The organism is Vibrio sp. MEBiC08052 (assembly GCF_001506075.1).
Lineage (GTDB): Bacteria > Pseudomonadota > Gammaproteobacteria > Enterobacterales > Vibrionaceae > Vibrio.
Genome location: NZ_KQ947475.1, coordinates 1613781 through 1729123 on the forward strand (window position 1 = coordinate 1613781; position 115343 = coordinate 1729123).

The 115343-nt window shown below is 44.2% G+C and carries 94 protein-coding genes and 1 riboswitch (2 of these 95 cut by a window edge); of the genes, 56 read left to right on the plus strand and 38 right to left on the minus strand.

What is annotated here, in order from left to right:
- The 6 genes in view from citC to citG are tightly spaced (at most 43 nt apart) and all read left to right on the plus strand, a layout consistent with a single transcriptional unit that may run on beyond the window.
- Positions 1 to 874, plus strand: partial view of a [citrate (pro-3S)-lyase] ligase gene (citC, locus tag VRK_RS07115; RefSeq protein WP_059120723.1) — the 3' portion only. Its footprint begins 176 nt before the window's first position; the window shows 874 of its 1050 coding nt (coding positions 177-1050); the start codon falls outside the window, past its left edge; its stop codon occupies positions 872 to 874.
- Positions 875 to 917: 43 nt separating this feature from the next.
- Complete coding sequence (citD, locus tag VRK_RS07120) at positions 918 to 1214, plus strand: citrate lyase acyl carrier protein (RefSeq protein ID WP_059120724.1); 297 nt, start codon at positions 918 to 920, stop codon at positions 1212 to 1214.
- Positions 1211 to 2086, plus strand: a complete 876-nt coding sequence (gene citE, locus VRK_RS07125; protein ID WP_059120725.1) for a citrate (pro-3S)-lyase subunit beta — start codon at positions 1211 to 1213, stop codon at positions 2084 to 2086. Before citD ends, citE begins: the two co-directional genes overlap by 4 nt.
- A 13-nt stretch (positions 2087 to 2099) precedes the next feature.
- Positions 2100 to 3626 carry a citrate lyase subunit alpha gene (gene citF / locus VRK_RS07130; protein ID WP_059120726.1) on the plus strand — a complete coding sequence of 509 codons (1527 nt, stop codon included), beginning with the start codon at positions 2100 to 2102 and terminating at the stop codon, positions 3624 to 3626.
- Positions 3623 to 4162, plus strand: a complete 540-nt coding sequence (gene citX / locus VRK_RS07135; RefSeq protein WP_059120727.1) for a citrate lyase holo-[acyl-carrier protein] synthase — start codon at positions 3623 to 3625, stop codon at positions 4160 to 4162. The genes citF and citX overlap by 4 nt, the downstream gene beginning before the upstream one ends.
- Positions 4140 to 5102 (plus strand): triphosphoribosyl-dephospho-CoA synthase CitG, encoded by a 963-nt coding sequence (gene citG / locus VRK_RS07140; protein WP_082671338.1) that lies wholly within the window; start codon positions 4140 to 4142, stop codon positions 5100 to 5102. Before citX ends, citG begins: the two co-directional genes overlap by 23 nt.
- Before the next feature lie 249 nt (positions 5103 to 5351).
- Here the strand turns inward: citG and VRK_RS07145 are convergent, their stop codons facing one another.
- Positions 5352 to 7007, minus strand: coding sequence for a methyl-accepting chemotaxis protein (locus VRK_RS07145; protein ID WP_059120728.1), 1656 nt, complete (start codon positions 7005 to 7007; stop codon positions 5352 to 5354).
- 461 nt (positions 7008 to 7468) lie between these two features.
- Positions 7469 to 8662, minus strand: coding sequence for a class I SAM-dependent methyltransferase (locus VRK_RS07150; protein ID WP_059122698.1), 1194 nt, complete (start codon positions 8660 to 8662; stop codon positions 7469 to 7471).
- Positions 8663 to 8893: 231 nt separating this feature from the next.
- Between VRK_RS07150 and yccX the strand changes: the two genes are divergently transcribed.
- Positions 8894 to 9169 (plus strand): acylphosphatase, encoded by a 276-nt coding sequence (gene yccX, locus VRK_RS07155; RefSeq protein ID WP_059120729.1) that lies wholly within the window; start codon positions 8894 to 8896, stop codon positions 9167 to 9169.
- Between the two features lie 143 nt (positions 9170 to 9312).
- On the opposite strand, the gene VRK_RS07160 is transcribed toward yccX, so the two are convergent.
- The 6 genes from VRK_RS07160 to VRK_RS07185 all read right to left on the minus strand — a co-directional run bounded on the left by VRK_RS07160 (position 9313) and on the right by VRK_RS07185 (position 14924).
- The gene (locus VRK_RS07160) at positions 9313 to 9642 is read right to left on the minus strand and encodes a TusE/DsrC/DsvC family sulfur relay protein (RefSeq protein WP_059120730.1); all 330 of its coding nucleotides are present in this window, start codon (positions 9640 to 9642) and stop codon (positions 9313 to 9315) included.
- 190 nt (positions 9643 to 9832) lie between these two features.
- Positions 9833 to 10495: a Bax inhibitor-1/YccA family protein gene (locus VRK_RS07165; RefSeq protein WP_059120731.1), complete on the minus strand. Its 663-nt coding sequence runs from the start codon at positions 10493 to 10495 to the stop codon at positions 9833 to 9835.
- A 239-nt stretch (positions 10496 to 10734) separates the two neighbouring features.
- Positions 10735 to 11496, minus strand: coding sequence for an amino acid ABC transporter ATP-binding protein (locus VRK_RS07170; protein WP_059120732.1), 762 nt, complete (start codon positions 11494 to 11496; stop codon positions 10735 to 10737).
- Between the two features lie 19 nt (positions 11497 to 11515).
- A complete protein-coding gene (locus VRK_RS07175; protein WP_059120733.1) occupies positions 11516 to 12613 on the minus strand; it encodes an amino acid ABC transporter permease in 1098 nt (365 codons plus the stop codon).
- A 1-nt stretch (position 12614) separates the two neighbouring features.
- Entirely contained in the window at positions 12615 to 13826 is a 1212-nt protein-coding gene (locus tag VRK_RS07180) for an amino acid ABC transporter permease (RefSeq protein ID WP_059120734.1), read from the minus strand.
- 66 nt (positions 13827 to 13892) lie between these two features.
- Positions 13893 to 14924 (minus strand): amino acid ABC transporter substrate-binding protein, encoded by a 1032-nt coding sequence (locus VRK_RS07185; protein ID WP_059120735.1) that lies wholly within the window; start codon positions 14922 to 14924, stop codon positions 13893 to 13895.
- Positions 14925 to 15396: 472 nt separating this feature from the next.
- Between VRK_RS07185 and VRK_RS07190 the strand changes: the two genes are divergently transcribed.
- Complete coding sequence (locus tag VRK_RS07190; RefSeq protein WP_059120736.1) at positions 15397 to 16347, plus strand: precorrin-2 dehydrogenase/sirohydrochlorin ferrochelatase family protein; 951 nt, start codon at positions 15397 to 15399, stop codon at positions 16345 to 16347.
- Between the two features lie 94 nt (positions 16348 to 16441).
- Positions 16442 to 16798 (plus strand): YibL family ribosome-associated protein, encoded by a 357-nt coding sequence (locus tag VRK_RS07195; protein WP_059120737.1) that lies wholly within the window; start codon positions 16442 to 16444, stop codon positions 16796 to 16798.
- Positions 16799 to 16938: 140 nt separating this feature from the next.
- Here VRK_RS07195 and VRK_RS07200 read toward each other — a convergent pair whose 3' ends face one another.
- The 3 genes from VRK_RS07200 to VRK_RS07210 are packed head-to-tail and all read right to left on the minus strand — an operon-like array spanning position 16939 to position 19871.
- Entirely contained in the window at positions 16939 to 17421 is a 483-nt protein-coding gene (locus VRK_RS07200) for a YajQ family cyclic di-GMP-binding protein (protein WP_059120738.1), read from the minus strand.
- Positions 17422 to 17438: 17 nt separating this feature from the next.
- Positions 17439 to 18497 carry a 3-deoxy-7-phosphoheptulonate synthase gene (locus tag VRK_RS07205; RefSeq protein WP_059120739.1) on the minus strand — a complete coding sequence of 353 codons (1059 nt, stop codon included), beginning with the start codon at positions 18495 to 18497 and terminating at the stop codon, positions 17439 to 17441.
- Positions 18498 to 18506: 9 nt separating this feature from the next.
- Positions 18507 to 19871 (minus strand): hypothetical protein, encoded by a 1365-nt coding sequence (locus tag VRK_RS07210; protein WP_059120740.1) that lies wholly within the window; start codon positions 19869 to 19871, stop codon positions 18507 to 18509.
- Positions 19872 to 20019: 148 nt separating this feature from the next.
- Here VRK_RS07210 and VRK_RS07215 point away from each other — a divergent pair, with 148 nt between their 5' ends.
- Entirely contained in the window at positions 20020 to 20865 is an 846-nt protein-coding gene (locus VRK_RS07215; RefSeq protein ID WP_059120741.1) for a CvfB family protein, read from the plus strand.
- A 141-nt stretch (positions 20866 to 21006) separates the two neighbouring features.
- Here VRK_RS07215 and rsmF read toward each other — a convergent pair whose 3' ends face one another.
- Positions 21007 to 22434 (minus strand): 16S rRNA (cytosine(1407)-C(5))-methyltransferase RsmF, encoded by a 1428-nt coding sequence (rsmF, locus tag VRK_RS07220; protein WP_059120742.1) that lies wholly within the window; start codon positions 22432 to 22434, stop codon positions 21007 to 21009.
- Between the two features lie 289 nt (positions 22435 to 22723).
- Between rsmF and VRK_RS07225 the strand changes: the two genes are divergently transcribed.
- The 13 genes from VRK_RS07225 (at position 22724) to rmf (ending at position 43441) form a co-directional block, all read left to right on the plus strand.
- The gene (locus tag VRK_RS07225) at positions 22724 to 23209 is read left to right on the plus strand and encodes a GAF domain-containing protein (protein ID WP_059120743.1); all 486 of its coding nucleotides are present in this window, start codon (positions 22724 to 22726) and stop codon (positions 23207 to 23209) included.
- A 90-nt stretch (positions 23210 to 23299) separates the two neighbouring features.
- Positions 23300 to 23911 carry an RNA chaperone ProQ gene (gene proQ, locus VRK_RS07230; protein WP_059120744.1) on the plus strand — a complete coding sequence of 204 codons (612 nt, stop codon included), beginning with the start codon at positions 23300 to 23302 and terminating at the stop codon, positions 23909 to 23911.
- 17 nt (positions 23912 to 23928) lie between these two features.
- Entirely contained in the window at positions 23929 to 25935 is a 2007-nt protein-coding gene (gene prc, locus VRK_RS07235) for a carboxy terminal-processing peptidase (protein ID WP_059120745.1), read from the plus strand.
- Positions 25936 to 26120: 185 nt separating this feature from the next.
- Positions 26121 to 26780, plus strand: coding sequence for a hypothetical protein (locus VRK_RS07240; protein WP_059122699.1), 660 nt, complete (start codon positions 26121 to 26123; stop codon positions 26778 to 26780).
- A 219-nt stretch (positions 26781 to 26999) separates the two neighbouring features.
- Positions 27000 to 29603, plus strand: coding sequence for an aminopeptidase N (pepN, locus tag VRK_RS07245; protein ID WP_059120746.1), 2604 nt, complete (start codon positions 27000 to 27002; stop codon positions 29601 to 29603).
- 77 nt (positions 29604 to 29680) lie between these two features.
- Positions 29681 to 29899 (plus strand): DUF2835 domain-containing protein, encoded by a 219-nt coding sequence (locus tag VRK_RS07250; protein WP_059122700.1) that lies wholly within the window; start codon positions 29681 to 29683, stop codon positions 29897 to 29899.
- 152 nt (positions 29900 to 30051) lie between these two features.
- Complete coding sequence (locus VRK_RS07255) at positions 30052 to 34899, plus strand: NAD-glutamate dehydrogenase (RefSeq protein WP_059120747.1); 4848 nt, start codon at positions 30052 to 30054, stop codon at positions 34897 to 34899.
- A gap of 46 nt (positions 34900 to 34945) precedes the next feature.
- Positions 34946 to 35956, plus strand: coding sequence for a quinone-dependent dihydroorotate dehydrogenase (pyrD, locus tag VRK_RS07260; RefSeq protein ID WP_059120748.1), 1011 nt, complete (start codon positions 34946 to 34948; stop codon positions 35954 to 35956).
- 179 nt (positions 35957 to 36135) lie between these two features.
- Positions 36136 to 36672, plus strand: a complete 537-nt coding sequence (locus VRK_RS07265) for a cell division protein ZapC (protein WP_059120749.1) — start codon at positions 36136 to 36138, stop codon at positions 36670 to 36672.
- 427 nt (positions 36673 to 37099) lie between these two features.
- Entirely contained in the window at positions 37100 to 39229 is a 2130-nt protein-coding gene (rlmKL, locus tag VRK_RS07270) for a bifunctional 23S rRNA (guanine(2069)-N(7))-methyltransferase RlmK/23S rRNA (guanine(2445)-N(2))-methyltransferase RlmL (protein ID WP_059120750.1), read from the plus strand.
- 222 nt (positions 39230 to 39451) lie between these two features.
- A complete protein-coding gene (locus VRK_RS07275; protein WP_059120751.1) occupies positions 39452 to 41401 on the plus strand; it encodes an ABC transporter ATP-binding protein in 1950 nt (649 codons plus the stop codon).
- On the plus strand, positions 41401 to 43095 hold the full coding sequence (locus VRK_RS07280; protein ID WP_059120752.1) for a DUF3466 family protein: 1695 nt from the start codon (positions 41401 to 41403) through the stop codon (positions 43093 to 43095). Before VRK_RS07275 ends, VRK_RS07280 begins: the two co-directional genes overlap by 1 nt.
- 172 nt (positions 43096 to 43267) lie before the next feature.
- Complete coding sequence (gene rmf / locus VRK_RS07285) at positions 43268 to 43441, plus strand: ribosome modulation factor (RefSeq protein WP_059122701.1); 174 nt, start codon at positions 43268 to 43270, stop codon at positions 43439 to 43441.
- Positions 43442 to 43575: 134 nt separating this feature from the next.
- Here rmf and fabA read toward each other — a convergent pair whose 3' ends face one another.
- Both fabA and VRK_RS07295 read right to left on the minus strand, forming a co-directional pair.
- On the minus strand, positions 43576 to 44094 hold the full coding sequence (gene fabA / locus VRK_RS07290) for a bifunctional 3-hydroxydecanoyl-ACP dehydratase/trans-2-decenoyl-ACP isomerase (protein ID WP_021020321.1): 519 nt from the start codon (positions 44092 to 44094) through the stop codon (positions 43576 to 43578).
- A gap of 65 nt (positions 44095 to 44159) precedes the next feature.
- A complete protein-coding gene (locus VRK_RS07295; protein WP_059120753.1) occupies positions 44160 to 45851 on the minus strand; it encodes a S16 family serine protease in 1692 nt (563 codons plus the stop codon).
- Positions 45852 to 46016: 165 nt separating this feature from the next.
- Between VRK_RS07295 and matP the strand changes: the two genes are divergently transcribed.
- From matP to VRK_RS07315, 4 genes are all read left to right on the plus strand, one after another.
- Positions 46017 to 46466 carry a macrodomain Ter protein MatP gene (gene matP, locus VRK_RS07300; protein ID WP_059120754.1) on the plus strand — a complete coding sequence of 150 codons (450 nt, stop codon included), beginning with the start codon at positions 46017 to 46019 and terminating at the stop codon, positions 46464 to 46466.
- Positions 46467 to 46481: 15 nt separating this feature from the next.
- Positions 46482 to 46799, plus strand: a complete 318-nt coding sequence (locus VRK_RS07305; RefSeq protein WP_059120755.1) for a DUF3634 family protein — start codon at positions 46482 to 46484, stop codon at positions 46797 to 46799.
- A gap of 154 nt (positions 46800 to 46953) precedes the next feature.
- Positions 46954 to 48765, plus strand: a complete 1812-nt coding sequence (locus tag VRK_RS07310) for a sensor domain-containing diguanylate cyclase (protein WP_197413069.1) — start codon at positions 46954 to 46956, stop codon at positions 48763 to 48765.
- Positions 48766 to 49449: 684 nt separating this feature from the next.
- Positions 49450 to 49902 carry an AAA family ATPase gene (locus tag VRK_RS07315; RefSeq protein ID WP_082671339.1) on the plus strand — a complete coding sequence of 151 codons (453 nt, stop codon included), beginning with the start codon at positions 49450 to 49452 and terminating at the stop codon, positions 49900 to 49902.
- Here VRK_RS07315 and VRK_RS07320 read toward each other — a convergent pair.
- Genes VRK_RS07320 through VRK_RS07335 form a run of 4 tightly spaced genes read right to left on the minus strand, consistent with a single transcriptional unit; the run spans position 49899 to position 55540 of the window.
- A complete protein-coding gene (locus VRK_RS07320) occupies positions 49899 to 53474 on the minus strand; it encodes an ATP-binding cassette domain-containing protein (RefSeq protein WP_059120758.1) in 3576 nt (1191 codons plus the stop codon). The genes VRK_RS07315 and VRK_RS07320 overlap by 4 nt on opposite strands.
- Positions 53475 to 53481: 7 nt before the next feature.
- On the minus strand, positions 53482 to 54156 hold the full coding sequence (locus VRK_RS07325) for a class I SAM-dependent methyltransferase (protein WP_059120759.1): 675 nt from the start codon (positions 54154 to 54156) through the stop codon (positions 53482 to 53484).
- Positions 54153 to 54992, minus strand: coding sequence for a TauD/TfdA family dioxygenase (locus VRK_RS07330; RefSeq protein ID WP_059120760.1), 840 nt, complete (start codon positions 54990 to 54992; stop codon positions 54153 to 54155). The genes VRK_RS07325 and VRK_RS07330 overlap by 4 nt, the downstream gene beginning before the upstream one ends.
- Positions 54992 to 55540, minus strand: a complete 549-nt coding sequence (locus VRK_RS07335) for a glycine-rich domain-containing protein (protein ID WP_157371871.1) — start codon at positions 55538 to 55540, stop codon at positions 54992 to 54994. Before VRK_RS07335 ends, VRK_RS07330 begins: the two co-directional genes overlap by 1 nt.
- Before the next feature lie 1694 nt (positions 55541 to 57234).
- Between VRK_RS07335 and VRK_RS07340 the strand changes: the two genes are divergently transcribed.
- The 15 genes from VRK_RS07340 to VRK_RS20885 all read left to right on the plus strand — a co-directional run bounded on the left by VRK_RS07340 (position 57235) and on the right by VRK_RS20885 (position 79170).
- Complete coding sequence (locus VRK_RS07340) at positions 57235 to 59295, plus strand: prodigiosin MAP biosynthesis oxidoreductase PigB (protein ID WP_059120762.1); 2061 nt, start codon at positions 57235 to 57237, stop codon at positions 59293 to 59295.
- A complete protein-coding gene (locus VRK_RS07345) occupies positions 59292 to 61952 on the plus strand; it encodes a prodigiosin ligase PigC (protein WP_059120763.1) in 2661 nt (886 codons plus the stop codon). The genes VRK_RS07340 and VRK_RS07345 overlap by 4 nt, the downstream gene beginning before the upstream one ends.
- A 216-nt stretch (positions 61953 to 62168) precedes the next feature.
- On the plus strand, positions 62169 to 64757 hold the full coding sequence (locus VRK_RS07355) for a prodigiosin MAP biosynthesis protein PigD (RefSeq protein WP_059120765.1): 2589 nt from the start codon (positions 62169 to 62171) through the stop codon (positions 64755 to 64757).
- Positions 64754 to 67309: a prodigiosin MAP biosynthesis aminotransferase PigE gene (locus VRK_RS07360; RefSeq protein ID WP_059120766.1), complete on the plus strand. Its 2556-nt coding sequence runs from the start codon at positions 64754 to 64756 to the stop codon at positions 67307 to 67309. The genes VRK_RS07355 and VRK_RS07360 overlap by 4 nt, the downstream gene beginning before the upstream one ends.
- A 66-nt stretch (positions 67310 to 67375) precedes the next feature.
- Positions 67376 to 68410: a methyltransferase gene (locus VRK_RS07365; RefSeq protein ID WP_059120767.1), complete on the plus strand. Its 1035-nt coding sequence runs from the start codon at positions 67376 to 67378 to the stop codon at positions 68408 to 68410.
- 7 nt (positions 68411 to 68417) lie between these two features.
- Positions 68418 to 68684 carry an acyl carrier protein gene (locus VRK_RS07370; protein ID WP_197413070.1) on the plus strand — a complete coding sequence of 89 codons (267 nt, stop codon included), beginning with the start codon at positions 68418 to 68420 and terminating at the stop codon, positions 68682 to 68684.
- Complete coding sequence (locus VRK_RS07375; protein WP_059120769.1) at positions 68681 to 70618, plus strand: aminotransferase class I/II-fold pyridoxal phosphate-dependent enzyme; 1938 nt, start codon at positions 68681 to 68683, stop codon at positions 70616 to 70618. The genes VRK_RS07370 and VRK_RS07375 overlap by 4 nt, the downstream gene beginning before the upstream one ends.
- 1 nt (position 70619) lies before the next feature.
- The gene (locus VRK_RS07380) at positions 70620 to 72086 is read left to right on the plus strand and encodes a D-alanine--poly(phosphoribitol) ligase (protein ID WP_059120770.1); all 1467 of its coding nucleotides are present in this window, start codon (positions 70620 to 70622) and stop codon (positions 72084 to 72086) included.
- Positions 72083 to 74449, plus strand: coding sequence for a prodigiosin MBC biosynthesis protein PigJ (locus VRK_RS07385; protein WP_059120771.1), 2367 nt, complete (start codon positions 72083 to 72085; stop codon positions 74447 to 74449). Before VRK_RS07380 ends, VRK_RS07385 begins: the two co-directional genes overlap by 4 nt.
- 47 nt (positions 74450 to 74496) lie before the next feature.
- Entirely contained in the window at positions 74497 to 74811 is a 315-nt protein-coding gene (locus VRK_RS07390) for a RedY (RefSeq protein ID WP_059120772.1), read from the plus strand.
- Positions 74795 to 75529, plus strand: coding sequence for a 4'-phosphopantetheinyl transferase family protein (locus VRK_RS07395; protein ID WP_059120773.1), 735 nt, complete (start codon positions 74795 to 74797; stop codon positions 75527 to 75529). Before VRK_RS07390 ends, VRK_RS07395 begins: the two co-directional genes overlap by 17 nt.
- A 2-nt stretch (positions 75530 to 75531) precedes the next feature.
- Positions 75532 to 76581, plus strand: coding sequence for a hypothetical protein (locus tag VRK_RS07400; protein ID WP_059120774.1), 1050 nt, complete (start codon positions 75532 to 75534; stop codon positions 76579 to 76581).
- A gap of 53 nt (positions 76582 to 76634) precedes the next feature.
- Positions 76635 to 77363: a DUF1295 domain-containing protein gene (locus tag VRK_RS07405; RefSeq protein ID WP_059120775.1), complete on the plus strand. Its 729-nt coding sequence runs from the start codon at positions 76635 to 76637 to the stop codon at positions 77361 to 77363.
- 247 nt (positions 77364 to 77610) lie between these two features.
- Positions 77611 to 78816, plus strand: coding sequence for a hypothetical protein (locus tag VRK_RS07410; protein WP_059120776.1), 1206 nt, complete (start codon positions 77611 to 77613; stop codon positions 78814 to 78816).
- Positions 78817 to 78978: 162 nt separating this feature from the next.
- Complete coding sequence (locus VRK_RS20885; RefSeq protein WP_157371873.1) at positions 78979 to 79170, plus strand: hypothetical protein; 192 nt, start codon at positions 78979 to 78981, stop codon at positions 79168 to 79170.
- A gap of 104 nt (positions 79171 to 79274) precedes the next feature.
- Here VRK_RS20885 and VRK_RS07420 read toward each other — a convergent pair whose 3' ends face one another.
- Positions 79275 to 79655, minus strand: coding sequence for a hypothetical protein (locus tag VRK_RS07420; RefSeq protein ID WP_231735750.1), 381 nt, complete (start codon positions 79653 to 79655; stop codon positions 79275 to 79277).
- A 301-nt stretch (positions 79656 to 79956) separates the two neighbouring features.
- On the opposite strand from VRK_RS07420, the gene VRK_RS07425 reads away from it, so the two are divergent.
- Positions 79957 to 80706, plus strand: coding sequence for an FNR family transcription factor (locus VRK_RS07425; RefSeq protein WP_059120779.1), 750 nt, complete (start codon positions 79957 to 79959; stop codon positions 80704 to 80706).
- 130 nt (positions 80707 to 80836) lie between these two features.
- A complete protein-coding gene (gene uspE / locus VRK_RS07430) occupies positions 80837 to 81784 on the plus strand; it encodes a universal stress protein UspE (protein WP_059120780.1) in 948 nt (315 codons plus the stop codon).
- Between the two features lie 138 nt (positions 81785 to 81922).
- Here the strand turns inward: uspE and ttcA are convergent, their stop codons facing one another.
- The 3 genes from ttcA to VRK_RS07445 form a co-directional block, all read right to left on the minus strand.
- Positions 81923 to 82816 (minus strand): tRNA 2-thiocytidine(32) synthetase TtcA, encoded by an 894-nt coding sequence (ttcA, locus tag VRK_RS07435; RefSeq protein WP_059120781.1) that lies wholly within the window; start codon positions 82814 to 82816, stop codon positions 81923 to 81925.
- Positions 82817 to 82987: 171 nt separating this feature from the next.
- A complete protein-coding gene (locus tag VRK_RS07440; protein WP_059120782.1) occupies positions 82988 to 83809 on the minus strand; it encodes a glucosaminidase domain-containing protein in 822 nt (273 codons plus the stop codon).
- Positions 83802 to 84587, minus strand: a complete 786-nt coding sequence (locus VRK_RS07445) for a hypothetical protein (RefSeq protein WP_059120783.1) — start codon at positions 84585 to 84587, stop codon at positions 83802 to 83804. The genes VRK_RS07440 and VRK_RS07445 overlap by 8 nt, the downstream gene beginning before the upstream one ends.
- A 309-nt stretch (positions 84588 to 84896) precedes the next feature.
- On the opposite strand from VRK_RS07445, the gene potA reads away from it, so the two are divergent.
- From potA to VRK_RS07465, 4 genes are all read left to right on the plus strand, one after another.
- Complete coding sequence (potA, locus tag VRK_RS07450) at positions 84897 to 86021, plus strand: spermidine/putrescine ABC transporter ATP-binding protein PotA (RefSeq protein WP_059120784.1); 1125 nt, start codon at positions 84897 to 84899, stop codon at positions 86019 to 86021.
- Entirely contained in the window at positions 86002 to 86859 is an 858-nt protein-coding gene (potB, locus tag VRK_RS07455; RefSeq protein ID WP_059120785.1) for a spermidine/putrescine ABC transporter permease PotB, read from the plus strand. Before potA ends, potB begins: the two co-directional genes overlap by 20 nt.
- A gap of 3 nt (positions 86860 to 86862) precedes the next feature.
- Positions 86863 to 87645, plus strand: coding sequence for a spermidine/putrescine ABC transporter permease PotC (gene potC / locus VRK_RS07460; RefSeq protein ID WP_059120786.1), 783 nt, complete (start codon positions 86863 to 86865; stop codon positions 87643 to 87645).
- Between the two features lie 159 nt (positions 87646 to 87804).
- Entirely contained in the window at positions 87805 to 88842 is a 1038-nt protein-coding gene (locus tag VRK_RS07465; RefSeq protein WP_059120787.1) for an extracellular solute-binding protein, read from the plus strand.
- A gap of 117 nt (positions 88843 to 88959) precedes the next feature.
- Here VRK_RS07465 and cobB read toward each other — a convergent pair whose 3' ends face one another.
- The 5 genes from cobB to VRK_RS07490 all read right to left on the minus strand — a co-directional run bounded on the left by cobB (position 88960) and on the right by VRK_RS07490 (position 94953).
- Positions 88960 to 89676 carry a Sir2 family NAD+-dependent deacetylase gene (gene cobB, locus VRK_RS07470; protein WP_059120788.1) on the minus strand — a complete coding sequence of 239 codons (717 nt, stop codon included), beginning with the start codon at positions 89674 to 89676 and terminating at the stop codon, positions 88960 to 88962.
- A gap of 189 nt (positions 89677 to 89865) precedes the next feature.
- Complete coding sequence (locus VRK_RS07475; RefSeq protein ID WP_059120789.1) at positions 89866 to 91119, minus strand: aromatic amino acid transport family protein; 1254 nt, start codon at positions 91117 to 91119, stop codon at positions 89866 to 89868.
- A 288-nt stretch (positions 91120 to 91407) separates the two neighbouring features.
- The gene (locus tag VRK_RS07480) at positions 91408 to 92628 is read right to left on the minus strand and encodes an ammonium transporter (RefSeq protein WP_059120790.1); all 1221 of its coding nucleotides are present in this window, start codon (positions 92626 to 92628) and stop codon (positions 91408 to 91410) included.
- A gap of 326 nt (positions 92629 to 92954) precedes the next feature.
- A complete protein-coding gene (locus VRK_RS07485; protein ID WP_059120791.1) occupies positions 92955 to 93338 on the minus strand; it encodes a DUF3305 domain-containing protein in 384 nt (127 codons plus the stop codon).
- 241 nt (positions 93339 to 93579) lie between these two features.
- The gene (locus tag VRK_RS07490; RefSeq protein WP_059120792.1) at positions 93580 to 94953 is read right to left on the minus strand and encodes a sigma-54-dependent transcriptional regulator; all 1374 of its coding nucleotides are present in this window, start codon (positions 94951 to 94953) and stop codon (positions 93580 to 93582) included.
- A gap of 313 nt (positions 94954 to 95266) precedes the next feature.
- Here VRK_RS07490 and mobA point away from each other — a divergent pair, with 313 nt between their 5' ends.
- Both mobA and mobB read left to right on the plus strand, forming a co-directional pair.
- A complete protein-coding gene (gene mobA / locus VRK_RS07495) occupies positions 95267 to 95857 on the plus strand; it encodes a molybdenum cofactor guanylyltransferase MobA (protein WP_059120793.1) in 591 nt (196 codons plus the stop codon).
- Positions 95858 to 95890: 33 nt separating this feature from the next.
- On the plus strand, positions 95891 to 96451 hold the full coding sequence (gene mobB / locus VRK_RS07500; RefSeq protein WP_059120794.1) for a molybdopterin-guanine dinucleotide biosynthesis protein B: 561 nt from the start codon (positions 95891 to 95893) through the stop codon (positions 96449 to 96451).
- 66 nt (positions 96452 to 96517) lie between these two features.
- Here mobB and nagK read toward each other — a convergent pair whose 3' ends face one another.
- From nagK to VRK_RS07515, 3 genes are all read right to left on the minus strand, one after another.
- Positions 96518 to 97429 carry an N-acetylglucosamine kinase gene (nagK, locus tag VRK_RS07505; protein ID WP_059120795.1) on the minus strand — a complete coding sequence of 304 codons (912 nt, stop codon included), beginning with the start codon at positions 97427 to 97429 and terminating at the stop codon, positions 96518 to 96520.
- Between the two features lie 241 nt (positions 97430 to 97670).
- The gene (locus VRK_RS07510; protein WP_059120796.1) at positions 97671 to 99740 is read right to left on the minus strand and encodes a methyl-accepting chemotaxis protein; all 2070 of its coding nucleotides are present in this window, start codon (positions 99738 to 99740) and stop codon (positions 97671 to 97673) included.
- A gap of 139 nt (positions 99741 to 99879) precedes the next feature.
- Positions 99880 to 100221 (minus strand): DUF3802 family protein, encoded by a 342-nt coding sequence (locus tag VRK_RS07515; protein ID WP_059120797.1) that lies wholly within the window; start codon positions 100219 to 100221, stop codon positions 99880 to 99882.
- A 296-nt stretch (positions 100222 to 100517) separates the two neighbouring features.
- Here VRK_RS07515 and VRK_RS07520 point away from each other — a divergent pair, with 296 nt between their 5' ends.
- The 3 genes from VRK_RS07520 (at position 100518) to VRK_RS07530 (ending at position 104201) form a co-directional block, all read left to right on the plus strand.
- Complete coding sequence (locus VRK_RS07520; RefSeq protein WP_059120798.1) at positions 100518 to 101387, plus strand: fructosamine kinase family protein; 870 nt, start codon at positions 100518 to 100520, stop codon at positions 101385 to 101387.
- A 306-nt stretch (positions 101388 to 101693) separates the two neighbouring features.
- Complete coding sequence (locus VRK_RS07525; protein ID WP_059120799.1) at positions 101694 to 102416, plus strand: riboflavin synthase; 723 nt, start codon at positions 101694 to 101696, stop codon at positions 102414 to 102416.
- Positions 102417 to 102830: 414 nt separating this feature from the next.
- Positions 102831 to 104201 carry an MATE family efflux transporter gene (locus VRK_RS07530; RefSeq protein ID WP_059120800.1) on the plus strand — a complete coding sequence of 457 codons (1371 nt, stop codon included), beginning with the start codon at positions 102831 to 102833 and terminating at the stop codon, positions 104199 to 104201.
- Between the two features lie 115 nt (positions 104202 to 104316).
- Here VRK_RS07530 and VRK_RS07535 read toward each other — a convergent pair whose 3' ends face one another.
- The 7 genes from VRK_RS07535 to VRK_RS07565 form a co-directional block, all read right to left on the minus strand.
- Positions 104317 to 105159, minus strand: coding sequence for a DNA ligase (locus tag VRK_RS07535; protein WP_059120801.1), 843 nt, complete (start codon positions 105157 to 105159; stop codon positions 104317 to 104319).
- 171 nt (positions 105160 to 105330) lie between these two features.
- Positions 105331 to 106506, minus strand: coding sequence for a tetratricopeptide repeat protein (locus VRK_RS07540; RefSeq protein ID WP_231735751.1), 1176 nt, complete (start codon positions 106504 to 106506; stop codon positions 105331 to 105333).
- Between the two features lie 2 nt (positions 106507 to 106508).
- On the minus strand, positions 106509 to 107135 hold the full coding sequence (locus VRK_RS07545; protein ID WP_059120803.1) for an energy transducer TonB: 627 nt from the start codon (positions 107133 to 107135) through the stop codon (positions 106509 to 106511).
- Positions 107135 to 107539, minus strand: a complete 405-nt coding sequence (locus tag VRK_RS07550; RefSeq protein WP_059120804.1) for an ExbD/TolR family protein — start codon at positions 107537 to 107539, stop codon at positions 107135 to 107137. The genes VRK_RS07545 and VRK_RS07550 overlap by 1 nt, the downstream gene beginning before the upstream one ends.
- Complete coding sequence (locus VRK_RS07555) at positions 107536 to 108075, minus strand: MotA/TolQ/ExbB proton channel family protein (RefSeq protein ID WP_059120805.1); 540 nt, start codon at positions 108073 to 108075, stop codon at positions 107536 to 107538. Before VRK_RS07555 ends, VRK_RS07550 begins: the two co-directional genes overlap by 4 nt.
- Complete coding sequence (locus tag VRK_RS07560) at positions 108075 to 109436, minus strand: MotA/TolQ/ExbB proton channel family protein (protein ID WP_059120806.1); 1362 nt, start codon at positions 109434 to 109436, stop codon at positions 108075 to 108077. Before VRK_RS07560 ends, VRK_RS07555 begins: the two co-directional genes overlap by 1 nt.
- Before the next feature lies 1 nt (position 109437).
- The gene (locus tag VRK_RS07565; protein WP_059120807.1) at positions 109438 to 110205 is read right to left on the minus strand and encodes a DUF3450 domain-containing protein; all 768 of its coding nucleotides are present in this window, start codon (positions 110203 to 110205) and stop codon (positions 109438 to 109440) included.
- 168 nt (positions 110206 to 110373) lie between these two features.
- Between VRK_RS07565 and VRK_RS07570 the strand changes: the two genes are divergently transcribed.
- Both VRK_RS07570 and VRK_RS07575 read left to right on the plus strand, forming a co-directional pair.
- Complete coding sequence (locus VRK_RS07570) at positions 110374 to 111096, plus strand: glycerophosphodiester phosphodiesterase family protein (RefSeq protein WP_059120808.1); 723 nt, start codon at positions 110374 to 110376, stop codon at positions 111094 to 111096.
- Positions 111097 to 111671: 575 nt separating this feature from the next.
- A complete protein-coding gene (locus tag VRK_RS07575) occupies positions 111672 to 112796 on the plus strand; it encodes a hypothetical protein (protein ID WP_157371874.1) in 1125 nt (374 codons plus the stop codon).
- A gap of 149 nt (positions 112797 to 112945) precedes the next feature.
- On the opposite strand, the gene VRK_RS07580 is transcribed toward VRK_RS07575, so the two are convergent.
- Complete coding sequence (locus tag VRK_RS07580) at positions 112946 to 113692, minus strand: hypothetical protein (RefSeq protein WP_059120810.1); 747 nt, start codon at positions 113690 to 113692, stop codon at positions 112946 to 112948.
- A 478-nt stretch (positions 113693 to 114170) separates the two neighbouring features.
- A riboswitch (glycine riboswitch) is annotated at positions 114171 to 114264 on the plus strand.
- A gap of 109 nt (positions 114265 to 114373) precedes the next feature.
- On the opposite strand from VRK_RS07580, the gene VRK_RS07585 reads away from it, so the two are divergent.
- Positions 114374 to 115343, plus strand: the 5' portion of a protein-coding gene (locus tag VRK_RS07585) for an alanine/glycine:cation symporter family protein (RefSeq protein WP_059120811.1). It continues 398 nt past the right edge of the window; 970 of the gene's 1368 nt are visible here — the first part of the coding sequence; the start codon lies at positions 114374 to 114376; its stop codon lies beyond the right edge, outside the window.

The following is a 115343-nucleotide window of genomic DNA, read 5'->3' on the forward strand; positions in this document are numbered from 1 at the left end:
TTTAAAGTCGATTGCGATTGAAAAGGGATGTCGCGGCAGTGGATTATCACTGACTCTGATGACTGAATTAACCAATTTCGCTTATGAGTTAGGACGCTACAATTTATTTTTGTTTACCAAACCTCAAAATTTTAATTTATTTCGCCAATCTGGTTTTTTTCCGCTTGCGCAAGTCGATGATGCCATGATTCTCATGGAAAATAGTCCGAATCGGTTTCAATCTTACTGCCAACAACTCAAACTGATGAAAGTTGCCGGAGATCGCATCGGTGGCATGATCATGAATGCCAACCCATTCACATTGGGGCATCAATATCTGGTTGAAAAAGCCTGTGCCGAGTGTGATTGGGTCCATTTATTTGTTGTCCGGGAAGAAGGGAAGGATTTTTCTTATATTGAACGACTCAATATGATTCGAGCCGGTACACAACACCTGAAAAATATAACGGTCCATCCGGGTTCGGATTATATGATTTCCAGAGCAACATTCCCGACTTACTTCATCAAAGATCAGAAGAAAATCAATTATTGTCATGCTGCACTGGATCTACAGCTGTTTCGTGACGGAGTCGTTCCCGCTTTAGGGATCACCCACCGATATGTCGGCACAGAACCGCTTTGTCCGGTCACTAACCATTATAACGAGTCGATGCATTACTGGTTGGGGTCACCGATTGCTCGGCCAAATATCATTGAAATTGTAGAAGTCCCTAGAAAGGCTATCGATGGTGAACCTGTGTCCGCGTCCCGAGTACGGCGATTATTGTCTCAGCAACAATATGAGCAGGTTGCGAAACTGGTACCGAAAACCACCTACAAAATCCTATTTAGTGATGACGTTCAGTGTAATAGACCAAAATCTGTTGCGGCTTGAATGGTATCCCATATAAACATTTAAACTTAGAAAGGCCAATCCAATGGAAATTAAACAACCAGCGTTTGCAGGAACTCTGGAGTCCAGTGATCTTCAGGTTCGAATCGCCCCCAATCATGAAGGTGGCATCATTGTTCATCTTGATAGTACGGTTCAGCATCAGTTCGGTGAAATCATCAGACATGTTGTTCTCGATTCTCTACAGCAATTGAAAGTCACCGATGCCATTTTAACGATTGAAGATAAAGGGGCTTTGGATTGTGTGATTCAGGCCCGAGTTCAGGCGGCAGTGATGCGTGCTTGTGGTGTCGAACAGATTGATTGGAGTCTATTGTCATGAGTCGATTACGCAGAAGTATGTTATTTGTGCCGGGTGCGAACGCCGCAATGTTGAGTAATACCTTTATCTACAAGCCGGACGCGATTATGTTCGATCTTGAAGATTCGGTCTCATTACGAGAAAAAGATACTGCGCGTATGTTGGTGTATCGTGCATTACAACATCCGTTATATCAGGATATTGAAACCGTTGTCCGGGTCAATCCGATTGACTCCAGATTTGGCATCAATGATTTAAATGCCGTGGTGAGAGGAGGAGCTGATGTGGTACGTCTTCCTAAAACTGATACGGCTCACGATGTGACGCTGATGGCGAGCCAAATTGAACAAATTGAGAAAGCTTGTGGTCGTGCTGTTGGAAGTACCAAACTCTTGGCTGCAATTGAAAGTGCCCAAGGGATCAACAATGCAGTCGAGATCGCGCACAGCTCCTCCCGACTGATTGGGATTGCGTTGGGGGCTGAAGATTATGTTCGTGATCTGAGAACAAACCGCTCCCCGGAAGGGACGGAGTTACTGTTTGCCCGATGTAGCATTCTTCAGGCTGCTCGAGCTGCCGGTATTATGGCATTTGATACGGTTTACTCGGATGCTAACAATGAAGCAGGGTTTCTCCGCGAGGCTGAGCACATCAAACAGCTTGGATTTGATGGCAAATCACTGATTAACCCACGTCAAATCGATCTACTTCACAATGTCTACGCACCGACCCAAAAAGAGGTCGATTATGCTTATGCCGTCATTGAAGCGGCTGAAGAAGCAGAACAGCAAGGGCTAGGGGTTGTGTCTCTCAACGGTAAAATGGTCGATAGCCCAATCATTGAACGTGCACGCTGGACATTGCAACGTGCTGAATCCGGTATCAAACAATAGAAGGTAGTGTGTTATGAGTGTCAGTACGTTAAATAATCCAATTTCGCTTGATGAACTGGAAATCCATTCATTAACGCCCTATACAAGAGCCAACGCAATTACACCGCATCTGGTTGAAGAACGATTTAAGAAAAGAAGAAAACTGAAAGGCTCGCTTGAGCAGGCCATTAAAGAGCTCGGTTTGACTGATGGTATGACGATTTCTTTTCATCATGCATTTCGTGGCGGAGATAAAACCATCAATGCAGTGATGGATGTCATTGCCAGAATGGGGTTCAAAGACTTAACTTTAGCTTCCAGCTCTCTGACTTCGATTCATGCACCATTAATTGAACATATCCGTAATGGTGTGGTGCGTAAAATTTATACCTCTGGATTACGGGGTGAGCTTGCTGAAGCCATTTGCCGAGGATTACTGGAAGAGCCAGTTCATATTCACTCACATGGCGGACGTGTTCACTTAGTCCAAAATGGTGAAATCCATATTGATATCGCATTTATCGGCGTGCCATGTAGTGATGAATTTGGGAATGCCAACGGTATTCAAGGCAAGTCACGTTGCGGTTCTTTAGGTTATGCACAGGTTGATGCGCAATATGCGGATCGAGTTGTTATTCTGACGGAATCAATCGTTGACTATCCAAACGCGCCAGCCTCAATTCGTCAGGACTGTGTCGATGCCGTTGTTCAGGTCGCAGAAGTCGGTGATCCGGATAAAATCGGGGGTGATGCAACTCGAATGACCACCAACCCTCGTGAATTATTGATTGCAAAACATGCGGCTGAGGTTATTGAACACTCCGGTTATTTTCAGTCGGGTTTTTCTTTACAAACGGGTTCCGGCGGTGCTTCTCTCGCAGTGACACGTTTCCTGAAAGATAAGATGATCAAGCATAACATTGTGGCATCTTTCGGTCTGGGCGGTATTACTGCCACTATGGTTGATTTACATGAGCAGGGTTTGATTGAAACGTTGCTGGATGTTCAGTGTTTTGATTCGGTGGCTGCTGACTCTTTGTCTCGTAACCCGAACCATCATGAAATCTCAGCCAATGAATACGCCAATCCTTCCTCAAAAGGGGCCGTCGTTGATCGGTTGGATGTGGTGATTCTCAGCGCTTTAGAAATCGATATGCAATTTAATGTCAATGTGATTACGGGCTCTGATGGGGTGATTCGTGGCGCTTCCGGTGGTCATTGTGATACTGCTGCGGCTGCGAATTTAACGATTGTTGTCGCACCATTGGTTCGGGGGCGGATTCCGACGGTTGTAGAGCGGGTGACGAATGTCGTGACTCCGGGTGCATCGGTTGACGTGTTAGTCACTGATCATGGCATCGCTGTGAATCCGAGACGTGAAGACCTGATCGAGCGGCTGAATGCGATTTCAATTCCGGTTTATTCTATCGATACATTGCAGGCACGAGCTGAATTGATTACCGGTAAGCCTGAGCCGATTCAATTTACCGACAGAACAATTGCCTTTGTGCGTTATCGGGATGGTTCTGTCATTGATGTGATTAAAGAGGTTGCTCAATGACACACATAACAGAAGAAATACCAGTCCATTTGTGCGAGCTACTCGCGTGTAAAGAACAACGAGCAAAAACTCAATTATCATGGTTGAAAACTTACGGTGTTCCTTTGGTTTCGTTTAGCATCAATATGCCGGGTCCCGTCAAACTGAATTTGATCAGTGAACACATTTTTGCTCAGGGATTAGCGGCACTCGAAGCGACTTGTCATGAGCAGGGGTGGACGCTTATTGCACAGCAAATTCATCACGAAAAAACTGGTCCTGAGGGTATATTTGCAGTGCAGGGGGTAAGTGCATCGATACTCAAAAAACAGATGATACGCATTGAGAAAACGCATCCGGTAGGACGATTGATGGACTTGGATGTAATTGATAAGCAAGGTAAAAGTATTAGCCGTAAAGCTTATCAGATGGGGCGAAGGAAATGCTTGATCTGTCAGGAAGATGCGGTCATCTGTGCCCGTTCCCGTCGGCATCCGCTTCAGGAGCTTTTGACGAAGATAGAGGAAATGGCTCATGCAGACGAGTACAGTCATTGATTTGCTATTTGACAGACATCAGCATGGTCCAGAGGCTGAAAATGTCGATGTGTTACCTTGTCATATTCAAGACCAGTTTCCTTTCGATCAATTCGTAGGCCATCTGGCTTATCATGCCATGATGCTAGAAGTTCATTTGACACCGAAACCGGGTCTGGTTGATACCGTGAATCAAGGGGCTCATGATGATATGGATCTGGCGTTGTTTGTCCACAGTGCAGAAGTGCTTGCACCATACATGACTAGTTTTGTTCGAGCGGGTTGGTTGCATCACAATCAATCGCTCTCGTCTCTTTTAGCTGAATTAAGGCCGATAGGTATTGATGCTGAAGTCGCAATGTTTCAAGTGACCTCGGGTGTCAATACCCATAAAGGAATGATCTTTTCCATGGGGATCATTTGTGGTGTCGCTGGCTGGCTGCAAGCCAATCAGCGAGATATCAATGCGCGTGCAATCAGTGAAGCAGTGAGCCAGTGTTGTCAACATCTCGTTTGGGATGAACTTCAGGAAATCGGACGTCGGGAGCCGATGACGCAAGGAGAAAAACTCTACCAGCAATATGGAGTGACTGGGGCGAGAGGTGAGGCTGCGTCGGGCTTTGGGACGATTATTGTACATGCGTTGCCTGCCTATCAATCGGCTATAGCGCAAGGGTTCTCGACTGAGCAAGCCTTGTGGCAGACACTGTTGGTCTTGATTGCTCATAATCAAGATACCAATTTACTTTCCCGTGGAGGAATGGCCGGATTACTGTATGTTCAGCAATATGCATCTAGTCTGCTGGCGTTCGGGGGAATTGCTCATCCGGATATCGAAGTGGCATTAAATCAGTTTGATCGTCATCTGATAGAACGACATCTTAGTCCGGGGGGGAGTGCTGACCTACTGGCCGTAACTTGGCTGATTGCAGAATTGGAGAAAATGTTTTCTCTAGATTAAGGATATGTTGAGTTTTCGTCGTTAACTTCTATTCGGTCTAAAGCTAATTCAGATAAATTTGGTGGTACTTTTTCTTCGGTAGATGACAGTTGCTACCGAAGTTTTTTTATCGGTGCATTATCAATTATCGATGAAATATACAGTTTATTCGGGGAAGCGATGAAACGCATTTTGTATTGAGTTTATGACTGAACGTTGCTCAGATTGGTTACAACATGCGCTTCATGCTGATTGGATTAAATCAATTATTTATTGTTTTCCCAAATCAAAATATTTCACCAGATCATCTAATTGTTGGGACACGTTATGCAAGTGGGCACTGGCATCTGTAAGTTGCTCAGACAGCTTTGTTGTTTCGTCGGTGAGCATACTAATATCTTCGATGTTTTTGCCTAACTCTGCCACGACGGACGACTGTTCTTCGGTCGCTGCGGCATTTTGAGTGTTTTGATCATTCAATTGGTGAATATGGTGGTTGATAGCCTGTAATGAGTCACTGGTAGCTGTGGCATGTTCTACCACTAGCTGACTTTTATCTTTCCCTAGTTGCATCGCGGAGACGGCACGAGATGATTCATGGCGCAATTTTTCAATGACTTCTTGGATTTCATCGGTCGATGCGGCTGAGCGAGTGGCAAGATTACGGACTTCATCAGCAACAACAGCAAATCCGCGACCTTGTTCACCTGCTCTGGCAGCTTCAATCGCAGCGTTGAGCGCGAGCAGATTGGTCTGTTCCGAGATCCCGCGAATCGTGTCGAGTATGGTGCTGATATCATCAACTTGATGACTGAGGGACTGGACGACATCACTTGATTGATTCAAGGTTTCAGTCAGTGCCTGAATCTCTTGCTGTGTCCGCATCACTATCTGGTTACTCTCTGATGTCTGTTGAGTAGCCTGATGTGCTGTTTCAGCAGCGCTTGCAGCATTGGAAGCAATTTCATTGACGGTACTGCCCATTTCAGTAATTGCTGTGGCGACCTGAATAATCCGCTCACTCTGACGGGTACAGTTGTTATGAGTCAGATTGGATTGGTTCGCTACATTCTGTGCGGTTTCTGCCAGCTCTCTGGCATTACTGGAAACGTCCTGTATTGAATGATGGACTTTTTCGATAAAGCGATTAAAACTCTCGGCAATTTGGCTAATTTCATCCTGACCAGTGAGGGTGATTCTCGTATGTAGCGCGAGATTATCGGCTGCGTAAGTAATTGAATTTCTAAGAGAGTCTACCCGTTTTCTGAGTTGAATAACGATCCAGGTAGACACGACGATAGAGGCAAGTAAACCGAGAGTAATGACAATCATCATCACCAACTGAGCTTGGTTGTATGTATCAATACTGGCTTGATTGTGTTTGCGGGCTTGCTCCAGCAGGGTATCCAGTAATTTGTTTGATGCTTTACGTGTGACATTGTAATAGCCGGCATAGCGAGATTTATAGATTTCTCTGGCACCTTCCAGATCATTTTTACTCAAAGCATCCAATAAGGGATTGATGGCTTGAGTGATCATCTCTTCATAGTCTTTCTGTAGCTTGAGGGCATCTCGCTTCATGTCTGGATCAACCTGAGTATCTACAGCAAGCTGCATCGCTTGGCGCATTTCGGGAATATCTTCCTCATACGCTTCTTTTACGCGGGTCTGAATCCCTTTTTTATCTCTCAGAGAGGTATCTTGCATCAGCATCATGTCGATCCCGACTCGCATTCTCGGAATCCGAGACGCAGCCTCAGCCATTGCCCGTAAAGGTTCAGCCGTATTGACATAGAGCTGTTCGGATTGATATTGAATATTTGCCATTTTTTGGAGACTATTGATACCGACCAAAATAAGAGCAAGACAAGGAATTGCCACAGCAATGACCAGTCGCAATTTTAAGGTGAAACGATTCTGAAACATTTACATTTCCTACTAGGTGAAATCACGTGGTGGAAAGTCAATACCCTGGACGAGTTATACTCATGTGGTTCAATATTGTTTTCACAAGGCATGAATCACTGGATACGGCAATTCCGGTAGTTATCAATACAGCTGGTTTTTACATAGTTTATAACAGATACCAATCTTTATCTAATTTATTGTTTAATAAGAGAAAAATTGAAAATTACTGATTATGCATAAAATTTTTACTTTGTTTTTAATTAGGTTATAAGTATTAGTTAGTCAATACCAGAATATTTATCTTTGTTTGTGTTTATGTTGAAGAGCGTGGAGTGATATCTCATTTTTTTGAGCTTATGACGAGCCCGTTCTCTTAGAATAAGAGCCTGTTTTTCGCCATGGAAAATGGTGTGATTAATCGGGGGAGAATGGACAGGAAGAATAGGAGCAGTCACACTCCCATTCATCGTTGGCGGTTTTTACAGAACTTTACAGGCTAGTCCTTTGAGATAGAAGCCTTCGGGATAGGCTGAGTCGATGGGGTGATCTGCTGCCTGACTGAAACGTTCGACCAACTTGACACTTCGCCCGGCATCCAGTGCTGCATCGGCAATAATTTTCTGAAACAGCGTCTGATCCATGAGACCAGAGCAGGAGTAGGTAAGTAACGTACCTCCCGGCCTGAGAATCTGCATCGCTAACATGTTTATGTCCTTATATCCCCGACAGGCACCGTTCAGTTGGGCTTTCGACTCGGCAAATTTTGGCGGATCCATAATAACGACATCAAATCGGGTGCCCTGATCACGGTACTCGCGTAATAATTTGAAGACATCAGCGTTTAGAAAGACTGCGCGCTTTTTAGAGAGATCGAACTCATTCAATTGGGCATTGGCCTTGGCGGTATCTAGTGCCGGTTGGGATACATCGGCGTTGATTACCCGTTTCGCACCACCTTTTAGCGCATAGAGGCCGAATCCACCAGTATAGGAGAAGCAATTCAGCACTTCTTTATCCTGAACATATTTCATGGTGTGTAAGCGACTATCTCGTTGATCCAGATAGAAGCCAGTTTTATGACCATTGATGATATCAACGCTGATTTTTATACCATTTTCTTCAATGATAATCGGTGCTGTCGGTATATCACCGTATAAAACACCAACTTGTTCTTGTAACCCTTCTTTTTTACGCACGGCAACATCTGAGCGTTCATAAATATGACATTCAGGGAAGCAGGTTCTAAGGCCTTCGACAAGTAAAGGTTTTGATAACTCAGCTGCGGCACTTAACACTTGACAGACCAGATAATCGCCATATCTGTCAATCGTTATGCCCGGTAAACCATCAGATTCAGCGGCAATGAGACGATAGCCGGTTAACTGACCTTGCCGAATGACTGACTCTCTAAGCTGTTGTGCCTGACGAATACGTTGGATGAAAAAATCGGTGTCAATATCGGTCGGTTCGAAGCTCCAGACTCGAGCCCTAATCTGTGATTGTGGCGAAAAACCAGCTTTCGCCAGCCACTGCCCGTCGTGGCTATAGACATCAACCGTTTGGCCTGAAACCGGTTCACCTTGTACATGATTGATAGCTCGGGAAAAAATCCAAGGATGGCGGCGAAGGAGAGATTTTTCACGCCCTTTGGCGAGATAGATAGCGGCTGTCATAGATGTATTCTGTAGCTTGAAAAAACGGTATTGTCGGTGATGTAAGAGGGAAAAGCAATCGGTTGACGGTATTGTGGCTTTGGGCTGAAAGGCGTTTTTGAATGGGGCATCATTGTTCAGAGTGAGTGTGGCATCCATCCCTCACATTCGATAGAAATTTAGATATACTATCGCTATGAGCGAATTTTATCGCTTAATGAGCTTTCTGATGCGAAAGAGGAGGAGCTGAATATGTCACAAAAGAGAGAAATCTTTACAGTGAAAGGTGTTGTCCAAGGGGTTGGTTTTCGCTACTACACCTCGCATCAGGCGTTGAAATTGGGACTGACCGGTTATGCGAAAAATTTACATAACGGTGATGTGGAAGTTGTGGCCTGCGGTGAAGCGGATCAACTGGACTTATTTTATCACTGGCTCCATCAAGGCTCACCGGCAGCGCGTGTCGAATCGGTTGTTCGGACTGACTTTCACAGTGAAAAATCGTTTCGGGGATTTTCAATTCATTAAGGAACAATTTCGTGGTTGAGGGCCTGATTTTAAACGGAAGATACACTACGTTTAAAATCAATAGACTTACCCTCAACTTTTTGATGTACGAGCCTTAAATGTGGGTGGCATCCAATCTTCACTGGCCTGAGAGCGTGATTGTGTCACAGACATTTTGCTGGTTTTGGGAGCCCAGCCAGTTTGGTAGCCTGCTTGGCTGGCCCTTTACGGAACAGCTTAAATAGATACTTGCTATTGCCTTTTTCCGGACCATGGGCTTTTTCCATGGCCTTGACCAACATGCGGATGGCGGGAGAGGTGTTGTATTCTTGGTAGAATTCCCTGACAAAATGAATGACTTCCAGATGCGCTTCAGTTAATTCAATGCCTTCTGCTTCAGCCAATAGTGGGATCATACCTTCTTGCCATTGTGTGTGATCAAGTAAATAACCTTCGCTGTCGGTTTCAATTATTTGACCGTTATATTCGAACATAGCTCGGTGTTGCCTCATCAATTAGAACGCGGTAAGGGTATCGGAGTGCCGGGAATGGCACAATCACTGTTATCGAAAAGATGTGTGAAAATATAAAAAAAGCCCAGAATCTGGGCTTTTTTTGCGCTGCTGTGTCGTTCAAAACATGGCAGTTCGCTGACTTTATTTCAGAACGCCTGTTTCAGAACTATTAATCGTCGTTCATGAAGCCCAGAATACTCAGCAGGCTGATGAACAGGTTATAGATTGAAACATACAGCGTAATTGTTGCCGAAATATAGTTGGTCTCACCACCGCGGACAATTTGCTGTGTAGTCAGCAAAATCGCACCGGTCGAAAACAAGACGAACAGTCCACTCATTGCCAGATACAGGGCAGGGAGTTGCAGGAAGATATTTGCAACAAACCCGACAAGTAGCACAACAAAACCAGCTAACAGCATTCCGGACAGGAATGAGAGGTCACGTTTGGTGGTCAGTGCATAAGCGGAAGCCGCCATAAAGGTGAGGGCTGTCCCTCCGAGTGCTGTTAATACCACGTCACCGAGACCGGCACTGATATATGCGTTCAGGATCGGGCCTAACGTATAACCGAGGAAACCGGTAAACAGGAAGGTGAAAACTAACCCCATACTGTTATCACGGTTCTTCTCGGTGAGGAACAATAAGCCATAGAAGCCGACCAACATAATGATCAACCCCGGAGACGGAAGGTTCATCGCCATGGATACGCCAGCGACGACAGCAGACCACAACAGTGTCATTCCTAATAGTGCATAGGTGTTTCTTAACACTTTGTTTGTTTGAAGTGCACTATCTAAAGTCGATGTGCGTGAATACATAGGACGGTTCATACGCTTCCTCGTATAATGATTGTCTATTACTACTTATGACTACATATGGGGGTAAAAGTTCTTATCTTCAACCCTTCATGACTACTATGACCTTATCTTAGTCAAAAATGAACTGCAATACCGTGACGAAGTTGTAACACAATTTTTCGGATGAGAAACAAGTGTTAACTTCGACATGCTTTGGCGATGAAAACAAGGCACATGACGTGCCTTGTTCATAAAAAATGCGCTTTCGAGCATTAATGCTGCAGAATCTGTGAAAGGAAGTTCTGGGTACGATCCGACTGTGGATTGGCAAAGAAATCTTGTGGATTATTTTCTTCGATGATTTCACCTGCATCCATGAAAATGACTCGGTCTGCCACTTCTTTAGCAAATCCCATCTCGTGTGTAACACACAACATGGTCATCCCTTCTTCAGCCAGCTCAACCATGACATCCAATACTTCTCTGACCATTTCCGGATCCAAAGCAGATGTCGGTTCATCAAATAGCATAATATGAGGATTCATACACAGTGAGCGGGCAATGGCCACACGCTGTTGCTGTCCTCCGGACAACTGGCCCGGATATTTCTTGGCTTGATTGGGGATCTTAACGCGTTCCAGATATTTCATCGCAATGGCTTCGGCTTCTTCTTTTGGCATTTTCTTCACCCAGATTGGCGCCAGCGTACAGTTTTCTAACACCGTTAAGTGAGGGAAGAGATTAAAATGCTGAAAGCACATACCGACCTGACGACGAACGGCTTCGATATCTTTTAAATCTTCAGTCAGTTCGTGACCTGCGACGATGATCTGACCTTTCTGATGTTCTTCGAGCCGGTTAATACAACGAATCATGGTCGATTTACCGGAGCCGGAAGGTCCACAGATGACGATTCGTTCACCTTTGGTCACATTCAGATTAATGTTCTTTAATACATGGAATTCACCGTACCATTTGTTCATGTCCTTAATTTGGATCACGGCTTCTTTATTTTGAGTATTTTGTAGCGTCATAATACGTTCCTTGAAATTTTTATCGTTTGTGACCCGTATGCAGTTTGTTTTCCAGCCAAATCGAATATCTCGACATGCCAAAACAAAATACCCAGAACACTAACGCGACAAATGCATAACTTTCAGTGGAAAAACCAAGCCAGTTGGGGTCGGTATTTGCTGCCTGGCCGATACCAAGCACATCAAACATCCCGATGATGAGAACCAGACTGGTATCTTTAAATAGATCGATGAAGGTATTCACAATCGAAGGAATGGTAATTTTCAGAGCCTGAGGCAGAATGATCAGCCCCATCTTTTTGGAGTAGCTGAGTCCCAGTGAGTCTGCAGCCTCATACTGTCCTTTGGGGATGGCTTGTAAACCGCCCCGAATCACTTCAGCAATATAAGCGGCACTGAACAACATCACACCAATGAGAGCACGAACTAACTTATCACTTTCTGCACCGGCAGACATGAATAGCGGGAGCATGACTGAGGCCATGAACAACACGGTGATCAGGGGAACACCACGCCATACTTCGATGTAAACGGTACAGAAACTGCGGATGACCGGCATATGGGAACGTCGTCCGAGGGCAAGTAACACCCCAATTGGTAAAGATGCGACTATCCCGACCAAAGCCAGCACCAGTGTGATCAGAAGACCACCCCATTTATAGGTTTCAACCACGGGCAAGCCAAACCATTCACCATGCAGTAGTCCGGTCATCAATAGTGGGTAAACGGTTAGCGTGAAAAGTGCTAACCAGCCACGTTTCGGTGTTTTCGGATAAGCCAGCAGGACAACTAAAATCGCCAACGTGGCATAGAAAAGTTGTGGCCGCCATAGTTCACTCTCCGGGTAAAACCCAAACATAAACTGATCGAAACGGACGTAAATCAACACCCAACATGCGCCTTGCTTTGAACAAGCTTCACGGCTTTCTCCGATCCAATCGGCTTTAATCAGAGCCCAGTCGATGAGATGGTACAATCCGGTGAATGCAAAGTAAGCAATAATGAGTGTCAATACTGAGTTGAATATATTGCTGAATAAATGCTTGCGCATCCAGACGATCGGGCCGCTGGTATTTGATGGTGGCGGCAGATCCGGTTGAAATTGATGTACTGTCATCTTACCTCTCCACCAAAGCAACTTTACGATTATATGTGTTCATTAAAAATGAAGTGACCAGACTGATAGTCAGATAGACCGCCATCGTCATCGAGATCACTTCGATCGCTTGTCCCGTCTGGTTCAAAGTCGTCCCGGCAAACACATTGATGAGATCTGGGTAACCAATCGCAACTGCAAGCGAAGAGTTTTTCGTTAAGTTGAGATACTGGCTGGTTAACGGTGGAATAATGATGCGCATCGCCTGAGGAATAATGACCAATTTGAGTGTTCTCCGGCGAGGCAGTCCTAATGACATGGCGGCTTCAGTTTGACCATGACTGACGGCATTGATGCCTGAGCGCACGATTTCTGCTATAAATGCAGCCGTATAGATACTGAGTGCAACGAGCAGAGCAACGAATTCAGGAATAATCTCAATGCCTCCCTGAAAATTAAACCGTTGCAGAACCGGATATTCTGCTGAAATTGGCATCCCTGTCCAGAAGTAGACAATGGCAGGCAGACCGATAATTAGCCCGAGCGCAATACTCAGAGTCGGTGTTTGTTGCCCTGTCACTTTTTGGCGATTACTGGCCCAGATCTTTACGCAAATAGTTGTGATGACTCCGAGAATGAACACCGTCAATACCAGACCACTTCCTGATGCAAAAATGGGTTTGGGAATAAATAAACCGCTGACGTTAATAAAGACCGAGTCTCCGATGGAAAGGCTTTGTCTTTTTCCGGGCAAGGCCTGCAAGACCGAGAAATACCAGAAAAGAATCTGTAACAGCAGCGGAATATTACGGAAGGTTTCGACGTAGATTGCAGCAAAGCGGCTTACGAGCCAGTTCGATGACAGACGTGCTATTCCGAGAATAAACCCGAGCACCGTCGCAAAAAAGATACCGATGATCGACACATATAATGTATTCAGTAGTCCGACAACAAAGGTTCTGCCATACGTATCTGTTTCGTTGTAATCGATCAGAGACTGGCTTATCCCGAACCCTGCTGGTTGATCCAGAAAATTAAACCCGGTGGTAATGCCGCGAGACTCCAGATTTGTCAGTGCATTATTCACAATCGTGTAGATAAAAAAGATCAGTGCGAAGATAGCAATTATCTGAAAGACAACTGACCGAAACGTGGGATTATAGAATAAGTGTGTCACTTTTTTTGGGGCAGATGTGTTGCCTGTTGAGGACACAGCGTTATTTTCAGGCTTCATACAACAATAACCTCAAGTCCATTTCCGACAAAGGGCGGATTGAACCGCCCGTTTTTAATATAGTGATTAGCGGAGTGGTGGGGCATACATGAAACCGCCCGCATTCCATAGTGCATTCACACCACGGGCAATTTGAAGTGGAGAATCTGAACCAACGGAGCGTTCAAATATTTCGTCATAGTTTCCGACTTGCTTGACGATTTGATAACCCCAGTCGTCTCGGATACCCAGTCCGGAACCTTTTGGTCCATCCAAGCCAAGAATACGCGTAATGTTGGCATCTGTTGATTTTTTCATTTCATCAACATTTTTCGATGTTATGCCGTATTCTTCCGCATTGACTAACGCAAATAGTGTCCATTTTGCAACGTTAAACCACTTGTCATCATCTTGACGGACAACGGGACCTAATGGTTCTTTAGAAATAATTTCCGGAAGCACGACAGCAGAACTTGGATCTTTGAGGTTAACACGTAGTGCATAAAGTTGAGACTGATCGGATGTCAGTACATCGCATCGGCCAGCATCGAAACCTTTAGCTGTTTGAGCTGATGTATCAAAAACAACGGGCTTATAAGACATGCCATTTTTACGGAAGTAGTCGGCAAGGTTCAGCTCAGTGGTGGTACCTGACTGAATACAAACGGAAGCACCATCAAGCTCTTTGGCACTTTTGACACCAAGATTCTTTTTGACCATGAATCCCTGACCATCATAATAAGTGACACCAACAAAATTGAGACCTAAAGCTGTATCGCGTTGTAGTGTCCACGTTGTATTACGGGAAAGGACGTCGATTTCACCGGACTGGAGCGCGGTGAAACGCTCTTTCGCGGTTAATGGTACAAATTTGACTTTTGTTTTGTCACCGAGAACTGCTGCGGCTAATGCTCGACAATATTCAACATCAATGCCCTCCCATTCTCCTTTAGCATTTGGGTTGGAGAAACCGGGAAGCCCTGTACTAACACCACAGGTTACAACGCCATTTGAGAGCACCTTATCTAGTGTGCTCTCTGCTGCTGAAGCCGACTGTGCTGCGACCATAGCAGCGGATGCGACAGTGATTGAAGCAAGAATTTTGAGTGTGTTTGCCATGAGTTTGTATCCTTCCTGTATGAATCACACGAATGTGAGCAGGGATTCCTGACACAAGTAATTCATTTTGTCTTTATTTGTTCTGACGGTTGAAACCGCTATTTGTCCAGATCGCTATTTTATTTCCAGTAACAATCGTCTGTAAGCGTAGGTAGGGATTAGGTTTTTCTCAAATTTCTAATAAAAAGAATTATAATATAATCACAAACCAAGCCTGCATTTAGCATGGCGAATTGTTATTTAAATGTAAATAGTGCAATCAAGTTCAATCATAGTGCAATTGTGTATCCATATATTTATTGAATGATTTTTTAAATTTTTATTCTTATTTTTCTTATTTATTTGGACTTTTAATCTGAATGTGGATGTTAATTTAATCAATAATTTCCAACTGATGATTTGATTCGATAATTGTTGCACTTTTTTGGATCGTGTGGTTTGTTATAGTTGTTAATGTGAGGTTGTAATTGTTATGCGATATTTTCCGCTGTTTATGGATTTAACCGAAAGGGCCGTTTTAGTTGTTGGAGGAGGAGAAGTTGCAAGCAGAAAAACTGAAGCTTTGGTCAAATCAGGTGCGCGAGTTACAATTTTGTCTCCGGAGATTTCCGCATCACTTCAAATGTTGTGGCACGATGATGTAATTCAATGGATTCAGCAACGCTATGATAGCGCATTTCTGACCCGCAATTATGTTCAGGTTTGGGCGACGACTGATCATGCTCCGCTGAATCACCAGATCTATATGGATGCCAAATTGCTCGGATTACTGGTCAATGTTGTTGATGATCAACCTTATTGTGATTTTATTACGCCAGCTATGATTGACCGCGGAGCAATCCAAGTGGCAATTTCAAGTGGTGGTGCTTCACCTGTATTGGTGCGCAACATTCGTGAGTCAGTTGAAGCGATTTTGGCGCAGAATTTACGTATTCTTGCGCAGTTTTGTGGTGAAAAGCGGGAGCATCTGAAAGCCACACGACCGGATGTCAGTGCCCGTCGTCGTTTCTGGGAGGCTTTTCTGGCAGACCCGATCGTCAAAGAAACGCATGACCCGGTTGTATTGGAGCAAATCTATCAACGTTATATTGCCGCACCGGAGCTGACGACTCGAGAAGTCGTGTGGGTTGTTTGTGATACGGATGTGGAATTACTTCCGATGAAAGCGATGCGTTTTATGCAGCAATCGGAGCAAGTGCTTTACCATCGAAATGTCCCTGCGGAAGGGCTCGATTTATGTCGCCGTGATGCAGAAAGAGCGGTATTTGATAGTCGTGCTCAACTACAAGATTTACTCGCTCAAGCCCGAGAAGAAACACGCTTCCTTTGCATTATGGTTACTGCAGCCGATTTTCAGGCTGTTGCTGATCTGAAAATAAAAGGAGAACGTCAGTTTGGTAGTGGATTTTATCAGAGTGAATGATCGTTGATAAAATCTATCGTGATCGGTTGACCAATCAAAATTTAATGGGCTTGTGGTATACTGCGCCGCTACTAACAGATGAGAGTTATTTCCTATGAGTTTAAAAGAGCAAAGCCAGCAATTGAGTAATCGATTGGACAAATGTAAACATAAGCTGGAAGCAGCCAAATCTCGGAGGGATAATGAGATGATCACCCAGTTTACGGATGAAATTGATGCGTTGACTAAACAGATCAACGCATTGAAAAGTAAGCAAGAATACGATTTAAATAAAGAACGTAAACGATTATCTGATTTACCTTTTTCCCGGGAAATTACTCGCGAGGAACAAGCTAATATCGGTAAATTGAAGAAATCAGTCAAGGGGCTCGTCGTTGTTCACCCGACAACCAAACTAGGTAAGGCGATGCGTCTTGAGGTAATGACTGGTTTTGCGCCTCGTCAGTTTTAATAGAGAGACGGTTTTGTTGAGCGGGAAGATTGCATGATAATATGTCTTGATGACAACAATTGACTGACAACACAGGGCTCGTGAGTTACGAGCCCTGAATGATCAAATCACTTCATCATCCATCAACCCATCGGGGTTTATTAGTCTCTGAAGTTGTCGAACTGAAATGGTTGACCAAAATCCTCTGAGCGGATAAACGCAATCACGCTCTGTAGGTCATCACGTTTCTTACCCGTGACACGAATTTTATCCCCTTGAATCGAGACCTGTACTTTTAGTTTCTGATCTTTAATGCTTTTGACAATTTTCTTGGCCAACAGTGTCTCGATTCCCTGCTTGAATAAGACATCCTGATACCAGAACTTGCCGGACTGACTGGCTTTTTGTGTATCCATTGTGTTTCCGTCAACTTCACGTTTCGCCAGATTCGCCCGCAAAATATCGCGCATCTGTTTTAACTGAAAGTCACCTTCTGCCGACAGTGTGACGACTTCATTTTTTAGTTCAAAACTCGCTTCGACATTTCTAAAGTCGAAGCGTGTCGATAGCTCACGGTTGGCATTATCAACAGCATTTTTTAATTCAACGGTGTCAATTTCTGACACAATGTCAAAAGAAGGCATAGGCCTGCTCCTTGTTTTTATCGTTTGTCGTTATTTCTGTCGTGTACAGCAGCATTCAGTTCGGTGATCATCAGCTCTGTATCTGACCAGCTCAAGCATGGATCGGTAATTGACATGCCGTATGTCAGTTGGTCAAGTGCAGCAATCGGCTGATGACCTTCTTTGATGAAACTTTCTGCCATAATTCCCGCAATTTGATCACTGCCCCGACGAATCTGCCGGCAAATATCTTCAGCAACGCTTAACTGACGTTTATGCTGTTTCTGGCAGTTCGCATGGCTGAAATCGATGACAACCCGGGGAGATAGATGGTGCGATTCTAATTGAGCACAAGCTTGTTGAACAGACTTACTGTCAAAGTTCGGCCCGTTTTCACCCCCCCTAAGAATGACATGCCCATCCGGATTGCCGCTGGTGCGATAAACGGTCATTCGACCTTGTCGATCCGGTGAATAAAAATAGTGTGATGCTTTGGCGGCTCTGATCGCATCGACAGCAACTTTTACATTGCCGTTGGTGGCATTTTTGAAACCGACAGGGCAGGACAGGGCCGAAGCCATTTCCCGGTGAATCTGAGACTCTGTCGTTCTGGCTCCGATTGCTCCCCAAGAGATCAAATCGGCAATGTATTGACCGGTAATCATATCCAGAAATTCAGTGGCGGTTGGTAATCCAAGTTGATTAATTGCCAGTAAAACCTCTCGGGCTTTGCTTAACCCTTCTTCGAGTGCATAACGGCCATCCAAATACGGGTCAGTGATTAATCCTTTCCAACCCACGACTGTTCTCGGTTTTTCAAAATAAGTCCGCATCACAATCAATAAATTATCTGCATAACGCTCGCGAAGGATATTCAAGCGTTTTGCGTAATCCAGCGCGGCCACCGGATCATGAATCGAACATGGACCGGTAATGACTAAGAGTCGGTGATCTCTGCCGTGTAAAATGGCTTCGATCTCTTGGCGACTTTGTGAAATATGCTGGCCAACGGAAGCACTGACAGGAGACTGAATTCGTAATTGTTCGGGCGTCGGCATATGCCCTAAAGGCTCTGTTCTTAATTCGTCGGTTTTCATGGTTTGATTTTATTCCAGTTCGTTAGATGTAAGCTCAATCGGTTCAATCGCGACTATCTTGCTACGGTTGAGTACCACCTTCCAGCGATAGTAAATTGGCTCATCAATATGATTATCCTGTTTGATAATGAGATTAAACAGGTGGCGTTTTTCAATTTTTTCACGGCTGACTTGGCCGTTGTTCAAGCAATAAACACGATAGGTATCTTTATCGAAAAGTCGCGTAATTTCACGAAAGTCAAAATAGATGGTTTCACGTGTCTCTTCGTAACCGCTCATAAAGCGTGATGTTGACATTTCCGTTTCAGAACGGTAGCTAATGACTTGCTCTTCCCGTTGAACAATCCGTTTCTTGCGGATGCGTTGAATACGATCGGGAAGATTGCTAATCGACTGGTAATTCAACCACTCATATTTTTGTCCAATCTGGTTTCCGGTACTGGGATCGTAGTAACGTCTTTTCCATTTCGGTTTGCCTTTACGAAGCCAGCGCCAAAGCATGTCTTTCAAATCATCTTTAAATATTTCTCTCAGCGCATAAATGAAAGACATGGCAATAATAAATGAAGCGGTAATTTCTCCCCAGTAATCACGGGCAAAAACAACCATCATCGTGACAAAAAGCATCACGAAACCTGTGGCAATACCTTTCACGGCACGGCGGATGTTACTGCCCAAGGCGATCGGTGTTTCTTTCAGAATGACAGGATGCTCAATCAAACGACGTAATAGACGCATTTTATTACTAATACGTGTAATGTCCTGTGTCGCTTGCGTTGAGTTATAGTGATGCAGTGCCCGGTGTGCTTGTTCCTTCTCGGCCAGAATGATCAGACGATCTTTAATGGTTTTGTACTCACTGTCTCGGGTTAAATGAGCGACCAGAGAAAGAAATTTTTGTTCGGTATACCAAGAGAGATAATTATCGATATTGGTGTAATACCGTTTGAGTGTTTCTTCGTAAGGTATGGTGCGTCTGAGTCTGCGGAGGATGTCCAACGTCAGTTCGACGACATTATCAATCTCGATTTCAGTGACGTTGTCACTATCGTGAAGTAGATTGCCAACCGCATTATCGAGAGCCATCACATACTGGTAAGCAAATAGACTCAAACTAATTCGATATTGAGTGGATGACAGTCTGCCTCGCTGAGCGAGACGGCTGTGAATCAACGGTAGGAGATGTTTATCACTGTAATAGGCGCGTTTTTGAGTCAGACAATTATAATACAGCTCAGTCTCAGGCATCAGGTCTTGATTGAGTCCGATTTCTCCCGGTACGAACAGATACATTTCCAGACTGGAAAGTTTACTCTTTGACATTGTATGGGATATTTTCAACGTAATCGCATCATGTTTGCTAACCTTGATCAAATCTGTCCTCCGGTAAACGCACCTTGATATCTGAATCACCGCAGAGACGTAACATCCTAACGTTGACTGAGTATATATTTATAAATGGTAGAGAAAGGATATCAGAGATCGCGTATAATCTCTGCAAATTTGAGATGAGACCTATTTGATGATTAATATTGGACAAATCAATCAGCTAGAGATTTTGCGGGAAACGGATTTTGGTGTGTTTCTCGATGCAAAAGATTATGGCACGGTGATGTTGCCGAAGAAGCTGATGCGCCAGCCTGCTGAAATCGGTGCATTCGTGGACGTTTTTTTATATTTCGATGCTGACAGTCAGCTCGCGGCCACAACAGAAAACCCGATTGCTTGTGTCGGAGAATGGGGGATGATGAAAGTCATCGGCGTCAACAGTATTGGTGCCTTTGTCAATTGGGGAATCGAGAGTAAAGATTTATTGATTCCTTTTAGTGAACAACGCGGACGACTGACGGCCGAACAGTCTGTTTTGGTTTATGTCTATACAGATAAAGCGTCCGGACGGATTGTCGGGACAACAAAATTCAATAAGTGGCTGGATAAAACGCCGGCACATTACACGCCCAATGAGAAAGTTGATCTCCTGGTTGCGGAGCGCTCCGCTTTAGGATACAAAGTGATTATCAATGATCAGCATTGGGGAATGCTGTTCCAGTCGGACGTCTTTGGCAAAGTGTTTGTCGGTAAGAGACTGAAAGGGTTTGTGAAGCAGATTCGTGATGATGGCAAAATTGATGTGTCCCTGCAAAAACTTGGCGTCGCCAAACTTGATGAGTTGAGTGGTAAAATTGTTGCGCAGCTCCGTCAAAAAGGCGGTTTTCTGCCGCTGGGGGATAAATCGTCACCTGAAGCCATTTTTGAAGCGTTCCGAACCAGTAAAGGGACTTATAAGAAGACGATTGGTCAGCTTTATAAACAGGGAGTAATCGATATTGAAGCAAGCGGCATCCGATTGATTCAGGATCCTCAATAAATCATTGAGCGCTGCGATCTTGTTGTAAAAATAAGCCCGAAACCAGTTTTTGGTATCGGGCTTTTTATCTGTGGCAGATGTGAGAAAAAGTGAATGTCAGCGACTGTATCTATCAGATAAAACAGCTCAGATGATGGGGAATTAAAACAAATTACCGTCTCTCACCAGCTCTCTTGGCAGGCCATTTTTAATCCGGTTACCGACCCATTTCCCCAGGCCAAGGGACACGCCCTGATACTGAATCAGAACTTCGCCTTGACCAACTTCAGTCTGTTCCGGACGAATATCTTTACCCATAAACCACTGGCGAGCTTCCTCAAGTGAAAGTGCGATAGCCTTATTTTCATGTCCCGATGTCAGGGCGGTCACAACCTGATGTTGCCAGCGATAACCCTTTTTGTGTGCTTCAGCCAGTTTAATGCCCATCCGTGAGAATTTAAATCGGCCGATCATCGGCTCTAAAGCTTGTGGGAAAAGCCATACTTCATTATCACGAAGCCAGATCTGGCTCTGTGTCGGCAGATCGATATCCAGTGACTGTTTTAATGCCTGGCTGATCGTCTGATGCTGATTTTGGGTCGCTTTATTAAAAGGGAATTTTCCGAGTCGCTTCGTGACTTGAGGTGCCGGCACAGATGTCACTTTACGGATGCGAGCAACAAAGAAGCCTTCACAATCATATATTTGTGGGAAAATATGTAGGAAGCCTTCTTCGGTTAATGCCGATTCTGCCTGTGGGAAAAGCGATGCTAAAGACTCAAATATGACCGCGTCACCGAAAATTTGCTTCAAATGATGACAGACATGTTGATTTTCTTCGCGGCTCAGGGTGCAGGTTGAATAAACCAATATGCCGCCCGGTTTTAAGGCGTAGAAAGCACTTTCTATCAACGCTTTCTGTGTTTCCGCAATGGCTGCAATCGATGCCGGACTCCAGTTTTTCATCGCATCCGGATCTTTGCGTACGGTTCCTTCTCCGGAACAAGGTGCATCAATTAACACTGCGTCAAACTGTTCGGGAAGCCATTCACCGAAAACCCGGCCGTCAAACGTTGTAAGAGCACTGTTTCTGACACCGCATCGTTCAATGTTTGAATAAAGAGCTTTAGTCCGGCTGGCGGAGAACTCGTTGGCAACGATAATGCCTTCATTATTCATGAGAGCAGCAATCTGAGTAGTTTTTGAGCCCGGTGCAGCAGCCATATCCAATACGGATTCAAAAGCCACTTCCTGCTGATGAAATAATGCACTGACAGGCATCATTGAACTGGCTTCCTGAATATAAAATAAGCCGGTCATATGTTCGAAAGTATTGCCTATCGGTGTGGTGAAATCTTCTGGTTCAACCCAAAATCCCTCTGGACACCAAGGTATCGGAGTAAGGTTCCAGCCATTTTCTTTGGCACGCAGACAAAAATCACTGACAGATATTTTCAATGTATTGACGCGAATACTCTTGCGCAGCGGGCGCTGACAGGCGGCAATAAAATCATCCATCGTTAGTTGAGATGGCAGTATTTGTTCGATCGTCCGCAGAAATTCATCCGGCAAATAAATATTCGTGTGCAAAATAATTCTCTTAATTTAACGTTCAATTGCAGGGAAGCGTCGCATTATATACACAACTCATAGCAAGATACATATTCAGACGTCTTCTCATCCGATTTCCAACCTGTTAACCGGAGATATAACGTTCGATTGATGTGGTAATCATGTTCTCGGATATGGATGTATTTGCATCAATACAACATGAATGTTAGTTTTTGCTTGTATTATCAATCATTCAGCGATAAAACGACTCGCTTAAAGCAATTCTTACCGTAATGATTGAACAGATTGCATGATAATGGAAAGATTTATGGAACTTGAACAGTATCGACTTTTAACTAAACAGGCCGTGACATTCATTGGTTCTGAAACCAACCTAGTGGCTAACTTGGCCAATTTATCCGCGCTGCTGAATATGGAAATGACCGACATCAACTGGGTGGGGTTTTATCTGTTAGAAGGCGATGAGCTTGTATTGGGGCCATTTCAAGGAAAACCGGCTTGTATTCGCATCCCTGTCGGTCGTGGTGTCTGTGGGACCGCGATTGAAACGAACAGCGTCCAGCGGATTGATGATGTCCATTCATTTGCCGGACACATCGCCTGTGATGCCGATAGCCGTTCCGAGTTGGTGATTCCTTTTTCGATTCACGGTCAATTGCGTGGTGTATTGGATATTGACAGCCCGAGCCGAGGACGATTCTCTGAAGTTGACGAACAAGGTTTGACAGAAATGATGAATCAGGTAGAAAAGCTGTTTAATTCACAGACTAACGAGACATTATTTATAGTCTGACGGTGGTTTTTCCGATTCAGAACACTATAATACCCGAACATTGATATCTTCATGTCTTACGGAATGAAACCGTAATAACCAGGAACCCACATGGAAAACACTGAAAAGTTAAAAAACAGCAAAGAAGTGATTGCATATATTGCTGAATGTTTCCCAAAATGCTTCACATTAGAAGGTGAAGCTCAGCCACTGAAAATTGGTATTTTTCAAGATCTTGTTCAACGTTTGGAAGGTGATCCGAAGGTGAGTAAAACTCAACTTCGTGCAGCGTTAAGACAGTACACCTCTTCATGGCGTTATCTGCATGGGGTAAAACCCGGTGCTGAACGAGTTGACTTAGATGGGAATCCATGTGGTACATTAGAGCAAGAACATGTCGAACATGCCCAGAATACGCTGGCCGAGAGCAAGGCAAAGGTTCAGGCTCGACGCAAAGAAAAACAGAAACAAGAAAAAAATAATGCACAGCCTAAAATCAGAAAGCCAAATCCTAAGGCAAAAACTGCAAAACGTGCTCAGGAAAAAACTGTACAAGCCCGGGCGTTGAATGCTGATGAACTGAGTGTGGGTCGTCAGGTCAAAGTCAACATGGGTAAAGGCAACATGGCAGCGACCATTGTTGAGATTAATAAGGAAGATGTGCGTGTACAGCTTGGAAATGGCCTGCAAATGGTCATTAAAGCGGAGCACTTAAGCGCATAAAGGAGAGCCTCCTACGCATGAAATGCCGTTCAAAACTGACACTAATTGCTGCTGGCCTTTGGCTGGCAGTTTCTTCTGTTCAAGCCGCTGTACCTTCAATCCGTGAATCGGACCTGCCTGTTCTTACTCCTGAAAGTCAACATTCGCTTGCCACAGAACGGGTCAAGAATAAGTTTGTTCAGTCTCACTATAAGCATATTTATTTGGATGATGCTTTTTCCAAAAAAATATTCCAGCGTTATCTTGGTCTGCTCGATTACAACCGTAATATTTTTACTCAGAAAGATATCGATGGGTTTAAACAGTGGTCGATTGAATTGGACGACCAACTCAATTCAGGTAATGATCAAATTGCTTTTGATGTCTACAACATCTCCGTGAAGAAACGCTATGAGCGATTTAAATATGCGCTGTCATTATTGGATCATGAGATAAAATTTGATACCAATGAATCGATTGAATTGGATCGCTCTAAAGAGGCATGGCCGAAGAATCAGCAGGAATTGGATGATTTATGGCGTAAGCGAGTCAAATATGATGCGTTGAATTTGAAACTGACCGGGAAAAAATGGCCGGAAATCCAAGAGACGCTGACGAAACGCTATAATAATGCAATCAAACGCTTAACTCAGACACATAGTGAAGATGTATTTCAACTGTTTATGAATGCTTTTGCGCGTCAAATTGACCCGCATACCAGCTATCTTTCCCCACGTAGTGCAGAGCAGTTTAAGTCTGAAATGAATCTGTCGCTGGAAGGGATTGGTGCCGTGTTGCAAATGACGGATGATTATACGGTGATTCGTTCATTGGTTGCTGGCGGACCGGCAGATAAAAGCCATAAACTTTCTGAAGGTGACCGTATTATCGGGGTCGGTCAGGAAGGTAAGGCGATTGTTGATGTTATCGGATGGCGTCTGGATGATGTTGTGCAACTGATCAAAGGGCCGAAAGGCACTGTGGTCAAACTACAAATCCTGCCTGAAGGAAAGAATGCAAAAAGTCACGTTGTCACAATTACACGAGATAAAATTCGTCTGGAAGATCGGGCTGTAAAATCGAAAGTGATTGAACGGGATGGCAAGAAAATTGGGGTGCTTGAAGTCCCTAGTTTTTATGTCGGACTTTCCCGGGATACCGATAAGCTGCTGACTGAATTTAACAAGCAGCATGTCGATGGTGTGATTGTTGATCTCCGTAATAATGGTGGTGGCGCTCTGACTGAAGCGACCGGATTAACGGGACTGTTTATTAAAAAAGGACCGGTGGTTCAGGTCCGTGATAGTCGTGGACAAGTCAACATCAACAGCGATACGGATGGCAAGAGTAGTTATGACGGTCCTTTAACGGTATTGATTAACCGTTATAGTGCCTCGGCTTCTGAAATTTTTGCCGCAGCTATGCAGGATTATGATCGTGCGGTGATTCTCGGTGAAAACTCCTACGGTAAAGGGACTGTTCAGCAACATTACTCGTTGAATAGTATTTACGATTTGTTCAGTGAGCCACTGGGATATATCCAATATACCATTCAGAAGTTTTACCGCATCAATGGGGGAAGTACTCAGGATAAGGGCGTAGCCCCTGATATTGCATTCCCGACAGCCGTTGATCCGAGTGAGACCGGTGAAAGTGTTGAAGATAATGCATTGCCTTGGGATAGCATTAGCCGTGCTGATTACAGTCAAGTTCATCACTATCAAAAGCTGATTCAGGCGCTGAAAAAACGTCATGAACAACGCATTGCCAAAGATATGGAGTTTCAGTTTATCGAGCAAGATATCGCAAAGTATAAACAGGAGAAAGAAAATGAAAATTGGCTTTCTCTGAATGAAGCAGTCAGACGTCAGGAAACTGAAGCAGCGGATGTGCTGAAATTAAAACGGATCAATCTGCGTCAGAAGCAAGAAGGTCATAAACTTTATACCAAATTGGAAGATGTTCCGAAGGACTATGTTGCTCCGGATGCCTATTTGGATGAAGCAGTCGCAATTACCATTGATATGGTCAAGATTGGTGCTTAATTTCATCATTTTCTGAACCCTATAGACAAACGCGCTTTTTACAAGCGCGTTTTCTTTTTTATCAGCTTTTATATTGTCAATCTTAGTCTTTCTTCATCTATCAGCAAATGATGAAATTGTTCGCTTTATCAGTATATGGATTCTAAGCTTAAAGAAAAAAGTGGGGAGTCTGTCTGATGCGAAATGTGAAATGGTATGTCGCCATCCTCAGCTTCGTGTGTTCCGGTAGTGGGTTTACTACCAGTCACAAGAACGATCTCACCCAGTTCGATTTTCCTTTTTTGGTCGGGGAGTGGTATCTGGTTAATTCAGATCCAGAAGATCCGCATCAGGATTTTATGTCCATCCATCTGACTCTGAGTTCCAGTTATACATTTGCCGTTCAGATTAAAAAGCGTGATAGTTCAGTTGAATATTGGGAAGGAGGATATGCAGCGAGTCAAGATACGTTAATGCTTGGTACTCACAGTATTGAACCACAAATTTATGCCTATCAGACAACCCATAATCGATTGATATTAAATGGCGTTACTTTCTTCAAAGCGCTTTCTCGTTCTTTGGTCGGCTATTGGCAAAGTGATCATCTGTCGGGAACGGAATTAAATGTGGTCGGTGTGGCACAAATCCAATTGATTCTACAACCTGATTTCTTATTTTTTATTCGTTCTGTTGATGAACAGGGCAATGAAGCCGTTCACCGTGGTGTCTATTATACCGAAAACGATCATCTGGTTTTATTGTACGAGCAGGGAGAACACGATACCCGTTTTCAGGTCAGTGCTGATCAGCTCACTGTCAATTTTGAAAACGGTGCAATGGTTGCCGTGTTGAATCGGGTTCAGTGAATCTAGGATGTTTGCCAGTGAACATGGAATCGTATTGCCCGTACAACGAGATAACCAGATCATGCCTCTACAGATAATCTCGCTCAGTCATTGAGAATTACACAGGAATCGCCTAGAGTAGCCTTATCTGTAGACGCGAAAAACGTTCTATATCTCTGACAAAATCTATTTCCGCATGTTCTGGAAAAGTTTTATATCGTTAACGCAAAAGGATTCAAGATGGCAAGTATGCTTCAAGCCAAATATCGTAAAGATTATCAATCGCCTTCTCATACGATCACTGATCTCAATCTCACGTTTGACCTTCACGAAAATCAAACCCGCGTCGTGGCCGTTTCTCAGGTGAAACAGTTACAAGAAAGCAATCAGTTGATACTCGATGGAGAAGATATGGAGTTGGTGAGTGTTCAAGTCAACCAGCAACCGTGGAGCGATTATCAGATTGTTGAAGCTGGTTTAGAATTGAGCAATCTCCCCACTCAGTTTGAATTACAAATAGAGACGCTCATTAATCCGGCAGAAAATACTGCGTTGGAAGGTTTATATTTATCTGACGGTGCGTTCTGCACACAATGTGAAGCTGAAGGGTTCCGCCGAATCACTTATTATCTTGACCGGCCTGATGTGCTGGCTCGTTATACCACAACAATTATAGCGCCACAGAATTATCCTTATCTGCTCAGTAATGGGAATAAAGTTGCACAAGGAACAAATGATGAGGGGAAATCCTGGGTTCGCTGGGAAGATCCACATCCGAAACCATCTTACCTGTTTGCGCTGGTGGCCGGTGATTTTGATGTGCTACGCGATTCTTACCAGACCATGTCTGGCCGGGATGTTGCGCTTGAAATCTTTGTTGATAAAGGCAACTTAGACCGGGCACACCACGCGATGCGTTCGCTAATCAATGCAATGAAATGGGATGAACAGCGATTCGGGCTGGAATATGACCTTGATATCTACATGGTTGTGGCTGTCGATTTCTTTAATATGGGCGCGATGGAGAATAAAGGATTAAATGTCTTTAACTCCAAATTCGTTTTAGCCAATGATCAGACGGCCACAGATACCGATTATCTCGGGATTGAGGCCGTGATTGGTCATGAGTATTTCCATAACTGGACGGGGAATCGTGTTACGTGCCGGGATTGGTTCCAGCTCAGTCTGAAAGAAGGGTTAACTGTTTTCCGCGATCAAGAGTTCTCTTCTGATTTGGGCTCTCGGGCTGTGAATCGGATTAATAATGTTCGGATTATTCGTGGGCCACAGTTTGCTGAAGATGCTTCACCGATGTCACATCCGATTCGTCCGGAACAAGTGATAGAGATGAATAACTTCTATACCTTGACGGTCTATGAAAAAGGCAGTGAAGTGATTCGGATGATTCATACATTGCTTGGTGAAAGTAATTTCCAGAAAGGGATGAAGCTTTACTTCGAACGCCATGATGGTACGGCTGCAACTTGTGAAGATTTCGTTGCTGCAATGGAAGATGCATCGGGTATTGATTTGCAACAGTTCCGTTTGTGGTACAGCCAATCGGGGACACCGGAACTTCGTGTGAGTGGTGTTTATGATCAAGATGCACAAACTTTTACCTTATCAGTGAAACAACACACGCCACCGACGGCCGATCAAAAAGAAAAGCAGCCACTGCACATTCCTTTTGCTATCGAACTCTACGATGCTGAGGGAAATATTTTTGAGTTACGCTGTAACGGTGAAAAAGTATCTGATGTATTGAATGTTACCCAAGATGAACAGACATTTGTGTTTGAATCGATCACCAGTGAGCCGGTTCCTTCACTGCTGAAAGAATTTTCAGCACCCGTGAAACTGGTTTATGACTATCAAGATGAAGCGTTAGCATTTTTGATGATACATACGAGAAATGAATTTGCTCGCTGGGATGCCGGACAGATGCTCATTGCTAAATATATCCGTGCCAATATTGAGCGAGTGCAACAAGGACAATCAGTGGAGTTGCCTGAATCGGTGATGGATGCTTTCCGTGGGGTATTGCTTGACCCGTCTTTGGAACATGAATTTATTGCCGAAATGTTGGCATTGCCAAATCATAATGAAGTGTCAGGTTGGTTTGAAACCGTTGATGTCGATGCCATCTCGCTGGTGTTGAAAGCGATCAAAAGTGCTTTAGCACAAGAGCTACAAGATGAATTCTCTGCATTTTATCATTCGTTGAAGCAAAATGAGTATACGATTGAGCACGCCGCAATTGGTCAACGTTCGCTGAGAAATACCTGTTTATCTTATTTAGCATTGACAGAGCAAGGTGATGAATTGGTACGCCGGCAGTACCAAAATGCCGACAATATGACCGATACAATCGCGGCAATGACTGCGGCCAATCAGGCTGAGCTGCCTTGTCGTGAAACATTGATGGCTGACTATAGCCGTCAGTGGAAACATGATGGTCTGGTGATGGATAAATGGTTTGCGTTACAAGGTACGAATCCGGCTGATGACGCATTAACGGTGATTCAGCAAACAATGAGTCATCAAGCATTTACGCTGAAAAACCCGAATCGCATCCGGAGTCTGATCGGTTCATTCCTGAATCAGAACCCTGCGCATTTTCATGACAAGTCCGGTAGTGGTTACCGTTTTGCCGGTGAAATATTACAGCAACTCAATACGACCAACCCGCAAGTTGCTTCGCGTTTAATTGACCCGTTACTGAAATATAAACGTTATGATGAAGCTCGTCAGAAACTGATGAAGCAAGAATTAGAAGCGTTGCTCAGTATGGATAATTTAGCGAAAGATTTATATGAAAAAGTCACCAAAGCTCTGGAAGCTTAATTGTATTATCATTGGTTAAGATGAGGAAAGACCGTGGCTTGGCCACGGTCATCGTTTGCTACGGTCATTGTTCGCTGATGAAATATTTTTATTTTTCACTTTATATTCCTTATCAGGAATATCTTGCACATTACTCCGGTTCCGCCAGCCATCTTGTGGTGAAAACGGATAATGGATTGACACTTCAACTCCCCGCGACACATTTTCGTCCTTATTTGACTCAGTTTGGTTTGAAGGGCAGATTCCGGCTCACCACTGATGCCCAATATAAATTCCAGCGCCTCGAATTAATTTGACATTTACGCAACACATTTTCTCTTTTGTGATGCGAATTAGTTAATTTTTATTAAAATTACTTCACAATTCAGTTGTTTGTTTTACAAAAATATTCTCTTGAACGCATAAACTAATAAGAATAACAGGTAATCCAGTAATAGATGAGGTTTCTATGGGCTCCCGCGATACATTACAGCCAGTTTTAGTCGAGAAAGTATACCAACTGATTCAGTCGAAATTAGATTCTGAGCAACATTCGGTCGTCAAGCAGTTGGCACAGCATCTTTTTAATAATGTCTCACAGGATGATCTGATTGATCGAACGGAGTCCGATCTCTACGGTGCGGTGATTAGTCTTTGGCATCATTTGAATGAAGCTAAAGTTACGGAACAATCCGTCAAAGTTTTTAATCCGGTGGTCAGCAAACATGGATGGCAATCAACGCATACGATTATTGAAGTCGTTGTTCCCGATACACCTTTTTTAGTCGATTCGATCAAAATGGTTTTGAACCGTCTTGATCTGGCCTGCCATATCATGTTGCATGGTCCTGCTCAGATTCAGCGTGATGAAAAGAATAAAATTATTGCAATCGGTCAGCGTGAGGGTGAGCTGCATTCGATGTTTCATATCGAGGTTGACCGATTAACAGATAGTCAAAAAATAAAACATCTGCGTGATGAAGTGATCCGAGTGATTGAGGATACTGCATTGGTTGTCAGAGACTGGTTACCGATGGTTGAACAACTCAACCGTGTCATTCAGCAGTTGGAAAAACAGAAGAAACAACTACCGGTTGATGAAGGTCGATTCTCAGAATCTATCGAGTTCTTACGTTGGTTAGCTAACCATAATTTCACCTTTATGGGCTACAAAGAGTACGATTTGATCGATACCTCGGAAGGTGGAGAACTGAGACCGACTGATGATGTTGGACTGGGGCTTTTTTCTAATCCAAAGCGGGTGAGAGGTGTCAAGCTCTCAGATTTTTCTGATTCAGCGCGTTTGGAAGCAACCAAGCCATTCTTGTTGATCATGACCAAAGGTAACGGTCAGTCCCGGATCCATCGCCCGGCTTATACCGACTATATCGGGATCAAAAAGTTTGATAAAAACGGCAAAGTGATCGGGGAACATCGTTTTACCGGTTTATACACTTCAGCGGTTTATAACCAAACTGTCGAAAGTATTCCGCTGATCCGTGATAAAGTCGGCCGGATCCTTGCTGCCAGTGGTTATCGTGAGGGCGCTTATTCGTATAAAGCGTTGCACAATATTCTCGAAAACTATCCACGGGATGAACTATTACAAGCCAATGAAGAAGAGTTACTCGAAGTCGGTATGGGCGTGGTTCAGATGCAGGATCGGGATCTGTTACGGCTGTTTGTTCGCAAAGACCCGTTCGGACGCTTCTTCAGCTGTATGGTTTATGTCGCAAGAGATCGACATACGACAGAACTGAGGAAAAAGACGCAAGCGGTGCTAGCTGATTATTTTGAATCGAAACAACCTGTTGATTATACAGTATATTTCTCAGAGAGTCCGTTAGCTCGAACGCATTATATTGTGCGAGTTGATAACAACAATATGGATGTTGATGTGAAAAGAATAGAGCAGAACCTGATGGAAGCATCCACCAGTTGGGATGATCGATTATCTGAAGCCATTGTTGCCAATTTAGGTGAAAGTAAAGGATTACCGCTTTCGAAAGAGTATATGCGATCTTTTCCGCGATCTTATAAAGAAGCCATGATGCCAAGTACGGCTGTCGCGGACATCGAGCGGCTTGAGTCTTTAAGTGAATCACATAAATTAGACATGCTGTTCTATCGCCCGCAGGAAGAAGATCGTCATTCCAAAGTGGTCAAACTGAAACTCTATCATCGGGATGAACCGATCCATTTGTCCGATGTGATGCCAATGCTCGAAAATCTCGGACTTCGAGTGATTGGTGAGTCTCCTTATGAGGTTGATAAAACCAACGGACAGACGTACTGGATTCTCGATTTCTCCATGTTGCATAAAACTGACATGGCGATTGATATTCGCGAATCAAGAGACCGTTTCCAACAGGCTTTTGCTGCGATTTGGCGAGGAGAACTCGATAATGACGGATTTAACCGTTTGGTATTGAGTGCTTCGCTGACGGGAAGAGAAGTTTCTATCCTGAGAGCTTATGCCCGATATATGCGGCAAGTCGGCTTTCCATTCAGCCAACAATATATTGAAGATACATTGAACCACTATCCTCAGTTGGCTAAGGGGCTCGTCGATCTGTTTACCGCACGTTTTAATCCGACTTTGGATGATCAGAAACGTATCCGGGCATTTGAGAAGTTGGTGAATGAACTTTCAGCCCAACTTGAAGATGTTGAAAGTCTTGATGATGACCGGATTTTACGTCGCTACATGGAAATGATTCAGGCCACGCTACGGACCAATTACTTCCAGATCGATGGGCAAGGGCAGCCGAAACCTTGGTTGTCAATGAAACTGAGTCCGCGGGATATTTCTGATATTCCTGCACCCGTACCGGCTTACGAGATTTTTGTTTATGCACCGGATGTGGAAGGCGTCCATTTACGTGGCGGTAAAGTGGCCCGGGGTGGATTGCGCTGGTCAGATCGGTTGGAAGACTATCGTACCGAAATTCTGGGATTGGTGAAAGCTCAGCAAGTTAAGAATACAGTGATTGTTCCTGTCGGTGCTAAAGGTGGCTTCATCTGTAAGAAACAGTATTTGTTCAATAGCCGCGATGAAATTTTTGCGGAAGGACAACGGTGTTATCGCCAGTTTATTCAGGGCTTACTGGATATCACGGACAATATTCAAGAAGGTGAAGTTGTACCACCGGTTCATGTAGTTCGACATGATCCTGATGACCCGTATCTGGTTGTTGCGGCAGATAAAGGGACGGCGACATTTTCTGATATTGCCAATTCCGTTTCTGAAGCCTATAGCTTCTGGCTAGGAGATGCATTTGCATCCGGAGGCTCGAATGGCTATGACCATAAAGCGATGGGCATCACCGCCAAAGGTGGCTGGGAATCAGTTAAACGCCATTTCCGAGAATTAGGGGTTGATTGTCAAACCTCTGAATTTACCGCGATTGGGATTGGTGATATGGCCGGTGACGTATTCGGAAACGGTATGTTGTTATCACAACACACACGTTTGCTGGCAGCGTTTAACCATCTGCATATTTTCTTGGATCCCGATCCGGATCCTGCACGAAGCTGGCAGGAGCGGGATCGTTTATTCAAATTACCCAGATCATCATGGGAAGATTATGATCAGAAGTTGATCTCAAAAGGTGGTGGGATCTTCTCGCGTAAGGCGAAGTCAATCACATTGTCACCGGAAGTCCGCACTATGCTGCAAACGGATCAAAAACGGCTGGCTCCGAATGATTTGATCCGCTTGATCCTGAAAATGGAGGTTGATTTGCTGTGGAATGGGGGGATCGGTACTTATGTTAAGGCCTCTCAAGAAACTGATGCTGATGTCGGTGACCGAGCCAACGATGCTGTGAGAATTAATGGCGCTGATTTGCAAGCTAAAATTGTCGGCGAAGGGGGGAACCTTGGGATGACCCAGTTAGGGCGCATCGAATATTCACTGAAGGGCGGACGAATCAACACTGATTTTGTCGATAATGTCGGTGGTGTTGATTGTTCGGACAATGAAGTCAATATCAAGATCTTCCTCAATACATTGGTTGCACATGGTGAGCTGACCATGAAGAAGCGTAATCAGTTACTGCAATCCATGCAGGATGAAGTGGGAGATATTGTCCTGGCTGATGCTTATCAGCAGGCTGAGTCGATTTCGGTGGCGGAAGTGCAAGGTGTATCCCAAGTCAAAGAGCAGCTCCGTTTTATTCATGCGCTTGAAAAGAGTGGTGCTTTGGATCGGGCGTTGGAATACCTGCCTGATGATGAAACACTGTTGGAACGTGAAAAACAGGATGTGGGGCTGACTCGTCCCGAGCTTTCCGTCCTGATCGCTTACGCGAAAATGGTATTGAAAGAACAACTGGCGGATGAAAGGATAGCCAGTGACAGTTATCATGCTGTGCAGTTGCTTCAATACTTCCCTTCAGAGTTACGCTGTAACTATGCTGAGTTACTTCCGACGCATCCATTGCGGATAGAAATCATCGCAACGGCGTTGGCGAATCAGATGGTCAATGAAATGGGCTGTAATTTTGTCTCTCGTTTGCAGGATGAAACCGGGGCCGGAGTCGTTGAGATTACCAATGCTTATTGTGCTGCCCGGGATATTTATAATCTTGATCATATTATGGAGAAGATCCGGGTACTGGATAATCAGGCCACAACAGCTGCACAGTATGAAGTGCTGGGAGTGGTTCGGCGGTTTTTAAGACGTTTGTCCCGTTGGATTCTCCGTAATCATATGGGTAAGAAATCGGTCAATGAATTGATTGAACTTTATAAAGATGATGTGCAGAAAATTGCGGCACATCTGAATGAAGCTTTGGTTGGCAGAGAAATCAGTGATCACGATGCGCTTGCCAACCGTTGGGTCGGACAGGGTATCGATGAAGATATGGCGCATTATGTTTCCCGGCTTTCCAGTCTCAATTCTGCATTGGACATTTGTGTTGTGGCCAGAGAGAAAGGCATTACGGTTCAGCAAACGGCTAAACTTTATTTCCATCTCGGTGTGCGTTTATCACTCCACTGGTTCTTAGAGCAAATCAATCATCAGGCGGTTGATAATAATTGGCAAACTTTGGCCCGGGCTGCATTCAGAGAAGATCTTGACTGGCAACAGCGTCAGTTAACATCTCAGGTACTTTCCTGCGGGTGTCTCGGGGAGTCATTTGATGAAATCGAGTTATTGGAACAATGGATTGAAGTGAATCAGGTGACCTTGCAACGGTGGGAGAATATCCTCAATGAATTTAAAGTCGGTGCTGTTCATGAATTTGCCAAATTCTCAGTGGCACTCAGGGAACTGACACTATTAAATTTGAATTGTGCGGCAAATGAGTAAATAATAATGCCCCGTTTGTACGGGGCTTTTTTCTTTCGGAGGCACAATGCTTTACCGTATCGCCAGAAGTGGCTTTTTCCAATTGGATGCCGAAAAGGCACATGATCTTGCAATTCAAAATTTTAAACGTTTCACCGGCACACCTCTCGATCTTCTTTACCGCCAGCATTTACCGCATCGTCCGGTCGAATGTATGGGCCTGATGTTCAAAAATCCGGTTGGGTTGGCGGCTGGGCTGGATAAAAACGGAGAATGTATCGATGCATTTGGTGCGATGGGATTTGGCTTTGTCGAAGTTGGCACTGTCACACCAAAGCCACAGCCCGGGAATGATAAACCCCGACTGTTCCGACTGGTGGAAGCGGAAGGGATCATCAATCGTATGGGATTTAATAACCAAGGGGTTGATCAACTGATCGAAAATGTCAAAAAGGCAAACTATGATGGTGTGCTGGGGATCAATATTGGTAAGAATAAGGATACTCCGATAGAGAAAGGTGCTGATGACTACTTGATCTGTATGGAAAAAGTCTATCCATATGCCGGATATATTGCTGTCAATATCTCATCGCCAAATACACCGGGACTGCGTTCGTTGCAGTACGGAGAAGCGTTGGATGAACTACTGACGTTATTAAAAGCAAAGCAAGTTGAATTAGCGAAGCTGCATGATAAGTATGTTCCGCTTGCGCTGAAAATAGCGCCGGATTTAAGTGATGATGAACTGGAACAAATCTGTCAGTCCTTGCTTCGCAACAACATCGATGGTGTGATTGCAACCAATACAACGCTGGATCGTTCGATCGTGATGGGAATGAAACACGCGAACGAAGCGGGAGGTTTGAGTGGGCGTCCTGTACAGCTCAGAAGTACCGAGGTGATCCGCAAGTTATATCAGGAATTGGGTGAGCAGATTCCAATCATTGGTGTTGGTGGCATTGATTCCTATGTGGCAGCCAAAGAAAAACTGCTGGCTGGTGCTAAATTGGTGCAGATCTATTCTGGTTTTATTTACCATGGGCCTGGTCTAGTAAAAGAGATCGTCAAAAATTTATAATATATCGACCGTATTGAGCTGATTTGGTGCAGATCAGCCTGAAATATTCGAGAGGAAATGAAAATTCATTTCCTCTTTTTTTTTCTCTTTTCACTTTTAGAATAGTATTGATTCGTTGGTAAATCTGCTCTATCAGAGCACGAGTATCATAAATGATCCGTATTGAAAAGAGTTGTAATATGCTAAAACCGAGTGATAAATGGAACTGGTATTTTTGTGACAGAGAAGGCCACTTAATGCTCGATTTGGGAAATGAGATGGTTTTTAAAACCCTTCTGCCCAAAAAGCTGCTTGTTACTTGTGCTTTTACTTCTGGTCAGTTCACCGTTGATGATGCTAGTGATTACCAAGTATTTAAAGAGGGTGTTGAGTGTCTGGACTTGTCTGAACCAAGAAAAGTTGAATTGATTCTAAACTGTGTCGCAGCGAAAAGATTTCATAAACCGGTTCAACCGAAAAGCTGGTTCTTTGATATCCAGAATACTGAAACCGTCCCACATACCGGGGATATCGTCCAGTTGAAGAACCGGATGAACGCTGGTCGCTTTATTGTTCTGGAAGTGGGTGAATATGCCAGTTTATGTGCCAGCATTGAACTTGAGGCATTTACACTTGCTCCGGGTAAAGAACTCACATATGGTCAGGCTATCAAAGTGATGCATGATCGTATGGAGTACGTGAACCTTGGTTCACAACCTGTAGCCTTAGTTGGCTAGTGATTTCCATTCGTATTTTGTTCCTTTTTTTATTTCCCGTCGGCTGAAAGGCCGATTTTTTTTGTCCGATATTTTCTAATCGACTGTCCCTTCCATGAAGTTGGATATCTCAACTGTGAGATTCATCCATAAATTTCGATAAATTTATCACCAATGCTGTGATGATAACCCCTACAGTTATGGCCTTTTTAAGATGGAAGTTCCTCTTTTTGTCTGTTTTTGTAATTAATTTACATTGTAAATGGAGCTCTGGTATAGACCACTTTGGGAGTGAATAAATACTCACTTACTGGGAAAGTGTTGATACATAAGGAAGTGAAAAATGAAGATTTTCAGAGTAGAAAAAGAAAAATTCCGTGGTTTGATTTACCCAAATCGACGAATGTCAGGTATAATTGCGGGCCAATTTTCAGAGTAAAGACCATCGATGCATCAGTATTTAGCCACGACTTCAATCGGACTTGAGAATTTATTAGCAGAAGAGTTGAACCGCTTAGGTGTCAGTGATATCCAAGTTGTTCAGGCCGGTGTCCGGTTCCGCGCCTCCAATGAACTTATTTATCGTTGTTGCCTTTGGAGCAGAATCGCTTCACGTTTTATCCGAGTTCTCTCAGAGTTTTCGTGTCAGGATGATATGGATCTTTATCTCTCTGCATCAGCGATTCGGTGGAGTGATTACTTACAGCCATCGGGAACGGTTATTGTTGATTTCAACGGGACCAATCAATCGATCCGCAATAGTCAGTACGGGGCAGTAAAAGTAAAAGATGCGATCGTTGATCATTTTACGAAAAGAAACTTACCTCGACCAACGATCAGTAAAGATCGTCCGGATCTTCGGGTGCATGTCCGTCTGAATAAAGAAAAAGCAATCATGGGGATCGACATGGTTGGGGGAAGCCTTCATATCCGGGGTTATCGGACCGAAGCCGGAGCAGCACCTTTGAGAGAAACGCTTGCTGCTGCGATGATCATGCGTAGTGGTTGGCAGGGCGATGTTGCGTTGTTGGATCCGATGTGTGGATCCGGTACGATCGTGATTGAAGCTGCGATGATCGCCGCAGGAATCGCTCCTGGTATCAAACGGTCTCACTGGGGATTTCAGTCTCTGCCTGATTATGATCCGGAGCTTTGGATACAAGTTAAAACACAAGCGAGCGTTCAGTCTAAAAAAGGACTCAAACAAGTCTCTGTACCTATCTATGGCTATGACTATGATCCAAAGATACTGAACTTGGCAAAAGAAAACGCACGTCGTGCCGGCGTACATGATTTGATCGAATTTCAATCAATGGATGCCGCAAAGTTACAGTGTCCGGCGTCTTTTCAGTCAGGCTTGGTTATTTCTAATCCACCTTATGGGGAGCGTTTAGGGACGGAGCCTGGTCTCATTGCATTGTATGCTTCGTTAGGTGCTCAACTGAAATCTGAGTTTGGCGGATGTAAGGCTATGTTTCTCTCCAGTTCTGATGAGTTATTAAGCTGTCTGCGAATGCGGGCAGATAAACAATTCAAAATGAGAAACGGTTCGTTACCTTGTCACTTAAAATTCTATTCCATTGCTGAGCGAGATGCGACTCAGTGCCAAATGGCAACTCAGGAAGTTGCTGCCGATTTTGCCAATCGTCTACGCAAAAATATTGCAAAAATTACGCCATGGGCAAAACGAGAACAGCTTGATTGTTATCGTGTCTATGATGCTGATCTTCCGGACTATAATGCTGCGATTGATGTATATGGTGACCATGTTGTCATACAGGAGTATGCGGCACCGAAATCGATTGCACCGGAGAAGGCCAAACGACGTCTGACCGATATGATCCGAGCTACAACGCAGGTAATGGATATCGATGCGAATCATATTGTCCTGAAAGTGCGGGAAAAACAGAAAGGACATACGCAGTATCAGAAAATGTCTACCAAAGCCAAAACCTCACAAGTGCAGGAATATGGTGTCCGGTTTATTGTTAATTTATATGATTATCTCGATACTGGTCTGTTTCTCGATCACCGATTAACACGTCGTCGTTTGGGTGAAATGGCAAAAGGGCGGGATTTTCTTAATTTGTTCGCTTATACCGGGACTGCGACGGTTCATGCGGCTTTAGGTGGGGCAAAATCAACTACAACGGTCGATATGTCGAAAACCTATCTGGAGTGGGCGAAAGAAAACATGGCTCTGAATAAGCAGATAGGACGGCAACATCGCTACGAGCAAGCCGACTGCCTACAATGGCTTGAGCAAGCCAAAGGTCAATATGATTTAATTTTTATTGATCCTCCGACATTCTCAAATTCGAAACGAATGGCGAGTACATTTGATGTCCAACGAGATCATATCCATGTCATGCAACATCTAAAACGTATTCTGCGTAAGGATGGTGTGGTTGTGTTCTCCAACAATAAACGGCAGTTTAAGATGGATATGGAAGGGATGAGTGCATTGCAGCTCTCTGCAGAGAATATCTCATCACAAACATTGCCTTTAGATTTTAAACGGCATCAGCAGATCCATAACTGTTGGATCATTCGTCATTGCGAAGCTGATTCGGAATAATTGATATATTGCTTCATTTCCCGATAGCATACAGTTCAGTAATTTACTTCGTTGAGCAGACTGACCGAAAGTCAGCCTGCTTTGTCAATGAATGGCTACGACTGAAAATAATACAAGTTTAATTTGGGTGACACTGTCACTTGGTGGCGCTCGGATTTCTTAGAGATTAAGTACGAAAGTAGCCGTTTATATTCACAGTATTCAAGATTTGGTTAGCAGCATATGGCATTAATAAGCATTCATAACGGATATCTGGCATTTGGCGACCATCCGTTGCTCGATCATATTGATTTTTCTTTGCAAGAAAACGAGCGAGTCTGTCTGGTGGGCAGAAATGGTGCGGGGAAATCAACCCTGATGAAAGTTCTCTGCGGGGAGATTCATCTGGATGACGGAAAGATGACGGTGACGCAGGACGTGGTGGTTTCCCGTCTGGAACAAGATCCTCCCAGAGATCAAGAAGGAACGGTATTTGAGTATGTTGCCGATGGTCTCGCTGCGATTGGTAAACTGCTGCAAACCTATCAAGAATTATTGACGTTAGTTGAACGTGATCCGAGTGAGAAAAATATTAGCCGACTCGCACAAGTTCAGGAACAACTGGATCATAGTGGCGGATGGCGTTTTGATGAACGGATTAAAAATGTTCTGGCCTCGTTAAATCTCGATGGCCATACTTTATTGACTGATCTATCCGGTGGTTGGCAACGGAAAGCTGCACTGGCGCGTGCACTGGTCTGCGATCCTGACGTACTGTTACTTGACGAACCGACCAACCATCTGGACGTGACGACGATTGAGTGGTTGGAAACTTTTCTGAAAGATTTCAAAGGTTCAATCATCTTTATTTCGCATGACCGCAGCTTTATTCAGTCAATGGCGACTCGGATTGTTGATTTGGATCGCGGACAACTGGCTTCATTCACTGCCAGTTATGAACAGTATCTGACTGAAAAAGAAGAGTTGTTACGTGTCGAAGAACTGCAACATGCTGAATTTGATAAGAAGCTCGCTCAGGAAGAAGTTTGGATTCGTCAAGGGATTAAAGCCCGTAGAACCCGGAATGAAGGGCGGGTGAGAGCGTTAAAGAAACTCCGCCAAGAGCGAACTGAGCGTCGTGATGTGCAGGGTAAAGTGAACTTACAACTTGATGATACGGTTCGCTCTGGGAAAATTGTCTTTGAAGCTGAAAATCTTTCGTATGAAATTGACGGCCGATGCATTATTGATAATTTTAGCTTTAATGTTATGCGGGGAGATAAAATTGCCTTGATCGGGCCCAATGGTTGCGGTAAAAGTACCCTGTTAAAGTTGTTATTAGGACAAATTCAGCCGACTCATGGTCGCTTACATTGCGGTACAAAACTGGAAGTTGCCTATTTTGACCAGTATCGGGAGAAATTGGATCCTGAGAAGACAGTTATGGACAATCTGGCTGATGGTAAGCAGGAAGTCATGGTCGGTGGCCGTCCGCGTCATGCCCTCAGTTATTTGCAAGATTTTCTCTTTTCTCCGAAACGGGCAAGAACCCCGGTAAAAGCGTTATCTGGCGGAGAAAAAAACCGATTATTGTTAGCCCGAATCTTCCTGCGTCCTAATAACCTTTTGGTGTTGGATGAACCAACGAACGATTTAGATATCGAGACATTGGAACTTTTGGAAGATTTACTTGCCAATTATCAGGGTACATTGCTTCTGGTCAGCCATGATCGTCATTTTGTAGATAATACGGTGATGACCAGCTGGATTTTTGAAGGCAATGGCCAGATTGAAGAATTTGTCGGTGGATATCACGATGCGCAGCAACAGCGCAAACAAGTATTTGCCGCAAGAAATGAAGAGATGGAGCGCCAGGCGTCACCGTCGGATTTACCGCCGGCACAAACCTCGGGTTCTTCAGCAAAAAACAACCCACCTGCGAAGGTCAGTAAAGGTAAAAAGTTATCTTACAAGCAGCAACGTGAACTTGAGTTGCTTCCGGAACAGCTTGAAGCTTTGGAACAAGAGATCGCGACACTTCAGGCACAAGTCAACGATGCTGACTTTTTTTCGCAGGGTGTGGAACAGACTCAACCCATTTTAGAACGATTGGATGCTGCAGAAGCAGAGCTTGAGCAGGCATTTAACCGCTGGGAAGAGCTGGAAGCATTACAACAGGACAGTAAATCATAATGACACCAATCAAGACAAATATATCGCTCTTAGCCTTTTCTGTATTTGCAGCCACACAGGCGCACGCAGCCCTTTATCAAGTGGTTGAAGTGACGCCACCCGTATCTTCAGGGAGTTTCCAAAGTGCCTTTGGTGTCGCGATTCAACCCTCGACGGATGATAGTAGTTCAGCCACCAACTTCAATAGTTGTTTTCTCGCCAGCTCAATCGGTGGGACGGCTTGTTCTGGCTTTACGCTCGCCGGAGAAACGCGGATTCAGAAAACAATGGCCGGTCAGGCGGTTGACGGAATGAGTTATCGGGAGGAAGCACCATTTGGGATGGACAATGCTTTTTCTTATGCTCAGACAGAGAATGATCTGAAAAATTATTGTGTGAGTGAGTTGCTTTACTCAACTTGCGATGCCTGGGGCCAATCCCATTGGGCGGAGTGGCAACGTGAGCTGACCGGAGATCATACTGTTAACGCAATAGCCTTCGTTGAAGGCGGGTTGACCTTTAGTAGCCAAAATACGGTGATCAACAGCCTAACTACCAGTTCTGAGCCGATCGGTATTCAACTTTCTACGGGGGATAACCGTCAGACTGTCAACGCTCAAGTTCCAGTATCTTTAAAACCAGTAAAAAACGGATTTGATAAATCCCGGGCCTGGAAAACTGACGGCACTTTCACCGTTGGTAGTGTTTCACAAAGTGTGACCAATAGTTTTGGCAACTATTACAGTTCTAATGCTGCGATTTGGGGCAGTGATGGCGTTGTGGTTAAAATTAACTGGCAATCCGGTGTGAGTGAAAACAAGGATCAGCGTCTGGCTCAGGGCAGTATGCGTGATTTTGTCGTGAAGAGCGGAACCATCTACGGGGTTGGTTACAATACTTATGACAGCGACAATAATTTTATGAATGCAACTGTCTTTGAAGTCGCTAGCAGTGATTATGCAACAGTATCAAAATGGACTTCGACTGAGATTAATGACGCGAAGACCAAGTCAGGCAATGATCGCATCTATAGCAATACTGTTTTGACTGCCGTGAATGATAATTTGGTTGCGATTGGGGAAGCGAAACGAGCAGGAAAGCGGCCATCCGCTGGCGCGGCCGCGAATCGTTTCTTTGTCGTGCCGGATGTCAGTGCTGCATCACCGTCAGCGCTGTTTATCTCCGATAGTATTTCATTTTCCGGTGCAGGTGGCCATGCCAATGCGATTAATAACTTTAATGAAATTGTTGGTCAGGTCGATACGGAAGCCAGTCGTGAAAGTAGTGGTAAGCCCCGACGGAAGCGTGCTTTTATCTATCCGTATAATACAACCGGTAGTAACGCTACACGAATGGGCATTTTAGCTAATCGTCCTTGGTTACTGGATGATTTGACCAATGGTGGTAATTTCTCTGCCAATAACAACCAGTATCGTATTCTCAATGCATCCGATATTAATGATGCGGGCGTGATTGCTGCAACTGCGATTAAGTGTAGTGGTGGATATGATTCTACGGCTCACAATGCGACATGCGGTAATGGCGGACAGACAGAAACAACGGTTGCAGTGAAGTTGATTCCGATCGAAAACGCAACCAGCGGTGATATCAGCGCCAGAAGTCAAGAATCAAACTCAACTAAGCGAAGCGGTGGTGCTTTGGGCAGCGCAGGTTTGACACTACTGAGTTTGCTTTTGTTCCGTCGGAAGCGATGAGTTTTGTCAATAATCGGAATGGGTCACAAATTTGGATTTGCACGCATTTTGGTCTCTTTTTATGCTTGAGTCTGATTCTTAATTGAGCGATTCTTAGAGGCGTGGTCATAAAAACGCCACGCCTTTGTAACAGTTATCAGTTAATGAATCGTTAATGTATGAGGACTTTACTATGAAGAGACAAAAGCGAGATCGTCTGGGAAGAGCACAGTCTCAAGGGTACAAAGCAGGGTTAAATGGTCGTTCTGCTGAAGAGTGCCCCTACCAACAGATGGATGTTCGCTCCTATTGGATGGGCGGTTGGCGCGAAGCCAGAGATGATAAGAATTCGGGTCTCTATAAATAACGAAACATTCCACATACACTGAGAAAATAGCCCCTATAGACAGGGGCTTTATTATGTTGCTCTGGTGCACTATAACTAATTTATTGTATTAATAAAAAACGATCCATTTAAGGATCGCTTATATGATTGTGTTATCAGAAGGTTGACGTGTCTTGGAACAAACCAACTTTCAGATCTTTAGCAACATAAATTTCTTTACCATCTACTAAAACTCGACCATCCGCGACACCCATGACCAGTTTACGGTTGACGACACGCTTCATGTTAATTTCGTAAGTCACTTTTTTAGCCGTTGGCAGAATTTGGCCCGTAAATTTCACTTCACCGACGCCTAAAGCTCTGCCTTTACCTTTGCCGCCAACCCAGCCTAAAAAGAAGCCGACAAGCTGCCACATCGCATCAAGTCCGAGACATCCTGGCATTACAGGATCACCAGGGAAATGGCAGTCAAAAAACCATAGATCAGGAGTAATATCAAGCTCAGCCAGAATCAAACCTTTACCAAATTCACCTTCTGTCTCAGACATCTTGGTTACACGATCCATCATTAACATATTGGGAGCTGGTAATTGTGGATATCCTGGCCCAAAGAGTTCGCCTCTGCTTGATGCCAGAAGGTCGTCACGATTATAAGATTCACGTTTATTTTGCATTATTTATTACTCCAAATATTAACAGCGAGCATGTTAGTGAAGCGGTGTATGTGAAACAACTCCGATCAGTAAAAATTCAGTCTATTTTTGAGTTTTTCCCATAAACTTTCCGTATTTTCTTCACGCTCGAATAATTCAATTCTTTCAGCTATTTTTTCAAGAACACTATTTTTTTCAAAGCCGCTATCCCTGTCTAGGACGACGTCTGTATCTTTCCGACGAAAGGGTTTTCCCATGAGGATAGGAATCGCTTCATCAACAGTTGATACCGGCCAGATATGGAACTCTCCGGCTTGTATGCTACTCACCAGTGTATGGTGAAGTGCCAAATTCCTTAAATTGGTTTTAGGGAGAATGACACCTTGCTTACCTGTTAACCCTTGATGGCAACAAACATGGTAAAACCCTTCTATTTTCTCATTTAAGCCACCGACGGCCTGAACTCTGCCAAATTGATCCACCGCGCCAGTCACTGCAATTTGTTGATCAATGGCGATATTCGACAATGCACTAACCAGTGAACAGACTTCAGCTAAAGAAGCGCTGTCACCATCGACCTCACTATATGATTGTTCAAATACAACCGATGCAGAATAGGGCAGTGGCGCATTTAATTCCAGTGCACTGCTGACAAATGCCTGCATAATCATCATACCTTTGGCGTGAAGACTACCACCTAATTCGACTTTACGCTCGACGTCACTGATATCCCCGTCACCAAAGTGAACGACACATGAAATACGAGCAGGCTCTCCGTAAGAGACTGGGTGTCCTGCAATATCAATCACCGTTAACCCATTAACCTGACCGACTTGTTTTCCCTGTGTCTCAATCAATACCTGACCGTTGAGAATATCACTCAGTGCTCGTTCCGGCAGATAACTTTCACGATAATAGCGTTTATCCAACGCGGACTGAATATGGTCAGACTCAATCGTACTATTGCCAGCTTCAATTGTCGCTTCTTCCAACAAAGTACGGTGCCAGAATAAACACAAAGGAATATATTGCTGGTCTTCGGTTTGATAACGGACGCCTGCCGTCAACAATGACTTAACCGCGTCTTCTGACAGAACCGGATAACGGTAAGTCTGCAGTAACCATTTCAAATAAGCGAAATAGTGCACAAGATTGTCCGACTCAATTTTCATCTCCAGCTCAATCTCTGTATAAAGAGATAAACCGCTCCGGATATCATCATCAATATAATCGACCGTTGCCAGCTGTTCGCGATCGCCAGATAAGATCAGTTTAATATCGTAGCGTTTCGCCCATTCATACTGGAGTGGCGATTTTTCATTACAGTTTAATGCCGAGACTTCTTCACCAAGCAAAACACTTTTCAGAATCGGCCAGCTATCTGCATTTTTGATCAGCCAGTTAGGCGAGATAATAAGATAACCGCCATCCGCTTTATCGAGCAGACCGGAAACTTCGCTGACAAGGTGCCCGTTATCTGCTTTGATCGTGGTGAAAAGGTGTGTTTTTTCCAGAGACTCACTGGTGATCACCGGTACATTTTTTGGAAGTAAGGTTGAGAGACTATTCTGGATGATATGGCGGTAAACTGAATTGTCCGGTGCATGAATAACCAATAAGCGGCTCAGTCCGGTCAGCTCGGTAAAACGACGCAGTGTCGATTGGAGTCGAGGCTGGGTTGACATAAAATCAGCAGGTTGAATGGAAGGGTATTGTGCGAATTGTGCGCTGTAGTCGTCAAACTGAGGCGTTACAAAGCGCCATATATCATTTGTCATTGCATATTCGATATGAATTAAAAGATGAAAGATTATATAGAAAAAGTCACCTAGAAAACAGATTCACGTCTCATTGATCAATGATCTATTTGCAGATATTCATATGATGGGTTACGCTGTCACCGCATCTAAGCTCATTCTGCGTAAGACAATAGGTTATCCCAAATGAAATACCAGCAACTTGAAAATCTGGAATGTGGATGGAAATGGCAATACCTCATGCATCGATATAAAGAGGGAGTTCAGATCACTCGCTATATCGATAACAGTGAAATTGAACATGCCATTGTATTACTGAGTCAGATTGAACATGAGCCCATCCATGTCTTGGAGTGGATCGAGCAACATATGTCACCCGAACTGGATAATAAACTGAAGCAGGCGATTCGGGCAAAACGAAAAAGACATTATAATGCTGAACAGATTCATACTCGAAAGAAATCAATTGATTTGGATTATCGCGTCTGGGAAAAACTGGCTTTTCGTGCGAATGAATTAGGATGCACCTTATCTGAAGCGATTGAATATTTACTCAGCGAAGCCTCTAAAACTGAAAAAGCGAGTCAGAAAATGAGCTCACTGAAAGAAGATTTAAATCGATTATTATCTGAATAATCAAGGAATTATCTGATGATGTACGTTATAATCATTGCTGCTGTTGTGATTTTCTGGTTGCTTGTTCTCGATCGGCCCGTGTTGTACGTTCATTTTAAAAAAGGTCAATTGGTAAAAGTCAAAGGTCATTTGCCACTAACGTTAAAACACAATCTGACTGAAATTGGCCATCATTCCCCATTTGATGGATATCTGAAAGCCTACCAGCGTCGAGAGGGGATTCGACTCAAATTTTCTTCATCGGTACCGAAGAGTATTCAACAGCGGATTCGCAATGTTTTTCCATTCAGCGGCCTGAAAAAATCGGGCGTCAATCAAAAAAATAAACGCTAGATACGATAAACCTGACCTCTGTTTGCAATTCCTTGATTATGAGCTAGATTTTATATTGCTTAAGTAAAGGAATAAGAACAATGTCATGGTCCTGTCAAAAACATATACGAAGTACATTTACTTCACTTTTGGGGTCATTATCTCGGTGGCCTCAATGTCCTTCATTTTGATTACATTTCAAAATCAAAGAGATATCATTGTAGAAAATCATGCGCAGTTTTTCTTCTCCAGCGCTGAACAATATTCTGAACTTTATGTGAAGTTCGTGAAAAACTCGCTGCAGCCGATGCAAAAGAGTGAGGTTGTACATGATTACCTGATCCATTCGCAGCCCAGTCATCAGTTGTTTCTTCGTGCGATGATTCAGCAGCTTACACAGAGTTTTCCTGCGATTGAACAACTGGATATTTTGAACAGAAACGGAAATTCATTGATCCGTTTTGTGAAGTCGGTTGCGCTCAACACTCAAATAGAATTTTTACCGTCTGATCAGGAACCGATTTTTCCTCATGTTCAGCAATTGCGTAAAGCTAAACCGAATGATATTTGGTTTTCTCAGATAACACAGCAATCCGGCCTAATCAGAGCGCAAAGGCTGATGCTTCAAGCTGGTTTACCAATTTTCATGCAAGAGCGATTGATCGGTGCGCTTGTTGTAAACCTCGATATGACCGAATTTTTGCAGCACCTTTTTTTTCAACCGGATGCAGATATTTACTTGTTGGATAAACACGGTCAGATTTTATATGCGAATCGAAGCTCAAATAATTGGAGAGCTGATTATCAGCAAGTTCATCATATGTCTCTGCCAACTACGTTGGCGATGTGGAAAGCCTCCGGATTTTCTACATTTAGTTTATCTCATCTGATCCCCAGTCATGATGAGTTGACCCTGGCATACAGAATGCGAGGGGAAAAGTCTTATCACACTGATAGGAATCTATTATTCATTGCTGTAATGGCCGTAGCTGCTTTTTCGATACCGCTCGGGACTTTGATCGTGTGGCACTCAGTTCGTCGTAAGATTATGTTAAATAAATTGTCTGTTGAAAATCAGGCAAGTCTCAATATTATCGATCAATATATTCCCGTAATTTTCACTGATAAGCAGGGCCGAATTCAGCGTTGCAATGATGCTTTTTTAAAATTAACGGGTTATGCAAAAAATGAGTTACTCGGACAGTCTTACGGTATGCTCAGCGATCCGCTTGTAGTGAATCAAGTTTCTTTTTCAATGTTTAGAACACTGTTACCCGGCAAACAGTGGCAAGGAGAGCTCTATAGTCAGACGCGTGGTGGGGATGAATTGTGGTTACATACATCGATTATACCGAGGTTTGATAAACTCCAGAATCTGACCGGATATATGGCTATTTTTACCGATAGGACGGACCGAAAGCAAGTCGAACGAATGGCAGAAAGGGATCCATTGACCGGTATTTATAACCGGATGAAACTCGATGAGTTAATGAGAGAATATCTCGATCAGTCAGGAAAATCGGGCCGTGAATTTTCCATCATTCTGATCGATATTGATTATTTTAAAACTATCAATGATGAGTATGGGCATTTGGTTGGTGATAATACTTTGATTGAAATGACCCGTCTGTTGCAACAATCCTTAAATAAACCGAATGAAATTGGCCGCTGGGGTGGAGAGGAGTTTGTTGTCATTTGTCCTCAATCAGACTATTTAGCAGCATTTCATATGGCCAATAAACTTTGCAATATTGTCGCTCAACATCGCTTCAGACAAACCGGCCAAGTGACCATTAGTTTAGGTGTCAGTTCATCGCTTGGAAAAGACTCTGTCGCTGAGTTGTTGAATGAAGCTGATCAAGGATTGTATGAAGCCAAAGATCGCGGACGTTGTCAGGTTGTTGGACGTTTGAACAGTGAGCTACAACCTCAATTGGAGTCAAACTTGCAAGAGACTGAGACTCCTAGCACTGAATTACTGATTTAATGAATGGTATTTTTGTTGATAATGTCATGATAATCTAATGCACTATAACTAATTTAATTTATGGTACTGAAATTCTTAATCATTTTTCCAACAAAATGATAACAACTCTCTTAAACCATAAAATCTCTAAGTCTGAGAGGCAAGAATAAACGCAATAAGAAGTCAGCGAACGAATATTGAGTGCTCTTATCATTAAAAATATATACGAACTTATCGTCCGTGTTGTTAATCGAGATTATTATTTTGTCTGACGATCACACGATAAAAAGCCTGACTGAGAATGTATGGGCCAAAGCTCTCCGGAGAAAAACCAACTGCGGACATCGATGATCGCCGCCATGTTTTAACCAAGCGGTTTAAGTTCGACAGGACTTTAAATCAGTTAATATATTGGTTACTCACAATATAGTAAGTATAAATAAACGGGATATGACTGAATTGTCCCAATATTTAAGTGCGTATTATATATATTATGTTAAATACAATAATCGAGTCGATTCAATGCGTTAATGCTTCCCATCCCCTAATTGATATGTTTATATATGATAATTATTTCATCTGTTCGTCAAAAAATTAATCCTACCTTACTCACCTCACTTAGCCTAAACTATACTCAGTCATAATATTTCTAATTTCTCTATCAACAAAAACAAACAGAACAAACGTATCATTGGTTAAAATCTTATGAATATATATTTGATGATAGGCGCACCAGGTGCCGGAAAAAGCTACTACTGCGAAAAAGCGTTTTCGGGGATAGAGATAATATCCTGTGACAGACTGCGAGAAGAATTTTTTGGAGACAGGCGATCTTTTGAAATCAGAGAGGTAATAAAAAATAAAATCAAAGAAATAGTCATGGGTAAAGTGAGAGGCTCGCAGGAAGATATCGTCCTTGATACTACATACTTCAACGAGGCTCATGAACGGGAGTTTCTTTTTGCTCTCGGCCAAAACATAAGAATCAATGCAATATTTGTACAGACCACGCTTGAGCGTTGCTTAAGGCGAAACCAAATGCGAACACATAATAGAATTGTACCGGACCACATGGTCGAAATGCTGTTTGGGCGAGTATGCCCACCCGATCATGCTGAAGGGTTTAGCTCAATCAAGGTGGTGGCTGAACAACTCTAATTCATGACTTGCTCGTATATGGCCTTCCCGTTAATTAAGTAGTAAGAAACTTCTTTTTTGAATTTTGAGCCATTACATTCTGGACATTCTATTAGCTGTCTTTCTGTGCCCAATTTAAATCCGATATCTCTGTCAATTTTTTTTGCGTGCTGGTTAAAAATGGAGATAAGACCTATCCAGTCAATCCTGTCACTCAAAGCATCTTGTCTGCCATTTTTCTTAATAAAAGAAAAATTAGGCAGTCCAAAAAATGCAATTAATTTTTCATTAGATCCAAGGCTGTCGAATGGCTTTGATAGATCCAGTAATCCCTCAGATTTAAAGAGTGCCACGGACTCTTTTATCTTGAAGGACAGGTGTTTTTTGAAGTATTTTTGTAGCTCTTTCTTGTAAAACTCTACATCAATTACGGATTTGGTGGGGTCGCCTATGAAATCATCATAGAAAAATAAATTTCCTGTACCTAGACAAATGTCGCAACCATTGTAAAAGGTATTAAAGGTTTTTGCTGTAATAGATCTAGTACCTACAACCCTACCCTCAATATCAACAAGCCGAGTTGCTATATTGAGAAAACTACCATCTTTCTGCTTTAGTGAAAGCCAACCTCCTCCCAAGCTATATGCCAAAGCCGAATCATCAGAAGGTACATAGGCATACCAGATATTTGTCTGATTAATAGACTTGTGTGCAGTTTGCAAACTGATGAGATTACCCGCAATGTAAGCATGCTCCAGACCAAATTTCAGGAGCTCTGAAAACCGTTTCTTAATGAGCGAGTTTGGAACTGTCTTGGATAGAAAGAAGTCATTACAAAAAGGATTGAAATAATAAAGACCGTCTTCTGCATTTTTTTCTGCAAATGAAATTAGGTCTATTTTACTAGGAAAAAATTTGATTTGCCTATTACTAACTATTTCGTGATTTAACGAATAGTCCTTGATTAGGGCAAAATGTTTGTCTTCCTCACTCAAGCAACACGCTAATGAAGAAATGCCCAGTATTGATTTAGGTGAATCATTAGCAGCCAAACATGTCTCTGTTTTGAATTTTTCGGTTGGCCCGCTAAATATGATTTTTCCTCCCAAGGCGCCGACACCGGGTCCAAGCTGAATCACATAGTCCGTTTGAGATATAACATATGGATTGTGCTCAATCACAACTACCGTATTGTTAGTCTGTGCTAATTGTTTGAATACTCCCAAAATAAATTTTGAATCTTTCGTGCTTAACCCTCTACAAGGCTCATCGAGAATAATCATAAGGTGCTGTGATACAGAGGCAATGGTTTTTTCATTCTCAATTAAAAATTTTGCAAGCTTAAGCCGTTGTGCTTCACCGCCACTCACATCCGTGAGTACCCGGCCCAACCCCAAATGACCAAGACCTAATTCTGCTAAAATCCGACAGCCTTTCTGTATGATTGGAGGAAGTTCTAAATCCATCACTTCGAAAGCTGGTTTATCCAATATATCAAGTATATTCAGATCGTTGACAGTGACCGACAGAACAATACTTTTAAAACGTGCTCCACCACATGAGTAGCAGACGGAGCCATCAATTTCGCCATCACCTTCGCAGTGTGAACAAGCACCATTGAGGCTATTGCTAGTGAAATAGCTGGAGTCAAGAGCAAACAATTTTGCCGGGCTTGATTGTGAGAAGATTTTTCTCAGCTCATCCGATAATCCCAAAAAGGTTAGAACACTAGATCTTTTGCTCGCTCTGATTGGCTTTTGATTTAACAGTACTATTTTGGAAATTAGATCCGAGTTCTTACGCTCACTTGCGGAGTTACTAATACATTCGATTACCCCCTGAATCAGGCTGCTTTTACCACTGCCAGAGTCGCCTACTACAGCAGTAATGGCACCTAGGGGGATCACAACTCGTTGATTTAAGACGTTGTTATGGGTTACAGGAAAGAGAATAAGATATTTATTCTCCCATGCTTCGTTATCAACAGATTCCGTTGAGAGTTCATCTTCTGTTACAATCTGGTTTACACGCTCGATTATATCACCACCTGATGGGCCTGATCCTGGCCCCAAATATAAACTGTAATCAGATTTATTGATGATATGTTCCGAGTGATCAACTATTAGAACTGTATTCCCTTCGTCTCTCAGTCTGGTTAAGAGATGAAATAACTTGTCCACATCACTAAAGCTTAGGCCCGACGATGGCTCGTCAATTATTATCAACGAGTTTGTTAATCCAGAAGATATGGCCTGTACCAATTTTACTCTTTGAAGCTCACCTCCGCTTAATGTATCGGTAGAACGTCTTAAAGCAAGGTGCCCAAGCGACAAATCTGCCAGAGCCTCTAAAATATTATTTAGTTTTAGATTTTTCAATACAGGAACAGCATCTTCGATAGTCAGAGAAAGTATTTCACTGATATTTCTACCATCAATTTTTACGGCTCTAGCCTTATAGTTGAACCCGGTACCGCAACAAGATAGGCACTCACTTTCTATTAGAAGATCTTCAAGGCCTATTTTGCCACACCGGTTTATTAACTTTCTCTTAATGAGATCGTTGAGTTCTTTTTGGGTGTCGTCAGACAAATCTTCGTAAGGTGTTGAACTTTTGAATCCATATTTCTTTATAATCTTACTAAAACTTGATTTATATATCCCGAGGCTCTTATATTGTCCGTTTTCGAAAGGAATGTTCAGAAAATGACTATCTAAAGAGTTACTGCGGATTAACAAATGGTCGCTGTTTATGACTTGAGTCTTACCTAGTCCAGAACATATCTTACAGCAGCCACTTTTGTCGCTTAAACGCGAGGTAGTAAAAAGTGATAAAGATTTTTTCTGATGTTCTTTCAAGCACAATGGACAAAATGTTTGATATGTGAAGTCGAGAATAAGTTCATCTTTGACATATATGGAAATTCGATCTGTTGGAATCTTTTTCTGGGCTAAATCATTCAGACTTAATGCTACACATTGAATTTTGTATCGGGCACCCTCTTTGAGAGAGTTGATATTGTTAATGGAGTATTGTTTTTTTTTACCATCTATCTGAAAGTGATGAAATCCATGCTCGCGCATATAGTTGGAAAAATGATTCTTGTTGAGTGTTGTTCCACCGACATAATCAACAAATATCTTTAAATTATCATTCTCTGTGTGAAGTTTGATGACCTTTTCTAGGGTTTCATAGCTTACTTTATTGTCAACTATACTTCCGCACTGGCATTCGATGATACCTTCCCTAAGAAAGGCACCTCTTAGTAAATCACCTAACCCTGAGGCAGTCGCAACAGTCGATTTTTCCAAATGCAATAAAGGTTTTTGATTTACAATCAGAACATTAGGTAGATCTTTAACCGATTCAAAATCTGGCCTCACTAGTTTGTAATAATCGTCTTTGTTTTTTTGGGCCAACTTTTCTTGCCGAAATGCTTCTTTGGCAATGACACTATTTACTAGTGTTGACTTTCCTGAGCCGCTAATACCATTAACGCAGGTAATACTGCCGATGGGAATTCTTAAACTGATATTCTTGAGGTTATGTTCACTTGCCCCAATAATTGTCAAAAATTTGTTATTTTTTTTCATGGGAGGCTCATAACAGATGCTTCGGTTTCAAAAATATAAACATTATCTTATGATGATAAGAAGATAAAAGCAGGTCATTAATTGAACGGAATTCTGAATATTCATCAAAAGAGACCTTCAGAGGTGCGTGGACGGGCAGCCGCTTAACTGAAACCCTGAATCCAACATTATAGAATGCCTTAGCTACTTCATCCAAAGTGTAGTCATACGCATAGTATTTTTCAGAGGAGCGAATATTACTGCGCCTGTGAGCCCATGTAGGATTCTCTATATGGCATCCCATTGACGCAATATAGTACCCTCCTTCACGTAAAACTCGAAACATTTCCTCAGCATGTAGTGCAATATCTGGCAAGGTGTAGATGACTTCCTGAGAAAAGACCACATCAAATTCTCCATCAGGTAAAGAACTGAAGTTTTGATATGTAATGAATGAGAAATTTGCAGTGTGATTTGCTTGGCACTTAGCTATAAGATCATTGTCGATTTCTACGCCGGTTAACACTCTTCCGGGAAGAATAAAATTCAATAGCTGTAAAAAGCCAGCCGTTCCACAGCCAAAGTCTAGAATCTTCGCATCTGAAGAGAAATCAAAAATATTACGTGCCTCTTTTATTAGAGAGAACCAAAATGGAAAATTACTCTTATTTTTGATTTCTCTTGGTAACTCATGAAGATTCAAATGTACCTCGCAAAACTTACAGCTATACTTCTGGTGTACGTTGTACCATCCAGATTGAACTTTATGGAACAGCCTTCACGATCATGTAATGTACACTGATTGTCGTGTATTAGGATATCGCCTTCAGAAAGAAATAACTTCTTCTTTATTTGATTAGCATGCCTTAAGAATTCATAAATCATGAGGGCTTCATCTGGACTTTGTTCAATTCCTTGCATTTGATAGAAATATGCGTTTCGTTCTTGATCAAATCTAACACAGTACTCCCCTGTTTCAGATTTATATATAATAGGTTCGTTTGTGATTATCTCGTTTTTTAGCTTGTCATCATAATTGATGCCGTATGAAAGCATCGGAATAGGATGTGAAAGAAGCTTACGAAGAAGTTGGGGATCTTCAAACTGAAGCTTTCTTTTTAGCTCTCTAACCAAAACAATTCCGTTGGCTACAATTCCCAAAGCGTCAGTTTGGGTAACCTGGATGAATCCGTATTTGGGTTGGTGTGTTAAATCCACGGCATCATCATTGTGCAGTACAAGTGGATTTAATGAGCATCCGGTGTAATTGCAGTCTGTTTTGATATCTGTTCGCTCGATGGCCCCATAATATTCGCCAAAATACCCGACGAAAGATTGCCACCCCAGTTCGTTAAGGATAGGAAGCCCTTTGATTTGAACATACTTCTCTTGATGAATGATTTTTTTTGCAGAATAAAGCAATGCACTGACAGCCGGGTTATGTCGGATTAAGTCATCAACCTGCTCTTGAGTTTGACTAGCCTGCAAGCCAGAATGGATACTGGCTTGCGCTTCATCGGAAAGAATTAAAATAGACATTAACGGCAGCTACTGCCATTGCCAGAACGGCAACCACATGATGCGGCATAATCGTTATTAAATCCAAGGTCTGCATGACCGAAATGTTTCATATAGAGCTTTTTGGTCAACTCAAAACCACTTTCCAGAACCGTTTCATTTTCTTGTTCTGTAATACCAAAGTATGGATAGTGGTGAATAAACGCACCTTTGATGATATTACAATCGTTCATGTATTTTCGAGTGTCAAGAATATGGATGTGCCAGAATTCATCAATAAGCTCACTGGGAGCAAATGATAATTCTTCGTAAAATACCTGTAAAACTAACCATTCTTTATATAACTTTATGGCATAATTGATTTTTTCCTCAGTCCAACCATATTCTTTCTCAAGCTTGTAGCCGTGCGGAGTGAAATCAACTGTGTTAACCCTTTCCATAATCCTGTTGATTACATCTTGCGAGACATATTCGCCCTCTGAGATACAAGTATTGATTGCTGCTCGTGATGAGGCGCTGAAGTGCTTAGCCTTATCATTGTTGTATTCGAGTTTATTTTGGGTACTCACGTTAAAGTCTCACTCTGCTGAATTAATACAATATCCAATAATGATAAAACGCTTATTTAAATTGGTTTTCATTATTACTTATTTTTAACAAATAAATTTTATTTGGTCAATTAAATATAACATCGACTATAGGATGTAATTGATCTTAGAGAGATAACCAGATTATTATTTAGTTAGGTTTATTAAAGGCTTATATAATTATTTTCATCAAAATAAAACAATGTTGAGAAAGGTATTACCTATTGCATAACCTGGTTTATCCAAGCTGACCTCGTTTTAAAGGCGATAAGTGTCTTTTTTATTACACTCTACTCAGGCCTAGTGGTCATTGGCTTAGCTGTCAGCACATCGCTTGGAAAATGCTTGGTCGCTGACCTATTCATGTGATTATCTCAAAAATCTATAGCGATGGTGTCGCTAAAAGTAGCTATTTAATGTAATCCGGATTTTGCGTATTACATGCTTTTATCCCTTAAATCTTTTGTTGCTGTGATGGAGATTGTCTGAACACTTAGAGCAAGCGAGATCAGAAAAGCCGCAATTCAGATGATCTAAAATGTTATTACAAACACACGACCAATATTCATCAACATTTCCCATTTGACACATATTTTTATTCAAAACTCTTTGCTTAAGGGATTGGAGTAAATACTCCAAAAATAGAATTAGACACTTCATTAAAAATGATGTTCGTTATTGCATGTCAAATATTAATTGTGATGAGATTGCTGAATACAAATTTCAAGGAAGTCGCCTTCTATTTGTCTGAGTTTATTTGATAATACCACCCTTTTGATAGAAATGTAGATTAACTGTTCCAAGTCCAGCGTTCCCTTTTTGAATGACATGAGCGATAATTTTTACATGAATAATCATCACAAAATGAATATTTTCATCTACACTTCATCTGTTAAAGTATAAACTCTATTTTCTTTTTTACATTTTTATTATTTATATGTATGCTATAGCAAGAGGTAAATCAAAAAAATAAAATGAAATGCCCCTCAAGTTGAAGTGCAAACCATAACTCTCGTTTCCTGATTTTTTGAGAAGTATATCGCATGTTGAAATTTTCAATAAATATTTCCAAATATGGAATGATTATTTTATGTGGTTGATTTTTATTGAAAAATTTTGCTTAACTATTGTTCAGCAAATGTTTGCTTAAATATTTCTATCTTGATAGCCTCTCGGATTATGTGGTAACTATTTTCACAGAGAATAAAAATTTAATTAAATAATATTTTTCTGACTTAAAAGTTTAATATTTTTGCTTTATAAAAATAGCCAGAAAGCCATCGTTATAAAATGGCAAACTATAAAAATGAAAATCGAGGTATAGCGTCAAAAAAACTATAAATTACATATTTATCAATAATTGTTTTTTTGATTAATAACTATAACAACGTCAGGGCTAGGATCATGGGCTTTATTTTGTCAGCAGTATTATTATGTTAATAATATGATCTATATCAATAGATATGGATTGAGTGCTGTTTGAGCAATAAAGCTTTTGAATATATAACGAACTGGATAACCAGAATTACCGTCGTTCAACGGTCATAGGACTGTATATGATTTTTAGAATGAACGGTTTCAGGAAAAAGTAAGTTACCCGCCCGACGAGTTGTCCGCTTCGAACGGTAATCATCGATTATCGTTCGCAAAATAGGCTTTATAGAGGTAACTATCGAATGATTATTCAACGTATTTTCGCCGTACTATATATGCTTGCCGGCATTGCTAAACTTTTCCCTCAGTTTGAAGATGTTGTAGCAGAACTTCAAATAGCAGCTGTGGCAAATCAGGGAACTTGGTATGAAGGGATTTCAGCTTGGATTGGTACTCATGCTCAATTTTTCAATCTCCTCTCCGGTGCGATTCTCTTCATTTCAGGGCTGATTTTGCTACTGAATCCACCTTGGACAAAATGGGTTATTTATGGTCAGCTTCTGATGATGGTTGTATTCGTCACCATTTTGCACCGCTCACAACCTCAGGTCATATTGTTGGATGCCGTCTTTGCTTTAGCGGCACTTTACATGCTTCGCAACCAATACCGACGCAAAACAGCATTCCGCATCTTCCCCACGCAAGATTTTTCTGTGCTTCAGTCAACCACCGATAAAACAGAGCGACCTCAAAATGGAGAGACCTATGATGTTGTCATTATTGGTGGCGGTATTGCCGGATTAACCGCAGCCAGCGAATTTGATCAGGAACGCATCTTAGTCGTCGAGAAAACGGCATCTTTGGGAGGTAATGCTCGTCATGAATCCTATCAAGGACTCAAGCATCCTGTCGGTGGTGTCTGTTTTCAAGAGCCACTCCCCGACTCTGAGATGATGTATATTCTGAAGAAAATCGGCATGGATAAAAGCTACCGCTCCAACGCTGAAGACATGTTGGTTTTTTTCGATACGATGTTATTGATGCGTTGTTTGGGAGAAGTGATTATTGGCTTTCTCAAAAAACCGGCTTTTCTGCTCAAACCTGAAGTATGGGGACTCACCTGCCAGCTCTTTGTAAATGCCATTATTGGTAAACCGTATGTAAGTTCATCCAAACAGCTCGGAGATCCAACTTTCGCTGAACTTTATCGCTTTCTGGACCGATTCGCTCCCGGAACCCGGCTCTATCCTCAAATGCCCTGGAGTGAAGCAAGTGGTTGGCCCCGGGAAGAAATGGAACTGCTCGATAATATTTCTCTGTACACCTATCTGTTTGAACCCGAGAAAATTGCCCACTTCCCTCAGCATCTGCGTCCACCCGTCCTTGGTAAATTAGTTGAAAATGCAATTCGGGTTGCACTGCGGGTTGAATGTTCTGATCTCAATGATGTCTCAGCCTATGCCGGACTTTACTTTCTCATCGGTTATTTACGCGGCAACCTGATGGCACTGCCCGGAGGAAATGGCGGCATCAGTGAAGGATTATGTCGTTACCTTGATGCAAAAGAAAATGTGACCATGGTGACCGATGCAACGTTGGACAACATCAACCAACTTGCTGAGGATCATGCTGAATTACAACTGATGGTGGGCGGCCAATCGATACAGGTTAATACGCGCCAAGTCATTTGGGCTGCACAGAAAAGCGCTATTGTTCCTCATGTTCCAAGCTTGCCACAGGCTCAGGTTGAAGCCATTCAGACGATTTGTTACGAAGATTATTATATGGCCAGCGTACTGCTATCAAAACCTGTGCTTAGTCATGCATTTGGCGGGTATATGATCGAACCTGAACATGCTTCTGTGAATGAACCGTACTATTGGTGTAAACCCGGGACTTGTCTGGTCGCAAACTGGATGGATCCTGACAGCAACGCTGAAGTCGGTGTGCTCTCACTACTGATGCCCACAACGCGTCCTGAGCGCAAAGGGCGCGATGCTTATGGAAAATTCAGATCGCTGCAAAAACAGACTCATTTTGAAATATCCAAACTCCTGACAAACATCGGTATCAATCCGAATGTGATTCAAGATATCAAAATTTGGCACTGGTCCGGTGGTTTGGTTACTGCGGTTAAAGGACATCATAGCCGTGGGATTTTCAAGACCGCAGGGCAGCCATTTAAATGTATTCAATTTGCCAATCAGGACAGTGTCGGTATCGGTAATATTGAAGGTGCAATTTTCTCTGGCTTGAAAGCCTCTAAATCGGTCAAGCAACAACTAAAGACGCAGGTCTCTCAGCCGGATGCAAGCGTCGCTCAACACCAGACTGAAGATTCTTTAGCAGGAGCAACACTATGACGGATGCACATATCGTTGTCGGGATCTCCGGTGATCAGCAACTTGCTCATCAACATTTGGGTGGCAAAGGTTATTCACTCAACCATTTGGTTCATGCGGGCCTGCCCGTTCCGGTGGCTTTTTGTGTTACCGCAGATGCTTATCAGCAATTTATTCGGGAAACACTTCCCGCGCCACTGCTTGAATCCGGAGAGATGGCGCAGGTGCGAGAAACAATTCTCAATGCAGATATCCCGGAATCCATTAAACAGGCGATTCAACAAGCCTATCAGGATTTGGGTGAGAATCCCCGTATCGCGGTACGCTCATCCGCACTGGATGAAGACGGACAATCTCAATCATTTGCGGGTCAGTACGAAACTTATCTGCATGTTCAGGGAATTCAAGATGTCTTGCAGAAAGTTCGTTCCTGCTGGGCATCGCTTTGGGCTGACCGAGCCGCTCATTATCGCCAAGGACATGCTTCCGAAAGTGCGATTGCAGTGGTTTTACAAGAGATGGTCGATGCAGATACAGCCGGCGTCATGTTCACCTGTGATCCACTGTCCGGCAATCAGGATCAGATTGTCATCGATAGCTGCTGGGGATTGGGTGAAGGGGTTGTTTCCGGTCAGGTCACGACCGATACCTTTACCCTCGACAAACAGACTGGCAACGTTATTGCTCAGGAGATCCGTCACAAGCCCCACTACTGTCAGTGTGATGAAAAAGGACAAGTCACTATTCTTCCGACCCCGGAAGCATTGCAAGAGAAACCCAGCCTGACACCGGAACACTTGAACGAGCTGAACAACCTTGCGCGTCAGGCCCGGTTAATTTACGGCACGGATTTAGATATCGAATGGGCGGTAAAAGATAACAAAGTTTGGCTGTTACAGGCACGTCCGGTTACGACCGAGGCAAAAGAAGCAACTGTTGTTTACGCTAATCCTTGGGAATCAAAACAATCGGTGAAAGATGGTGCTCTGTTCTCCCGGATGGATACCGGTGAAATTGTAACCGGCCTGATGACACCGCTGGGGCTGTCATTTTGTGAATATTATCAAAAACATATTCACGGACCTGCCATTCAGAAAATGGGCATGGCGGATATCTCGGACTGGACGATCTACATGGGCTACATTCAGGGACATGTCTATCTGAATATTTCCGGCTCGGCCCACATGCTCAGACAGTGTCCGCCGACTCGCGATGAGATGAAATTTACCACCCGGTATGCGACGGACGATATTGATTTTACCCACTATCAGAATCCTTATGGTCCCGGCGTCCAGGGATGGGATTATGCCAAAAGTGCCTGGTACTGGCTCAAGCAGCAGATTCATAATGTCCGTCATGCACCGAAAATTGTTGAGCGAATGATTGCCCTGCGTCAGCAAGAAACACAGCGTTTTCTGGCGCTGGATTTCAGCAAAATGACGCTGGCCGATCTGAATCGTGAATTGGAGCGTGCGGATCAATACTTTCTGGAAAGTTGCGCTGCTTATATGCCCTTCTTCCTGCAATCTTTTGCGCTGTATGATGCATTAACGGAAACCTGCGAGGCGTATTTGGGCGATAAAGGCAATGGCCTGCAAAATCGCATCAAAGCGTCGATGAATAATCTACGGACGATTGAAGTCACCCTCGGTATTCTCAAGCTGGTTGATACCATCAATCAGCAACCTCAGTTGAAGCAGCTTTTTGATAAATATGAAGCGAATGAACTGGTCGAGCACCTGCCGAAAGATCCTGACGGTCAAGCCTTCTGGCATGGGCCATTTGAAGATTTTCTGTTTGAATTCGGTTCTCGGGGAAGACAGGAGTTTGAATTAAGTATTCCACGCTGGCGTGATGATCCCAGTTACTTATTACAAGTGATGAAGATGTATCTCCAGCATCCGGTTGATTTACAGAAGAAATTACAAGAGACAGAAAGCCTCCGCAATCAGGACAGTGAACAACTATTGAGCGGACTGCCCTTTATGGGACGATTCAAGCTGAAAATGCTGATGAAACTTTATGGTGTCATGGCGGAACGACGCGAAGCGACGCGCCCAACGTTTATCACAGAAACATGGTTTTATCGTCGGATCATCCTTGAAGTTCTGGGACGTCTGGAAGCTCAGAACATTGTGTGTCGCGAGGATCTGCCTTATATCGATTTTCAGCGTTTTCGTGATTATGTCGCCGGCCGGATTTCTACCGATGAAGCATTTGATCCCGAATTGCTCAATCAAAATCGCCATCAGCATTTACTAAATCTCCATGCGGATGAGCCGCCAATGGCAATTATCGGTGGTTATACGCCACAACTTAAAGTCTCAAGTGCTGACGATCACCCGGATCAGTTAAAAGGTTTAGCCGCAAGTCCGGGACAGGTCGTTGCCAAGGCTCGGGTCATTACCGACTTACAAAGCCAAGCCGGAGAATTACAGCCCGGTGAAATTCTGGTTGCTAAATTTACTGATGCCAGTTGGACCCCGCTATTTGCTCTGGCCGGTGGTGTTGTCACGGATATCGGCTCCGCTCTCTCTCACAGCTGCATTGTTGCGCGTGAGTTTGGGATCCCGGCGGTCGTGAATCTGAAAACGGCAACGCAGCAGATTCAGAGTGGCGATACGTTGATTATCGATGGCGATAACGGGCATGTCAGGATTCAGCGTCAGGAATCATAGGCAGAACGAATCACTCATATCGGTGGTAGAAGCTCTGTCACCGTCAACAACATAAATTCACATATACATCGAATCATTACCGATGATTCGGCGGGGGTTGCTACGTTTTTTAATCGGGCAACGGCTGTATTTATACATACGGTTTGCCCCATTTGAACAAGTACACATGCGAGTTGGATAACTCCCATGATTTCAGCGAAAACAAGGAACCGATCCATGATAGGACAAGCAACAAACGCTTCCGGCGCCTTATATGAGCAGTTTTGGCAAGCGAGTCACGAAGATCAGTCTCAGAGGAAACTGGATACGATTACTGTCGGTGTGATTGTCGTCACTCAAGATCCTGCCTTTTTTCAGACTGGCCTGAGTGTATTGAATGATATCCGGGATTATTCATTTAATCAGGTCCATATTCAGTCAGACCTGCCTTTGCAGCTACTTGACTTATCTTATGATGAGCTCTATCTGGAGACGCGGGGTAAAGCTATTCACTTTCTGAAAGAGCAGAAAAAAGCCATCAACATTCAAGTCATCCAGTGCAGCAGTCTCGCGGAAGCTACCGGTAAAATTGTGTATTCCCATGCACTGGAAGAACAATCGGCATTTCAGGTGGGAATGCTGTTTTACGATCAAGCCTCTTTAGGGCAAAGCGATGATCAGATCGAAAAAATCGATCGCGATCTGGATGCATTCTATTGCGCGATGCAAAAAACGGGGATTCCTGCGTTTTATACCACGTTTTCTACGGTGACATTTATTCGTAGTCTGCGTTCCCCCTGTCGTTATTTACCGCAGCAATACCGAGAAATTGTTCGTTCTCAAGATCCGCAAGTTTTCCAGACAGAACTGCTCTGCCTGTGGATGGATTTCTTTGAAATGAACTACACCAACCGACGGGTTAAACCTGAAGGTGCCGCTGCGCTCCATAATACCTTAGCGGATCAGCTGATCCGATTCTTTGAGGATGTGACCCCGGATCGGTGGCTGTTCTCTTATTACACCGGTTCAATCGTCTCCAATCTGATTGGTTATCTGGATAAACATGCCCAAGCACATGGTGCTTTAACCTTGCGAGGCCCGAATGAACATGCCATCGCTTGTGGTGCCATCGCCAACTGGCAGCTTTATCGGATGCCGTTTCTCGGTGTCGTCACATCCGGCATGATGGATGAGTTCAAAGGAACCTTAGCCAATCTGCGTGAAACCGCAGCCAAAGGTATTTTGGTTGTTGCCGAAAACCGTAATAACCAGTGGTACAGTTTTCAGGGAACGCTGACACCAACGGAAGATATGCGGGAAGTCCTGCAAGCGCGCCGGATCCCTCATGTCTATATTCACGATGTCAGTCAGATGAGTGAAGGACTGACGGAAGTCTTCCGGCTTTATCATCTCAATCAGGGGCCGGTAGTGATTCTCGCAACTCAGAATGTGTTGGAATCCAGCCTGCCATTGGACCATGTGATCAGTGATGTCTCCACTCTACCGATTCAATCCGCAGATACCGTGTCGGTATCCGGTGAGGCATTTGAACAGGCGATGCAACTAATCAACGCGGGGCCGGAAAAACTCATCTGGCAGCTCGGCCCGGTGACTGACGATGAATATGCACTGATCCATGAAATCGCTGATATCGCAGGGATTGCTCTCGTTGATTCATTGGCACACCCCGGCACAGCACCGAAATATTATCAGGGGAAATTGAACCCACACTATCTCGGCACATTGGCGATCTACGGTTATAGCCCGCGAGTCTATAACTTCATGCATACCAACGATAAGATCAACCCACTCCATGAACAGAGCCTGTTCATGATCAAAAGCCGCGTGGCTCAAATTACCACGCCCTTCTCCGATGGTCGCTTAGAAAATAAGGTTCATCTTGTTCAGTTAACGCACGATGAGCGCCACTTATCGCCTTATGCCAATATCCATCTTCATATGGACTGTTTGACATTCCTCAAGGCTGTCAAAGCCAATCTGAATGTCAGTGATAGTCTGCGGGAAAAACGTCAGTCGCTGATTCGCGCCTATCTGGACTCGCCTTCAGATGTGGTCAGTCGTTTACCGACGCTGCCGATGTCACCGAACTATTTCTTCTCGCAACTCAATCGGGTAATTGAAGATTTAATTACAACCCAGTCATATGACTATACCGGGGTTTACGATGTTGGCCGGTGCGGGATTTCTGCAGTCAGAAATGTCGCCAGAACCCGCCGCGGTTTTTCCGGCTGGTATGGCCGGGCACTGATGGGAGATGCCTTGATGGCAACAACCTATCTGGCGCACACCAGTCCGACCCATGTCATTGCTTTCATCGGTGACGGTGCGAAAGGGATTGTGCCTGATATGTTGCCGGCGTTTATCGACAACATTCTCACCCATCCGGAATCACTCAATAAAAGCATTACTGTGTTCTATTTATGTAACGGCGGACTATCCGTCATCAATACCTATCAGGAACGTATTCTCTTTAACCGGACATCTCGGCAAATGCGGCTGATGAACCTTGATCAACCGGCGTTCGAACAGAACATCAATGACTTTCAGATCAAAAATCAAACGTTGACGCATTTTGATGAAACCGTCATCCGTGATGCGCTGACAAGTCCGAAGCGACTCAATTTATTTTCCGTGGTGCTCGGTCACAACAATGAAGGGGATGGTATTTCACTGGCAACCGCCAAAGGCTGGCAGCGCGACCCCTGTGATAAAGAAACACTACGACAACGTACTGCGGCTGCTAGCCAATCAGAGCCTGCCAGCCAATCATTTGACCAAATTCAAGCAAAGGAAGTCACATCATGAAGTTCGGGTTCATTGCTCATCCAACATCTGTTGGTTTAAAACGTTATGTCAAAATGCTGGATCTGCTGCAGCGTAGTTCAAATGAACTCCACAGCGGTTACAACCGAGAGTTATGGCATAAAGAAAATCTCGTGCCGTTTATGAACTTTGCCCGGATCACATCAGCGACGGGGGCAACCTGTGAAGGCATTATTCGCTATATGCCGTTGGTTGCCGACGAAATGTTGGCAGAACCGCGAGTGATCGCTCAGCGGGTAATTCAGGGAATTGAAGAGCTCGTTGAAGATGGTGCGGAGCTGGTTGGTCTGGGAGGATTCACTTCGATCGTCGGACGGCGTGGAGAAGCGACCGCTGAAAAATCACCGGTGCCGGTTACATCAGGGAACTCATTGACAACGTATGCCGGTTACCGTGCATTACGTCAGATTACCGAATGGCTGGATATCAATCCGGAGAAAGAGCCGATTGCAATTGTCGGTTATCCCGGGTCAATCTGCCTGGCTTTAAGTCGGTTATTGCTGGCCGAAGGTTATTCACTCTACCTGCTCCACCGCGCCAGTCACAAAGATCAAGCTGAACTCCTCAGCCACTTACCGGAACAATATCACCATCGTGTCACGTTAACCGGTGATCCGGAGACGCTCTATCGGTCATGTCGCTTATTTGCGGGAGCAACCTCTTCCGGTGGTATTATCGAAACAGCTCGTCTCCAACCCGGTTCGATCTTTATTGATATCGCACTCCCTCGGGATGTCGATACCGATGTTCGCCCTCAGCGAGAAGACATTCTGATCATCGACGGTGGCTGTGTCACAGCGACCGATGCCGTCAAACTTGGTGGTGAGTCATTAAATGTGACCATCAAGCAACAGTTAAATGGCTGTATGGCCGAGACAATTGTATTGGCTTTGGAAGGACGTCGGGAAAAATTTTCACTCGGTCGCTACCTGCCACCGGAAAAAGTGCTTGAGATCGGTGAAATTGCCGAGAAACACGGATTTTACGCCTATCCGCTCGCGTCTTTTGGCGAACGTCTCGAACGACAGCAAGTAACGAATCTCAAACGCTACTATCACCAAGACATTTATGAGCAGACATCCGATAACACGCCCGCAGCGCAATTGGCCTTTATTGATGGGTTATTGAATCAAGATGCCGAACGTGAAGACACACTGGATCGTTATCGCCAATATGTGAATCCGATGATGGTTGATTTTCTCCGTCTACAGCATTGCGACAATGTGTTCCAACGCGCATCCGGAACCACACTATGGACGGCAGACGGAACCGCGTTTTTGGATATGGTCGCGGGATATGGCTGTTTGAGTCTCGGTCACAACCCTCAGCCTGTAGTCAATGCATTGAAAGATTACCTCGATGCACAAGGGCCAAACTTTATTCAGTATATTTCGGTCCCGGAACAGACAGCGAAACTTGCTGAACTGTTGTGTTATCTCTCTCCCGGCAATATGGGACGGGTCTTTTTCAGCAACTCGGGCACCGAAGCCGTCGAAGCTGCAATCAAAATTGCTAAAGCATCAACGGGTAAACCGGGCATTGCGTATATCAACAACAGTTATCACGGTAAAACGCTCGGCGCGCTCTCACTCACCGGTCGTGACAAACACCGCCGTTATTTTCAACCGCTGTTAGAAAACATGGTGGAAGTCCCCTTCGCTGATCCGGACGCATTGGAAACCGCGATCCGACGTGATGATGTCGGTGCATTGATCCTTGAGCCGATTCAGGGCGAAGGTGGCGTACATCTCTTCCCCGAAGGTTATCTGCAACGCGCTCAGCAATTATGCCGGGAGACCGGAACACTGTTAATGGTGGACGAAGTTCAGACCGGACTCGCTCGCACCGGCAAACTGTTTGCCTGTGAGTGGGACAACCTAGAGCCGGACGTCATGATCCTCTCGAAATCTCTTTCCGGAGGGCTGGTTCCGATCGGTGCAACCTTGTGTCGTGCTGATATCTGGCAACGAGCTTATGGCACAGCGGATCGTTTTCTGGTTCACAGTTCAACATTCGGTGGCGGTAACGTTGCCTCTGTAGTTGCCCTAAATGCGTTGCGAGAGTTGGTAGCACAAGATCTACCGGCGCGAGCGGCTCGCTCCGGTCAATATCTCAAGCAAGCCTTGGAAGAGATTGCCGCGCAATATCCGTTTATCAAGGAAATTCGAGGGCGTGGACTCATGCTGGGCATTCAGTTCGAGCAATCTTTTGCCGGAGCCGTTGCAGCATCGGCCCGTGAGTTTGCGACACGCCTGCCCGGTGACTGGCACACCACGTGGAAGTTCTTACCGGATCCGGTCCGTGAACATCTTCAGATTGCCATGACTCGTATGGAGCAATCGCTTGGTGAAATGTTCTGTATGAAGTTTGTCACGAAGTTGTGTCTGGATCACAACATTCTGACATTTATCACCGCCAACAGCTCAACCGTCATTCGTATTCAACCGCCGTTGATCATCGAACAGAAAGAAATGGAACGGTTTGTAGCTGCGTTTGCAGATGTCTGTGAAGAACTCTCGACATTTATGGACTAAGCACTGAATTCATATACGGAATTCAATCGCTGAAATTAAAACAGAGCACCAATAAAGGAATTTTTCATGACACGAACAAAACAAGACGCCGTTAATCAGATGATGGGCTTTTTTCAGGCAAAAACCCTGACAGCGGCATTAGATTTAAAATTATTCGACCATTTACATCACCAGGATTTGAGCGCTCAGGCAGTTGCCGACAAACTCAATAGCCCGCTTCGCTCCGTCGAGCAAATACTGATCGCACTTCGCGCGATGGGATATTTGGAAAAACAGGGCGAGTGCTATCACTTGCCACAGGAACATGCTTCATTTTTGGTTAGTAGTGAGCCGATGTGGTTGGGATGGTTAGGTCGTCACATCGATACATTCCTCTACCCATTATGGGGTGAGTTGAAAACCGCAGTAACCAGTGATACCAATCAACGTCAGGCCGTATTCGGTGATAATCGCAGCTGGTTCGATATTCTTTATCAGAATCCGGATGATGTAACTGATTTTCAAGAGTTTTTGGGGAAGTTTGCCGCACCATTCATTGAAGGATTTATCCAAGATTACGATTTTTCTCAACATGAGTCGTTTCTGGATATCGGCAGTGGTATCGGAACATTGCCCATCGCCGTTGCCGGGATCAATTCCGACATTAATCTGACGATTTGCGAACTGCCTCAAGCGTGTGCATTTCTGCGCGACCGATTGGCCGTTCAAGGCTATGGCGACAGAATCAATGTCATCGAAGGTGATGTGATTTCCGGAAAACTGGCGTTACAGGATCACGATTTGATTCATTTGGGCTGGATGTTACATGACTATGCACCAGAAATTCAGATGACTATCTTGAAGAACATTTATGCAGCGATGCCAGCCGGCGGACGCTTCATGGCATCAGAAACACCGTTGAATGATGAGAAATCCGGCCCTGAGTTTACCGCCCTGCTCTCACTCAACATGTTGGTTTCAACGGATGGCGGGATTGAAAGTAGTACTCAGGAATATCTGGAACGCTTCCGGGCCGTCGGATTTGAAAATGTTCGGATTATCGAACTGTCCGGTCCTCGGACACTCATCTGTGGCGATAAGCCTCAATCGGCCAATCTGTAAGGAGCGCATGATGTTAACTAACCAATTAATCCAGCATATCGCCCAACAGTTTCTTGACGGAGACACGGACGGTTTAGAAAGCGAAACTCCATTATTTGAGCTGAATATTGTTGATTCTGCCGCAATTTTTGATCTGGTCGATTTCTTAAAGAATGAAGCTCAGGTTGAGATCAAAATGCAAGATATCTATCCGGAAAACTTTGCATCCGTTGCCGCGATGGTTTCGCTTGTCGAACGGTTGAAGGCGAATCAAACTGAAGGAGAAAAAGTATGACAGAACATAACCAAGCAACATCTGGTGCATTACAGCAATTCATTCTGCAAACGTTTTCCGCAATCACCGAATATCCGGTCGATGCATTGTCAGTGACCAGCCATCTGGAAAATGATTTAGGTGTTGATTCGATTGCCTTGGCAGATATTGCCACCACACTGACCAAGCAACTTCAGCTTTCCACACCGCTGGCGACCGACAAGCTCGATACACTCGCGGATATTGTGTCAGCGATTGCGTCCACGGAATATCAGTTACCGACAGCGTCGTCTGCTGCCAAAGCAACCTCTGATACGCATTGGCTGGATGATATGATTTGTCAGGTCTTCGCAAGTCACAGCGGTTATCCTGTTGAATCAATCAGTATGAATGCTCAGATTGAAAATGATTTAGGGATTGACTCGATCAATGTGCTCTCAGTTCAAAGTGAATTACTGACCCTGCTGGGGTTGGACCCAAAACTGGAATTACCCAAAGCCGAGACACTGGCAGCCATGAAAGCAGCGCTTGTCAGTCAACTCCCACAAGACGGTGCAGGCTATCAACCTCCTGTGATCGCAACAGCGGAAGCACCGATACCGAGTGACGAAGATCCATATGCGCACCTTGCGATGTCTTCAGAGGCGGATCGCCAACAAATCGGTGACCCGCGAACCATGCGCGATTTCGTTGGGATTCAACATCCCGATCTGTTTTATAAAGCGCGTGAGTTCCGTAAGTTCTACCATGAAAAACGGGATAATCAGCTTTACTGGTATGGCATGCCATTAGAAACTCCCTGTAAAAACCGTGCGGTGATTTTTGATGAAACAACAGGGAAAAGCCGCGAATTTCTGATGTTTGGCTCAAACAGCTATCTTGGACTATCCAGTCATCCGGAAGTCATTCAAGCCATTCAGGATGCCGCGGGTTTATACGGTGCTACCAATACGGGCTGTCGGATTATTGCTGGCAGTAACATGCTGCACTTGGAACTGGAACGCAAGCTGGCAAAACTGAAAGGACGGGATGACTGTATCGTCTATCCATCCGGTTACTCAGCCAACCTCGGCTGTATTTCTGCCCTGACCAGTAAACATGATCTGGTATTTACCGACTCGATTAACCACATGAGTATTCAAGATGGTTGTAAACTGGCAGGCGCACAACGCAAAATTTACGATCACTCTCTGACCAGTTTAGAAAAATCGCTGGCGAAATATGCTGATCATCCGGGCGGCAAACTGATTGTGACCGATGGGGTGTTCAGTATGCACGGAGATATCGTTGATCTGCCGCGTCTGGTCAAACTGGCAGAACGTTATGGCGCCAAAGTGTTGGTTGATGATGCCCATTCAACTGGTGTGTTAGGGAAAACCGGCTCCGGTACTTCCGAACACTTCAATATGAAAGGTCAGGTCGATCTCGAACTGGGGACGATGAGTAAATCTCTTTCAGGACTGGGAGGATACGTTTGTGCCGACGGTGACGTAGTCGAATATTTACGCTTCTATTCCAATTCCTATGTTTTTGCCGCGACGATCCCAGCTCATGTGGCCGCGGGCGTCATCGCTTCAATCGATATCATGCTGCGCGAACCGGAGCGACTGACTCGCCTGTGGGATAACATCTACTATTTCCGGACGCGTCTGCTCAATGCCGGATTTGATCTGGAAAACTCCGATTCAGCGATTATTCCTGTTGTTGTCGGTGATGATGCGAAAACTCTACTGTTTGGCCGCGCGGTCAGAAAACGTGGCATGTATTGCCAGACCGTCGTCTTCCCCGGTGTCAGTGTCGGTGATGCGCGGCTGCGGATTAGTGTCACCAGTGAGCATACCCGTCAGGATCTTGATGAAGCCTATCAAATCTTAGTGGATTCAGCACTTGAGGTGGGTGTTCCTGTTGCTGATGCGGCTCGAGTACGGGAAAAAGTTGCCATCGCGGAGGCATAATATGGCGATACCAACGATTTTAAACCGTTTGTTATCTCATATTCGTCATGCACCGGATCGTTCAGCGCTGCGTTGTGGAACGCAGCACTGGCGTTACGCGCAACTGGGTCAACGGATGCTGCAAATTGCTGCGGCACTACAGCGGATGGATTTATCTCATCAGGGGATTTTACTCAATCTGCCAAAAGGCCCGGATACGGTTGCCGCGATTTATGCGGTATGGCTGACGGACAATCACTATATTCCGGTTGATTTCAGTCAGCCGGAATCGAGAATTCAGCGGATTATCGACATTGCCCGGCCGGTACTGATCATTGATCAGGATTGGCTGGATTCACTCGAACATCAACAAGTGCCGACGACAGCCATTGAGGATTTTCAGACCTTCAGTCATTCGCTCGCTGCAGTGTTATACACCTCGGGCTCAACCGGTCAACCCAAAGGCGTTCAGCTCACTCATACGATGCTAAGCTTTTTTATCGAATGGGCGATCACTGATATTGGCTTGCAAGCGGAAGATACCCTGTCTAATCATGCCAGCTTTGCTTTTGATCTGAGTACTTTCGATCTGTTTGCTGCGGCCTCCATCGGTGCTTGTGTCTGGATTATTCAAGAATCCGAACAGAAAAACTGTCCGGCATTGATTGAAGGCATCGCACAACATCAAGTGACGGTGTGGTACAGCGTCCCCTCAATTCTGGCCATGATGGAGAAAAGTGGGTTACTGAATCAGAATGTGACAGCGTCACTGAGACGAGTTATTTTTGCTGGTGAGGCCTACCCGATTGCGGCATTTCGCCAGTTACTTGTACATCTCCCCCAGCACTGCCGGATCAGCAATTGGTATGGCCCGACAGAAACCAATGTGTGTACCGCCTACACCATTGACCGTGACCGTCTGTCTCAGCTAAGCCATATCCCTATCGGCTATCCGCTCTCTGGTCTCCAAGGAGAAATTGAAGATGATGCCGGCCAACGTCATCAAATCCCGGACTGCACCGGAGTCAGTGGTGAGTTACTGATTTCAGGCCCTTGTGTAACACCGGGCTATCTGAATGCGCCTGAATCGCGGCAAACCGCGTTGCATGCCAAACAGTGCCATGCAACCGGGGATCGCGTGGAAATGACACAAGACGGCCTCATCTATCGCGGTCGAATTGACGATATGGTTAAGATCAACGGTTATCGGGTTGAACTGGGAGAAATCGAGTCTGCCTTATACCAACATCCTGCGATTCAACAGGTGGCTCTGTTTGTCGAACTCGGGGAACTCAGCCAACAATTGGTGATGGTCGCTGTTCTTAAAGACCCTGAAGCCAAGCTGAGTCTGCTTGCTATCAAGCAATTTCTCCGGGAGAAGCTCCCCGCTTATATGCTGCCGCAGAAACTGGTGATGACTGAACAATTGCCGATGAATGCGAATGGCAAAGTAGATCGCAGACGTTTAGCGGAGGTTACGCCAAGATGAGTTCAGATCAATCGAACAACCGACTGGCGATCGTCAGTATTGGGTGTGTTTTCCCCGGACAACGCCATTTTAATCATCTGGCAGAGCCACAAGCATGGCAACAACTAGTGCAACAGCATTACGTTTCGCCATGGCAACATGTAGATACTGAGCTGGACGTAAAAGTGGCGCTCTCTATTGGTCAAGTCAGTGATCAGGAGTTTGATTTCAGAAAGTTCGCCATACCACCGCTGTTTCGCAAGGCAGTCAGTAAAGAGACTCGGCTGGCGTTGTTAGCCGCGGATGAAGTTTTCCAACAGATCACGCTTCCTGATTCCCTGCGGGATCATTGTGATCAATTCTGTGCGGTACATCTGGGAAGTGATGCGGCCTATCGTAATGCTGCGAAAGTTCAGGCATTACGTCTGCTCGGCGATCAATTGACCGAACAGAACCATTCTCTTCAAGAAGCAGAACAACAGATTGATGCGTATAAGCAGCAACTCGTGCAATGTCTGGGCGCTTCTTCCCATGACCGCATCGGTGAAATGGCTTCCAGTATCCCTGCCCGGATCGCACACTTTGCTCAGACCCGGGGTAAATGTCAGACTATCGATGGTGCAGATTTAGGTGGTTTACGGCTGCTGCAACTGGCACAAGATAGCTTTCGATTTCAAGACAGCCGGGTTGCCCTTTTAACATCAATTCAATGTTTTCACCATCCGGAACAAGCGAACTTATTGCTGGAACAAGGCGTCTCTGCGAACCAGACTTGGTTGGAAGGTGCGATTAGTCTGCTGGTTTGTCCGGTCAATGTCGCTCAGGAGAATCAATGGCCGGTTCTTGCCGAATTGGGTGACATCGATACGCTACCATCGACTGAAGCAACACAGAATGATTGTGACTATTTTGCCGGTGCAAATCAGGTGTTCTGTCAGTTACTCGACATGCTGCGCCAGCAAAAACAGCACTGTTCCGGCCACTCATTCACGGGGTTCGGATGGCAAATCAGTCCGACATCGGTCAATAAGACGATCCCCCACCCACAAGCACCGATCCAGCTTCTGGATTACTGTCCGCTGACAGCACTCGGTTATGACAAGTCGTCATTCTGGCAAACGCTGGCACAAGGGGGCGATACGATTCAGCCGTTATCTGCCGAGCAACTGCATCAGGTGGCGCTATTTCGTCCGCATCCCCAAAAGCTCAGCACCTATATTCGTCAAGCCATGTGCTTTCCCAGTCACAACATTCAGGATGTGACTGCCGAGAAGCCGATGATGCCGGCGAAACAACATCGGTTGGATGTCACGCAGCAGTACCTGCTCAATGCCAGCACGCGTTTATCACTGCCATCAGATGCTTCCAATCGTCGTACGGCGATTATTGTCGCAACCAATCTGTCGCTGACACCCGATCGGGTTCGCACTGTGCGCCATTTATGGGATCAGCTACCTCAGACAATCACGCTTCCCCGCCCTCAGCCGCTACCTCAAAACCGTTGGAACTGGTATGGCGCCAGTGGTATCGGTTCAGCGATGTTACTGGCACAACAGTTAGCAATTGAGGCAGACTGTTATGCGGTTGAAGCCGCATGTGCCAGCTCGATGGCAGCACTTCATGATGCAGTTAGATCATTGCAATCAGGACGTTATGATCAGGTGATCGTTGCAGGCATTGAGATGGCAACGACAGAACGCGATTTGGTGCTGTGCAGCGCCCAGATGATGCTCTCAACATCTCGGATTCGCCCGTTTGCCGATAAAAATGATGGTTTTACTCCCGGAGATGGCGGCGGGATATTTATTCTCTCCCGCCAGCCCGCCAACTCAAAAGCGCTCGCGACGATTCGTGCGATTTCCGGTTCATGTGACAGCCGCTCAATGACAGCACCGGATCCGGAAGGACAAGCGCTCGCGATAGAGAAAACACTGGCATTAACTGACGTCGCACCGGAGCAGATTCAATATATTGAGGCTCACGGTACCGGAACGGCTCTGGGGGATATCTCAGAAATTAGTGCGATTCGGCAACACTATCAGCGAGAAAGCGACTCTCCGGATGCAGCACCGCAGCGCGCACCGTTGTTCATTGGCTCGGTGAAATACAATTTCGGTCACTGTTTTGCCGGTGCCGCAGCCCTGAGTATGTGTAAAGTGCTCAATGCATTTGAACATGAACAGATTCCACCGACGCCGGTTTATGAGCAGATGAATCCTCAGTTGATGCTGGCCGATCTTCCGGCGGACATCCCTCAGCAAACGATTCCTTGGCCTTACCCTTGTACGGGAGGGCGTATCGCTGCCATCAACTCATTCGGTACGGGCGGAATCAATTACCATCTGATTATCGAACAAAGCGGTGCTGCGGATCACCATGAATAACGGACATTGAAACACCATCAGAACCATAGATGAAAAAGGACAATAAGATGAAAACAATTGTGCATAAAATTCGCCTGAAAGATATCGCCCTGTACCACGAGTTTCGCGACTGGGTTGTTCACACCGACTATCAGGCATGTCATCAGCTTGATTCTGTTCTGGCATTTGATGTGATCGATGTCAGTCAGGCAGCCGATGCTCAATTCCACTTTATTGAGATCATTCGTCTCAGCTCTCTGGAAGCATTCGATCGTGATATGCAAACCCCGGTATTCCAAAGTCTGGTTGCACGTTTCGAGCAAATGGCCGAAGTGATTGAAGAAATTTCCGGGGAAAGAATCGGCAATGGCTATCAACAGTGAAGACCCTGCACGTATCGCCAGTCAGTCGGCAGCGGGCACCGATGTGCCCCGCTTGCTGATTGCGCAAGCGTGTTTCGATCAACATACAACGGTAGCTGACATGCGCGCACAAGTCAGACAACAAGCGCGTTGGCAAACCAACCACTGGCTTAATCAGGTATGGCATACTGCCGCTTTGCCGTTCAGTCACCGGGAAGAAAGCTCGGTTGCACAGAAAACCAAGGGCTTTGAATTTAATATCATATATACTCAGCAAGGTCAGCCATTTGGCTTTCATCCCGATTTAGGTGTGCGCGGTGTATCCGTCAGTCACAGTGGTATCTGGTATGCGATCGCCACGGCATCGCAACAGGCATTGGGGGTTGATCTCCAGTGCTACCGGCATTTTGGTACGTCAGCCCGACAATGGGCTTTCACGATTGAAGAATGTACGCAGCCCATGACATTACTTTGTGCGACTTGGGCTGTACGAGAAGCCTTTTTGAAGAGTCATGGTGTCGGGCTTCCTCATTTATTGCGAACCATTGATATTGACTGGCAGCAACAGCGGGTGTCTGATCCCAGCGCAAACTTGAGTGAACGCATGTTCTGGATGATTTATGGCTTATATTGGGTATGTGCGATCTGTTATTACCCTGAAAGCGAGCGTCCGGAACTGGATGTGATGACGTTATCTACATCTGTACCATTGACCGTTTCATCCGGCAGGAGCACATAATAATGTTTACAACATCGTTTGAACCAAACTTGGCCGGTGCGATTGAAATTGCTCGTTCAGCCCCCTCTTCTCATAATTGTCAGCCTTGGGCGGTGCATTATTCGCCCTCATCCCAGGCGGGTTATCTGGCCATTGATCGTCGTCGAGCGTTGAAAGGTCTGCCGTCATTAGAAAATGAAATGCTGATGAGCTGTGGCATTTTCTTTCAGCATATTGAGACATTAATGCGTAATGCCGGCACACCGCTGCAATGGACATGGTTTGATGAGTTTCACGCCACACCGACACTTCCTCACGCTCAAGACGGTCTCATCTGCTTCAGTCCGGCAGGTTTGCAGCCGGCCAATCCAGAGGCTTATTATGATCTGGCTGATCAGATTCAACATCGTCATACCAACAGGATGCCTTACGAAACGACAAAGCTCTCCGCACTACAACAGTTTCGGCTTCAGGAAATTTTCACCGATTCTCCGGTCCGGTTAGACTTGTGGCAAGATCAAATGAGTCGTCGACAGGTTGCTGATTTAGTTTATCAATATGCAGCACTGGATTTTGCCGACAAACGGGCTTGGCAGGAAACCTATAGCTTTATTCATTTTGACAAAAACAAACCTGTAGAGGATGGGTTCTACCTCCATCATCTATTTGGCAAAATCCCTGCCTATGTCGAGTGGTTATTCCGTATCGGTTTCCATCCGAAACTGAACCCATTCACTCGTCTCCTACGCCTACCTCAGTTCATGGCCCGCGAATTCTCGAAGCTGACCGGGCAAGGGCCGCAATATCTGGCTCTGAGCCTTGCCGATCCCAATCAGCACAATCTGTTCCTGACCGGAATGATGCTGGCCCGATTATGGTTGTTACTTCAACAATGGGGTTGGGGGATTCACCCGCTCAGTGTACTCGTTCAACACGATTTACCCAAAACAACACTGGCAAATACGTTGGGAATGACACATCAGCCAATATTTTTTGCCCGGTTCGGGCAGATCAAAATTGCAGCAGATGTTTCACCACGACGTCAATTAGACAGTATTTTAACTATCGATTAAGCCCTCAGCGACAAGAGGGAAAATATAAATTGTCCTCGCAAGAAGGAGTTACTATGGAAATTTGGATCACGTTAATTGTCATTATGTTGGTTTTATCCGGACTGGCTTATCGTGCCACCCGAAAAGCACAAGATACCCGTCCCATGTTTGTCTGGGGATTTAATACCATGGCCCCGGTTGCCCTCGCCTATTGTTATTGGGGAACGGGGGATTTTGGTCATAAAGCCTTGATTATTATATTTGTCGGCATTTACCTGTTGCGGATGAATATTGTATTAACGCGTTGGTATGCCAATACCGCTGCAGCGAAACTCGGTGGCGTCATCCCCGAGCAACAACAACCGATGTTGGCGATCATGATGGTCAACATTTTCGGTTGGCTTTACTGTTTACCGTTTTACTGGGCTGCCGATATTCAAGGACCATTCGGGGCAATGCAATGGTTAGCAATCATTGTTTATATTATTGGCACTATCTACCACTTCGGCAGCGACTATCAGAAGCGTCGTTTCAAGCAGAATCCAAACAATCGCGGCAAGCTGTTAAATACCGGTTTCTGGGGCACCTCCCGCCATCCCAATTATTTTGGCGACTTTCTGATTTTTGTCAGTTTCGGCCTGCTTGCTAATCACTGGATTGGGCTGATTGCCCCACTCACCAATATCGGACAATATTATGGGGATGCCATTCCGAAAAGTGAAAAAATGTCTGGAGAACGCTATGGCGAACAATGGGAAAATTATAAACGTAAAGTGAAATGTTTTATTCCGTTTATCGTGTAAGGTATACCACATAATAAAAACAACCAGTCCGATTTGGGCTGGTTGTTTTTTTTTGGCTGAGCAAATGATGAATTACTGTTTTGATGAACAATAACCTGATTGATTTTATTTGGTACATAAAAGATACATATATAGACACAATGTCTCATTTGTTTCATTTATTATTTCCGAATGAAATAGAACAGTGAGATTATTTATTTGAATCAATCAAATGGAATTTTATCCCTTCACCTGCAAAGGAGCTCCTATGACACAAATTTATCGCATAAAAATACCACTACGACAGTGGCTCACCTGTGGGTTATTGTTACTCTCGGGTGCGGTCTCTGCACATATCCATCGCCCAGATCTCAGTGCAAAGCACTCCATTGATGATGTATCCGGTGCGGCGGCCCTCTACCGGGATGTCGGTGTCATTGATAATCAGGTTATTTATAAACAATATGGTATTTGGCGACGTGGCCCCGTATTGCCAGTGCAAGGTAGCAGCTTCTCTTATCGGCATATTGGTATCAGCCACCAGTTGATTGTGATTGGCTCGCGAAATGAGGGTCAGGCATGGGTTTTTCGCCGCTCGGGCAATCAATGGCAACAAGAAGCCATTTTAACTCCGCCCTCAGGGAAAGAGAGTGCTGCCTACGGTGAATCCGTTTATGTCGATGATCAGCTGATCGCTGTTGCAGATGTTCGTCGGCAAGTCGTTTATCTTTACACCCAATCACAAGGTCAATGGCAGCTCAGTAATACGCTCAGCGCTGATGAACTGCCTCGTCCTAACTTAGAATCTTTTGGGATCACGATACGACGGGTTCATGATGAGCTTTATATCAGTGATTCTGACGCAGATCGTCTTTTAGTCTTTAAACAAACGCAAGGCTACTGGCAAAGAACTCAGGTGATTGAAGCACCGGCCGACGATAACGCGGATGCCAGTGTGAAATTTTCTTTTGCATTTGATGTCAATCGTCATGTCCTTGCAGTCAGCAGTTATATGATGGGCTCGGGTTATGTTCGTATTTATACACGTCGTCATATCGGACAACCTTGGACGCATACCCAAACCATCTACCAGTCTGATATTGATTCCGATATAGGGTATTTTGGTCATGATGTGGAACTGGAAGGCAGGACATTATTGATCGGTGATGATGAATTGCAAAAAATCTACCGATTTGATTTGAACAGACAAGGACAGTGGCAGTACAGCAATGTTCTGATGAGTGAATCCCCCAATCCTAGTTTTGGATACTCTTTTGGGTTTAGCCGTGACACTTTACTGGTCGGGGCTGCACAGTCAGCGTTGTATACACATCCATTCCCAATGATCACGCTCTCCGGACGAGTATTGACGCAAGACTTTATCCCCGTTCAAGGTGCAACGATACAAGGCTATCTCAGTCAACCGAAGTCTGATGAATACGGTGAATATACCCTTGATGTTCCCCTATTTTAGTCAGGTTTGCTCCAAGCTCAAAGCAAGACAATTACCTCTCAGCCAGAAAAAATCAGCCCTGTCCTACGAGAGACCGCATTGAATGATTTGGTATTTGAACAGCCTTATTATGTTGATACACGTGCGACTATTTTGGGCCGAGGTGCATGCTTTGATCGGAATATGAAATTTGCAGAAATCCCGGCGGATCAGCAACGTAACCCTTCTGGACGGTTGGTTTCATTCCGTACGTTATATGGTTGGCATGGGACGCTGACCCCCGTATCTGATACTTGTCAGTATTCACCGGCATCCGTCTCGGTTGACTTTATGCAAGATCTGATGCTGTTCCAATTCACATCAAGCGCAAAATAAGCCTCTTCACTGGAGTGTCTGCGAGCCGAACTGGATGAGGATTGCCAGACATCTCCAGAAAACCTAGCGATTTTCATTGAGATACAATCGACTAGGTAGTCTTTCTATCTGTTTTTTATATGGATGATATATTTTTTATGCATACCGGTAATTAACGTAAATTGGGAGTGATTATCGAGTGTAAAGGTTAGCCTCACTTGCCCGTTTTCGCTTCTCTCAGTCTGTGGTGAGTACTCTACAATTGACCAACTTTTTTGAGCCGGAAAAATTGAAATAGTGCCAGCTTCTTTGTCGGTTGTAATGTGAGTGGATTGACCATCAATTGAAACCTGACACGGATAGTCACAGGAAAGTGGCTCTGGCTCCGAATAACGATAGCTTCGCCAGAAAAATGCAGCACTTAAAATCGTTAAAATCACGATAATATGTATCAATCTCTGTTTGGTGAGTTTTTCTGCTGGCATGGTTGCTTCAATGTTCTCCATCTCAGATAAACAGTCTACAAAGACTGCTGAAAGGCCTTCAGTGTATCACTGAAGGTCGAGTGGAGGAAATTCGGTTCGAATGATTTGTATGCCACAAGTAGCGTGTTACAATAAAGGTATCCGCTCATTACCTTGAACAAGAATATGTGACAAGAATGCAGGCATCGCTCAAGTAAAGTTTATCTGTCAATTTTGCAAGAATTCTATATAATCGCCTGATTCCTGTACTCTTTTTTTGACTATTCTTTATGATCAAGGAATGGTAAAATATTGATGTATATCAAGATAGTGAAAGGTTATTATGATTTCAGATAAGCCAGGTACGAAACGGATTCAATCTGGAGGGTGTGCGATTCACTGCCAGGATTGCAGTATTAGCCAACTTTGCATTCCTTTTACTTTGAATGAGTCTGAGTTAGATCAGCTCGATCAAATTATTGAACGAAAGAAGCCCATCCAAAAAGGACAGGAACTATTCAAAGCCGGTGATGAGCTTCGCTCGTTGTATGCTATTCGATCCGGAACCATCAAAAGTTATACAATTACAGAACAAGGTGATGAACAGATTACTGCTTTTCATCTGGCGGGTGATTTAGTTGGCTTCGATGCAATTACCGGAGATAGTCACCCCAGTTTTGCTCAAGCATTAGAAACCTCAATGGTTTGTGAGATTCCTTACGAAATCTTAGACGATCTATCAGGAAAAATGCCCAAATTAAGACAGCAGATTATGCGCCTGATGAGTAATGAAATTAAAGGCGATCAGGAAATGATTCTACTGTTGTCCAAGAAAAATGCGGAAGAACGTTTAGCCGCTTTTCTTTTCAACCTATCCACTCGTTTCGCGCAACGTGGTTTTAGTCCACGAGAATTTCGCCTAACAATGACTCGGGGTGATATCGGCAATTATTTAGGCCTGACCGTTGAAACGATTAGTCGTTTATTAGGTCGATTCCAAAAATCGGATATCTTGAGTGTAAAAGGTAAGTATATCACGATATTAGATCACGATTCTCTCATGGAACTGGCTGGTGTCTCAGCTGACAGCTAACCATGATGATACAGTTCATTCAATGAATGAGCTGTATCAAAATTCTATTGACTCCCCTGCAATTTTTCTCATCTTCTGCCCCCTTTTAAGCTAAAGTTGTATTGAAACCCCATGATATGAGGGAGCTATAATGAGTATTTACAATAATATTCTTGTGATTGCAGATGTTAACCATGATGAACAACCGGCACTTGCGAGAGCAATGCTGCTGGCCAAGAAAAGTAAAGATATTAGTCACATCACGTTGTTCCTCTCTATCTATGATTTTTCTTATGACATGACATCCATGCTTTCTGCTGATGAACGAGAAGCGATGCGTCGCGGCGTGATTCATCAGCGAGAAACTTGGCTCAAGAATGTCGCTAAACCTTACATTGACGACACAGTCGATTTTACGGTCAAAGTCGTTTGGTACCATCGGCCCTATGAGGCAATTATTGCTGAAATCTTCTCTGGGCAATACGATATTTTAATCAAAGCTACACGCAAGCATGACTTTCTCGAATCGGTGATCTTTACACCAACAGACTGGCATTTGATGCGTAAATGCCCTGTCCCCGTATTACTGGTCAAAAATGCTGAGTGGAAGAAACAATCCAATGTGATGGCTTCTGTGCATGTTGGTTCTGAAAATGAGATCCATCATTCATTGAATGTAAAACTGACCGAACAATTACTGAGTATTGCCGAACATCTCGATGCAACCCCGTATTTGGTGAGTTCATATCCGATCACACCAAGTAATATCACACTTGAGTTACCTGAGTTTGATATCACAGCCTACCGGGATGCAGTCCGCTCTCACTGTCTGACATCAATGAAAGAACTACGCCAGTCTTTTGGGATTGACGATGAACAAACCATCGTCGAAGAAGGGTTACCTGAAGAAATTATTCCGAAACAAGCGAAGCAACTGGATGTAGCCATGGTGATCATCGGCACGACGGGCAGAACTGGGCTATCTTCGATTTTTATCGGCAATACCGCTGAACACGTCATTGATAAAATTGACTGTGATGTCTTGGCAATTAAACCGGAAGGATATATTAGTCCGCTTGATCCGAATCAGAGTTCGTAGGCTGATATCTAAAGTGATATAAACGCATGTATATGTATAAAAAACCTTGCGCCATTCATTGACGCAAGGTTTTTTAGTTTGTGACGCAAGTTCATTTCTTTGAACCAAATCACGAATCTGGTTTGGCGTGTGTTCAGCCTAAACGTTTGTCACATCAATAAACATAGATTCATCGATATTCGTTGCGGACACAACGGCTTCACTGTATGCGTACTCGCCTCTGTCACCGTCACGCGCCAGTGGCAGGTCAATGAAATCAAACAGAGATTTATCTGCCAGTTGACTTGGACTGACATTCTGCAGTGATTTAAAAATACTTTCGACACGTCCGGGAGTTTTCTTGTCCCATTCCATCAGCATTGCTTTAATCGCCTGTCGCTGTAAATTTTCCTGAGAGCCACACAAATTACAAGGAATAATCGGGAACGCTTTATGCTCAGCATACTTAATCAGATCTTTTTCCCTGCAATAGGTTAATGGCCGGATGACAATGTTACGGCCATCATCAGAACGAAGTTTCGGCGGCATCGCTTTCATCCGTGACCCGTGAAACATATTCAGGAACAAGGTTTCAACGATATCATCCAGATGGTGTCCAAGGGCGATCTTTGTTGCGCCAATTTTTTCAGCAAATGAATATAACGTACCGCGGCGCAACCGAGAGCACAGCCCACATGTGGTCTTCCCTTCCGGGATTTTTTCTTTGACGACCGAATAAGTATCTTTATCCACAATATAATAAGGAATATTCAAACTCTCAAAATACTGAGGTAGCACATGTTCGGGAAAGCCGGGCTGTTTTTGATCGAGATTCACAGCAACCACATCGAATTGAACTGGCGCAGCTTTTTGCAGATTCAACAGGATATCTAACATCGCAAATGAATCTTTTCCGCCACTGATACAGGCCATCACTACATCATTTTCTTCAATCATGCTGTAATCGATGATGGCGTTACCAACATTTCTGCGCAGACGCTTCTGGAGTTTGTTGAACTCAAGGGTTTCTTTTCTGGTATCTTTTTGATTCATGACGACTTCTCACACTGTCGATTATTCCGACTGTAGATTGCTGCTCGGTTTTCTGTGGGCGTGGATTATACGGATTTTTCACGTGGGTTGAAATATATCTGTCATGGCTAAATATCACGGTAACGAAGGTGGTGAAACCGAGCCGTCAATTCCGGCTCGGTCACGCTGGCGTTATTCTGTGGCAACTAAATCATCTTGCAAATATTTCTGATTATGGAGAATCATAGTTTGAAGGGATTTCACGTAAGCTATGCCTCGCTCAGAGTATTTGGTCAGTCCGTTGGTTAATTGTATTGCACTCTCCATCGAGAAGAGATCTTTACCTTCCGCCCGAAGCTGATAGCGAATCTCACGTAATTTACGGTAAGCTAAGTTGCGATTAACATTGATAAAATACCGGTGAATCGATTGTTGTACGGATTTAAATTTTGCGACCTCATGCGCCATCCCTTCGCCTCTGGCGAGCGGCACCAATCCACAACCTTTTTGATAACACCATTGACCAAAATAATTATTGGCTTCTTTGGCAAAGCGGGAAGTTCCCCAAGCTGACTCATTTGCGGCTTGAATCAGGACCAACGCCTCCGGTAGTACATCGACTTTATGCAGCATTTGATCCAACCATTTTAAGTCGGGCCCTTCCACAGGAATTTTAACCGAATAGAGTGAGCTGAGTTCAGCCAGTTGCTCAATTTCAGCCTGAGACAGCGAACCGGACTCGATACCATCTTTGGTGTTTAGCAAAAAATTTCGCTCTTTCCGGGTTCTGTTATTTTCATATTCGATACCCGGTTTGAGATAGTTAAAGAAGGCATGTTTTTTCTGCTCTATATTTTTAAACGCCTTGAAGTTTGGCGCGGTAGCAACAGGAATACCATGCGATTGTTTGCCTTCAATCGTCGAACGACTCTCTTCAATACGCAACTGATAATAAGTACAGCTCACGAGAATAAGTACAACGACGGAAAAAAAGAAATAAATCAGTTTACGCATTGAAAACCTTACTTTGCTGATCACTGTCTGATGTCGAAACAATCGTCAACCGAATACCAAACATGTTTCGATATAAGATTCCTTTGACATGTAAGAAAAACGGCAAGACAAAAATAAAACCGATACCGTAAAAAAGAATCGCAAATCCGGTCAGCATCATCAAAATAAAGTAGATACTGGTCAGAGGCAGGATTTTTTTATTGGTTGCTTTCAGAGAGAGCAGTAATGCTTTAAAGACAGGTAAACGTTTTTCACAAATCAACAGAATTGTATGACTGAATGCAACGGAGGCATACATGGAAAGAATCCAGAAAATTTGCCCGAGGACAGATTGAGTAATTAGCATAATTAATGTTGCCAGAGTCACGGAGACTGTGAATTGCAACCCTTTCGTGATATGCCGGGTTTGGGTTTTTAAGCCGGCAGCATGGCTCATCCCCATGAGACTGGCTCCGGCATAGATCGGTGCGCTAATGACTTCAAAACTAAATACAGCGATAAAAAAGGCCTGCACTAAACGGGGATCAATTTGTTCCGGATTCTGTACACTCGCCAGAATGTTGTCCAAGTCTGGTAGCTGAAGTTTCAGAACAACGTAGAAAATGATGAGTTGTACTGCGAGCAAAATAAATATAGCCGGAGTAAAGGACCAGAAATGCTTGACTGTGCAGGATGCACCTTCCCTGAGAATCGCGCCAACTTTCAATTGATAATCGCCAGTCAAAGCTTTTTCTAAGCTTCCCCCTAAATTAAACTCTTTTTCAAATTTCTGACTCATGCTACCTCTTTGGATGGCTGTAACTCTGACCGCCATATTCACAACGAAGGGGGCATTATACTGAAATTGATTTCAACCCGAAATTGCATAGATGTAACTTTTTTTATTCATTTTATAAAAACGTCCTCGTTAGTGCTGATTTTCGCTCATCATTCGAGCGGTTTGTCGGTACTGTAATAAAAATTCATCGTCAAGCCTCGAAAATAGGATTGACTTCAAATGAGTGAATATTATGATGCAGCGAATAGCATGGATCGCCATGAGATATACCTTAATCGACGCTGACAGTCTCAGCCTTTCAATGGAGAAATGGAAACATTGAACGCAGCACAACCACATGAATCGCCCGTGGTTTCTCTGATAGGAATGAGTAAGAGTTACGACGGGAAAAAAATCATTGATAACTTTTCATTGCAAGTTAATCACGGTGAGTTTTTAACCATTCTCGGGCCATCCGGATGTGGTAAAACAACCATCCTGAGAATGGTTGCGGGATTTGAATCAGCCGATCAGGGCAATATTTTTCTCGACGGACAGGATGTCACAGCCATTCCGGCAGAACATCGTAATGTCAATACCGTGTTCCAAAGTTATGCCCTCTTCCCGCATATGACGGTCTTTGACAATGTAGCCTTTGGGTTGAGAATGCGAAAAGTGCCGGCAGCGGATATTCACACCAGAGTATTAGAGGTACTGAAAATGGTGCGATTAGACGATTATGCCGGACGCAAACCTCATCAGTTGTCCGGTGGACAGCAACAACGGGTTGCGATTGCCCGGGCCATGGTCAATAAACCGAAAGTGCTCTTGCTGGATGAGTCATTATCTGCACTAGACTATAAACTGCGTCAACAAATGCAGGTCGAACTCAAACAGCTTCAGCGCCAGTTGGGGATTACTTTCATTTTCGTCACCCATGATCAGGAAGAAGCGCTATCGATGTCAGATCGTATTATTGTCATGAGAGACGGTTATATTGAACAAGACGGCACACCGAAAGCAATTTATGAAGATCCGAAAAACCTTTTCGTCGCTCGCTTTATCGGTGAAATCAATGTCTTTGAAGCTGTGACGATCAAACGAGTTGATGACAAACGGATTCTCGTTTCAATCGAAGGGACGAATGCGATCATTGACTTCGATAAACCTGTGGTTGCCGGCCAGCGGCTTCAGGTTTTGTTACGCCCTGAAGATATTCGTCTCAAAGAAGTGAAAGAAACGGATAGCGAAGGGATTACCGGACATGTGATCGATCGAACCTACAAAGGGATGACGTTGGATTCAGTGGTTGAATTGTCGTCCGGTTTGCGCATCATGGTCAGTGAGTTTTTCAACGAAGATGACCCTGATGTCGATCACTCTCTCGGGCAAAAAGTTGTGCTCACTTGGGTTGAAAGTTGGGAGGTCGTTCTGGATGAAAATACCCCGAATTAGTTTGCGCCAAGCGATTATCTATTTGATTGTAAGCTGGTTGCTGCTCTTTGTTTTCATCCCTAACTTGATGGTGATCGGGACAAGCTTTCTCACTAGAGATGAGACCAATCTGATCAACTTCACACTCACGTGGGAAAACTATATCCGCCTGATCGACCCACTCTATATCAAAGTGCTGGCGCATTCATTTTATATGGCGGGAATCGCGACATTGCTCTGTCTGCTCATCGGTTACCCTTTTGCATTTGCAATTGCAAAAATGCCGGCGTCCCGTCGCCCTTTCCTGCTATTTCTAGTGATCGTGCCATTCTGGACCAACTCCTTGATTCGGACCTATGGTTTGAAAATCGTCATAGGAACCAATGGTATCTTGAATAAATCACTGCTTGCTTTAGGGCTGATTGATACCCCATTTCGAGTCATGTATACCGAAATTGCCGTCATGATCGGGCTTGTCTATATTTTACTCCCTTTTATGATTCTGCCGCTTTACTCGGCATTCGAAAAACTGGATTACGCTTATGTGGAAGCCGCACAAGATCTCGGTGCAAATAAGTTTCAGACGTTAATCAAAATTATCATTCCCCTCACAATGCCGGGAATAATCGGTGGCTGTTTATTAGTGCTATTACCCGCACTTGGCATGTTTTATATTTCTGATTTATTGGGCGGTGCGAAAAACCCGCTGATCGGTAATATTATTAAGAGCCAAATACTTAATGCGCGAGACTGGCCGGCAGGCGCAGCAACCAGCATCGCTCTTACACTCGTCATGGCGTTGTTACTTTATGTTTATTATAAGACAGGCCGGCTGTTAAACAGAAAAATGGAACTTTAAATCATGACAAAAATCTTTCGTTTTAGTTTGATGACGATCGTCTATAGTTTTCTGTACCTTCCGATTTTTGTCTTAATCGTCAATTCATTCAATGCCAATAAATTTGGCATGAGATGGGATGGTTTCTCCACCAAGTGGTATGACTCTCTCATCGAAAATGACAGTTTGATGCAGGCGGCATGGCACTCTTTAAATGTCGCGGTGTTTTCGGCAACAACGGCTACAATTATCGGTAGTTTGACCGCAGTCGCACTATTTCGTTATCGGTTTCGAGGCAAACCACTTGTCAACGGAATGTTGTTTGTCGTGATGATGTCCCCGGATATCGTGATGGCGATTTCTCTGTTGGCCCTTTTCCTTGTGATAGGCGTCCATCTCGGTTTTTTGACGTTATTCTTTTCCCATATTACATTTTGTCTGCCTTTTGTCGTCGTTGCCGTCTATACGCGTCTTAATGGTTTTGACGTCAAAATGCTGGAAGCTGCCCGGGATTTGGGGGCCAGTGAATGGGTGATTTTGTATCAAATCATTTTCCCGTTAGCTAAACCAGCCGTGGCCTCTGGTTGGCTGATTAGCTTTACTCTCTCACTGGATGATGTCATTATCAGCTCGTTTGTCACCGGGCCGAGCTACGAAATACTCCCTTTAAAAATTTACTCAATGGTGAAAGTCGGTATTTCTCCGGAAGTAAACGCGCTGGCTACAGTGATGTTACTGATATCATTTACACTGGTTGTTATTTCTCATTATATCGGGAGAGATAAGTTCCAACTTCATCAAAAATAAGATTGCCACAAAGATAAGGAAGGCTTCATTCTTTGAAATTTTAAGCAAACTTCATTTGCTATCATTAATTATTTTCAATTCCATAATTGCACAGATGAATTGCATCACTCCATCTGTGTGATTTAAATTTTCCATGGTTAACAGGGATCCATAGTAACGATGAAAAATAAATTTTTTGCAGGTATTTTGTCTACAGCCGCGTTATTTTCTGGCTACAGTATGGCAGATGATCAGACACTCTATTTTTATAACTGGTCTGAATATATTCCAAATGAAGTCCTTCAGGAGTTTACCAAAGAAACCGGGATTAAAGTGATCTATTCAACTTACGAATCGAATGAAACGATGTACGCAAAGTTGAAGACTCAGGGCTCAGGTTATGATTTAGTTGTGCCATCCACTTACTTTGTCTCGAAAATGCGCAAAGAAGGCATGTTGCAACCGATTGACAAATCTCTCCTATCTCACTTTGACGGACTGGATCCCAATTATCTGAATAAATCGTTTGATCCGAATAACAACTATTCAATCCCTTATATCTGGGGTGCGACAGGCATCGGAGTCAACACTGATATTATCAATAAATCAACGATCCATCGCTGGGATGATTTATGGGATCCTCAATGGAAAGGTCAGCTATTACTGATGGATGACGCACGCGAAGTTTTTCATATCGCATTATCAAAGCTGGGTTACTCACCGAATACTACCAATCCTGATGAGATTAAAGCAGCTTACGAAGCATTAAAATCGCTCGTTCCGAACGTACTGGTTTTCAACTCGGATTTTCCGGCAAATCCATATATTGCCGGTGAAGTTTCGCTGGGAATGTTATGGAATGGTTCTGCTTATATGGCACGGCAAGAAGGTGCACCCATTGATATCGTATGGCCGGAAAAAGGCACGATTTTCTGGATGGATAGTCTGGCAATCCCTTCTGGTGCCAAACATATTAAAGCTGCTCATAAAATGATTGATTTCCTGCTTCGTCCTGAAAATGCAGCTAAAATTGCGCTGGAAATCGGTTATCCGACCCCCGTTAAAACGGCCTATAAACTGTTGCCAAGCGAATTTGCCAATGATCCGAATATCTTCCCGCCTCAATCCGTGATGGACAGCGGTGTTTGGCAAGATGAAGTCGGTGATGCCAACCATTTGTACGAATCGTATTTCCAAAAACTGAAAGTCAGTAACTAATGATATTGTTGTCCGCGCAGGAACTGACAGTGTCCTTCCAATAAAAAAAGTGGCTTTGGCCACTTTTTTTATGCTTGATTAACTGCGATAAAACCGGACATCCCTTCAGCCAATGCCCTAATCAGACGCAAGCAACTCATCGACCAGTTTCGGCACCTCAATACTGGCCTTGCCATAACGCTTTTCGACAAATTCACTTTCAACGGCACTCGGCTCAAGATTAATTTCTATTGTATGGGCACCATGCATTTTTGCATCATGAACAAAACCAGCCGCAGGGTAAACCACTCCTGATGTGCCGATGGAAATAAATAAATCCGCTTGTTCAAGTGCAGTATAGATGTCCCCCATTCTCAACGGCATTTCACCAAACCACACAATATGAGGACGTAATTGAGACGGTATCTGACAGCAATGGCAAAGATCCCCCATATTCAAATCATCGGTTTGGTCAATCACTTGCTGTGATTCGCAGCAACGCGCTTTCAACAATTCGCCATGCATATGGATCACATTTTTACTGCCACCACGCTCATGCAAATTATCAATATTTTGTGTAATGACGGTAACCAGGCCATCGAGTTCAGCTTCAAGTTTACCTAAAGCGAGATGGGCTGGATTCGGTTGAATCGATGCAGAAAGAAGTTTCCGCCGCCGTTGATTATAAAAATTCTGGACCAGTTCCGGGTTACGTTCAAACCCTTCGGGAGTTGCAACATCTTCGATGCTATGATTTTCCCAAAGGCCATCCTGCGCCCTGAACGTTTGAATCCCTGATTCCGCGGAAATTCCGGCACCAGTGAGAACAACAATATTACGATATGGATAGTGCATGTCATATCCTTATGCTTTCATGTTTTGACCTTAATATACCTGATCTTTTTTACAGAAAAAAATAGACAATAGTATACCTTATCATCCGCCATCAATTGGCAAGACGCTGCGCTGGACTCAAAAACAACAACCCCACAGGCGATAATAACACCGGTGGGGTTGTGCAGGTTTCAGAAGATTGGCAAATATTTATAAAGCGCCACAAATGACCGAGGTGATTGCAGCCAACCCACAGATCACCGTAAAAATTTGTACCGGAACCGTGGTTCTGAACTTCTTCATCGCCCCGACGCGTCTCATGGCATAGACTGGCATAATAAACAAAATGGCAGCAATCATCGGTGCTCCCATAGTTTCAATCATACCTAAAATGCTCGGATTAATCATGGCAACGATCCATGTCGTCAATACGATGAAAATCAGAGAAGCTCTGTCAATTGATTTTACCGCCATGTTGCTGCGAGATTTAATCAGCCCGACCAATCCTTCATGTGCACCAAGAAAATGACCAAAATAGCTGGATGTGATCGCAGCAAACGCCACGATAGGTCCCAAATAAGAGATCAACGGTGAACCATGTTCATTCGCCAGATAAGACAACACGGAAATATTTTGTGCTTTGGCAATAGCGAGTTGTTCCGGAGAAAGAGATAAAACGACCGAAAACACAAAAAACATGACAAATGCCATCAACATAAATGCCGCGCCACCGGTAATCATATCTGTCTTTTGTGCAGCATCATCACTGTAAGTTAGCCGTTGTTCTTTGGTAAATTGACTAATAATCGGGCTGTGATTAAACGAAAAGACAATCAGTGGAATCGCCAACCAAATAATCATCGGCATTCCCGACCAATCCGGTTTGACTTCTATCATTGATGTATTCCAGTCCGGAATCAGATAAACCGATAGTGCGAGTAAGATCAACACCAGCGGATAAACCATCAGTGACGTTGCTTTCAGCATTAGGCTTTTACCAAATACCACCCCACCCGTCATCGTAAGAATTAATACGCCTGACAATAACCAGCGGGGAATCGATGGCAATGCAAGTTGATGTACTAAAAATGAATCCACCGTGTTGGTAATTCCCACACCATAAATTAACACGATTGGATAAATTGCGAAAAAATAAGCAAATGTAATCAGATTGGCTCCGGTTTTCCCAAAATGTTCTTCAACCGTATCCGTAATATCGGATTCCGGATGCTTAGCTGATAATACAAAACGCGCCAGACTTTTATGCGCAAACCATGTCATCGGGGCGGCAATCAGGGCAAGAATGACTAATGGCCAAAAACCACCGGCACCTGCTTTAATCGGCAGGAAAAGTACGCCAGCTCCGACTGCTGTTCCAAACAGAGAGAGGCACCATGTAAAATCTTTGTAAGTCCATTTACCAGATGAATATTTGTTATTTTGTACTAATATTGTTGTGTTCATGTTAAGTTTCTCATCATTGGTAAAATAATATACTAAAAATAAGTTTCAGTTATATTTGACCAGCAATGAGAAGTTTTGGGAATACAGAAGTGAATGAACTTGAAGAGAAGCTTAGTAAAAGTCAATCCGGGTCACGAATTTAACGTGCTATACATGATTATTTTTAATCATATGGATAAGAAAAAATGATGCGAAATGAGGTTGTTGACAAGATGTTGCTCAAATTAAGCCAATCGTCACATCTGCCAATATGCACGGGGATAAACCCCGTGCCTTGTCCGTTAGGGTTTATTCTTCATTAATAGTGGAAATTTTATGAATTGATAGATCAGCACCATTGAACTCATCTTCCTCAGAAAGCCTCAAGCCTGTGATTTTCTGAAGTGAACCATAAACAATCAACGCGCCAAATAGCGCCACGAGAATGCCCGCGATGGTTCCCAGCAACTGAGAAGCAAAGCTCACTCCACCGATACCCCCGAGTGACTGCTGACCAAAAATACCTGCGGCAATACCGCCCCAAGCACCACATAGACCATGTAGTGGCCAAACCCCTAATACATCATCAATATGGGTTTTATTTTGTAGCCAAGTAAAGACCCAAACAAACAGGACACCCGCGATCCCCCCCGTTATCAATGCACCAAGGGGATGCATCAGATCCGAACCGGCACACACTGCGACTAAACCAGCCAAAGGTCCGTTATGAATAAATCCGGGGTCATTTTTTCCGACAATAAAGGCAGCCAGAATCCCACCGACCATTGCCATGAGGGAATTCATCGCAACAAGACCGCTAATCCCATTGAGCGTTTGCGCAGACATCACATTAAAACCAAACCATCCCACACTGAGGATCCAAGCACCTAAAGCAAGAAATGGAATATTTGATGGCGCGAAGTTGGTGTGTTTTCCTGCCCTAATTCGCCCTTTCCTCATCCCCAAAAAGATCACGGCAACCAGTGCAATCCATCCGCCTACGGCGTGAACGACGACCGAACCGGCAAAGTCATGGAAAGGATGGCCGAACTGAGTCTCAAGCCAGTTTTGGAATTGGAAGTTTCCATTCCAGATCGTCCCTTCGAAAAATGGATAAATCACACCAACCGTAAAAAAGGTTGCGATCATGATGGGATGAAAACGTGCTCTCTCAGCGATGCCACCAGAAACAATCGCAGGAATCGCAGCCGCAAAAGTCAGCAGAAAGAAAAATTTAACCAATGCATAACCATTACCGGCAGCAAGGACTTCGGCACTCGAGAAAAAAGTCGTATGGTATGCAATCCAGTAACCGATGAAAAAATAGGCGATGGTTGAGACGCCGAAATCAACCAGTATTTTGACCAAAGCATTGACCTGATTTTTCTTCCGGACTGTACCAACCTCCAGAAAAGCAAAGCCAGCGTGCATCAGAAAAACCATGATCGCACCCAGCAATAAAAACAATGTATCTGAACTCTGAGTCAGGGTCTGGACTGCCCCCTGAACTTGACTTAAGTTGTGCTCCATTCGCGTTCTCTCCATTAATTCAACTGCACCGGGTATCCCTAAAAGAATTATTTCTCTCATGAACTGCCCTAACTTAGTGCCAATAAAAATGAAAAATCCCCATTTTGGGGAAAATAATAGTTTGCAGCGAGTAAAGCAGTATTTGTGCCAAGTTATACAACAGAGATAAACGCGCAACGAATTAATAGTAACTAATTGAATTATAAATACTATCTTATTTATTCAACATCGTTAAACATTGTAACAACATAAAGGAGTGCACCAATATTGATTTTATGCATCAATATTGGGCACCCCATTTAGTGAAACAATTCTCGATATCAGCGCTAGCGCTTATCAATATAGGACGCAATCCATGCCCTGACTTCATTTGGCATCCTATTCGACAGAACCAAATATTCTTGATCCATAAATTGTCGAGCTGTTCGAGGAGATGCCGTCAACATTCGAATTTCTCTTTGAGGGGTTGTGTTTAATATCGCATAAAGTTTGGGCTCTCTGGATTTTAAGTTATTTCGGTAGTCTTTTTTTTCACGACGGTGAAGTTGTAACAGACCAAGATTTTCCGAGGCAGGATCAGGAATCAATTCAAACCCAACTAACTGCTTTTGTATTATGATCCATGCTCCGGCTGTGATCTGATGTTCAATAAACTGACATTCAATTAGCCATGTAATTTCTGACTTTGTAGATTTTGTTAAATATGACATTTTCTTCGCTCTTATTCTTTAATAACAGGCATTAAATATTCGGTTATCCCAATTTTTATTTATTACAATATTTTGTATGGAAACTATCGTAATGCCAATATAAAAAATAAGGTTTAATATCCGAATATCAGGATAGAATAGCGTATCAATAAATAATCAGATGTCTCATTTTTTAGAGAAGAGTGAAGTATTGGTGGGGTTTTTTATTGTAAAAAAGGTAACATGACTCATTTTAGTGATCTTAATCAGACTCTGATTGCCATTCTTTATATTTCCTATCCAGTGTTTTTCTTGAAATACCGAGCTGCCGAGCCGCAGCTGATTTATTACCATCATAAAAATCAACCACCTTCTGTATATGGGACCTCTCTATTTCTCGAAGACTCCAATCACTAGGATAACCACGCACCAGCGTTTGTGATTTTGAGGGGTGAAATTCAGGAATTTCACTGTGGTGAGAAACGGTAATCATCACTTTAGATGCATGTTGTGATGTCTGCATCATATATTCATGCCAATAATCATTAGGGGATTTATTTATAATCAAGCATCGTTCAATTAGATTAATAACTTCTCTTATATTACCTGGCCAACTATATTTACCTTGATAAAAATCGTATTCATTTAACCATGTTGGTATGGGCAGTGATAATTGCTTACAAAGGCGTCGGGTTAAATAAGGGAATAATTCTCTTAAATCACCCAATCTATCCCGCAATGGTGAAACATTCATTTTCAATACCGATAAGCGCTCATATAATTCTCTGCAAAATTCATTTTCTCTAACAATATTGAGCATCTCTTTCGTACTTGTGGATATTAAACGGACATCAATTAAATACGATGAACTTCCCCCTTGTGACTGAACAGTTCGCCCTTCAAGTAACTGAACCAAAATATGTTGAAAATCGGCAGAGATATTTTCAATGCCATCTAAAAATAACGTCCCATGATTGGCAAGGCGTAATGAACCACCATGGTGGAACAGCCGTTCTATAACCAATGAGTCCGAATGTATATCCGCACAATTCACCACGACGAAAGGCCCGACTCTCCCACTCGCTTCATGGATAGCTCGTGCTGCCAACTCTTTACCCGTCCCGGCTTCGCCCTCGATCAAAACTGGTGCTTTTGATGGGGCATATTGCATGATCTGTTGCTTGAGATATTTCGTTCTCTCCGAATTTCCAACAATGATTGTCTGATGATACTTATCTAATGTCTGTGTCAGCACTGTATATTTTTGGGTTTCAGTCAATCGTTGCAAGGCACATTTAACAGCCTGCTGAATTTGATGCTCGTTTAATGGGGGCAATAGGTAATAGCGTCCTTGCATGAGGTCTGACTTGAGTTCATTTTCACTCAACAACAGTAATATTTCGCCTTCAAAACATGACGCGATTTGAGTTACTTCATGGGGTTGACACACATTGACATCCAGAATGATCAGGTCATAGAGTGCCAATAACTTACTATCATCCTGTAGATTACTGATCGTATCTAATCCGGAAACCAAACCAGATAAAGCCCGGACAAACTGCACTTGAACTTCTGGCTGCCGGCTAATAATCAATACAGAAAAAGTCAGGAATTGTCGTTCGGTCAGGAATTTCACAAGTATGATTCTCAGTTAGATGATCAACTCTTTTCGGACAAAGAAATCTATTATTCGGTATATCATACGGAATATCATACGGAATATTGTCGCCCACCTTGACATTATTGTCATCATTTCGCCTAACGATTCATCAAATCCATGTCATTTCTTCAATTGTTTCGTGATCTTATTTCAAAAGTAGCCAAAGTGCACATCACCAACCAGACAGCGGCATTATCGTTAAACCAGCTTGCTGTTAACAAGATTGTAGTTGAGATAAATTATGATTGAGATAAAGTGGCAGCCTGTCTCGGTATGAAGTAAATACAATATGCTTGAAGAACATCAAATTACTTGGGTGATTCTTGCCGGAGGTCAATCTTCGCGAATGGGTGGTCATGATAAAGGACTGTTAGTTTATCAGGGACAGCCATTAATCCAGCGGGTGATTGACGCGCTGCAACCTCAGGTCTCCTCTCTTTGGATCTGTGCCAATCGTAATCAAGCGGCTTACCGGCAATACGCCCCCGTCATTGAAGATCTCTATCCGGATTACCCCGGCCCTCTGGCAGGACTACACAGTGCCTTAAAACATGCTAAAACGGAATGGGTTGGCATTCTTCCCTGTGATGGCCCTCAAGTCAGCCACGATTTGGCTCAGCGTTTCTGTCAGGCAAGCGAGAGTGGCGGAAAGGTCTATGTCGCTCATGACGGTGAAAAATATCAGCCGGTTTATGCCCTCGCTCACCGTTCTGTTCTCGCTCAGCTTGAACACTTTCTAGAACAAGGCGAGCGAAAAGTGATGCGCTTTTTTGACCAAGTCGGAGCCCGTCCCGTTGATTGTCACGATATTCAGGCGATGTTCATGAATGTGAATACTCCAGAACAACTGTTAAATCCGAAAGATCAACAGCTGGCCTGATCCCGAAACAACCTGCTGAGGTAGATCATTCACATGACCAGTCTTTCAGACAAACTGCCCAATATCCCGGTGCTCGGCTTTGCGGCTTTTTCCGGAACCGGAAAAACAACCTTGCTTGAATCCTTGATTCCTGTATTTATTGCACGCGGTATCCGCGTGGGAGTTTATAAACATTCACATCATGTCATCGAACAAGATAAACCCGGAAAAGATAGTTTTCGGCTGCGTAAAGCGGGAGCATTTCAAACCTTACTTTCGACACCGGAGCGAACGATTCTGACCACCGAATTTTCCGCGACATCTCCAGAGACATCAACATCTCCCGATTTTTATCATTTACTACAACAGTTTGACACAGAGCGTCTGGATTTAATTCTGGTTGAAGGATGTAAGGAACAGTGTTTCCCCAAAATAGAGTTACACCGTCACCAAACCAACAAGCCGTGGCTCTATCCTGATGATCCGGATATTATTGCAGTCGCAACGGATCGCGTTATTTCTTGCCCGCTGCCTTGTCTAGATCTGAATGATGTCGCTCAGATTGCTGAATTTGTGATGCAATATGTACAGGATTTTTTGTCTCATACGAAATGAACGGCATCACCGCCTGAATGAATCAGACTGCTGCACCACAATAGAACAATACCGACATTGTCGTATTCAAGGTTGAAGATTCAAAAATGCAGCGCCCCGGACACCTCCGGTTGCACCATATTTTGCTTTTCTGATTTCCGGACATTGTGCGATGGGCAACAAATAGCGCGGAATCCGCTGCGGCAGCTCTTGATAGAGCCGTTCAAAATTTGATAATCCTCCACCAAGAACAACTGTATGCGGATCATGGGCGGTAAATAAATTCCCGAGACATATCGCCAGAAGTTCGATGAAAAAATCAACAAAGGCACTCGCTGTCATATCACCTGCGTAAAAATTCTCAATGATCTCGACGGCTGGTTTGAATTGACCGTGCCGGTGTTGATACAACCCCTCAAATCCGCGACCAGAAATATAGCTCTCCAGACACCCCTGCTGACCACATCCACATTGGAATAAAGGCGGATTGTCTCCTAACCAAAACCATGCATCAATTGGTATCCGCATATGTCCAACTTCTCCTGCGACATGATTTCTGCCGGAAAAGACTTCACCACGATAGACAAGCCCACCACCAAATCCAGTCCCTAAAATGAGCCCCATCACCGAAGGACAGTCCCGCAGCGAATCATCCCATGCTTCAGACAAGATGAAACAATTCGCATCGTTTTCTAACCGGACGGGCCGTTGCAGGCGTTTTTCCAAGTCCTGACGTAAACGACGGCCATTGATACCCGGAATGTTAACCGCCAACAGCGTGCCATCATCAACACGTTCTGTCCCGGGCAGCCCCAAACCGACTTGACCAACACAGCCCAAAATTTCATCATACTTTTCAACCTGTTTTGCGATCACCTCGATAAACCGGTCATAACACTGCAACGGCGTTAATAACCGTTCGGTTGCGACTCTGGTTAATGTCGTATCGAATGCACCAAACTCAATTTTCGTTCCACCGACGTCAAAGCCGTAATACATCTCGCAACCCCTCTATAAATACTATGATGGTCTTGGGTGGGCTCCCTGACTGGTGAATGCAGATGCATCCGCATCTCTGTTTTATATTGACAAGGCCCATAAAGATTTGGATGTGACGCCACTATTTCATGGCACAGCTTTTCATGGCAAAGCTTTGAGCGAATCCAATGCGGATATGATACATCCAGAAATGAATCGGTGCCAAACAAGATGCCTGGCACCGAGATAAAATAGATGAGGTTTAAGCGGATGCTGCGGTGGTTGATATTGCTGACAATTGATATTGTGACAACATCGTCTGTTGCTGATTTGCGATGTCAGAAACCTGCCCGGCACTACCGACGACTTCCTGTAAACTTAACGCCGTATGCTGTCCCTGTTCAGCAATTAACGCGATGGAATGATTCACCTCTGCCGTGGCTTTTTCTTGCTGTTCCGCCGCGACAGAGATCTGTTCAACACGCGTACAAATGCCTTGAACGGATAATTCAATCGAAGTGAATGACGACTTAACTTCTTCCCCTGACTGTAATGCCAGTGACATCTGCTCGCGTGAATCATTCACGGCCTGACGTGATCGATTTGCGGATGAAACCAACTCTGACATGAGTTGACGAATGTTGGTTGTCTGTTCAGATGTACCGCTTGCTAACTTTCTGACTTCATCGGCAACCACAGCGAACCCCCGGCCCTGTTCTCCCGCTCTCGCAGCTTCTATTGCAGCGTTTAAGGCAAGCAAATTGGTATTCTCAGCAATCCCGCTGATCAGATTGACCATGCCCTGAATCTGATCAACCCGCTCAACTAATTCATTCATTGCATCATCACTACTGTCCAGCCGTGCATTGAGAGATTTCAACGCATCCTGATTCTGAAGCAGCACTTCGAGTCCTTTCTGGGCATGAGCAACGGATAGTTGGCTTTCTTGATGAGTATCGCCGGTAATTGATGCAATTTCGCTAATCGAAGCTTCAATTTCAGTCATGGTGGTGCTCATTCCTGCCAGTGCTTCATTTTGGCGCGTCAAACGTCGCTGACTACTTTCTGAAGCTTGATGACTGATTTCAGAAGCCTGATAGAGTGATGAGGACGTTTCCGTGACTTGATTAAGTGAAAGACGGATGGCATCAATCACTTCATTCAGATTTCTGGCAACCTTTCTCAGTTCTGACGGGCCTGATTCAATCAAATTATCCGAGAAGTTTTTTTGTGCCAGAGAATGCAATTCTGTCAGAATATGACGCAGACTGTGCAGCACCCAGCGGCGTAGAAGAAACCAAACGATAACCAAAACAATAATCGCAATCACCATGAACCACATCTGAGCAGTGGTTGTCAGACTGAGCGTCTCTTTCACCAGAGACTGATTATTCTTAATCTGCTGACTGGCATCCTGTGAAATCTCATCCAGTTTCTGAATGGTTCCGGTTGCAATACCGATCGCTTGATTGAGTTGCTCATCTTGTTTGTGGATCAAGCCAATTTGTGCCAGCACCTGCTTGATGACACCGTGTTCAGCAAACCCTTTCTCCATGAGTTCGTAAGGGGCAGTCAGACTGGCAAATTCAGACACTTCGGGATACATTTCCCGAAAATCATCGAAAGCCAGTGACACTGCCGACTCACGGGTTCTCAGTGTCTTATAAAACTTTTGGGCAGCGGCTTCATCTTTCTCCATCATCAGCATCAAAAACAGACTTTCCATTTTTGCTGCATTGGCAACAAAACGATTTGCGGCATCCATTGCTTCCGGATTTTCAAAAGCCAGCATGTTGGCAATACGGTTCATTTCTGGTCCGATAGAACTCACGCCATAACGAAAAGTCTCAGCGGCATCTTTTAACTGCACTTGATCTTTTAGCTTCTCAGCTTGTATCGACATCAATGAACGGCTGAGAGAGACAAATGTGTCCACATCACGAATAATCGTATCGACCTGTTCTTTAGTGAGACTGCTCTGCTGAATCGTATCCTCCTCCTCCTCTTGCTTGAGCTGTTCTAACAAGCTTTGCGTTGCATTGATTTTTTGAACAATACCAGCACGAATTTGGGTGAGTTGATCTTGTTGTACGGTTCGAATACCGGCACTCATCAGCTTGGTATTCTCTAGAATAGCTTGCACAAGCCGCGCATTGGTAATTGCCAGAGGGAATGCCCGGTTGGATAAATGATCAAACTGCCCGGCAACAGAATGGAGCCCGCGGAGTCCTTGGTAGGAAAGCAGCACAACAAACAGAATGAAAGCAACGAAACAAGCACTAATAATTCTGATCAGGGAAGATGAGGAAAAAAATTTGAAAATATGTAGCATCTGAGTTGGTCATCTGGTGAATACCTGTCGTTGATGCTAAGAATAAAAAATTTCAGTCGTGTAACAGTTATATGACAAATTTATGACAGTGATAATTATATCACTAAAATCTAACATTAAAGCTGATTATTCTTCATACTCAATCATACTTTGCAACAGCTGTATCAAACAGGTTCTTCATTAACGAGATAAACTCATCCAGAAAACTAATCTGCTCATTGGTTGCTTTTTTCTTCCAGCATCCAGCCAGCACTTCTTCCAAATCTTCGGCAACCATATCTGCTTCCTTCAGGAGTTGAAAGCGGACAGTTGAGTGAAGCTCAGGATTCTGTTCGAAAATATCCATAATATTACTTGCAACTAGATCCGTGACAACGTCTTCAACACTCTCCTGACCTATATCGCCTTCGTGCATGAACACGTCGAGATTTAATGAGAGATGCTCGATCAATGCCAGATAGCCTTCGGTTTCTACAACCACTTTTGTACTCCACGATGATTCATGTCTAAGCCAGCGATACTTCTATTTTAATTATAGAACGTAATTTTTACAGTAGTGCTGCTCAGAAAATTATTGTTTTTGAACGTTTAGCACAGTCTATAGACAATTTGTAACGAATTTCAAGAACTGAATGTTCAAATCGGAACAGTAGAATATGCATTAAATCACACTATTAGGGGGATGTATCCTATCCAAGTCACTATTAATTATAAAGAATAGGAAAAATGATTGACTCTCACCTAGACTTACGAAGGCGTGATTGCGAGGTAATCGTTATGTGGCAAGGTATCTTAGAACAACTATCACTTACATTAGGCAGAGAGTTTCAAATTCACGAAAGACAAAGAATTCATGGCAGTGATATCAATGCCTGCTATGTCATTGGTGACGGGCACGAAAAGTATTTTGTCAAAGTCATGGAGAAAGAAGGACTCTCACAATTGATTTGCGAACAAGATAACCTCAAGGTTCTTGCGCGTAGTCATAGTGTTCATCTTCCTAAAGTACGATTAGTCGGCAGTTCAAAGACTCATGCTTTTCTTGTGCTGGATTATATCAATTTAAGACCGTTGGAGAGCGGAGAACGCAGCTACCTTTTCGGTGAACAGTTAGCACGTCTCCATCAATGGGAAGAACAAAAAGAATATGGTTTTGATCAAGATAACTATATTGGTGTAACCATCCAGCCCAATTCATGGAACAAAAAATGGCATCGCTTTTTTGCTGAACAGCGAATCGGCTGGCAATTGCAACTGCTTTATGAAAAAGGAATCGTATTTGTTGATATCGACAAATTTGTCGAACTCATCGCCCAACGACTTGGGTCTCATCAACCTAATCCCTCATTACTCCATGGGGATTTATGGCATGGCAATGTGGCTGACAACGGACACGCCCCCTTTTGTTTTGACCCAGCCAGTTATTGGGGAGATCGGGAATGTGATATTGCCATGACAGAACTGTTCGGAGGATTCGAACCTGAATTCTATCAAGGTTATGAAAGTATTTTTCCGTTAGATCTGGCTTACCAAGAACGTAAGCATATTTATAATCTCTATCACATTCTCAACCACTGTAACTGCTTTGGCGGCCATTATCTCGATGATGCCCAACAACTGATTCGCTATGTTTTAGAAGAGTTATAATTTGGGAATAGTCATCATCACCGGGCAAAAAAACATGCCGGAAATAATGACCTGATCGGTCTTTCTTGGTGCACAGTTTCGACGGAGTCGATCATCGTCTGTGTTCATTCAACATGCATTTACTCACCAACCGTCAAGCAATCCTGAAACTATAAGCAAGGCGTGCTCTGTTACTTCAGGAACCGACACCAACTTATTTTTGTGTATAGGCCATTCGTCATGAGAGAAGACGCTAGGAATTAAGTGACAACTGGTTCAAAATACTGACAACGACACTGTCACATGGGTATAACAGGAGAAACACCAATGTTCACAGGTATCATTCAGTCTGTCGGTCTTATCTCATCAATCAGTGACCACAAAGGCATAAGAACGTTTAACATTGAGTTTAAACCTGGTTTCTGCAATAACCTGGAAATTGGTGCGAGCGTTGCGGTTGATGGGGTTTGCTTAACGGTTACTGAGATAGTTACGACCACAAAAGTGAAGTTTGACGTCATGCTGAAAAGTCTGGAGATTACCACGTTGAGCGAATACGAGCAGAACCAAAGAGTCAATGTAGAACGCGCCGCAAAAGATGGGGCCGAAATTGGCGGGCATCCACTCTCGGGACACATTGATTTCAAGACGTCAGTTCTTGACGTGCAACAAATCGATGATAACTATCGTGTCCGTATTTCAGTACCACGCGAATGGGGTAAGTACATCTTCCCCAAAGGTTATATTGCCTTGAATGGTGCGAGTTTGACTGTTTCGGACGTAAATAAAAATGAAGGCTGGTTTGATGTTTGGCTGATCCCAGAAACCCGAAGAATGACGACTTTCGAAGAAAAGCAGAGCGGTTCAAATATCAATGTAGAAATTGAGCGAGGTACACAAGTAGTTGTAGATACGGTACGCGATGCCATTGATGAGAAAATGGGCGCTTTAATGCCATTATTCGAGCAGTTCTTAGCCGCAAATAACACCGATATTGAGTCTATCGGTCAAGCTGCTCAAAAAGCACTCTCCAAATCTGACCACTCATAATTGGTAGTATCATGAGCTAGGGTAGCCGACCCTAGCTTCAGTCAAGCTGCTCATAATGCAATCAAATGAATATAAAGGCTATTTTTTCGTTCTATTCGAACAACTTTTGCGATACTTTGAATGATTCCTGTAAACATTATTGCTGCCTCCTTAGTATGACAGTGATAGAATATATTCAGACGACACTCATATGACGCTCATATAATAGTTTCATTGAATATTGTCAGTGCAGGGATATGCAAAATGAGATGACTCGGGTTCATCCATATCATCTCAAGCAGGGCTCAAGCTATCGGGCTGCAGTTATATACCCAATGAGGTGTCAGAGATCAGATACGATCTCTTGTCAGAGCATAAGGGTATATATAAATAGCAGTAAATTATGTTTTATTTTTTGTCTCATTGGGTAAATTTGTGCACCTCTATAAAGTAGAAACAAAAAAATTATTTAACCTTGCTGTTCCTGTGTTGATCGCCTCAGTGGCGCAAACGGGGATGGGGTTTGTTGACACCGTCATGGCAGGTGGTGCCAGTGCTGTCGATATGGCCGCGGTGGCCGTCGCAGGCAGTATATGGATGCCAACCATTCTTTTCGGCATGGGAATTCTGATGGCTTTAGTGCCTGTGATTGCTCAGTTAAATGGTGCAGGAAAGCAGAACCACATTCCGAATGAAGTTCAGCAAGGCATTTATACTGCCCTTTTGCTCACCATCCCGACCATTCTGATTTTATTCCAGACCAATCAAATTATGGCCTGGATGGATATAGATGCCCCTCTGGCAGCCAAGACTAGCCACTACATGTATGCCATGATGTTTGGTGCGCCAGCATTTTTGCTCTTTCAGGCACTGAGAAACTTCACGGATGGAATGTCGATGACCAAACCTGCGATGGTGATTGGTTTCCTCGGCTTACTGGTCAATATTCCGCTGAACTGGATCTTCGTCTACGGTAAGTTCGGGGCACCGGCATTGGGCGGTGTCGGGTGTGGGGTCGCAACAGCAATTGTCTATTGGCTGATGTTCTCGATGCTATGTTTTTATATCATCACTTCAAAACGACTGGAGCCGATATCCCCCTTCAAGTCACTTTCTCATATCAATAAGAAAGAACAGATTCGGATTTTCAGTTTAGGCCTTCCTGTCTCGGCAGCGATTTTCTTTGAAGTATCACTCTTTGCGGTGGTTGCGCTGCTTGTTGCCAAATTCGGCGCGACCGTTGTGGCAGCCCACCAAATTGCCGTGAACTTCTCATCCATGATATTTATGCTCCCGATGAGTATCGGTGCTGCGGTCAGTATCCGGGTCGGCCATACTCTGGGAGAAGATGACTTTGAAGGATCAATCATCGCCTCAAAAGTCGGGATCGGCTTAGGTCTTAGTACCGCAGTCATCACAGCAACGTTGACCGTCGTGTTCCGAGAGCAACTGGCTTGGATGTATACAGACAACCTTGAAGTCATTGCTTTGGCGGCTCACCTACTGTTTATCGCGGCGATTTATCAATGCACCGATTCGATTCAGGTTGTCTCTGCCGGTGCTTTGCGAGGCTATAAAGACATGAAGGCCCTTTTCTACATTACCTTTATTGCTTATTGGTTATTCGGACTGCCTTTCGGTTGTATTCTGGCTCTGACGAACTGGATTGTGGAACCGATGGGCGTTGCCGGATTCTGGGTCGGATTTATTATTGGTCTCTCTTCAGCGGCACTGATGTTAGGGAGTCGGCTCGGATGGATCTTCAAACAACATGCGATTCCTAAATTGAATGTGGCTTCATCATAATGCGATAACTACAAGATTATTTTAACCGGGGGATGCAACGCATCCCCGTTATTTTTGGTCCCCTCTGCCTCTGAACTCACAATCATCATCAGAAAAACCATTGAAAAATTTTGATTCAAAGTAGCCGTTCACGGAGAAATCGAGCAAAGCGAGGCTTTCCTTTTGCGGTTATCCGGTCATAACGATAAGTAATCCAGCTCCCGATCGTCGGAGGTGATGTTCTCTGCTGATCAGTCAAACCACTACCAATATAAAACTCTATTCCACGGCGATCTCGTACCAGGAGTGCCCCGACCTGATTCTGATATTTCCCTTTTCCTTTTTTATAACCAATCACCTGAGCTTCATCATCCAGATAGGGTTTCATCTTAAGCAACGTTTCACTACGCCCGGAATGATAAACAGCATTCCAGTCACGTAACATAATCCCTTCGCCATTGGCTTGAATGATGCGCTGCATAAATTTGTCCAGCGCCTTTTGCGATGTCAAAGCAAATTGCTGAATCAGACGAATATTGGAAATATCGGGCCGGCTGAGTAACCATGATTCTATTTTCTGATAGCGTTGATGATAAGGGCCGATACCGAAAGGGATATCGAACAACATGAATGACACCTGTTGCCAGCTTTTCGGATCAGGATGCTGATCCAAAATCGTCTGCTGAACTAAATGAAACTGCCCTCTGCCAGCCCAGAGTTCACCCTCAACCGGAAACGGCGGCAACTGGCGTAAAAACCACTGTGGGGCATGAATCTGCGTACCATTTCGAGTTCGTAACTGCTTGCCGTCCCAAACCCCGCGAATACCATCCAGTTTTTCACTGACTCGATAATGGCTGAATTCAAGTTCATCACGGTTGGGTGTGTAGGTATTGGCCAACATGACTTGTTCAGGAAATTCATCATGTAATCCAGCGTTAGCTCCTTGTGCCAGAATCAGGAGCGAAAGAAGGGTCATTTTTATCTTCACAGTAGCAATATCCTGTTATCGGTTGATCTGCCGATAACATGACTGAGCGTAATAGAGACGTCATCTCATCTCTGGCTTCTATTCGAGGGAGTCTTAGATTTCCCATTCATCAGTGACATGACGACTCATCAATGTTGTGATATGGCTCGAAGTGTGTAGTTAAGACTCTCTGTTTTTTCGATATTCATGCAACTGGGTCAGGTACTTAATCCAACTTTTAGCCTCGTGGGACGGTTGAAGGCTATCGGCCTTCTTCGCCTGACTGAGTGCCTGCTCAAATTGATTGAGCTTGTAGAGTGCTTGCGTCCGTAGCAATGCAATATCTGCGGCTTGAGCGTGCCCTTGCAATAAGGCCAATGCGTCAAGCGACTCCTGATAATTTCCTTGCTGTAATTGTAAGCGGGCAACGTTCCGGTAATATTTTTTATCGTGTTGGGCTGCGAGCTGCCAGTTTTCAATGGCTTTATCCCACTCTTTTGCCTGCTGCCAGTAGTAAGCCGTTTGGGTGAGTTCTTCAAGTGTCGGTGAGGATTGCCCAGCCAACTCAGCCATCACCCGGGCCGCTCTTTCAGGAATGCCGTTTTGGGCATAAAGACTCGCGAGCAATTTCAGATTCTGTTCCGAAAGTTTCACGCCTTTCAGTCGTGCCAATTCTAATGAAGCAAGCGCTGAGCGGAACTGTTTGGTTTTGAGCTCCATATTCACCAATTGCAACCACCAGTTACGCTGCTCAGGTTCAAGCGCCAGCAACCGCTTAATGGTTGGAATTGCAGCTTTGTACCGAGTCAGCTGGATTTGTGCCCCCAACTGAATTGAGAGTGGCGTCACCGCATCTGGCAGTTGGAAATCTTCATACCGGGAGATCGCATCCAATACTTGTTGCCACTGAGATAACAGATAATGAATCTGTCCGATTCGCAACCAGAGTTGGGACAGATCTTTTTTCGGTGGTGCGTTGTCTGCCAACTGCCGATAATAGGTTACTGCTTCTTGATACTGATGATCATTCGCCAACAGATCTGCCAGCATCCGCTTGGCTGACCAGCTCAGTTCATCTTTGAGCTGGTTTGATGTGACCGCGTAACGTGCTTGCTCAATCGCAGGTTTACTTTGGCCATTTTGCCAGTAGTAATTGGCTAAAAGTAAAGCGATATAAGCCTTGTCTTGTGGTTTCGCCGCGGTGACTGCACGCAAGGTCTGAATCGCCTGTTCCAATTGCTGTTGCTCGACCTGTTTTTGAGCTTGCATCACTTGGGCTGCGACATGACGACTCAGTTCCACCGCAGAGACAGCGCTCGCATAGAGCCATAACAAACCGATAAAAATATATTTCATCTTCATTTATCCATCTCAAACTTGATGACCTGAGTCATTCCCACCTGTTTCTCTGCCTTACCGTTGACAACCCGGGGCTGAAACTTCCACTGGCTGATCGCCCGTCTGGCTGACCGATCAAAAATCCGTTTAGGCTGGCTGTCGATCACTTGAATATTGACTGCCCGTCCGGTCTCATCAATATCGAACTGTAATGTCACAGAACCCTCTATCTCCCGCCGCATCGCTTTCGGCGGATAATCAGGCTTCACCTGATAAAGAGGAATGGCCTGCTGGCTGCTGCCTATTGCATTGATATCGAGCGTAGGCGCCTGAATCGCCACGCCGTCCAAACCCGCAGATAATCCCAACTCAGGGACAGACGCCATCGTCGGAGCATGATTGACCGACGACTGTTGCTGAGCGGCAGTCATCATTTTCGGTGCTTCAGGCGGCTTTGGTTTTTCCGGCACCGTTCTCTGACGGCGCTGCACCGCATCATCCGGTTCGGTCATCAGCATATTAAACTGCAAAGCACTCTGCTCTTCAGGTCTCTGATGCGAGCCGTTATCCACCATCCAAGCCATAAAGCTAAACAGACCGACAGAAAAAACAATCGCGACCGGCAGAGCAAATAACCAGCGCATCATTACCGTTTCTCCGCCGCCAATGCAATTTGTTTCACGCCGGCACTCTTGGCTGCATCCATCACTTGGACGACCGTCCCGTTATAAGCGTGCTCATCGGCTTGGATCACCAAAGAAGCATCGGGTTTGTCCATTAGCATCTGTTCCAGAGTTGCCTGTACCCGCTCGACATCAACACGCCGCTTATCAATATAAATATCATTGGCAGACGTTATCGCCACAAATACACCGGCCTGTTTCTGGCTCACTGCATGTGCCGCCTTCGGCCGGTTGACTTCAACACCGGATTCACGCACAAAGGAACTGGTCACAATGAAAAAGATCAGCATGATAAATACGATATCCAACATCGAGGTCAGATCGACCTGCGCTTCATCCTGCTTTACTGAGCGTCTTCCCAGTCTCATAAACGACTCCTCAGTGATTTTTCGAGTTTCATTTCGAGCCACTGACATTTTTTATACAGTCGGGCATAGATAAACATACCCACCAGCGCGGCAACCATACCCGCCATAGTCGGCAGGGTGGCCAGAGAAATTCCCGAGGCCATCAGTTTCGGATTACTGCTGCCTTGATTCGCCATCACATCGAAGACGGAAATCATCCCCGTCACCGTCCCGAGCAACCCTAACATCGGACAAATACTCACCAACACTTTGATAAAATTCAGATTCTGATGAAGCGCGTTGTGAGCCTGCCCCAGCCAACCTTCACGGATTGATCGGGCATACCACGAGGATTGATCATCTCGCTCAGTCCATGCCTGAATCCAGCGCTGTTTTTGTTTGGGAAAATGAAAAAACAGATAGATCAAACGCTCAATCACCAGTAACCAGTTCAAACAAACAACCGCTGCCAGCCACCATAACACCGTGCCGCCCTGAGCCATAAAATGGCTTAGCGGCAACAGTAACTGGTGAAATGGCATGAAAAAACTTTCCATCACGCAGCTTGCTCCACATCATCTTTCGCGGCTTGATCGTTTTCTGCTTGTGCGGCCACTAAGCCAATTCCCTGTTTTTCAAGGATGGTACGAATACTTTCAGCCTGAGAAGAAAGAATGTTGTGTGCCAGTAACATCGGCATTGCAGCAACCAGCCCCAGCACCGTGGTAATCAACGCCATTGAAATGCCGCCGGCCATCACTTTCGGATCACCGTTCCCGAACTGCGTAATGACCTGAAATGTTTCAATCATCCCTGTCACGGTCCCGAGTAACCCGAGCATCGGTGCTAACGCGGCAAGGAGTTTGAGCATCGACAATCCTTTTTCGAGATGGCTTTGTTCATCAACTACAACTTCCAGCAGACGAAGTTCCAACGCTTCAACACTCCGGTGTTTTTCTTTGTCATAAACACTCAGCACCCGGCCTAACGGATTATCGCCGTGTCGCTCCGGCGTTTTCAGTTGCGCTTTAATTTTTTGTTTAATCACAGCCAGTGAAATGCCGCGGAAGAGGCCGATAATAAGACCAATGGCAAGCAGACCGAGAATGATATTCCCGACAACGCCGCCCGCTTTTAGCCGATCCAACATGGTCGGAGCATTAGCAAGCTGAGCCAGTAAGGTTCCTTTTGACGGATCAACAATCAGCGGCTGGGTCTGACCGGCCAGTAATGGTGCAATACTGCCCAGCGTCGGTCCGTCATCAGGTTGCTTGAGATAAGGAATCGCCACCTGTTTGTTATGATCCCAGTTCATATAACCTTGATCGGTAATCAAACCAAATGAACCGAGACGAGCAGCTGCTTCAGTTTTTTTGATTCCCGCTTCATCGACGTAAGGAATATTCACAGATGCGACTTCACCACTCGCACGGATTTGCTCATTCATACTCTGCCACAGCCCATTAAGCTGCTTGAGTGATGGCAGAGATTTCGCGGCCACAATGTCATCGACAACCGGTGTATATGTCTGTCGGTCAATCTGAGTAATCGAATGGGACAAATCTGATTTGAGGGTTTTGGCGTTTTGCCGCACCACACCGAAGATTTCACCCAGAGAGCCGGTTTCAAGCCGGAGCTTTTCTTCCTGTTTCGCCAAAGCGCTTTCATTCTTACTGAATTGGGATGTCAGTGAGTCAATCTCTTTTTGCAAGGCGGCTTTGTTTTTTTGCAAGCGTTCCGCTTCTTCACGTAACGTTTGCTCAGTTTGTTGAAACGCCCCTTCTCTCTCACGATTATGTTGCCGTTCCTGTTGTTGTGCGGCTTGTGCCTGATTGACCAATGGCTTTTGGTTCGTATCAGCCAAGGTCGGCGTCGTCAGGCCCAATAAACAAAGGCTGAGGCATACTTTCAATTTCATCTTATTTTGCCTCCGCAACAGAAAGAGAAACCGGAACATCCAACAAGGTCGGTGCAATCTGTTGATTGGCTAAATCAAACGCCTGATTGATGCGTGCTAACAGCGCGGTATCGCCATTGAGCCACTGATGAGACTGCATGTCCCACACCCAGAATGACTGATGATTTAAACTTCTCGCGATGAGACTCAGACGACCCACATAAAGAATATCCACTTCACGGGTTACCTCGTCCGGGGTGGTAATATCATCCTGATAAGTCGCAATCTTATTACCGTAGTCCATTTCGATTTGGTAAGCCTCTAAGATACGACGATATTTTTCCGCTTCACTGACATCGGCCCGCCCCATCAACGCGGTGAGTTGCTCGACTCGCGCCCGGCGCTGTTCAAGCTTGATCGGTTTATCTTGTGCAATGATCTGTTTCAGTCCGTCAATCATGTGATACATCAACGGCACAATCCCCTGTCGGGTCTCTTTGATATCATTGATTTGTTGCGTCAGACTGGTCATTTCTTGGTTTTGGCTGTCAATCAAGGTCTTCAGATGATGGCGATAGACTTGTAAATTATTCACCTCTTCTCTCAGCCTTTCGATGGATGCTTTCAGTTCAATTGATTCAGAGGCACTCTTATCAATGACCTTCTGGCTGTGTGCGGAGGCCTGATTGGTTTTTTCCTGAATGGATTGAGCCTGATCGATTTTTGTTGCGAATGTCGGAAATGCTGCCAATGCAGCCAAAGCGAATGCACTGTATCTGAAACGATTCATAGAGATAAAGTAGGTTGCGTCAAATTGATTTCATCTTAATGAGAAAAACTCTCATTATCAACCAATAAATCAATTGAGGGATGGATAGCATTCAGCCAGACATACAACGCTATCGTTCTCAATCACTTCGGTATATGATTCAGGACATTTCCCCGCAAGGAGTCAATCATGCAGCCCCGAATTGTCGGACACCGCGGTGTCGCCGGAAACTATCCGGAAAATACCATGGCCAGTATCATGGCCGCAATTGACCTCGGCCTTAAATGGATCGAGGTGGATATTCAGCCCACCAAAGATCAGGTTCTGGTGGTCTGTCACGATTACAAAATTAATCGCTGTAGTAACGGTAAAGGACGCATTGATCAACTAACCGTCGAGGAACTTCAACAGTTCGACTTCGGCAGTTGGTTTGCACCAAGTTTTGCCGGAGAAACCATTCTGACCTTGCAAGAACTGCTCAGAGTTGTGAAAGCCACGGGTATCCATGTCAATCTCGAAGTGAAACTTGATCATGAGGCAACCGGCCCGGTGATTGCCTCACTCAAGAAAGAACTAGAGACCAGTGATGTCTCACCCGATTCGATTTTATTATCCAGCTTCCATCATGATGTGATGCGGGAAATGAGTCGTCAGCTGCCTGAATTTCGTCTCGGTGTTTTAGCCGAAAGACTGAACAAAAAAATTATCCGTCTGTTGGATGAAACATCCGCTTTCAGTTGCCATCTCAATGCACGTTGGCTGACCAAGAAACAGATTAAAAAGCTACGTGAGAAGTCAGTTGAGATTTGGTGTTATACGGTCAACAATCCGCGTTTCCGACACCTGTCTGCCGTTGATGGGATTTTCAGTGATTTTCCGCAACGATTTTTAGCACCGGCAACGGCCCAATAAGCAAAAGATTGATGCGTAGCGGAAAAATCATTGGGGGAAAGCGTCTCGACGGTGCGGCCTCACTGCATTCGCGAGTGTCAGAAACCACGGTTTAATGTAACAGAGCCTGATGCAGAAGTGGTTAATACAAATAAGCTGATAGTCTGAATGCAATCTATCAGCTTCGTTTCCCCCCTATGTGACTGGATCTTACAGGTTACTCTGAATCAGTTCTGCCCTAAAATGCGTTACAACTTTTCTGACCCATCAATACTCAAGCAAGAAAAACCGTATCCTCTTTCAGACTGTTTCAAGTTGATAGAAATCTATTAATTGAAAAACGACAATATAGAGTGCTTGTTCTTAGACTCATACACTTTAAACTCTATACTAATATGTTTTCATAGGTGCTCTATATGTTCTTTCAAACAAAGTATTATTTGCTCAAGCTACGCAATTTGCTTTACCGCATGCCACTGCAATATAAGTTGTATAAATTTCGAAAAGGTAGGTATGGGAGAGCACAGAACAACCTTAAATATGTAGCTTTTACTTTGTTTTGCATGCAGTCCGTGAAGCTGTTTCCCGAATACAACATGTCTCAGCATGAAAAAATAGCAAATAAAGTAAGGAATAAGGCTTTTGGCTTTTATGATGTTGGTGGCGAATTCAACGAGAAACTATCTGTTGATGAAGAGATTGTTTTAGAAAGTGTGCCTCTAGAGATGTATCAGGGTTTAATTTCAGACTATCACAATTTATGGCGGTATAATGCAAGACGAAACTTGCTAAGCTTTCTCGAAACCTCTTGGGATGAGACACCTCAAAGTCACATAAAAACAGAAGAAATCAATGAGATTCAAGCCAATCAAATATGTGTGGCAGCTAAAACGGCACGCAAAGAGAACCGACAAAAAGTAAAACGACTGACCAAGAATAGATTGAATTATTTTGCGGCTGACATTGTTGGTAAAGTAAAAGTAACTAGTCAGCAGTTCTCAACATTTCTCGCTTTCTTGACGGCAATGTTTTTCGTCAGCGGCTTCCTGCATACTAAACTTTTGTTTTGGAACTACGACATAAATGTTGGGGACTTTTTCACAATTAATGATTATGTGTCTGCGAGCATTGAATCGATAGCTTGGCTTTTGGTAACCACCGTCATATCTTTGCTTGGCGTTCTATTCGGTTCAGTTAATGCAGTGAAGCAGATTGCTGTTGAAGAAGATTATGGGAAAGATGATAAGTCAATAACATTTGCGAGTTTTAGTTATAAATTACTGACTATTGGATTTATTAGCCTACTAATAGTCCCAAGCGCTATGACAGGGAAGATAGAGCCCAGCACTATTTACTTAGGTGCAATTGTAGCCTTTTATCTATGCTTTTTTAGATTGCCTATCTGGCGTTATATCGAAAATTACAAACAAGTTTCAATCTATCTATTTATAGTTGTAGCCATGGCTATAAATCTTGTCTATTCATCTATAGATCATGCGTACAAACTAGAGAGTAAACCTAATACGGAGCAGTATTCTGTCGTATTCAAAGACTCAATGAAAAGAATGCCTAATCATTCGTTAATCATGCTAAATTCTAATTTTGGCTTCTTTTTAGCACATGATACTCAAGATCTGGTCGTTGTAGCAAGAGGAGAACTAAAGATGATAACTGCGAAAAAACATGACTCAATTCTTGATACTTTGACTGTTCATTGGTGAAAGGATATTGTCCCAAAATAAGCCGTGGGATGCAGAATGTAGGTGTACGATGAAGTCACACGGTATAATCAAAACTGTCAGATCTAGTCGGAACGAATACAGATACGCCAATAAACCGGAACGCCAAGTCCCGGTTCATTCACACATCATTACTCATCAATCCCCAGATCTTTGGCCAGCGCCTGAATCTCTTTCAAATCCATCTGATTGACTTTGATCAGCTGATTGACTTTACCCAAACGTTCATTGGCAGCATCCTGTTGATCACAGGCATCGGAATGTGCATCCCACGAGGTGCCTTGCAGATAAAGATCACACTCTTTCTTCAGCTCTTTCTTCTTCTGCTGTAAGGTTTCCCGCTCTTTTTCCAGCGACTCAAGTGACTGCTTCACTTTCAGCTCTTTCTGGAACAGTTCACGAGACCGCTCAAACATCGTCGCCTGAAGGTCGGCCTGATGATTCAGCCGGTTATTGACTTTGTTGACCTGAGTGATCTTCGACTTCTCTTCAGATAACTGCTTTGCCAACTCAGCTTTTTCCTGAGCCAACTGCTCGACTTTGCCATTCAGCTCATCGACCTGCTTTTGATAAGCACTTTTTTCGTCCGCTAACTTTTGATCAAACTCTTTACTCAGTTGTTGAATTTTCAAATGAGTTTGTTGATCTGAATCGACTAGTGTTTTCTGATTGGCTTGTTCAAGCTGATGATAGCGTGTTTCCAGCATCTGATAAGCCTCTTGCCAGCGTTGTCCCGATAGCAAAGCACCAATCAGTCCGCCCGCGGCAATCCCTATCACAGCAGCGATACCAATGTAGATATAAGTACGCTTGTCCCTTTGCTCAATAACGACAACGTCTTCATCTCCATCATCCAAACTGTCAGATTGTTTATTCACAATAACTCCATCTGCTTTAACGTATTAATTCACTTACAACAACGGCTACCAGGTAAACTGCAAAAGCGCTACACAGTACGACAATAATGCCCTTCTGGATGTTTTCTCGAGTGTCGTATCGAACCAAAACATATGCAAGCGCAATCAAAACAATAATTGCAATGAGTCTAACCATAATTATTCCGCCTTACTCATTTGGGATTTATATCATGATTCTTTTATTTAAGGTCAGAGGAAAGTCGATAATACATCAAGTCATCATTTTTTATAGATTTACCTAAATTCTGTAGGTGACATCACAAAATTTTTGGATTAACATCACCGCGTAAATCATCAATTTAGATGATTGTTCCAGTGAAGACTACAGGAGAGAGGTTGTTAACCTATTTTTAACAAATTAGGTACACATACCCGCCGAAGAAGTAAATCTTTCAGGTGCTTTATTCTTCCCCCAAGAAGAATTGCGAGGACTGTAGTTGGAGGAACCTCTGGAGAGAATCGTTGAATCGATCGCCGAAGGAGCAAGTCCCATCCGGGATGAAACTCTCAGGCAAAAGGACAGAGGAGTGAAAGGCACATTTTTTGAAAATTTATTCGACGCGTCGTCCGTTATTTCAGGATGATCACTTTATAATCAACCTTTCCTCTTCTCCTTATCTGTACTTATTTTAAGGGGAAATCATGCAAGACCTGCAATCTATATTCAGTGCTATCGATAGTTTTATTTGGGGCCCACCACTACTCATTTTACTGGTCGGAACCGGTATCTACTTCACATTCAGTCTCGGACTGCTGCAATTCCGCCACTTACCCACCGCATTAAAACTGGTGTTTGGCCGTTCGTCACAAGGCAAAACCGGTGATGTTTCCAGCTTCGCGGCACTATGTACCGCACTATCCGCAACCATCGGAACCGGCAACATTGTCGGTGTCGCAACGGCAATCAAACTTGGCGGGCCCGGTGCGCTGTTCTGGATGTGGTTTGCTGCTCTGTTCGGCATGGCGACCAAATACGCGGAATGTCTGTTGGCCGTCAAATATCGCAAAACCGATGAAAAAGGCCAAATGGTTGGCGGGCCGATGTATTTTCTACAGTATGGTGTGGGTTCAAAATTATTGGCGACGGCCTTCGCAGTATTTGCGATTGGCGTGGCATTCTTTGGTATTGGGACATTTCCGCAAGTCAACGCGATTGTCGATGCATCGCAACTCTCATTCGGAGTTTCCAGAGAAGTCGCAGCTGGTATCCTGACGCTACTGGTTGCCATTGTCACCATCGGTGGCATTCAGTCGATTTCAAAAGTTGCCAGTAAAGTGGTACCGACCATGGCGCTGTTTTATATTCTGGCCTGTCTGTCGGTCTTAATCATGCAAGCGGATCAGTTTGTTCCCGCAGTCCTGCTGGTGATTCAATCTGCTTTCACATCGACCGCAGCAACCGGAGGTTTTGCCGGTGCCACGATTATGTTGGCGATTCAAGCCGGTGTCGCCCGCGGCGTATTCTCCAATGAGTCAGGTCTTGGCAGCGCCCCGATGGCAGCCGCCGCCGCGAAAACGGACTCTTGTGTACGACAAGGGTTGATCTCCATGACGGGGACATTCTTTGATACGATTCTGATCTGTACCATGACAGGCTTGGCTTTAATCCTCA

Coding starts and splice junctions, on each gene's coding strand:
- VRK_RS07275 (WP_059120751.1), top strand. CDS start 39,452: ATGGCATTAATAAGCATTCATAACGGATATCTGGCATTTGGCGACCAT.
- uspE (WP_059120780.1), top strand. CDS start 80,837: ATGAGTATTTACAATAATATTCTTGTGATTGCAGATGTTAACCATGAT.
- VRK_RS07565 (WP_059120807.1), bottom strand. CDS start 110,205: ATGAATCGTTTCAGATACAGTGCATTCGCTTTGGCTGCATTGGCAGCA.
- VRK_RS07280 (WP_059120752.1), top strand. CDS start 41,401: ATGACACCAATCAAGACAAATATATCGCTCTTAGCCTTTTCTGTATTT.
- ttcA (WP_059120781.1), bottom strand. CDS start 82,816: ATGAATCAAAAAGATACCAGAAAAGAAACCCTTGAGTTCAACAAACTC.
- VRK_RS07425 (WP_059120779.1), top strand. CDS start 79,957: ATGATTTCAGATAAGCCAGGTACGAAACGGATTCAATCTGGAGGGTGT.
- VRK_RS07340 (WP_059120762.1), top strand. CDS start 57,235: ATGATTATTCAACGTATTTTCGCCGTACTATATATGCTTGCCGGCATT.
- VRK_RS07570 (WP_059120808.1), top strand. CDS start 110,374: ATGCAGCCCCGAATTGTCGGACACCGCGGTGTCGCCGGAAACTATCCG.
- pepN (WP_059120746.1), top strand. CDS start 27,000: ATGGCAAGTATGCTTCAAGCCAAATATCGTAAAGATTATCAATCGCCT.
- fabA (WP_021020321.1), bottom strand. CDS start 44,094: ATGCAAAATAAACGTGAATCTTATAATCGTGACGACCTTCTGGCATCA.
- potC (WP_059120786.1), top strand. CDS start 86,863: ATGACAAAAATCTTTCGTTTTAGTTTGATGACGATCGTCTATAGTTTT.
- VRK_RS07175 (WP_059120733.1), bottom strand. CDS start 12,613: ATGACAGTACATCAATTTCAACCGGATCTGCCGCCACCATCAAATACC.
- VRK_RS07410 (WP_059120776.1), top strand. CDS start 77,611: ATGACACAAATTTATCGCATAAAAATACCACTACGACAGTGGCTCACC.
- VRK_RS07315 (WP_082671339.1), top strand. CDS start 49,450: ATGAATATATATTTGATGATAGGCGCACCAGGTGCCGGAAAAAGCTAC.
- VRK_RS07250 (WP_059122700.1), top strand. CDS start 29,681: ATGAAATATTTTTATTTTTCACTTTATATTCCTTATCAGGAATATCTT.
- VRK_RS07225 (WP_059120743.1), top strand. CDS start 22,724: ATGGAACTTGAACAGTATCGACTTTTAACTAAACAGGCCGTGACATTC.
- VRK_RS07365 (WP_059120767.1), top strand. CDS start 67,376: ATGACACGAACAAAACAAGACGCCGTTAATCAGATGATGGGCTTTTTT.
- citG (WP_082671338.1), top strand. CDS start 4,140: ATGCAGACGAGTACAGTCATTGATTTGCTATTTGACAGACATCAGCAT.
- VRK_RS07180 (WP_059120734.1), bottom strand. CDS start 13,826: ATGAAGCCTGAAAATAACGCTGTGTCCTCAACAGGCAACACATCTGCC.
- VRK_RS07305 (WP_059120755.1), top strand. CDS start 46,482: ATGATGTACGTTATAATCATTGCTGCTGTTGTGATTTTCTGGTTGCTT.
- VRK_RS07145 (WP_059120728.1), bottom strand. CDS start 7,007: ATGTTTCAGAATCGTTTCACCTTAAAATTGCGACTGGTCATTGCTGTG.
- VRK_RS07375 (WP_059120769.1), top strand. CDS start 68,681: ATGACAGAACATAACCAAGCAACATCTGGTGCATTACAGCAATTCATT.
- VRK_RS07550 (WP_059120804.1), bottom strand. CDS start 107,539: ATGAGACTGGGAAGACGCTCAGTAAAGCAGGATGAAGCGCAGGTCGAT.
- potA (WP_059120784.1), top strand. CDS start 84,897: ATGGAAACATTGAACGCAGCACAACCACATGAATCGCCCGTGGTTTCT.
- VRK_RS07520 (WP_059120798.1), top strand. CDS start 100,518: ATGTGGCAAGGTATCTTAGAACAACTATCACTTACATTAGGCAGAGAG.
- VRK_RS07575 (WP_157371874.1), top strand. CDS start 111,672: ATGTCTCAGCATGAAAAAATAGCAAATAAAGTAAGGAATAAGGCTTTT.
- VRK_RS07420 (WP_231735750.1), bottom strand. CDS start 79,655: ATGGAGAACATTGAAGCAACCATGCCAGCAGAAAAACTCACCAAACAG.
- VRK_RS07330 (WP_059120760.1), bottom strand. CDS start 54,992: ATGTCTATTTTAATTCTTTCCGATGAAGCGCAAGCCAGTATCCATTCT.
- VRK_RS07485 (WP_059120791.1), bottom strand. CDS start 93,338: ATGTCATATTTAACAAAATCTACAAAGTCAGAAATTACATGGCTAATT.
- rlmKL (WP_059120750.1), top strand. CDS start 37,100: ATGCATCAGTATTTAGCCACGACTTCAATCGGACTTGAGAATTTATTA.
- VRK_RS07390 (WP_059120772.1), top strand. CDS start 74,497: ATGAAAACAATTGTGCATAAAATTCGCCTGAAAGATATCGCCCTGTAC.
- VRK_RS07355 (WP_059120765.1), top strand. CDS start 62,169: ATGATAGGACAAGCAACAAACGCTTCCGGCGCCTTATATGAGCAGTTT.
- VRK_RS07475 (WP_059120789.1), bottom strand. CDS start 91,119: ATGAACACAACAATATTAGTACAAAATAACAAATATTCATCTGGTAAA.
- VRK_RS07185 (WP_059120735.1), bottom strand. CDS start 14,924: ATGGCAAACACACTCAAAATTCTTGCTTCAATCACTGTCGCATCCGCT.
- VRK_RS20885 (WP_157371873.1), top strand. CDS start 78,979: ATGAAATTTGCAGAAATCCCGGCGGATCAGCAACGTAACCCTTCTGGA.
- VRK_RS07370 (WP_197413070.1), top strand. CDS start 68,418: ATGATGTTAACTAACCAATTAATCCAGCATATCGCCCAACAGTTTCTT.
- citF (WP_059120726.1), top strand. CDS start 2,100: ATGAGTGTCAGTACGTTAAATAATCCAATTTCGCTTGATGAACTGGAA.
- VRK_RS07380 (WP_059120770.1), top strand. CDS start 70,620: ATGGCGATACCAACGATTTTAAACCGTTTGTTATCTCATATTCGTCAT.
- VRK_RS07535 (WP_059120801.1), bottom strand. CDS start 105,159: ATGACCCTTCTTTCGCTCCTGATTCTGGCACAAGGAGCTAACGCTGGA.
- citE (WP_059120725.1), top strand. CDS start 1,211: ATGAGTCGATTACGCAGAAGTATGTTATTTGTGCCGGGTGCGAACGCC.
- cobB (WP_059120788.1), bottom strand. CDS start 89,676: ATGCACTATCCATATCGTAATATTGTTGTTCTCACTGGTGCCGGAATT.
- mobB (WP_059120794.1), top strand. CDS start 95,891: ATGACCAGTCTTTCAGACAAACTGCCCAATATCCCGGTGCTCGGCTTT.
- VRK_RS07440 (WP_059120782.1), bottom strand. CDS start 83,809: ATGCGTAAACTGATTTATTTCTTTTTTTCCGTCGTTGTACTTATTCTC.
- VRK_RS07510 (WP_059120796.1), bottom strand. CDS start 99,740: ATGCTACATATTTTCAAATTTTTTTCCTCATCTTCCCTGATCAGAATT.
- VRK_RS07400 (WP_059120774.1), top strand. CDS start 75,532: ATGTTTACAACATCGTTTGAACCAAACTTGGCCGGTGCGATTGAAATT.
- prc (WP_059120745.1), top strand. CDS start 23,929: ATGAAATGCCGTTCAAAACTGACACTAATTGCTGCTGGCCTTTGGCTG.
- matP (WP_059120754.1), top strand. CDS start 46,017: ATGAAATACCAGCAACTTGAAAATCTGGAATGTGGATGGAAATGGCAA.
- VRK_RS07465 (WP_059120787.1), top strand. CDS start 87,805: ATGAAAAATAAATTTTTTGCAGGTATTTTGTCTACAGCCGCGTTATTT.
- VRK_RS07320 (WP_059120758.1), bottom strand. CDS start 53,474: ATGAAAAAAAATAACAAATTTTTGACAATTATTGGGGCAAGTGAACAT.
- pyrD (WP_059120748.1), top strand. CDS start 34,946: ATGCTTTACCGTATCGCCAGAAGTGGCTTTTTCCAATTGGATGCCGAA.
- VRK_RS07205 (WP_059120739.1), bottom strand. CDS start 18,497: ATGAAAACCGACGAATTAAGAACAGAGCCTTTAGGGCATATGCCGACG.
- VRK_RS07525 (WP_059120799.1), top strand. CDS start 101,694: ATGTTCACAGGTATCATTCAGTCTGTCGGTCTTATCTCATCAATCAGT.
- citD (WP_059120724.1), top strand. CDS start 918: ATGGAAATTAAACAACCAGCGTTTGCAGGAACTCTGGAGTCCAGTGAT.
- VRK_RS07395 (WP_059120773.1), top strand. CDS start 74,795: ATGGCTATCAACAGTGAAGACCCTGCACGTATCGCCAGTCAGTCGGCA.
- VRK_RS07255 (WP_059120747.1), top strand. CDS start 30,052: ATGGGCTCCCGCGATACATTACAGCCAGTTTTAGTCGAGAAAGTATAC.
- VRK_RS07160 (WP_059120730.1), bottom strand. CDS start 9,642: ATGTTCGAATATAACGGTCAAATAATTGAAACCGACAGCGAAGGTTAT.
- VRK_RS07310 (WP_197413069.1), top strand. CDS start 46,954: ATGTCCTTCATTTTGATTACATTTCAAAATCAAAGAGATATCATTGTA.
- rmf (WP_059122701.1), top strand. CDS start 43,268: ATGAAGAGACAAAAGCGAGATCGTCTGGGAAGAGCACAGTCTCAAGGG.
- VRK_RS07165 (WP_059120731.1), bottom strand. CDS start 10,495: ATGAACCGTCCTATGTATTCACGCACATCGACTTTAGATAGTGCACTT.
- nagK (WP_059120795.1), bottom strand. CDS start 97,429: ATGTATTACGGCTTTGACGTCGGTGGAACGAAAATTGAGTTTGGTGCA.
- VRK_RS07540 (WP_231735751.1), bottom strand. CDS start 106,506: ATGAAATATATTTTTATCGGTTTGTTATGGCTCTATGCGAGCGCTGTC.
- mobA (WP_059120793.1), top strand. CDS start 95,267: ATGCTTGAAGAACATCAAATTACTTGGGTGATTCTTGCCGGAGGTCAA.
- VRK_RS07265 (WP_059120749.1), top strand. CDS start 36,136: ATGCTAAAACCGAGTGATAAATGGAACTGGTATTTTTGTGACAGAGAA.
- VRK_RS07200 (WP_059120738.1), bottom strand. CDS start 17,421: ATGCCTTCTTTTGACATTGTGTCAGAAATTGACACCGTTGAATTAAAA.
- VRK_RS07150 (WP_059122698.1), bottom strand. CDS start 8,662: ATGACAGCCGCTATCTATCTCGCCAAAGGGCGTGAAAAATCTCTCCTT.
- VRK_RS07215 (WP_059120741.1), top strand. CDS start 20,020: ATGATTAATATTGGACAAATCAATCAGCTAGAGATTTTGCGGGAAACG.
- VRK_RS07170 (WP_059120732.1), bottom strand. CDS start 11,496: ATGACGCTACAAAATACTCAAAATAAAGAAGCCGTGATCCAAATTAAG.
- VRK_RS07385 (WP_059120771.1), top strand. CDS start 72,083: ATGAGTTCAGATCAATCGAACAACCGACTGGCGATCGTCAGTATTGGG.
- VRK_RS07295 (WP_059120753.1), bottom strand. CDS start 45,851: ATGACAAATGATATATGGCGCTTTGTAACGCCTCAGTTTGACGACTAC.
- VRK_RS07345 (WP_059120763.1), top strand. CDS start 59,292: ATGACGGATGCACATATCGTTGTCGGGATCTCCGGTGATCAGCAACTT.
- VRK_RS07195 (WP_059120737.1), top strand. CDS start 16,442: ATGAGTTTAAAAGAGCAAAGCCAGCAATTGAGTAATCGATTGGACAAA.
- citX (WP_059120727.1), top strand. CDS start 3,623: ATGACACACATAACAGAAGAAATACCAGTCCATTTGTGCGAGCTACTC.
- proQ (WP_059120744.1), top strand. CDS start 23,300: ATGGAAAACACTGAAAAGTTAAAAAACAGCAAAGAAGTGATTGCATAT.
- VRK_RS07480 (WP_059120790.1), bottom strand. CDS start 92,628: ATGGAGCACAACTTAAGTCAAGTTCAGGGGGCAGTCCAGACCCTGACT.
- VRK_RS07190 (WP_059120736.1), top strand. CDS start 15,397: ATGCGATATTTTCCGCTGTTTATGGATTTAACCGAAAGGGCCGTTTTA.
- VRK_RS07405 (WP_059120775.1), top strand. CDS start 76,635: ATGGAAATTTGGATCACGTTAATTGTCATTATGTTGGTTTTATCCGGA.
- VRK_RS07555 (WP_059120805.1), bottom strand. CDS start 108,075: ATGGAAAGTTTTTTCATGCCATTTCACCAGTTACTGTTGCCGCTAAGC.
- VRK_RS07545 (WP_059120803.1), bottom strand. CDS start 107,135: ATGATGCGCTGGTTATTTGCTCTGCCGGTCGCGATTGTTTTTTCTGTC.
- VRK_RS07445 (WP_059120783.1), bottom strand. CDS start 84,587: ATGAGTCAGAAATTTGAAAAAGAGTTTAATTTAGGGGGAAGCTTAGAA.
- VRK_RS07360 (WP_059120766.1), top strand. CDS start 64,754: ATGAAGTTCGGGTTCATTGCTCATCCAACATCTGTTGGTTTAAAACGT.
- VRK_RS07560 (WP_059120806.1), bottom strand. CDS start 109,436: ATGAAATTGAAAGTATGCCTCAGCCTTTGTTTATTGGGCCTGACGACG.
- yccX (WP_059120729.1), top strand. CDS start 8,894: ATGTCACAAAAGAGAGAAATCTTTACAGTGAAAGGTGTTGTCCAAGGG.
- potB (WP_059120785.1), top strand. CDS start 86,002: ATGAAAATACCCCGAATTAGTTTGCGCCAAGCGATTATCTATTTGATT.